Source organism: Streptomyces qinglanensis (genome assembly GCF_900111245.1).
GTDB classification, from domain to species: Bacteria; Actinomycetota; Actinomycetes; order Streptomycetales; family Streptomycetaceae; genus Streptomyces; species Streptomyces qinglanensis.
Window position 1 is genome coordinate 56,689 of sequence record NZ_FOGO01000005.1, and the last position, 112,109, is coordinate 168,797.

General features: G+C 72.6%; 100 protein-coding genes and 6 pseudogenes (2 of these 106 only partly in view). 36 read left to right on the forward strand and 70 right to left on the reverse strand.

What is annotated here, in order from left to right:
• Positions 1 to 558, reverse strand: partial view of a sigma-70 family RNA polymerase sigma factor gene (locus BMX65_RS12765; protein WP_075000368.1) — the 5' portion only. The gene continues 123 nt to the left of window position 1, outside the view; only the first 558 of its 681 coding nucleotides appear in the window; the start codon lies at positions 556 to 558; its stop codon lies off the left edge, out of view.
• A 138-nt stretch (positions 559 to 696) separates the two neighbouring features.
• Positions 697 to 1,869, reverse strand: a complete 1,173-nt coding sequence (locus BMX65_RS12770) for a glycerophosphodiester phosphodiesterase (protein ID WP_075000369.1) — start codon at positions 1,867 to 1,869, stop codon at positions 697 to 699.
• A 286-nt stretch (positions 1,870 to 2,155) separates the two neighbouring features.
• Here BMX65_RS12770 and BMX65_RS12775 point away from each other — a divergent pair, with 286 nt between their 5' ends.
• Positions 2,156 to 2,833, forward strand: a complete 678-nt coding sequence (locus BMX65_RS12775) for a lysophospholipid acyltransferase family protein (protein WP_075000629.1) — start codon at positions 2,156 to 2,158, stop codon at positions 2,831 to 2,833.
• Positions 2,834 to 2,933: 100 nt separating this feature from the next.
• Here BMX65_RS12775 and BMX65_RS12780 read toward each other — a convergent pair whose 3' ends face one another.
• The 7 genes from BMX65_RS12780 to BMX65_RS12810 all read right to left on the reverse strand — a co-directional run bounded on the left by BMX65_RS12780 (position 2,934) and on the right by BMX65_RS12810 (position 10,718).
• Positions 2,934 to 4,478, reverse strand: coding sequence for an MFS transporter (locus BMX65_RS12780; RefSeq protein ID WP_239501874.1), 1,545 nt, complete (start codon positions 4,476 to 4,478; stop codon positions 2,934 to 2,936).
• Positions 4,475 to 5,026 carry a TetR/AcrR family transcriptional regulator gene (locus BMX65_RS12785; protein ID WP_177214257.1) on the reverse strand — a complete coding sequence of 184 codons (552 nt, stop codon included), beginning with the start codon at positions 5,024 to 5,026 and terminating at the stop codon, positions 4,475 to 4,477. The genes BMX65_RS12780 and BMX65_RS12785 overlap by 4 nt, the downstream gene beginning before the upstream one ends.
• A 203-nt stretch (positions 5,027 to 5,229) precedes the next feature.
• Positions 5,230 to 6,315, reverse strand: a complete 1,086-nt coding sequence (locus BMX65_RS12790; protein ID WP_075000371.1) for an alpha/beta fold hydrolase — start codon at positions 6,313 to 6,315, stop codon at positions 5,230 to 5,232.
• Positions 6,316 to 6,427: 112 nt separating this feature from the next.
• On the reverse strand, positions 6,428 to 7,396 hold the full coding sequence (locus BMX65_RS12795) for an aldo/keto reductase (RefSeq protein ID WP_075000372.1): 969 nt from the start codon (positions 7,394 to 7,396) through the stop codon (positions 6,428 to 6,430).
• Positions 7,397 to 7,606: 210 nt separating this feature from the next.
• Positions 7,607 to 9,052, reverse strand: coding sequence for an argininosuccinate lyase (gene argH / locus BMX65_RS12800; protein ID WP_075000373.1), 1,446 nt, complete (start codon positions 9,050 to 9,052; stop codon positions 7,607 to 7,609).
• An 86-nt stretch (positions 9,053 to 9,138) separates the two neighbouring features.
• Positions 9,139 to 10,335 carry an argininosuccinate synthase gene (locus BMX65_RS12805; RefSeq protein WP_075000374.1) on the reverse strand — a complete coding sequence of 399 codons (1,197 nt, stop codon included), beginning with the start codon at positions 10,333 to 10,335 and terminating at the stop codon, positions 9,139 to 9,141.
• A 200-nt stretch (positions 10,336 to 10,535) separates the two neighbouring features.
• Entirely contained in the window at positions 10,536 to 10,718 is a 183-nt protein-coding gene (locus tag BMX65_RS12810) for a hypothetical protein (protein WP_143081843.1), read from the reverse strand.
• 621 nt (positions 10,719 to 11,339) lie between these two features.
• Between BMX65_RS12810 and BMX65_RS12815 the strand changes: the two genes are divergently transcribed.
• From BMX65_RS12815 to BMX65_RS12830, 3 genes and pseudogenes are all read left to right on the forward strand, one after another.
• Positions 11,340 to 11,594, forward strand: coding sequence for a DUF6332 family protein (locus BMX65_RS12815; RefSeq protein WP_177214258.1), 255 nt, complete (start codon positions 11,340 to 11,342; stop codon positions 11,592 to 11,594).
• A gap of 36 nt (positions 11,595 to 11,630) precedes the next feature.
• Positions 11,631 to 12,208: pseudogene (locus BMX65_RS32085) on the forward strand (IS5 family transposase); the annotation flags it as partial.
• A 153-nt stretch (positions 12,209 to 12,361) separates the two neighbouring features.
• Positions 12,362 to 12,922 carry a hypothetical protein gene (locus BMX65_RS12830; RefSeq protein WP_075000378.1) on the forward strand — a complete coding sequence of 187 codons (561 nt, stop codon included), beginning with the start codon at positions 12,362 to 12,364 and terminating at the stop codon, positions 12,920 to 12,922.
• Between the two features lie 212 nt (positions 12,923 to 13,134).
• Here BMX65_RS12830 and BMX65_RS33495 read toward each other — a convergent pair.
• The 4 genes and pseudogenes from BMX65_RS33495 to BMX65_RS12845 all read right to left on the reverse strand — a co-directional run.
• Positions 13,135 to 13,350 (reverse strand): annotated as a pseudogene (locus tag BMX65_RS33495) (pentapeptide repeat-containing protein); the annotation flags it as partial.
• 194 nt (positions 13,351 to 13,544) lie between these two features.
• Positions 13,545 to 13,757 (reverse strand): annotated as a pseudogene (locus tag BMX65_RS33500) (pentapeptide repeat-containing protein); the annotation flags it as partial.
• Between the two features lie 97 nt (positions 13,758 to 13,854).
• Positions 13,855 to 13,947: pseudogene (locus BMX65_RS33505) on the reverse strand (hydrolase); the annotation flags it as partial.
• A 155-nt stretch (positions 13,948 to 14,102) separates the two neighbouring features.
• The gene (locus tag BMX65_RS12845; RefSeq protein WP_075000630.1) at positions 14,103 to 14,483 is read right to left on the reverse strand and encodes a DUF488 domain-containing protein; all 381 of its coding nucleotides are present in this window, start codon (positions 14,481 to 14,483) and stop codon (positions 14,103 to 14,105) included.
• Positions 14,484 to 14,556: 73 nt separating this feature from the next.
• Here BMX65_RS12845 and BMX65_RS12850 point away from each other — a divergent pair, with 73 nt between their 5' ends.
• The gene (locus BMX65_RS12850; protein WP_075000380.1) at positions 14,557 to 15,441 is read left to right on the forward strand and encodes an SCO6745 family protein; all 885 of its coding nucleotides are present in this window, start codon (positions 14,557 to 14,559) and stop codon (positions 15,439 to 15,441) included.
• A gap of 141 nt (positions 15,442 to 15,582) precedes the next feature.
• Positions 15,583 to 16,563: pseudogene (locus BMX65_RS12855) on the forward strand (bile acid:sodium symporter family protein); the annotation flags it as partial.
• Positions 16,564 to 16,779: 216 nt separating this feature from the next.
• Here BMX65_RS12855 and BMX65_RS12860 read toward each other — a convergent pair.
• Genes BMX65_RS12860 through argC form a run of 5 tightly spaced genes read right to left on the reverse strand, consistent with a single transcriptional unit; the run spans position 16,780 to position 21,712 of the window.
• Positions 16,780 to 17,307, reverse strand: a complete 528-nt coding sequence (locus BMX65_RS12860; protein ID WP_075000382.1) for an arginine repressor — start codon at positions 17,305 to 17,307, stop codon at positions 16,780 to 16,782.
• Between the two features lie 34 nt (positions 17,308 to 17,341).
• On the reverse strand, positions 17,342 to 18,550 hold the full coding sequence (locus BMX65_RS12865) for an acetylornithine transaminase (protein ID WP_075000383.1): 1,209 nt from the start codon (positions 18,548 to 18,550) through the stop codon (positions 17,342 to 17,344).
• On the reverse strand, positions 18,547 to 19,518 hold the full coding sequence (gene argB, locus BMX65_RS12870) for an acetylglutamate kinase (RefSeq protein ID WP_075000384.1): 972 nt from the start codon (positions 19,516 to 19,518) through the stop codon (positions 18,547 to 18,549). Before argB ends, BMX65_RS12865 begins: the two co-directional genes overlap by 4 nt.
• A complete protein-coding gene (gene argJ / locus BMX65_RS12875; RefSeq protein WP_075000385.1) occupies positions 19,515 to 20,687 on the reverse strand; it encodes a bifunctional glutamate N-acetyltransferase/amino-acid acetyltransferase ArgJ in 1,173 nt (390 codons plus the stop codon). The genes argB and argJ overlap by 4 nt, the downstream gene beginning before the upstream one ends.
• A complete protein-coding gene (gene argC, locus BMX65_RS12880) occupies positions 20,684 to 21,712 on the reverse strand; it encodes an N-acetyl-gamma-glutamyl-phosphate reductase (RefSeq protein ID WP_075000386.1) in 1,029 nt (342 codons plus the stop codon). Before argC ends, argJ begins: the two co-directional genes overlap by 4 nt.
• A 188-nt stretch (positions 21,713 to 21,900) precedes the next feature.
• Between argC and BMX65_RS12885 the strand changes: the two genes are divergently transcribed.
• Together BMX65_RS12885 and BMX65_RS12890 are read left to right on the forward strand one after the other, a co-directional pair.
• On the forward strand, positions 21,901 to 22,431 hold the full coding sequence (locus BMX65_RS12885) for a MarR family winged helix-turn-helix transcriptional regulator (RefSeq protein ID WP_075000387.1): 531 nt from the start codon (positions 21,901 to 21,903) through the stop codon (positions 22,429 to 22,431).
• Entirely contained in the window at positions 22,428 to 22,871 is a 444-nt protein-coding gene (locus tag BMX65_RS12890) for a MarR family transcriptional regulator (RefSeq protein WP_075000388.1), read from the forward strand. The genes BMX65_RS12885 and BMX65_RS12890 overlap by 4 nt, the downstream gene beginning before the upstream one ends.
• 181 nt (positions 22,872 to 23,052) lie before the next feature.
• On the opposite strand, the gene BMX65_RS12895 is transcribed toward BMX65_RS12890, so the two are convergent.
• On the reverse strand, positions 23,053 to 23,793 hold the full coding sequence (locus tag BMX65_RS12895) for an alpha/beta hydrolase (protein WP_075000389.1): 741 nt from the start codon (positions 23,791 to 23,793) through the stop codon (positions 23,053 to 23,055).
• 181 nt (positions 23,794 to 23,974) lie between these two features.
• Positions 23,975 to 24,667: a TetR/AcrR family transcriptional regulator gene (locus BMX65_RS12900; RefSeq protein ID WP_075000390.1), complete on the reverse strand. Its 693-nt coding sequence runs from the start codon at positions 24,665 to 24,667 to the stop codon at positions 23,975 to 23,977.
• A gap of 53 nt (positions 24,668 to 24,720) precedes the next feature.
• Between BMX65_RS12900 and BMX65_RS12905 the strand changes: the two genes are divergently transcribed.
• The 3 genes from BMX65_RS12905 to BMX65_RS12915 all read left to right on the forward strand — a co-directional run bounded on the left by BMX65_RS12905 (position 24,721) and on the right by BMX65_RS12915 (position 27,799).
• A complete protein-coding gene (locus BMX65_RS12905) occupies positions 24,721 to 25,839 on the forward strand; it encodes an FAD-dependent oxidoreductase (protein WP_075000391.1) in 1,119 nt (372 codons plus the stop codon).
• A 119-nt stretch (positions 25,840 to 25,958) separates the two neighbouring features.
• Positions 25,959 to 26,666 (forward strand): class I SAM-dependent DNA methyltransferase, encoded by a 708-nt coding sequence (locus tag BMX65_RS12910; protein ID WP_075000631.1) that lies wholly within the window; start codon positions 25,959 to 25,961, stop codon positions 26,664 to 26,666.
• Positions 26,667 to 26,815: 149 nt separating this feature from the next.
• The gene (locus tag BMX65_RS12915) at positions 26,816 to 27,799 is read left to right on the forward strand and encodes an aldo/keto reductase (RefSeq protein ID WP_075000392.1); all 984 of its coding nucleotides are present in this window, start codon (positions 26,816 to 26,818) and stop codon (positions 27,797 to 27,799) included.
• A gap of 103 nt (positions 27,800 to 27,902) precedes the next feature.
• Here BMX65_RS12915 and BMX65_RS12920 read toward each other — a convergent pair whose 3' ends face one another.
• Together BMX65_RS12920 and BMX65_RS12925 are read right to left on the reverse strand one after the other, a co-directional pair.
• Positions 27,903 to 28,469 (reverse strand): histidine phosphatase family protein, encoded by a 567-nt coding sequence (locus BMX65_RS12920; protein WP_075000393.1) that lies wholly within the window; start codon positions 28,467 to 28,469, stop codon positions 27,903 to 27,905.
• Positions 28,470 to 28,636: 167 nt separating this feature from the next.
• Positions 28,637 to 30,097: an aminotransferase-like domain-containing protein gene (locus tag BMX65_RS12925; RefSeq protein WP_075000394.1), complete on the reverse strand. Its 1,461-nt coding sequence runs from the start codon at positions 30,095 to 30,097 to the stop codon at positions 28,637 to 28,639.
• Here BMX65_RS12925 and BMX65_RS12930 point away from each other — a divergent pair.
• From BMX65_RS12930 to BMX65_RS12940, 3 genes are all read left to right on the forward strand, one after another.
• The gene (locus BMX65_RS12930) at positions 30,096 to 31,106 is read left to right on the forward strand and encodes a DMT family transporter (protein WP_075000395.1); all 1,011 of its coding nucleotides are present in this window, start codon (positions 30,096 to 30,098) and stop codon (positions 31,104 to 31,106) included. The genes BMX65_RS12925 and BMX65_RS12930 overlap by 2 nt on opposite strands.
• 25 nt (positions 31,107 to 31,131) lie before the next feature.
• Positions 31,132 to 31,338, forward strand: a complete 207-nt coding sequence (locus tag BMX65_RS12935) for a DUF1918 domain-containing protein (RefSeq protein ID WP_075000396.1) — start codon at positions 31,132 to 31,134, stop codon at positions 31,336 to 31,338.
• 275 nt (positions 31,339 to 31,613) lie between these two features.
• On the forward strand, positions 31,614 to 32,486 hold the full coding sequence (locus BMX65_RS12940; RefSeq protein ID WP_177214260.1) for a 3-hydroxybutyryl-CoA dehydrogenase: 873 nt from the start codon (positions 31,614 to 31,616) through the stop codon (positions 32,484 to 32,486).
• Between the two features lie 180 nt (positions 32,487 to 32,666).
• Here BMX65_RS12940 and BMX65_RS32845 read toward each other — a convergent pair whose 3' ends face one another.
• The 4 genes from BMX65_RS32845 to BMX65_RS12955 form a co-directional block, all read right to left on the reverse strand.
• On the reverse strand, positions 32,667 to 32,837 hold the full coding sequence (locus tag BMX65_RS32845; RefSeq protein ID WP_177214261.1) for a hypothetical protein: 171 nt from the start codon (positions 32,835 to 32,837) through the stop codon (positions 32,667 to 32,669).
• 152 nt (positions 32,838 to 32,989) lie between these two features.
• Entirely contained in the window at positions 32,990 to 33,373 is a 384-nt protein-coding gene (locus BMX65_RS12945; RefSeq protein ID WP_075000398.1) for a VOC family protein, read from the reverse strand.
• Positions 33,360 to 33,734: an ArsR/SmtB family transcription factor gene (locus tag BMX65_RS12950; RefSeq protein ID WP_075000399.1), complete on the reverse strand. Its 375-nt coding sequence runs from the start codon at positions 33,732 to 33,734 to the stop codon at positions 33,360 to 33,362. The genes BMX65_RS12945 and BMX65_RS12950 overlap by 14 nt, the downstream gene beginning before the upstream one ends.
• Complete coding sequence (locus BMX65_RS12955; RefSeq protein ID WP_075000400.1) at positions 33,721 to 34,161, reverse strand: SRPBCC domain-containing protein; 441 nt, start codon at positions 34,159 to 34,161, stop codon at positions 33,721 to 33,723. The genes BMX65_RS12950 and BMX65_RS12955 overlap by 14 nt, the downstream gene beginning before the upstream one ends.
• 336 nt (positions 34,162 to 34,497) lie before the next feature.
• On the opposite strand from BMX65_RS12955, the gene BMX65_RS12960 reads away from it, so the two are divergent.
• From BMX65_RS12960 to BMX65_RS12970, 3 genes are all read left to right on the forward strand, one after another.
• A complete protein-coding gene (locus BMX65_RS12960) occupies positions 34,498 to 35,712 on the forward strand; it encodes a helix-turn-helix domain-containing protein (RefSeq protein ID WP_075000401.1) in 1,215 nt (404 codons plus the stop codon).
• Positions 35,713 to 35,812: 100 nt separating this feature from the next.
• Positions 35,813 to 36,109, forward strand: coding sequence for a hypothetical protein (locus BMX65_RS12965; protein WP_075000402.1), 297 nt, complete (start codon positions 35,813 to 35,815; stop codon positions 36,107 to 36,109).
• 341 nt (positions 36,110 to 36,450) lie between these two features.
• Entirely contained in the window at positions 36,451 to 37,020 is a 570-nt protein-coding gene (locus BMX65_RS12970) for a hypothetical protein (RefSeq protein ID WP_075000403.1), read from the forward strand.
• Between the two features lie 152 nt (positions 37,021 to 37,172).
• On the opposite strand, the gene BMX65_RS12975 is transcribed toward BMX65_RS12970, so the two are convergent.
• From BMX65_RS12975 to infC, 8 genes are all read right to left on the reverse strand, one after another.
• A complete protein-coding gene (locus BMX65_RS12975; RefSeq protein ID WP_075000404.1) occupies positions 37,173 to 38,849 on the reverse strand; it encodes an MFS transporter in 1,677 nt (558 codons plus the stop codon).
• Positions 38,850 to 39,044: 195 nt separating this feature from the next.
• On the reverse strand, positions 39,045 to 41,600 hold the full coding sequence (gene pheT / locus BMX65_RS12980; RefSeq protein WP_075000405.1) for a phenylalanine--tRNA ligase subunit beta: 2,556 nt from the start codon (positions 41,598 to 41,600) through the stop codon (positions 39,045 to 39,047).
• Positions 41,600 to 42,721, reverse strand: coding sequence for a phenylalanine--tRNA ligase subunit alpha (gene pheS / locus BMX65_RS12985; protein ID WP_075000406.1), 1,122 nt, complete (start codon positions 42,719 to 42,721; stop codon positions 41,600 to 41,602). Before pheS ends, pheT begins: the two co-directional genes overlap by 1 nt.
• A gap of 163 nt (positions 42,722 to 42,884) precedes the next feature.
• Positions 42,885 to 44,009 carry a sensor histidine kinase gene (locus tag BMX65_RS12990; RefSeq protein ID WP_075000407.1) on the reverse strand — a complete coding sequence of 375 codons (1,125 nt, stop codon included), beginning with the start codon at positions 44,007 to 44,009 and terminating at the stop codon, positions 42,885 to 42,887.
• Positions 44,010 to 44,112: 103 nt separating this feature from the next.
• The gene (locus tag BMX65_RS12995) at positions 44,113 to 44,916 is read right to left on the reverse strand and encodes a TrmH family RNA methyltransferase (protein WP_075000408.1); all 804 of its coding nucleotides are present in this window, start codon (positions 44,914 to 44,916) and stop codon (positions 44,113 to 44,115) included.
• A 139-nt stretch (positions 44,917 to 45,055) separates the two neighbouring features.
• Positions 45,056 to 45,439, reverse strand: coding sequence for a 50S ribosomal protein L20 (gene rplT / locus BMX65_RS13000; RefSeq protein ID WP_019360089.1), 384 nt, complete (start codon positions 45,437 to 45,439; stop codon positions 45,056 to 45,058).
• Between the two features lie 80 nt (positions 45,440 to 45,519).
• Positions 45,520 to 45,714, reverse strand: a complete 195-nt coding sequence (rpmI, locus tag BMX65_RS13005; RefSeq protein ID WP_019360090.1) for a 50S ribosomal protein L35 — start codon at positions 45,712 to 45,714, stop codon at positions 45,520 to 45,522.
• 101 nt (positions 45,715 to 45,815) lie between these two features.
• A complete protein-coding gene (gene infC, locus BMX65_RS13010; RefSeq protein WP_388547745.1) occupies positions 45,816 to 46,496 on the reverse strand; it encodes a translation initiation factor IF-3 in 681 nt (226 codons plus the stop codon).
• A gap of 388 nt (positions 46,497 to 46,884) precedes the next feature.
• On the opposite strand from infC, the gene BMX65_RS13015 reads away from it, so the two are divergent.
• Positions 46,885 to 47,259, forward strand: a complete 375-nt coding sequence (locus tag BMX65_RS13015) for a DUF1844 domain-containing protein (RefSeq protein WP_075000409.1) — start codon at positions 46,885 to 46,887, stop codon at positions 47,257 to 47,259.
• Between the two features lie 46 nt (positions 47,260 to 47,305).
• Here BMX65_RS13015 and BMX65_RS13020 read toward each other — a convergent pair whose 3' ends face one another.
• Together BMX65_RS13020 and BMX65_RS13025 are read right to left on the reverse strand one after the other, a co-directional pair.
• Positions 47,306 to 48,070 carry an MIP family channel protein gene (locus BMX65_RS13020; protein WP_075000410.1) on the reverse strand — a complete coding sequence of 255 codons (765 nt, stop codon included), beginning with the start codon at positions 48,068 to 48,070 and terminating at the stop codon, positions 47,306 to 47,308.
• Positions 48,071 to 48,210: 140 nt separating this feature from the next.
• Complete coding sequence (locus BMX65_RS13025; RefSeq protein ID WP_075000411.1) at positions 48,211 to 48,990, reverse strand: SseB family protein; 780 nt, start codon at positions 48,988 to 48,990, stop codon at positions 48,211 to 48,213.
• Between the two features lie 69 nt (positions 48,991 to 49,059).
• Between BMX65_RS13025 and BMX65_RS13030 the strand changes: the two genes are divergently transcribed.
• Positions 49,060 to 49,950, forward strand: a complete 891-nt coding sequence (locus BMX65_RS13030; RefSeq protein WP_239501872.1) for a serine hydrolase — start codon at positions 49,060 to 49,062, stop codon at positions 49,948 to 49,950.
• Here BMX65_RS13030 and mycP read toward each other — a convergent pair.
• Positions 49,874 to 51,100 (reverse strand): type VII secretion-associated serine protease mycosin, encoded by a 1,227-nt coding sequence (mycP, locus tag BMX65_RS13035; protein ID WP_075000412.1) that lies wholly within the window; start codon positions 51,098 to 51,100, stop codon positions 49,874 to 49,876. The genes BMX65_RS13030 and mycP overlap by 77 nt on opposite strands.
• Positions 51,097 to 52,359 (reverse strand): hypothetical protein, encoded by a 1,263-nt coding sequence (locus BMX65_RS33510; RefSeq protein ID WP_075000413.1) that lies wholly within the window; start codon positions 52,357 to 52,359, stop codon positions 51,097 to 51,099. Before BMX65_RS33510 ends, mycP begins: the two co-directional genes overlap by 4 nt.
• A 242-nt stretch (positions 52,360 to 52,601) precedes the next feature.
• Between BMX65_RS33510 and BMX65_RS13045 the strand changes: the two genes are divergently transcribed.
• Complete coding sequence (locus BMX65_RS13045; protein ID WP_075000414.1) at positions 52,602 to 53,816, forward strand: amino acid deaminase/aldolase; 1,215 nt, start codon at positions 52,602 to 52,604, stop codon at positions 53,814 to 53,816.
• Positions 53,817 to 53,868: 52 nt separating this feature from the next.
• Here the strand turns inward: BMX65_RS13045 and BMX65_RS13050 are convergent, their stop codons facing one another.
• The 5 genes from BMX65_RS13050 to BMX65_RS13070 form a co-directional block, all read right to left on the reverse strand.
• Positions 53,869 to 54,768 (reverse strand): DUF2510 domain-containing protein, encoded by a 900-nt coding sequence (locus BMX65_RS13050; RefSeq protein ID WP_079171862.1) that lies wholly within the window; start codon positions 54,766 to 54,768, stop codon positions 53,869 to 53,871.
• A gap of 88 nt (positions 54,769 to 54,856) precedes the next feature.
• A complete protein-coding gene (locus tag BMX65_RS13055; protein ID WP_075000416.1) occupies positions 54,857 to 56,146 on the reverse strand; it encodes an HAD family hydrolase in 1,290 nt (429 codons plus the stop codon).
• A 129-nt stretch (positions 56,147 to 56,275) separates the two neighbouring features.
• Entirely contained in the window at positions 56,276 to 57,070 is a 795-nt protein-coding gene (locus BMX65_RS13060; protein ID WP_075000417.1) for a 3-oxoacyl-ACP reductase, read from the reverse strand.
• Entirely contained in the window at positions 57,067 to 58,470 is a 1,404-nt protein-coding gene (locus tag BMX65_RS13065) for an aldehyde dehydrogenase family protein (protein WP_075000418.1), read from the reverse strand. The genes BMX65_RS13060 and BMX65_RS13065 overlap by 4 nt, the downstream gene beginning before the upstream one ends.
• A 12-nt stretch (positions 58,471 to 58,482) precedes the next feature.
• Positions 58,483 to 59,850 (reverse strand): glutamine synthetase family protein, encoded by a 1,368-nt coding sequence (locus tag BMX65_RS13070; RefSeq protein WP_075000419.1) that lies wholly within the window; start codon positions 59,848 to 59,850, stop codon positions 58,483 to 58,485.
• Positions 59,851 to 59,940: 90 nt separating this feature from the next.
• On the opposite strand from BMX65_RS13070, the gene BMX65_RS13075 reads away from it, so the two are divergent.
• The 3 genes from BMX65_RS13075 to BMX65_RS13085 all read left to right on the forward strand — a co-directional run bounded on the left by BMX65_RS13075 (position 59,941) and on the right by BMX65_RS13085 (position 63,194).
• Complete coding sequence (locus BMX65_RS13075; protein ID WP_075000420.1) at positions 59,941 to 60,669, forward strand: FadR/GntR family transcriptional regulator; 729 nt, start codon at positions 59,941 to 59,943, stop codon at positions 60,667 to 60,669.
• Between the two features lie 143 nt (positions 60,670 to 60,812).
• Positions 60,813 to 62,276, forward strand: coding sequence for an ethanolamine permease (gene eat, locus BMX65_RS13080; protein ID WP_075000421.1), 1,464 nt, complete (start codon positions 60,813 to 60,815; stop codon positions 62,274 to 62,276).
• A gap of 198 nt (positions 62,277 to 62,474) precedes the next feature.
• Positions 62,475 to 63,194 (forward strand): gamma-glutamyl-gamma-aminobutyrate hydrolase family protein, encoded by a 720-nt coding sequence (locus tag BMX65_RS13085; RefSeq protein ID WP_075000422.1) that lies wholly within the window; start codon positions 62,475 to 62,477, stop codon positions 63,192 to 63,194.
• On the opposite strand, the gene BMX65_RS13090 is transcribed toward BMX65_RS13085, so the two are convergent.
• On the reverse strand, positions 63,184 to 64,104 hold the full coding sequence (locus tag BMX65_RS13090; RefSeq protein ID WP_177214262.1) for a LysR family transcriptional regulator: 921 nt from the start codon (positions 64,102 to 64,104) through the stop codon (positions 63,184 to 63,186). The two genes, BMX65_RS13085 and BMX65_RS13090, sit on opposite strands and share 11 nt — an antisense overlap.
• 70 nt (positions 64,105 to 64,174) lie before the next feature.
• On the opposite strand from BMX65_RS13090, the gene BMX65_RS13095 reads away from it, so the two are divergent.
• On the forward strand, positions 64,175 to 65,320 hold the full coding sequence (locus tag BMX65_RS13095) for an SLAC1 family transporter (RefSeq protein WP_075000423.1): 1,146 nt from the start codon (positions 64,175 to 64,177) through the stop codon (positions 65,318 to 65,320).
• Here the strand turns inward: BMX65_RS13095 and BMX65_RS13100 are convergent.
• From BMX65_RS13100 to BMX65_RS13110, 3 genes are all read right to left on the reverse strand, one after another.
• The gene (locus BMX65_RS13100; RefSeq protein WP_075000635.1) at positions 65,247 to 65,975 is read right to left on the reverse strand and encodes a helical backbone metal receptor; all 729 of its coding nucleotides are present in this window, start codon (positions 65,973 to 65,975) and stop codon (positions 65,247 to 65,249) included. The two genes, BMX65_RS13095 and BMX65_RS13100, sit on opposite strands and share 74 nt — an antisense overlap.
• Positions 65,976 to 66,126: 151 nt before the next feature.
• A complete protein-coding gene (locus tag BMX65_RS13105; RefSeq protein WP_075000424.1) occupies positions 66,127 to 68,751 on the reverse strand; it encodes an ABC transporter permease/substrate binding protein in 2,625 nt (874 codons plus the stop codon).
• Positions 68,744 to 69,838 carry a quaternary amine ABC transporter ATP-binding protein gene (locus BMX65_RS13110; RefSeq protein WP_075000425.1) on the reverse strand — a complete coding sequence of 365 codons (1,095 nt, stop codon included), beginning with the start codon at positions 69,836 to 69,838 and terminating at the stop codon, positions 68,744 to 68,746. The genes BMX65_RS13105 and BMX65_RS13110 overlap by 8 nt, the downstream gene beginning before the upstream one ends.
• A 333-nt stretch (positions 69,839 to 70,171) precedes the next feature.
• On the opposite strand from BMX65_RS13110, the gene BMX65_RS13115 reads away from it, so the two are divergent.
• Both BMX65_RS13115 and BMX65_RS13120 read left to right on the forward strand, forming a co-directional pair.
• Positions 70,172 to 71,077, forward strand: coding sequence for a 5'-3' exonuclease (locus tag BMX65_RS13115; protein ID WP_075000636.1), 906 nt, complete (start codon positions 70,172 to 70,174; stop codon positions 71,075 to 71,077).
• A 65-nt stretch (positions 71,078 to 71,142) separates the two neighbouring features.
• Entirely contained in the window at positions 71,143 to 72,000 is an 858-nt protein-coding gene (locus tag BMX65_RS13120; RefSeq protein ID WP_075000426.1) for a siderophore-interacting protein, read from the forward strand.
• Between the two features lie 68 nt (positions 72,001 to 72,068).
• On the opposite strand, the gene BMX65_RS13125 is transcribed toward BMX65_RS13120, so the two are convergent.
• From BMX65_RS13125 to BMX65_RS13175, 11 genes are all read right to left on the reverse strand, one after another.
• A complete protein-coding gene (locus tag BMX65_RS13125) occupies positions 72,069 to 73,280 on the reverse strand; it encodes a phosphatidylinositol-specific phospholipase C1-like protein (RefSeq protein WP_239501871.1) in 1,212 nt (403 codons plus the stop codon).
• Positions 73,281 to 73,676: 396 nt separating this feature from the next.
• Positions 73,677 to 76,496 (reverse strand): DEAD/DEAH box helicase, encoded by a 2,820-nt coding sequence (locus tag BMX65_RS13130; RefSeq protein ID WP_075000428.1) that lies wholly within the window; start codon positions 76,494 to 76,496, stop codon positions 73,677 to 73,679.
• A 161-nt stretch (positions 76,497 to 76,657) separates the two neighbouring features.
• Complete coding sequence (gene tatC / locus BMX65_RS13135) at positions 76,658 to 77,620, reverse strand: twin-arginine translocase subunit TatC (RefSeq protein ID WP_075000429.1); 963 nt, start codon at positions 77,618 to 77,620, stop codon at positions 76,658 to 76,660.
• Between the two features lie 103 nt (positions 77,621 to 77,723).
• The gene (tatA, locus tag BMX65_RS13140; RefSeq protein WP_075000430.1) at positions 77,724 to 78,008 is read right to left on the reverse strand and encodes a Sec-independent protein translocase subunit TatA; all 285 of its coding nucleotides are present in this window, start codon (positions 78,006 to 78,008) and stop codon (positions 77,724 to 77,726) included.
• Between the two features lie 222 nt (positions 78,009 to 78,230).
• Positions 78,231 to 78,473 (reverse strand): hypothetical protein, encoded by a 243-nt coding sequence (locus tag BMX65_RS13145; protein ID WP_075000431.1) that lies wholly within the window; start codon positions 78,471 to 78,473, stop codon positions 78,231 to 78,233.
• Between the two features lie 71 nt (positions 78,474 to 78,544).
• Entirely contained in the window at positions 78,545 to 79,513 is a 969-nt protein-coding gene (locus tag BMX65_RS13150) for a helix-turn-helix transcriptional regulator (RefSeq protein WP_075000432.1), read from the reverse strand.
• Positions 79,514 to 79,527: 14 nt separating this feature from the next.
• Positions 79,528 to 80,538 (reverse strand): helix-turn-helix transcriptional regulator, encoded by a 1,011-nt coding sequence (locus tag BMX65_RS13155; RefSeq protein ID WP_075000433.1) that lies wholly within the window; start codon positions 80,536 to 80,538, stop codon positions 79,528 to 79,530.
• A 121-nt stretch (positions 80,539 to 80,659) separates the two neighbouring features.
• The gene (locus BMX65_RS13160; protein WP_075000434.1) at positions 80,660 to 81,034 is read right to left on the reverse strand and encodes an FKBP-type peptidyl-prolyl cis-trans isomerase; all 375 of its coding nucleotides are present in this window, start codon (positions 81,032 to 81,034) and stop codon (positions 80,660 to 80,662) included.
• A gap of 58 nt (positions 81,035 to 81,092) precedes the next feature.
• Positions 81,093 to 82,079 carry an FKBP-type peptidyl-prolyl cis-trans isomerase gene (locus BMX65_RS13165; protein WP_079171863.1) on the reverse strand — a complete coding sequence of 329 codons (987 nt, stop codon included), beginning with the start codon at positions 82,077 to 82,079 and terminating at the stop codon, positions 81,093 to 81,095.
• A 190-nt stretch (positions 82,080 to 82,269) separates the two neighbouring features.
• Complete coding sequence (gene pafA / locus BMX65_RS13170) at positions 82,270 to 83,631, reverse strand: Pup--protein ligase (RefSeq protein WP_019356392.1); 1,362 nt, start codon at positions 83,629 to 83,631, stop codon at positions 82,270 to 82,272.
• Between the two features lie 9 nt (positions 83,632 to 83,640).
• The gene (locus tag BMX65_RS13175; RefSeq protein ID WP_075000435.1) at positions 83,641 to 85,047 is read right to left on the reverse strand and encodes an MFS transporter; all 1,407 of its coding nucleotides are present in this window, start codon (positions 85,045 to 85,047) and stop codon (positions 83,641 to 83,643) included.
• Positions 85,048 to 85,131: 84 nt separating this feature from the next.
• Between BMX65_RS13175 and BMX65_RS13180 the strand changes: the two genes are divergently transcribed.
• A complete protein-coding gene (locus BMX65_RS13180; protein ID WP_075000436.1) occupies positions 85,132 to 86,391 on the forward strand; it encodes a LacI family DNA-binding transcriptional regulator in 1,260 nt (419 codons plus the stop codon).
• A 238-nt stretch (positions 86,392 to 86,629) separates the two neighbouring features.
• Here BMX65_RS13180 and prcA read toward each other — a convergent pair whose 3' ends face one another.
• From prcA to BMX65_RS13225, 9 genes and pseudogenes are all read right to left on the reverse strand, one after another.
• The gene (prcA, locus tag BMX65_RS13185; protein ID WP_075000437.1) at positions 86,630 to 87,388 is read right to left on the reverse strand and encodes a proteasome subunit alpha; all 759 of its coding nucleotides are present in this window, start codon (positions 87,386 to 87,388) and stop codon (positions 86,630 to 86,632) included.
• A gap of 34 nt (positions 87,389 to 87,422) precedes the next feature.
• Positions 87,423 to 88,268: a proteasome subunit beta gene (gene prcB / locus BMX65_RS13190; RefSeq protein WP_075000438.1), complete on the reverse strand. Its 846-nt coding sequence runs from the start codon at positions 88,266 to 88,268 to the stop codon at positions 87,423 to 87,425.
• Positions 88,220 to 88,650 (reverse strand): annotated as a pseudogene (locus BMX65_RS34145) (endonuclease VII domain-containing protein). Before BMX65_RS34145 ends, prcB begins: the two are co-directional and overlap by 49 nt.
• 193 nt (positions 88,651 to 88,843) lie before the next feature.
• Positions 88,844 to 89,062: a ubiquitin-like protein Pup gene (locus tag BMX65_RS13200; RefSeq protein WP_075000638.1), complete on the reverse strand. Its 219-nt coding sequence runs from the start codon at positions 89,060 to 89,062 to the stop codon at positions 88,844 to 88,846.
• Positions 89,063 to 89,207: 145 nt separating this feature from the next.
• A complete protein-coding gene (dop, locus tag BMX65_RS13205; RefSeq protein WP_075000439.1) occupies positions 89,208 to 90,719 on the reverse strand; it encodes a depupylase/deamidase Dop in 1,512 nt (503 codons plus the stop codon).
• Positions 90,720 to 90,949: 230 nt separating this feature from the next.
• On the reverse strand, positions 90,950 to 92,716 hold the full coding sequence (gene arc / locus BMX65_RS13210; RefSeq protein ID WP_075000440.1) for a proteasome ATPase: 1,767 nt from the start codon (positions 92,714 to 92,716) through the stop codon (positions 90,950 to 90,952).
• 273 nt (positions 92,717 to 92,989) lie between these two features.
• Positions 92,990 to 93,541, reverse strand: a complete 552-nt coding sequence (locus BMX65_RS13215; protein ID WP_075000441.1) for a hypothetical protein — start codon at positions 93,539 to 93,541, stop codon at positions 92,990 to 92,992.
• A gap of 234 nt (positions 93,542 to 93,775) precedes the next feature.
• Positions 93,776 to 94,681, reverse strand: coding sequence for a tRNA (adenine-N1)-methyltransferase (locus tag BMX65_RS13220; RefSeq protein ID WP_075000442.1), 906 nt, complete (start codon positions 94,679 to 94,681; stop codon positions 93,776 to 93,778).
• 60 nt (positions 94,682 to 94,741) lie between these two features.
• Positions 94,742 to 96,028, reverse strand: a complete 1,287-nt coding sequence (locus tag BMX65_RS13225; protein ID WP_075000443.1) for a site-2 protease family protein — start codon at positions 96,026 to 96,028, stop codon at positions 94,742 to 94,744.
• A gap of 138 nt (positions 96,029 to 96,166) precedes the next feature.
• On the opposite strand from BMX65_RS13225, the gene BMX65_RS13230 reads away from it, so the two are divergent.
• Together BMX65_RS13230 and BMX65_RS13235 are read left to right on the forward strand one after the other, a co-directional pair.
• Positions 96,167 to 97,117 (forward strand): RecB family exonuclease, encoded by a 951-nt coding sequence (locus tag BMX65_RS13230; protein WP_075000444.1) that lies wholly within the window; start codon positions 96,167 to 96,169, stop codon positions 97,115 to 97,117.
• Between the two features lie 42 nt (positions 97,118 to 97,159).
• Positions 97,160 to 97,831, forward strand: a complete 672-nt coding sequence (locus tag BMX65_RS13235) for a response regulator (RefSeq protein ID WP_019356404.1) — start codon at positions 97,160 to 97,162, stop codon at positions 97,829 to 97,831.
• A 153-nt stretch (positions 97,832 to 97,984) separates the two neighbouring features.
• On the opposite strand, the gene BMX65_RS13240 is transcribed toward BMX65_RS13235, so the two are convergent.
• The 3 genes from BMX65_RS13240 to metH form a co-directional block, all read right to left on the reverse strand.
• Positions 97,985 to 99,580 (reverse strand): ABC transporter substrate-binding protein, encoded by a 1,596-nt coding sequence (locus BMX65_RS13240; protein WP_075000445.1) that lies wholly within the window; start codon positions 99,578 to 99,580, stop codon positions 97,985 to 97,987.
• Between the two features lie 402 nt (positions 99,581 to 99,982).
• On the reverse strand, positions 99,983 to 100,684 hold the full coding sequence (locus tag BMX65_RS13245) for an HAD family hydrolase (protein WP_075000446.1): 702 nt from the start codon (positions 100,682 to 100,684) through the stop codon (positions 99,983 to 99,985).
• Positions 100,685 to 100,827: 143 nt separating this feature from the next.
• Positions 100,828 to 104,349 carry a methionine synthase gene (metH, locus tag BMX65_RS13250; protein ID WP_075000447.1) on the reverse strand — a complete coding sequence of 1,174 codons (3,522 nt, stop codon included), beginning with the start codon at positions 104,347 to 104,349 and terminating at the stop codon, positions 100,828 to 100,830.
• Positions 104,350 to 104,581: 232 nt separating this feature from the next.
• Between metH and BMX65_RS13255 the strand changes: the two genes are divergently transcribed.
• The 7 genes from BMX65_RS13255 to BMX65_RS13285 form a co-directional block, all read left to right on the forward strand.
• Positions 104,582 to 105,346, forward strand: a complete 765-nt coding sequence (locus BMX65_RS13255; RefSeq protein WP_075000448.1) for an IclR family transcriptional regulator — start codon at positions 104,582 to 104,584, stop codon at positions 105,344 to 105,346.
• Between the two features lie 395 nt (positions 105,347 to 105,741).
• Entirely contained in the window at positions 105,742 to 106,506 is a 765-nt protein-coding gene (locus tag BMX65_RS13260) for an MIP/aquaporin family protein (RefSeq protein WP_075000449.1), read from the forward strand.
• Positions 106,507 to 106,559: 53 nt separating this feature from the next.
• Positions 106,560 to 108,104 carry a glycerol kinase GlpK gene (gene glpK, locus BMX65_RS13265; RefSeq protein WP_075000450.1) on the forward strand — a complete coding sequence of 515 codons (1,545 nt, stop codon included), beginning with the start codon at positions 106,560 to 106,562 and terminating at the stop codon, positions 108,102 to 108,104.
• Between the two features lie 5 nt (positions 108,105 to 108,109).
• Positions 108,110 to 109,726: a glycerol-3-phosphate dehydrogenase/oxidase gene (locus BMX65_RS13270; RefSeq protein WP_075000451.1), complete on the forward strand. Its 1,617-nt coding sequence runs from the start codon at positions 108,110 to 108,112 to the stop codon at positions 109,724 to 109,726.
• A 198-nt stretch (positions 109,727 to 109,924) separates the two neighbouring features.
• Positions 109,925 to 111,076, forward strand: coding sequence for a glycoside hydrolase family 18 protein (locus tag BMX65_RS13275; RefSeq protein WP_075000452.1), 1,152 nt, complete (start codon positions 109,925 to 109,927; stop codon positions 111,074 to 111,076).
• Complete coding sequence (locus tag BMX65_RS13280) at positions 111,073 to 111,765, forward strand: FadR/GntR family transcriptional regulator (protein WP_075000453.1); 693 nt, start codon at positions 111,073 to 111,075, stop codon at positions 111,763 to 111,765. The genes BMX65_RS13275 and BMX65_RS13280 overlap by 4 nt, the downstream gene beginning before the upstream one ends.
• A gap of 215 nt (positions 111,766 to 111,980) precedes the next feature.
• Positions 111,981 to 112,109: the 5' portion of a PAC2 family protein gene (locus BMX65_RS13285; protein ID WP_075000454.1), read on the forward strand. Its footprint extends 858 nt past the window's final position; only the first 129 of its 987 coding nucleotides appear in the window; its start codon is at positions 111,981 to 111,983; its stop codon lies off the right edge, out of view.

Genomic DNA, 112,109 nt, shown 5'->3' on the forward strand with positions numbered 1-112,109 from the left:
AGGTGGTGGAACCTGTGCCGCGAGCATTCTGCGCAGGCATTCCAGGCAGCGGGAACGCAGCGGCCCCAGCGCACCCTGTGACATTCCCAACTCACGGGCGATTTGGGGGTATGTGGGGTCTTCCCCGGACAGCAGGGCACCCAGCACGGCGGGGCAGCGCCCCGGCAGCCGGGCGACGGCCGCGGTCAGCTCGCGGCGGCGCTCGGCGGCCAGCAGCGGCGCCTCGGTGTCGCTGGCCGGATCGGCGGTGCCGTCGGTCGCGGTGATCCGCTGCGGCCAGGCCGCGCGGGGCGGCGGTTCGGCGGCCCCCGGCAATGCGCGCGGTCCGCGGGAGCTCTCGTGGGCCTCGGCGCGCACCGCGGCGGCCAGCCAGGCGGCGGGGTCGGCGGGCGGGCCCGACGTGCGCAGCCGCTCCAGCCAGCGCAACCGGACGCCCTGCAGCAGGTCCTCGGCGTCGGTGCCGGGGAGCGCCGCGGCCTCGGTGGCGCACTCGGCCCGCAGCAGAGCCCGCAGGTCCGGCTCCCGGGGGGAGGGCCCCGGCTCGTGGGGTTGGCTCATACGCGGCTGCACGCGCGCCGCCCGTCCGCGGTTGCGGAACGGACGGCGCCTCACTCGTGCGGGTGAGATCGGACCGGTCGGCGGCCGGGGCCCGGAGGTGCGGACCGGCGGGCAGCGCGACGGGCGGCCCGGAGCGGGTCAGCGGCGGTCGCGGAAGTCCGCGGCGGCCAGCAGCGCGGTGTCGCAGTTGTCCGAGAAGATGCCGTCGATGCCCGTCTCGAACCAGCGCTTGAAGGCGCCGAACGCGTCGCCGTAGGCGTTCGGGTCGTCCCCCTTGCGGAAGTCGGCGGGCAGGAAGGTGTTCTCGTTGCGCATCGTGTACGGGTGCAGCACCAGCTTCCGGGCGTGCGCGTCGCGCACCAGGGTCGTCTCCTCGCCGAGCGAACCGTCCTCCTCGCGGGGGATGATCAGGTCGAGGGTGGGGCCGATGCCCTGCGCGAAGCCGGCGATCCACGCCAGCCCTTCGGGCTTCACCAGGTCGGCGACGGTGCGCGGGTCGCCCGACTCCACGAAGTCCCAGGGGCGCGAGGTGGGCCCGGAGAGCAGTACGACGCGGGGGCAGTCCACCAGCTTGTCCAGCCGCTGGATGCTGCTCGGCTCGAAGGACTGCAGGAAGTTGGGCGCGTGCGCCTTGTGCCGCCCGTACCGCCGCAGCAGGGTGACCAGCCGCTGCTCCAGGCCGAGGCCCAGCTTGCGGAAGTAGGTGGGGTGCTTGGTCTCGATGTGCAGCCACACCGGGCGCCCGCGCTGCCTGCCCTGCTTCTCGGCCCACTCCAGGACCTCGGCGAAGCTGGGCACCTCCCAGCGGCCGTCGTAGAGGGTGTTGCGCTGCCGCTGCTGCGGGATCCGCTCCTCGGCGCGCAGCGTCTTCAGCTCGCGGAGGGTGAAGTCCTCGGTGAACCAGCCGGTGAGCTGCTTCCCGTCGACCGTCTTGGTGGTCCGGCGGGAGGCGAACTCGGGGTGGTCGGAGACGTCGGTGGTGGCGGTGATGTCGTTCTCGTGCCGGCACACCAGGTGGCCGTCCTTGGTGGGGACGAGGTCCTGCTCGATGACGTCGGCGCCCATGTCGAGGGCGAGTTGGTAGGAGCCGAAGGTGTGCTCGGGGCGGTAGCCGCTGGTGCCCCGGTGCCCGATGACGGCCGGGGTCGGCAGCCGCCGGTGGCCGTGTCCGCGCCCGTCGGTGCGAGCCGCCGCGGCGTCCGCGGCCTGCGCGGTGCCACCGCCGAGCGCGACCGCGCCCGTGCCCGCCGCGCCCAGCACCGCCGCGGCGCCGAGCACTGTTCTGCGGCCCGGCTGCTGCTCCTGTCCCATGCGCTCTCCTCAGTCCCGGTGGCACCGATGTCCGGCCCTGCCACATGTCGGGCTGATCGTAGGACCGGCCGGGGGGCGGCGGGGAGACGTCCGTGCGAACACGGCTGAAACACCGGCCGGGCGGCGCACGAGCACCTGAGCAATACGGACGCAATCCACGTCAATTCCTCGTAACGGTGCAAGAAACCCGGTGTGCCGGGTACCCGGAGCGGCGAGTATCGTCCTCATCTGCGCTTCCGTGCGCATCGACCACGCGCACGGCCATACCGACTGGGCGGAGGGTCCGTTGTCCCGTTTCCGGCTGATCAAGGCAGTGCTCGGCCCGCTTCTGCGCGTGCTGTTCCGGCCGCGGGTCGAAGGGGCCGACCGCATCCCCGGCTCGGGTCCGGTGATCCTGGCCGGCAACCACCTCACGTTCATCGACTCGATGATCCTCCCCCTGGTGACCTCGCGGCAGGTCTTCTTCATCGGCAAGGACGACTACGTCACCGGCAGGAGCCTCAAGGGCCGGCTGATGGCGTGGTTCTTCACCGGCGTCGGCATGATCCCCGTCGACCGGGACGGTGGACGCGGCGGCGTGGCGGCGCTGATGACCGGCCGCCGGGTGCTGGAGGAGGGGAACGTCTTCGCCATCTACCCCGAGGGCACCCGCTCCCCCGACGGCCGGCTCTACCGCGGCCGTACGGGCATCGCCCGGCTGGCCCTGATGACCGGCGCGCCGGTGGTGCCGTTCGCGATGATCGGCACGGACGAGGTGCAGCCGGGCGGCAAGGGCCTCCCCCGGATCGGCGGCGGCCGGATCACCGTGCGGTTCGGCGAGCCGCTGGACTTCTCCCGGTACGAGGGCATGGACCGGGACCGCTATGTGCTCCGCGCGGTGACCGACGAGGTGATGAGCGACGTGATGGACCTGTCGGGCCAGGAGTACGTGGACGTCTACGCCACGAAGGCGAAGGCGGCCTGAGAAAGCGCCCGGGCCGCGGCGCGTCGTCCGCGGCCCGCGGGTCCGGCGGCCCCGCGGCTCCGGCGGCCGGACTCCGCGGCGGGCGTGCGACGGCCGCCGCTCAGCTCTCCTCCAGCCGCTGCCCGCGCAGCAGCCGCCAGGCCAGGAACGCGGCGGCGAGCAGGACGACGGCCCCGGCACCGGCTCCGTACCGGAGCCCTTCGGTGAAGCTGTCGCGGGCGGCGTCCAGCAGTCCGGTCCCCGCGGCGGCCGGCAGCGCGTCCGCGGTCCGCACCGCCTCTCCCAGTGACTGCCGGGCGTGCTCGGCCGCGTCCGGGGGAACGCCCTGCGGGGTGCCGAAGGAGCGGTAGACGCCGGTCACCACCGAACCCAGCAGCGCGATGCCGAGCGCGGCGCCCAACTCGTAGGCGGTCTCGGAGACGGCCGAGGCCGCACCCGCGTGCTCCCGGGGAACGGTCGAGAGGATGACGTCCGCGGTCACGGTGAACGCCAGACCCGCGCCCACGCCCACCACCAGCAGCACGCCGCCCAGCAGCAGATAGCTGGTCGTCGGCTGGAGCCACAGGCAGGCACCGAGGGCGGCTCCCACCGCGGCCAGCCCGCCGGACACGGCCCCCCGCACGGAGGTACGGCGGGCGACCCACCCGGCGCACAGACCCGCGACGACGGAACCGACGGCGGCGGGCAGTTCGGCCAGACCGGCCTGGAACGGGGAGCGGCCCTGCACCATCTGGAGGAACTGGGAGAGGAAGAAGACCAGTCCTGACAGTCCGAGGATGGTCAGCAGGTCGGCGAGGACGGCGCCGCTGAAGCCGCGGTGGGCGAACAGCCGCATGTCCAGCAGCGGCGCGGGCAGCCGCAACTGGCGCCGCACGAACGTGTACAGCGCGCCCGCGCCGACCGCCGCGGCGCCTGCGGCGTCCCAGCGGAAGCCGTAGGCGGCGGTCTCCTTGACGGCGTAGACGAGCGCGATGAGGCCCACCATCGACAGTCCGACGCTGGGCAGGTCCCAGGGGCCCGGGGCGGGGTTCCTGGACTCCGGCAGCAGCTTGGCGCCGACCAGGACCAGTACCGCCATCACCGGCAGGTTGATCAGGAAGACCGAGCCCCACCAGTAGTGCTCCAGCAGGAACCCGCCGACGACCGGGCCGACCGCGGTGCCCGCGGCCGTCATCGCGCCCCAGATGCCCACGGCCAGGCTGCGCTCCCGGGGGTCGGGGAAGATGTTGCGGATCAGCGCGAGGGTGGCGGGCATCAGGGTGGCGCCCGCCACGCCCATCAGCGCCCGCCAGAGGATCATCGCCTCGGGGCTGTGCGCGTAGGCGGTGAGCACGGACAGCGCACCGAACGCCACCGACCCGGTCAGCAGCAGCTTCTTGCGGCCGATCCGGTCGCCGAGGCTGCCCATGGAGACCAGCATTCCGGCGATGACGAAGGAGTAGACGTCGCCGATCCACAGCAGTTGGGTGCTGGAGGGCCGCAGGTCCTCGCTGAGGAAGGGCGCGGCCAGGCCGAGCACGGTGACGTCGATGCCGACCAGCAGCACGGCGAGGACCAGCACGGCCAGCGCCAGCCACCGCAGCCGGGAGGGGCCGGTGTCCGCCGGGGTGCCGCCGGGACCGGTGGCAGTGGTGTGGCCGCTCATTCCTCCACGCTCCGCCGTACGCCGCCGAGCAGCAGCTCCGCGGTCATCCGTACCGAGTCGCGGGCCGCGACCCTGCCGTCCTGGACCGCCCAGGCCGAGGCGGTGATCAGCGCGTAGAGCGCTTCGGTCAGCCAGGCCGGGGACAGGTCGATCCGGAAGGCCCCCTGGCGCTGTCCGCGCTGGAAGAGGGCGCTGATGCGCTCGTCGATCCTGGTCCAGCCCGCGTGCTGCTCGCCGGGTTCGAAGAGCTGGTTCTCGGTGACCAGGAACCCGAGGAAGCCGGCCAGCGGCTCGGTCTCGGCGATGACCCGCCGCACCGCGTCGGCGGCGTCCCCCTCGTCCGTCCGGGCGGCGTCCAGTGCCGCGTCGAGGCGGCGGAGGCCGAGTTGTTCGAGCGCACGGATGAGCGCTTCCCGCCCGGCGAAGTGGCGGTGCAGCGTCGCGCGGCTGATCCGGGCCGCCTTGGCGATGTCGTCCATGGAGGAGGTCGGCCGCCGGGTCAGGAGGTCGGCGGCGGTGCTCAGCAGCTCTTCCCGATCCACACTCATGAGACAACAGTACTCCATGTGAGACATGGGTGTCGCATATGAGGCATGAAAAGCGCCCCGCCGCGGGAGTGCGGCGGGGCGTGGGAACCGGGCCCGTGCGGTTCACGGGCTGCCCGCCGGGGACGGGCCACACCCGTCCCCGACTGCGGGCCGCCCCGCCGCACGGCGGGGCGCCGCCCGTGCGGGCCCGGGGCGGCCGGGGGTCAGCGCCAGGCGCAGCTCCCCGGCGTGGCGCCCTTCTTCAGGGCCCGCTCGGCGGCCTTCTCCGGCAGCACCCGGGTCTTGCCGCTGTTCCCCTTGCCGGTGCACACCGCAGTGCGGTCCGCGTGGCCGGCCACGTCCAGCAGGATCTGGTCCCAGTGGCGGTACTGCACGTCGTGGCCGCTGTCGTCGTAGCGGCGGGTGACCGGCTCGGCGGGCAGCGCGTCGGCCCAGCGGGCCTGCGTCGCGGGCGGGACGGTGGTGTCCTTGGCGCCCGTGTAGACGAAGGCCGGCGCCCGGAGTGCGGACAGGTCGGGGCCGGGGCGCTCGCAGTACAGCCGCTGCTCGTGGACCTGCGCCTCGGGGTCGCCCAGCTGGCCGCGCAGATAGTAGGAACGGGCGCCGTCCTCCTCGGCCCGGTCGGTGAACCCGGGGATCTTCCGCACCGGGCTGTCCTCGGGGAAGGCCCACCACGCGCGCGGATCGCGGATCTGCTCGCGGACGGCCGCCGCCAGCTCCGCGTCGCTCCTGCCGCAGTACCCGGGCTTCTCGCCGTAGGGCGGGAGTGCCGCCGCCAGGTGGAGCGAGGAGACGCGCCCGGGCGCGGCCGCGGCGAAGTGCGCCGCGTAGGGGCCGCCCCCGGAGATCGCGATCACGGGCGCCTTGCGGATGCCGAGCTTGTCCAGGACGGCGCGCACGTCGGAGGTGTAGTCCGCGAAGCCCAGCTTCGGGTCGAACTCCGTGTCGCCGAGGCCGTTCCGCTCCACGGAGATCATCCGCAGGCCCAGCTTCTGCCGGGTGGTGCGCAGGAACTCCGTCATGCCCGAGGCGCGGGCCGTGGTGCCGGTGCCGCCCATGAAGAGCACGGGGGTGCCGTCGCTCTCGCCGGTGTCCGCGTAGTGCACGGTGCGGCTCTCGTGGCGCAACTGGTGCATCGGCGGGCCGAGCGGGTCGAACCGGTCCTGGACCACCGGCTCGGGCTTCCTGGAGGCTTCGGCCTGCGAGGCTCCGGCGGTGAAGCCGATCCCGCCGGCCACCGCGGCCACGGAGAGGGTGAGCGCCAGCGCGGCTCTCGATGCCTTTTTCATTTCTCGGTCTCCCAGTGTCTCAATGTGCGGGAGACCACCTGCCCCGGAGTCGGTTTAACATGCAACGAAATCCGTGGCTCTGCCGCTCCGCCCCCCGGGGTGACCTGCGACGTCACTCCCAGGGCAGCTCGGCGCGGCGCCGCCAGTAGACCTCCGGCTCCTCCACCAGGTCACCCGGCAGCGCCAGTTGGGTCTCGTCCAGGTCGACCGCGGTGGCCAGCAGGTTGGAGTGCAGCGCGCCCACGGTGGCGGCACCGGAGAGCACGACCCCGGCCCACGGCTGCCGCAGGACGGCGGCCAGCGCGACGGCATCCGGAGTGGTGTCCACCGCCTCGGCCGCCAGGTGCAGGTCCCGGGGCTCCTGACCCCCTGCCAGCCGACCGTTGGCCAGGGCTTCCTTGACCAGTACCGTCAGACCCGCCTCGTGTGCCTCGGCCAGCGCGTCGGCGGCGGAGGTCTCCAGCAGGTTGTAGGTGCTCTGGACGGTGCGGAAGAGCGGCTCGCCGTCCACGGTGACCGCCAGTGCCGCGCGGATGGCGTCGCCCTGCGCCGGGCCGCTGGTGCTGAAACCGACCGTGACGCCCTCGGCCGCCAGTTCGGCCAGCCGCTGATGCAGCGCGGTGTCCGTCAGCGCGGGGCTGTCCGGGGTCACCGAGTGGATCTGGTAGAGGTCGAGCCGGTCCCCCAGCAGCTCCCTCGTCTCCGCGAGCTGCCGCTCGAACGCCGCCAGGGAGTGGTCCTTGACCTCGTGCACCTCGGCGTCCGTACGCCACTCGCCCACATAGGTGTAGCCCCACTTGCTGCCGACGACGACGTCGGCCTCCGGGTGCTCGCGCAGCCAGTCCGCCAGGAACTCCTCGGCACGCCCGTAGGAACGGGCCACGTCGAGGTAGCGCACGCCCTGCGCGTAGGCGGCGTCCAGGAGTTCGTACGTCCGGGCCCGCATCGCCTCGGGGGTGCGCTCCGCGGGCAGGTCCGCCTCCCGGCCGAGCGTGAGGTAGGCGGGACGGCCGACGGCGGCCAGCCCGAGGCCGAGGTGGGCCGTCGGTGTGGTGACAGAGGCGAGACGGGCGAAGGACATCGGCTGCTCCCGGCCGGGCGGTGTCGACGGTGGCGGCTCCGGTCGCTCCACCGTACCCGGCACACGCCTCCGGGCCCCGCACCCGGTGCGGGGCCCGGAAGTGTCGCCGAGCACGCTCCGGCACCCGGCCGGACCCGCTCACCCGCGCGCCGGCCGCGGACCGGGCCCGGAGGGGCGGCGAGCGGCGAGCGGCGGATGGCGGACGGCCGGTCAGCGTTTGGCGTCCGCCCAGGCGCGCTGCCCGTCCAGGTCGGCGCGGAAGTCGGCGAGCTGCGCGGCCACAGCGGAGGGCGCGGTGCCGCCCTTGCCGTCCCGTGCCGCCAGCGCGCCCGGCACGTTCAGCACCTCGCGCACCTGGGGGGTGAGGTGCGGCGAGAGCGCGGCGAACTGCGCGTCGGTCAGCTCGTCCAGCTCGATGCCCGTACGCTCGCACTCCTGCACGCAGGCGCCCGCCACCTCGTGCGCCACCCGGAACGGGACACCCCGCTTGACCAGCCACTCGGCGATGTCCGTGGCCAGCGAGAACCCGGCGGGGGCCAGCTCGGCCATCCGGTCGCCGTGCACCGTCAGGGTCCCCATCATGCCGGTGAACGCGGGCAGCAGCAGCTCCAGTTGGTCGATGGAGTCGAAGACCGGCTCCTTGTCCTCCTGCAGGTCCCGGTTGTAGGCCAGCGGCAGCGCCTTGAGCGTCGCCATCAGCCCGGTCAGATTGCCGATCAGCCGGCCGGACTTGCCGCGCGCCAGCTCGGCGATGTCCGGGTTCTTCTTCTGCGGCATGATCGAGGAGCCGGTCGAGAAGGCGTCGTGCAGGGTCACGAAGGAGAACTCCTTCGTGTTCCAGAGGATGACCTCCTCGGCGATCTTGGAGACGTCCACGCCGATCATCGCGGTGACGAACGCGAACTCCGCGACGAAGTCGCGGGAGGCCGTCCCGTCGATCGAGTTCGCCGCGCTGCCGCCCTCGAAGCCCAGATCCGCGGCGACGGCCTCCGGGTCGAGACCGAGCGACGACCCCGCCAGCGCGCCCGAGCCGTAGGGAGAGACCGCGGTGCGGGTGTCCCACTGCCGCAGCCGCTCCGCGTCCCGGGCGAGCGCCTGGGCGTGCGCCAGGACGTGGTGCGCGAAGAGGACGGGCTGGGCGTGCTGGAGGTGGGTGCGGCCCGGCATCGCCACCTCCGGGTGCGCCTCGGCGAGGCCGACGAGCGCACCCTGCAGATCGGCCAGCAGGCCGCCGAGGACCCGGGCGTGGTCCCGCAGGTACATCCGGAAGAGGGTGGCGACCTGGTCGTTGCGGGACCGGCCCGCGCGCAGCTTGCCGCCGAGGTCCTTGCCCAGCCGCTCCAGGAGCCCGCGCTCCAGGGCCGTGTGCACGTCCTCGTCGGCGATCGTGCCCTGGAAGTCGCCGGAGGCGACATCCCGTTCGAGCGCGTCCAGGCCGTCGAGCATCCGGCTCAGCTCGTCGCCGGTGAGCAGCCCGGCCGTGTGCAGGACGCGGGCGTGGGCGCGGGAGCCCGCGATGTCGTACGGCGCCAGGCGCCAGTCGAAATGGACCGATGCGGAGAGCTTTTCGAGGGCCTCCGCCGGACCGTCCGCGAAGCGCCCGCCCCAGAGGCGGACGTCCCCGTTGTCGGCGCTGTCGCTGTTCTCGCTGCTCACTGGTGGGTGCCTGTCCGTGTGGTGGTGGAGAGTGACCCTGCCCCGCCCTTCCCGACGAACGGAAGGGCGGGGCAGGGCCGAAGAGCTTACGCCTGCTGGTCGCGCTTGGCGGCCATCTTGCTGCTGAGGCCGAAGATCTCGATGAACCCCTTCGACATCGACTGGTCGAAGGTGTCCCCGGTGTCGTAGGTGGCCAGGTTGAAGTCGTACAGCGACTGGTCGGACCGGCGGCCGGTCACCACCGCACGCCCGCCGTGCAGCGTCATCCGGATGTCGCCCGAGACGTGCTGGTTGGCCTCGTCGATGAAGCCGTCCAGGGCCCGCTTGAGCGGGGAGAACCACATGCCGTCGTAGACCAGCTCGGTCCACCGCTGCTCGACCTGCCGCTTGTAGCGGGCCAGCTCGCGCTCGACGGTGACGTTCTCCAGCTCCTGGTGGGCGGTGATCAGCGCGATGCCGCCCGGGGACTCGTAGACCTCGCGGGACTTGATGCCCACCAGCCGGTCCTCGACCATGTCGATCCGGCCGATGCCCTGGGCCCCGGCCCGCTCGTTGAGCTGCTGGACGGCCTGCAGGACGGTGACGGGCTTGCCATCCAGGGCGACGGGCACGCCCTTCTCGAAGGTGATGACGACCTCGTCGGCCTCCCGCGGGGTGGCGGGGTTGGAGGTGTACTCGTACACGTCCTCGATCGGGGCGTTCCAGATGTCCTCGAGGAAGCCGGTCTCCACCGCGCGGCCGAAGACGTTCTGGTCGATGGAGTAGGGCGACTTCTTGGACGTCGCGATGGGCAGGCCCTTCTCCTCGCAGAAGGCGATGGCCTTGTCCCGGGTCATGGCGTAGTCGCGGACCGGCGCGATGCACTTCAGGTCGGGGGCGAGAGAGGAGATACCTGCCTCGAACCGCACCTGGTCGTTGCCTTTGCCGGTGCAGCCGTGCGCGACCGTGCCGGCGCCGTGCTTCCGGGCGGCGTTCACCAGGTGCTTGACGATGGTGGGCCGGGAGAGGGCGGAGACCAGCGGGTAGCGGTCCATGTAGAGCGCGTTGGCCTTGATCGCCGGAAGGCAGTAGTCCTCGGCGAACTCGTCCTTGGCGTCGGCGACCTCGGCCTCGACGGCCCCGCAGGCCAGCGCGCGCTTGCGGATGACATCCAGGTCCTCGCCGCCCTGGCCGACATCGACGGCGACGGCGACGACCTCGGCACCGGTCTCCTCGGCGATCCAGCCGATGCAGACTGAGGTGTCCAGGCCGCCTGAGTAGGCGAGTACGACGCGCTCGGTCACTGGCTTCTCCTTACGTGCATGCGCTGACTGGTATAAGTATGCACTCCGCCGTATGTTTCGTCAACGCGTGCCTGACCTGCGACGCAGCCGCTGCGGTACCGCCGGGCCGCCCTCTCTGCCGCCGGACGCGCGGAAGGGGACCCTGCCCCTGCCGCCGGCGGGTGAGGCATCGGCGACCGGGCCCGGCACGCACGGCTACCCTATGGAGCCGAGCGGCTACCCGACGGCGCGTACCGGGAGCGTCCGGCGCAGGCGGCGAGAAACGCCCCGGTCTGGTCGACGATCCGCTCCGCGAACGGGAGGTCGAACCCGGGGTGGTCCTCGACGATGCGTGTCACGAGGCGGTCGGCCATGTCCGCACCGAGGATCGCTCGGCCTGTCATGACCTCCGTGGCATATGCCATGGGCCATGGGACCCTCCCTTCTGGGGTGTCCGGCGTGCGGTCGCACGCCGGATGCGGTGGGCCCTGCCTCCGGCTGCCGGCGCGCGTTGGAGGGGAGCCCTGTGCGCGACGGGCCGCCCGGGGGCGGGGGTCAGGTGGTGCGCAGCAGTCGCGCTCCGGTGTGCTTCTGCCGCCGGTGGAGGTGCAGAACCTCGTGGAGCACGGCCTCCAGGGCGGGCTCGTCCTGGTGTTGGGCGCTGGTGATCTGGGCCCTGCACTGGTCGCAGTAGACGCACGGCAGGTGCTCGCGGTCGGCCGAGTCCGGGTCGACGCTTCCTCGGACGCCGCGAGCACTACCCGGCCACCCACCGGGCCATCGCCGGCCTCGTCTCCGACCGCGCCGCCCAACGTGCCACCCGCAGCAAGCCGAGCACCGAACTCGTGCCCGTCAGCTCGGTGGCCTGCTGAATCGCCCACCAGCCGAACCTCCGAGGCCAGCACGTCCCGAGCTCATTCGCTCACAACCTCGTACGAAGTCCTCTCGATTGGCGATCGAGCCGCTCGTGCACATCGGAGGCCAAGGCGGGCCCGGTGGCTTGACCGTGATGTGAGACTTGAAGCATGGACATGGGGCGTGAGTCGCGGTGGGAAAAGGACGCAATGACAGTGGAGATCGCTTTCGCCCTGGTGACGGCCGCCGTGCTGGCTGGAGTGATCTTTGCAGCCGCCTGGGCTCTCGCCTTGGTCCTTGGCCTCTCTGGATCGACAGGGAGAGGCATGTTGACAGGGGGTGCACTGCTCGGAGCGGTGGCCGGAGCATGGCGTCTGGTGCGGGTGCTGCTTCGGTTCGACGAGCAGCGCCGACTGGGCCACTGACTGTAACCCTTGCCTTGCGGTCGCTGGCCTCCCGGAGTGGGGATCGTTGAGCGGCTGGTGCCGGACGAGTTGTGGGAGCTGTTCCAGCGAGTGGTGCCAGAGGCGCCGTCGCGGCCGCAGGGCGGTGGGCGGCGTCGGCACAGCGACCGGGAAGTGCTGGCCGCGATCGTGTTCGTTGCCACGTCAGGCTGTACGTGGCAGCAGTTGCCTTCGTCGTCGTTCGGCCCGCCCGGAGCGACCACGCACCGGCGGTTTGCGGAGTGGTCGAAGGCCAGGGCGTGGGCCAAGCTCCACCGCCTGGTCCTCGACGAACTCGGTGCCCGCGGCGAGCTGGACTGGTCGCGGTGCGCGAGCGACTCGGTGAACATGCGGGCCTTGAAAGGGGGGACCTGACAGATCCGAATCCTGTCGACCGGGGCACGTACGGCTCGAAGATCGACCTGATGACGGAACGATCAGATCTGCCCATATCCGTCGGGATCCCGGCGGCGAACCTGCCCGACGGCCAGGCCCTGATCCCGCTCGTGAAGGGCATCCCGCCCATCCCCTCGCGCCGTGGACGACGGCGGCGGAAGCCCGGAAAGCTCCATGCCGACAGGGCTCACCGAATGAGATGAATCCCAGCACGTGTTCTTGCCCCGGGGCAGCGGTGGCACGACGCGTTCGGGTGAACGCGGGCAGAGCCGCCGGCCCTCTGGCGCGCGTCGTGCCCGGCGTGCAGCAGCACCCGTCGAGTGTGCGGGCGAGAGTGTTTGGACAATGGGGCGGTGAGCGTTCATGACGAGGACTCGGAGAAGGTCTTCCTCCGCAGCAAGTGGGGTACCGGCCGCTACGTCTACAACCCGTACAACCCAGTGGGCCGGATGCTCATCGTCCTGTCCCTGGTGATCGGAGGCGTGGTCCTGTACGGGTATTCACGCTCCGGGTTCCTTGGGCCGTCGGCGTCCTGGGAGGCGGAGGATCTGCGGCTGGCGGTCATCGACGCGAGTGAGGAGCTCTCCGGCGCCTCGCAGTTCGGGCCTGCCTCCGGTGGGGGCATGTACCCGGAGATCCTGCGGTCCCACATAGCCGAGAACGGCCCCGTCCCCGCGCAGGAGTCCCTCTACGAGGAAGCTCTGGTTGTGGAGCTGGCCTCCGACCCGCCGCGCGACGGCATGCTGAAGGGCGGTGCGGAGATCGCCGCCTACAACGTCACCGCGAGCGGAACGGACGCGGCCTTCTGCCTGAACGTGCACGCCGAGCGGCAGCGCCGGCACGTCCACTACGACACCGTGTCGATCGACATGGACGAGCACGCCTGCCCCGGCGCAGAAGCCCCCACCCCGTAGTGGCGGACCGGTGACAGCGCCCGGGAGTGGATCCCGGTCCAGCCCTCGCGCCGGCACACCTGCATCCCATCGGCCCTGGGCGGCGCACGGCCCTTGGGTGAGGCACCCGGTAGCAGCGTCACCCCCGCACCGAAGTCGGGCCCCGGTGCAGGGCCCCGGGCGCGTTCGGGCGAGCGCAGCCGGCCCCCGGCACGTCGTCCGCGGACGGCCCTTCAGCGCTTGACGCGCGCGCGGACAGCCAGGATCGCCAGGCCGAGGAGAACGGGCTCGGTGAAGCGGGAGGCCATCCCGGTGCAGGTGCCGGCGGTGGTCAGGTCATGGCCTGAGGAGCGGAAGACCACGGAGTTGAGCACCACCCGCAGCGCCTTCTCGAATCGCTCGGCCGACACCCGCTCGGGGTAGGCACTCGTGGGGTTGACCGGGTCCGGGCACCGGACAGATCCACCCACGCGTGGCGCACCCGCAGCGCCGCCGTGGAGACGAAGCGCGTGCGCCACAGCGACACTCGTGCGGCGGCCACCTCCAGCGTCCCCGGCGCCCCGACCACCGCAGAAGCCAGATCGACCCTCTCTGCACACACCAGTGGGCCGAAGACCGGCGTCGTCTCGAACCGCGCGTGGTCGAACCGGGCGTCGCCGGAGAACCGCGCCCCGGCGCACCAGGCGAGGCCGGAGAACACCGCCTGATCGAACCGGACGTCGCGTGAGAGCACCGCCAAGTCGAACAGGGCGTCGCCGAATCGGGGGGGTGCCGGTGGCAGGGTCGCGGAGGGCGTCGAGCAACCGATCCGGCAGTCCCTCGGTAAAGGGCGTGCCGCGGTGGTCGATGTCCGCACCGGGAGCAAGGCCGGCCAGGCAGGCGTCGCGGTCGGTGTCAGCCACGTGGGCAAGGCATGCGGAGCGGCAAGGCATGCGGAGTGGCCGGGGACGTGGATGCCGCGGGACGTCGAGCCAGTCGGCCCAGTGCCCCCAGTAGCGGTCGTCGCGGGTGAGGGTCTCGCCGACATCGAAGACGATGCTGGTCATCATCAGCGTCAGCCGACGGGTGCCCCGCATTGCGGTGGGGTGCACCCGGGACCGCGGGGACCGGGCGCTGCCGGCGCACGGCGGTGTCCCGCGGGCCCACCCTCGGTGTCGGGCTGATGCGCGATGACCGGTGCCGCTCGGACACCCCCCCTCGCTCAGCCTCGCTCGCCCAGCACTTCCTCCAGCACCCGGGTGTGGGCGAGCGAGAGGTCCTTGGATGCCGTCAGCAGGGTGAGCACCCGGGCACCGGAGGCCGCCCGGAGGAGTTCGTCGAGGCCCTCGGCGCCCGCGGGCGTGGCCAGCTCGGCGCGGTAGCGCTCGGCGAACCCCGCGAAGCGCTCCGGGGTGTGTCCGTACCACTTGCGCAGCTCGGCGCTGGGGGCGACCTGTTTGCACCAGGCGTCCAGTGCGGCCTCCTCCTTGCGCAGCCCGCGCGGCCAGAGGCGGTCGACGAGGACGCGGGCGCCGTCCGCGGCGGGCTCGGGCGCCTCGTAGACGCGGCGGACCCGGATCGTCGGCTTCTTCTGGGCAGCCATGGGGCCAGGGTGCGGCCGGTCGCCCGACTCCCGCATGTTGACGGTGTTCACATCGTTGTTCTAGATTCCCGCCATGACCGACTTCCCGGCCCTCGCCCGGCAGATGTGGCACCAGCTCGAACCCGTCCACGCCTGCGTCTACTTCTCCCCCGAGGTCGCCGCGCAGACCGGCGCCCTCGGCTACGACACCGCCGCGCGCTGGCCCTCCTATTTCGCCCTCCGCGCGGCCCCGCTCGGGGCCGCCACCGCCCCGCTGGTGACGGCGCTCTTCTACAGCTTCGACCCGCGCACGGTCGCCGAGCACGTTCCCGGCGTCTGGCGGACCGCCCCGCCCGCCGCCGTTCTGGAGGCGCGCACCCGGGGCGTGGACGCGACGCTGCGCACGATGCTGGGCGACGGCCTCACCGATGCGGGTCTCGCCGAGGCGGCCGAACTGGCCCGTACCGCCGCCGAGGCGGCCGACCTCGCGGGCCGCCCGCTGGCCGCCGCCAACGCCGCGCTGGAGTGGCCGGCCGAGCCGCATCTGGTGCTGTGGCAGGCCGCGAACATCCTGCGGGAGCACCGCGGCGACGGCCACCTGGCGGCGCTGCAGGCCGCCGGGCTGGACGGCTGCGAGGCGCTGGCGTCCTTCGCGTCGGTCGGCGCGGCACCGGTGGCGAACTTCGCCTCCCGCGGCTGGAGCGCGCAGGCGTGGGCGGCGGCCCGTGCCCGGCTCGCCGACCGGGGACTGCTCGACGCCGACGGCGCCGCCACCGAGCGGGGACGCGCGGTGCGGGACGAGGTGGAGCGGATGACCGACGAACTGGCCGCCGCGCCGTACCGGACGCTGGGCGAGGCCGGCTGCGCACGGCTGGCGGAGCTGAACCGGCCCGTCTTCTCGGCCGTGGTCGCCTCCGGACTGCTGCCCACGCAGTCCACCTTGGGCATCCTCACCGTCCGCGCGCCCGGGCCGCGGTGAACCGGAGCGGGTGAGCGTGCTCCGGGCGCCGCTCCCCCGGCCGCCTCCCCAACGGCGCCCGGAGCACGCGCGGATGCCCCACCGCTTCTGGATCACATCGCGAGACAGCCCTTGCCAACCGGCCCCACCAGGGCGTTCTCTCTGCGGGTGCGAACCGGACAGCAGAACACCCCGCCCCACTCCGACGACTCCCCCGACCCGGCCGCCGAGCAGCGCGGAGCGCGCCGCGCGGTGACGCTCTTCCCGCTCCTGGTCCTGCTCGCGGGCGCGCTCGGCCTGCTCAGTCCCGGCAGCTTCACAGGCGGCGCGGAAGCGGTGCCCTACCTGCTCGGGGTCGTGATGTTCTGCATGGGGCTCACGATGACCGTGCCGGACTTCCGGAGCGTCGTCCGCCGCCCCTGGGCGGTCGCGCTGGGGCTGGCGGCCCAGTACCTCGTGATGCCGGGGCTGGGCTGGCTGGTCGCGCAGGGCCTGGGCCTGTCCCCGCAGCTCGCCGCCGGGCTGATCCTGGTCGGCTGCTCACCGGGCGGGACGGCGTCGAACGTCGTGACCTATCTGGCGCGCGGCGACGTGGCGCTCTCGGTCTCGGTCACCTCGGTCTCCACGTTCGTCGCGCCGCTGCTGACTCCGCCGCTCACGCTGTTTCTCGCGGGCGAGTTCCTGCCCGTGGACACCGGCTCGATGGTCGGCGACATCGTCAAGACGGTGCTGCTGCCGGTCCTCGGCGGGCTGCTGGTCCGGCTGCTCGCCGGGCGCGCCGTCGAACGGGCGCTGCCCGCGCTGCCCTGGCTGTCCACGGCGACCATCGCGGTCATCGTCACCATCGTGGTGGCGGGCAGCGCGGGCACCATCAAGTCGGCGGCGGCGCTGGTGTTCCTGGCGGTGGTGCTGCACAACGGGCTGGGCCTGGCGCTCGGTTACACCGTGGGGCGGCTGTCCCGGCTCGGCGAACCGGCCGGGCGCGCGCTGGCCTTCGAGGTCGGCATGCAGAACTCGGGGCTGGCCGCCTCGCTGGCCGCGGCGCACTTCAGTCCGCTCGCGGCGCTGCCGGCCGCCGTCTTCTCCGTGTGGCACAACGTCTCGGGCGCGCTGGCCGCGGCCTGGTTCGTGCACCGCGACCGGAGCGCCGCGGCACGGGCGAGCACCGGCGCGGGCCGCCCGGCGGACTCCGGAGCGGCGGACCTGGGCGACCCGGCAGACGCCGTCCCCGCGGACTCCGGCGCGGCGGACTCCGGCCCGGCGTCGGCGGGCGGAGCCGACGGCGCGGAGCCGGCCGCCGGGCCGCGCGCCGCGGGCTGAGCGCGGCACCCCGGCACCGGCCCGCTCGGCGGTCGGCGCTCAGCGCTCCTTCTGCGCCAGCGCCAGCAGATGGTCGGCCAGCGCCTGGCCGCCGTCGGCGTCGCGGCTGATCAGCAGCAGGGTGTCGTCACCGGCGATGGTGCCGATGATCTCGTGCACCCCGGCCTGGTCGATGGCCGAGGCCAGGAACTGTGCGGCGCCGGGCGGGGTGCGCAGGACGACGAGGTTGGCGGACGCCTCGGCGGAGATGAGGAGTTCGCCGGCCAGCCGGGCCATCCGGGCCTCGGTGGCCGACTCGCCCAGCGGAGCCCGCGGGGTGGGGTCCCCGCCCTCGGCGGGGACCGCGTAGATGAGCTCGCCCCCGGTGTTGCGGATCTTGACGGCGCCCAGCTCGTCGAGGTCCCGGGAGAGGGTGGCCTGGGTGACCGTGAGCCCGTCGTCGGCCAGGAGCTTGGCGAGCTGGCTCTGCGAGCGGACCGGCTGCCTGCTGAGAATGTCGACGATGCGGCGGTGCCGGGCCGTCCGGGTCTGCGGGACGGCCTGTCCCCCGTGCTGCTCCTCGGTCATCGTGCGCGTACCCCTCTGATTCATCTGCTTCGGATCATCCTCTGCCGGCCGCGGCGCCGGACGCTGCCGCGTCGAGGACGGCGGGCAGCGCGCTGACGAGCGCGTCCACCTCCTCCTCGCCGACGATCAGCGGCGGAGCGAGCCGGAGGACGTCCGGAGCGACCGCGTTCACCAGGAAGCCCGCGTCCTGCGCCGCCTGCTGCGCGCGCGGCGCGACCGGCTCGGTGAGCACGATACCCAGCAGCAGCCCCGCACCGCGGACCTGCGCGACCATGGGATGGCCCAGCCCGGCGACGCCGTCGCGCAGCCGCGCGCCGACCCGCTTGACGTGGTCGAGCAGTCCCTCGGCGGCGATGGTCTCCAGTACCGCGAGCCCGGCGGCGCAGGCGATGGGGTTGCCGCCGAAGGTGGAGCCGTGCTGGCCGGGCTCCAGCAGCTCGGCCGCGGCCCCGAAGGCCAGCACGGCGCCGAGCGGCAGCCCGCCGCCCAGCCCCTTGGCGAGTGTGACCACGTCCGGCTCGACGCCCTCGGCCTGGCAGGCCAGCCAGTGCCCCGTCCGGCCGATGCCGGTCTGGATCTCGTCCAGCACCAGCAGCGTGCCGGTGGCGGCGGTGATCTCGCGGGCCGCGGTCAGATAGCCCTCGGGCGGGACGACGACGCCGTTCTCGCCCTGGACCGGCTCGACGATCACGAAGGCCGTGTCCTCGGTGACCGCCGCGCGCAGCGCCTCCGCGTCGCCGTAGGGCACGTGGGTGACCTCGCCGGGCAGCGGACGGAAGGGGTCCTGCTTGCCGGGCTGGCCGGTCAGCGCGAGGGCCCCCATGGTGCGGCCGTGGAAGCCGCCGTGGGTGGCGACCATGCCGGTGCGGCCGGTGCGCCGTCCGATCTTGAAGGCGGCTTCGACGGCCTCGGCCCCGGAGTTGGCGAAGTAGACCCGCCCCGGCCGGCCCGCGACCTCCAGCAGCTTCTCGGCGAGCAGCACCGGCGGCTCGGCGATGAAGAGGTTGGAGACGTGGCCGAGCGTGGCGACCTGGTCGGAGACGGCCCGCACGACCGCCGGGTGCGCGGTGCCGAGCGCGTTGACGGCGATGCCGCCGACGAAGTCGAGGTACTGCCTGCCCTCGGCGTCCCACAGCCTGCTGCCCTCGCCGTGGGTGAGGGGGATGCGCGGCGTGCCGTAGTTGTTCATCAGGGCGCCCTGCCACCGGCCGGTGAGGGCGGAGTTGTCGTGCGCGATGGTCATGCGGGGCCCTCCGCGTCGTCGTCCACGGTCAGCGGCGCGCCGGGCGGGGTGTGCCGCGGCGCGGGAACGGCGTCGGGCACGACCATCGTGCCGATGCCCTCGTCGGTGAAGATCTCCAGCAGGATGGAGTGCGGCACCCGGCCGTCCAGCACCCGGGCGGTGTGCACTCCGTTGCGTACGGCGTGCAGGCAGCCCTCCATCTTGGGCACCATCCCGCTCGCCAGGTCGGGCAGCAGCTTCTCCAGCTCCGCGGCGGTCAACTCGCTGATCACGTCGTCGCTGTTCGGCCAGTCCGCGTACAGGCCCTCCACGTCGGTGAGGACCATCAGCGTCTCGGCACCCAGCGCCGCGGCGAGCGCGGCGGCCGCGGTGTCGGCGTTGACGTTGTAGACATGGTCGTCGTCCGCGCTGCGGGCGATGGAGGAGATCACCGGGATCCGGCCGTCCGCCAGCAGCGCCTCGATCGCTCCCGTCTCCACGGAGCTGATGCGGCCCACCCGGCCGAGGTCGACGGGCTCGCCGTCGACCTCGGCCAGATGCTTGGTCGCCGCCATGATGCGGGCGTCCTCGCCGGTCATCCCGACGGCCAGCGGGCCGTGCTGGTTGAGCAGGTTGACCAGCTCGCGCTGGACCTGGCCCGCCAGCACCATCCGTACGACGTCCATGGTCTCGGGCGTGGTCACCCGCAGCCCGGCGCGGAACTCCGACTCCAGTCCGAGCCGGTCGAGCTGCCTGCTGATCTGCGGGCCCCCGCCGTGCACGACCACGGGGCGCAGCCCGGCGTGCCGCAGGAAGACGACGTCCTGGGCGAAGGCCGCCTTCAGCTCCTCGTCCACCATCGCGTTCCCGCCGAACTTGATGACGACGGTCTTTCCGTGGTGCCGGGTCAGCCAGGGCAGCGCCTCGACGAGGGTCTGCGCCTTGGGCAGCGCGGTGTGCTTGCGGGTGCTCGGCTTCCGGGTGCTCATGACGAGTACGCGCTGTTCTCGTGGACGTAGTCGGCCGTCAGGTCGTTGGTCCAGATGACGGCGGACGCGGCTCCGGCGTGCAGGTCGGCGGTGATGCGGACCTCGCGGAAGCGCATGTCGACCTTGTTCCGGTCCTCGCCGACCGAGCCGCCGCGGCAGACCTGCACCCCGTTGATGGACACGTCCAGCGCGTCGGGGTCGAAGGCCGCGTCGGTGGTGCCGATGGCGGCCAGCACCCGGCCCCAGTTGGGGTCCTCGCCGTGCACGGCGCACTTGAGGAGGTTGTTGCGCGCGATGGTGCGGCCCACCGTGACGGCCTCGTCCTCGTCGGCCGCGCCGACCACCTCGATCCGGATGTCCTTGGAGGCGCCCTCGGCATCCCGGACGAGCTGCTGCCCCAGGTCGGCGCAGACCGCGCGGACCGCCTCGGCGAACGCGGCCGCCTCCGGCCGCACGCCGCTCGCGCCGGAGGCGAGCAGCAGCACCGTGTCGTTGGTGGACATGGCGCCGTCGGAGTCGATCCGGTCGAAGGTGGTGCGGGTGGCGGCGCGCAGCGCCGCGTCCAGTTCCCCGGCCGACAGGTCGGCGTCGGTGGTCAGCACGACCAGCATGGTGGCCAGGCCCGGCGCGAGCATGCCCGCGCCCTTGGCCATCCCGCCCACCGTCCAGCCCGCGGGGTCGGAGACGACCGCGGTCTTGTGCACGGTGTCGGTCGTCTTGATGGCGAGGGCGGCCTTCTCGCCGCCGTGCGCGGAGAGCGCGGCGGTGGCGGCCTCGACTCCGGGCAGCAGCGCGTCCATCGGCAGCCGCTCCCCGATCAGTCCGGTGGAGGCGACGGCGATCTCGGCGGCGCTGTGTTCGGTGCCGGTGGCGGAGGTCAGCGCCGCGGCGGTCCGCTCCGCGGTGGCGTGGGTGTCCTGGAAGCCGGGTGCGCCCGTGCAGGCGTTGGCGCCGCCGGAGTTGAGGATGACGGCGGAGACCCGGCCGCCCTTGAGCACCTGCTCGGACCAGAGCACCGGCGCGGCCTTGACGCGGTTGGCGGTGAAGACTCCGGCCGCGGCCTGGCACGGGCCGGTGTTGACGACGAGCGCGAGGTCGGGGGCCCCGCTCTGCTTGATGCCCGCGGCGATGCCCGCAGCCGTGAATCCGCCGGCCGCTGTGACGCTCATGGTGCGACTCCGATCGTGGAAAGTCCCAGTCCCTCGTCCAGGCCGAGGGCGATGTTCATGCTCTGCACGGCACCGCCCGCGGTGCCCTTGGTGAGGTTGTCGACCGCGCTGACGACGACGATCCGGTCCGCCTCCGGGTCCCGGGTGACCTGGAGGTGCACCGCGTTGGAGCCCTGCACGGAGGCGGTGGCGGGCCACTGCCCCTCCGGGAGCAGGGTGACGAAGGGCTCGTCCTGGTACGCCTTCTCGTAGGCGGCCCGCACCTGCTCCGCGGTGGTGCCGGGGGCGGCCTTGGCGGAGCAGGTGGCGAGGATGCCGCGCGGCATCGGGGCGAGCGTCGGGGTGAAGGAGACGGTGACCCGGCGCCCGGCGGCCGCCGAGAGGTTCTGGACCATCTCGGGGGTGTGCCGGTGGGTGCCGCCGACTCCGTACGGGCTCATCGAGCCCATGACCTCGCTGCCGAGCAGGTGCGGCTTGAGGGCCTTGCCTGCGCCGGAGGTGCCGGTCGCCGCGACGACCACGGCCTCGGGTTCGGCGAGGCCGGCCGCGTAGGCGGGCGCGAGCGCGAGGGAGACGGCGGTGGGGTAGCAGCCGGGGACGGCGATCCGCCGGGTGCCGCGCAGCGCCGCACGGGCGCCGGGGAGCTCGGGGAGGCCGTAGGGCCAGGTACCGGCGTGCGGGGTGCCGTAGAAGCGCTCCCAGGCGGCGGCGTCGGCCAGCCGGAAGTCCGCGCCGCAGTCGACGACCAGCGTCTCGTCGCCGAGCTGCTCGGCGACGGTCGCCGACTGCCCGTGCGGGAGGGCGAGGAAGACCACGTCGTGGCCGCGGAGCAGCTCCGCGGTGGTCTCCTCCAGCACCCGGTCGGCATACGGGACCAAGTGCGGCTGGAGGGTGCCGAACCGCTGCCCGGCGTTGCTGTTCCCGGTCAGCGCCCCGACCTCGACCTGCGGATGCCCGGCGAGCAGGCGCAGCACCTCACCCCCCGCGTACCCGCTCGCTCCCGCCACTGCCGTGCGCACTGCCATGAGACCTCCTCCTCAGAGGCATGACTATACGCAGGGCGGCAGTTTTATGCAATGAATCGTGTGATCAATCGCCTGAGGCGGTGCGGGCGAGCCCAGCGGCTCACGGGGAGCCCCCTGCCTGCCCGCAGATTCCCGCGCAGGCCAGAAATCAGTAGCCATGGACATAATAGCCATGTACTTTATGAGTCATGAGCAACGGCGCACCGGGCCCCACGCCCGGATTCCTGGTATGGCGGCTCGCCAACAAGTGGCGGGTCGCAGTGGACCGCGCGGTGGCTCCGCTGGGCCTCACCCACGCGCAGTACTGCCTGGTCGCGTCGCTGCACGGGATGCAGCGCACCGGCGAGCGGCCGAGTCAGCGCCGGCTCGCCGACCACACCGGCCTGGAGGCCCTGTACGTCTCGAAGCTGGCGCGGGCCCTGGAATCGGCCGGGCTGATCGAGCGCACCCGCGACCCGCGCGACCCGCGCGCGGTACAGCTTTCCCTCACCGGGCAGGGCCAGGCCGTCACGCGGGAGGCCATCGCGGTGGTCCAGCAACTCCTGCAGCAGTTGCTGGAGCCTCTCGGCGGCCTCGACGGTCCGCGAACCGAAGCGTTCACCGACGAGCTGACGACCCTGCTCGACGTATCTCTCGCGCCATCCGCACCGCACGACGACAGCACTCAGAGCGACGACACCGCTCAGAGCGACGGAACCACTCGGAGGAGAGCACCATGACCACCACGGCACCCGTGGCCGACGCCCGCATGCTCGGCCTGGCCCACTATGCCGCCCGCGGCGTCCTGGAACATGTCCTGGCCCGGCACGGCCTCACCTTCGAGCAGCAGGTGGCCCTGCGCACCCTCGTCACCGCCGGGACTCCCCTGACGGCGGACGACGCCGTCGCCCGGGTCCGGGGCTCCCTCAAGGCCGCTCCGGTCGACATCCGCGCCACTCTCGACGAGCTGCTGGCCGAGCAGTTGATCCTCGCGGACGACGCGCTCCTTCGCCCCACCGACGCGGGGCGCGAACTGCTCGCCGCCGTCGGAGCGGAGACCGCACCCCTCTCCGCCCGCATCTGGGGCGGGATACCGGACGAGGACCTGGCGGCCGCCGGTCGCGTCCTCGCCCTGGTCACCGAGCGCGCCGATGCGCAACTCGCGGAGCTGACGGCCTGACCGCCCGAACGCCCGACCGCAGCGCTGCACGGTGGTCCGGAGTGCTTCAGCCGGCTCGCACACGCCTGCTGAAGCACTCCGTCACAGGCAGCGGCAGGCCCCGCCGGCCGCACCGGGAACGCGCCGGGACCGGCGCGGCGGCAGGCCCGCTACCGCTGCCGGGTGGCCTGCCGCCGCTCCCTCACTTCAGGTGGCGGGTGAAGAACCGGGCCGCGGCCTCCCCGGCGAACTGCGGGACGCCCGTGTGTCCGCCCATGTTGGCGTGCAGGGACTTCTCCTGGGAGCCGAAGGCGTCGAACAGGTCCAGGGCTGCCTGCCGGTCGTTGCCCTCGTCGTCCCACTGCAGCAGCACGTGCAGCGGAACGGTGACCCGCCGGGCCTCCTCGAACATGACGCGGGGCACGAGACTCCCGGCGAAGAGGCCGGCGGCCGCGATGCGCGGCTCGACGACCGCGAGGCGGACGCCGACGGAGATCACTCCCCCCGAGTACCCGACCGGGCCGCCGATCCCTGGCAGCGCCAGCAGGGCGTCCAGGGCCGCCTGCCATTCCGGGACGGCCTCCTCGACGAGCGGGAGGACGAGGGCGTCGATGATCTCCTCGTCGACCGGACGGCCGGTCTCCTTGGCCCGGCGCAGGTCGGCGCGGGCCTGTTCGAGGACGGGCAGGCGGGGCCGGTCGCCGCTGCCGGGGAGTTCGACGGTGGCGGTGGCGAATCCGTCCGCTGCGGCGTGCCGGGCCCGCGCCGCCAACCGCGGGTACATCCTGCGCAGTCCGAGCGTGGGGTGGCCCAGCAGGATCAGCGGGACCGGTGCGGAGGCGACGGCGGTGGCGGGTGTCCACAGGATGCCGGGGATCCCGTCGAGGGTGAATGCGCGTTCGAGGACGCCGTCACCGAGGGGCTGTTCGGAAGTGAAACGCATGGTCGTGCCTTTCGGGAGTGCGCGTGATCGGCGCTCCCGGACGACCTATCGCCCGACCGTGACCCCGGAGGGGAGCACCCATGTCGAAACGTTCACGGGTACCACCTCCTCACTCCTCGCACGGCCGCCGGCAACATAGCAGCGGCCGCGGCGGGGCTGCCAACGGTTTTCCGGGCCCGCGTCACGCCGGCGACTGCGGGAGCTTGGCGGCGACGGCGTCGAGGACCCAGTCCAGGCCGTTCGCGAAGGACGTCCCGGCGTCCACCTCCGTGCCGTCGTGTACGGCCTTGGCGAGTGCCGGGAAACGGCCGGTGGCCAGCATCTTCGTCACGTGCGACCCGTGGGCGCGCTGCCAGTCGCGGTCGGACAGGCCCGTGGCGCGCTCGGCCCGCAGGTTCGCGACCTCGCGCCTGATCGCGCCGGTGGTGTAGGCGCCGACGGTCTCCACGGCCCGCATGACGGTGTCGAGGCCGGCGAGGCCGTCGAGCGCCGACAGCCTGGCCTCGGTCACGGCGAGGCCGTTCGGCCCCAGGGTCGGGCGGCCGCCGAGCAGGTCGGCGAGCCATTCGTGGCGGAGCGCTGCCTGCCTGGTGCGGTGGGCGAGGACGCGCAGCGCCTCGCGCCAGTCGCCGGGCTGCTCGTCGGGGAGGATCTCGCCCTGCACCTCGTCCACCATGAGGTCGAACAGCTCCTCCTTGGTGGAGATGTAGCGGTACAGCCGCATCGGACCGGCGTCCAGCCGGGCGGCGACCTTGCGCAACGACACCGCTTCCAGCCCGCCCTCGTCGGCCAGCGCGACGGCGGCGGCGACGATCCGCTCGCGGTCGAGCGGCACGGGGCGAGTCGGCGGTTCCGGCCGGTCCCACACAGTCATGGGAACACCCTACTGTTGCGATACACCGTAGCGTCGCAATACAGTGTATCGGTATGAGACATCGCATCGCAGTGGTCGGAGGCGGCCCTGCCGGTCTGACCTTCGCCCGCGTCCTGCACCGCCACGGCCACCCCGTCGCCGTCCTCGAACGCGACCCCTCCCCCGACGCGCGCCCCCCGGGCGGCACCCTGGACCTGCACGAAGGGCTGGGTCAGCGCGCACTGGAGAAAGCCGGGCTGCTGGCCGAGTTCCGGAAGGTGTCCCGCCCCGAGGGGCAGGCCATGCGCATCCTGGACCCCGACGGGACCGTGCTGCGCGACTGGCAGCCCCGCCCGGACGAGCGGGCCAATCCCGAGATCGACCGCGGCCGGCTCCGCGACCTGCTGCTCGGTCCACTGGACGTCCGGTGGGGGCAGGACGTGACACAGGTGGTGCCGGGCATGCGGGACGGCGCACTGGTCCGCTTCGCGGACGGGCGGGAGGAGACGTTCGACCTCGTGATCGGGGCGGACGGCGCCTGGTCCCGGACCCGCGCGGCGGTCTCGCCGGTGACTCCGCACTACACCGGCGTCACCTTCGTCGAGACCTCCCTGGACGACATCGACACCCGCCACCCCGACCTCGCCCGGCTGGTCGGCGACGGCTCGATGGCCGTGTACGGCGCGAACCGGGCTCTGGTCGCGCAGCGCAACAGCGGCGGCCACGTCAAGGTGTACGCCCAGTTCCGCGCACCGCTGGACTGGCACACGGAACTGGACCTCGCCGACGGAGAGGCGGTACGCGCACATCTGCTGACGCTGTTCGACGGCTGGGCCGCTCCCGTCCTCGACTTCCTCCGCCGCGGCACCGCCTTCGTCCACCGCCCGCTGCACGTCCTGCCCGTGTCCCACACCTGGACGCACGTCCCCGGAGTGACGCTGCTGGGCGACGCCGCCCATCTGATGCCCCCGCTGGGGGCGGGCGCGAACCTCGCCATGCTGGAGGGCGCCGAACTCGCCGAGTCCCTCGCCGCCGGCTCCGGGGATCCGGACGAGGCCGTCCGCGCCCACGAGGAACGCATGTGGGACCGGGCCGGCAGATGGGCGGAGCTGACCGCGGCCGGTCTGGAACGCCTGGTGAACCCCGACCCCGCCCAGGCCGTCGCCCTCTTCGACGAAGTCCAGCCGTCCTGACCGGCGCGGGCGGTCCCACCGCCCGCGCCGACGGCCGGCCGGCCCCGCGCCCCGCGCCCCGGCCCCGGCCCCGGAAAATGTCTCGCACCGCGGGCCGCCCCGCCGTGATACTGCCCCGCATGCCTTCCTTCTCCGACTTCGACACCCGCGGCTACCGGACCGTGGATGTGGCCACCGGCTACGGCCGGTGGGTCAGCACGTACGAGGACACCGTCGAGGACGTGATGGACCTCGCGCTGCTGGCCGAACTGACGGTGCCCACCTGGAGCGGGGCGCGGCGGACGGCCGATCTGGGCTGCGGCACCGGGCGGACCGGCGCCTGGCTGCGGCAGCGGGGCGTCACCGGCACCCTCGACGGGGTCGACCTCACCCCGCAGATGCTGGAGCGGGCCCGTGCCAGGGGCGCACACGACCGGCTCCAGGAAGGCGATGTGCGCGCCACCGGGCTGGAGTCGGGCGCCTACGACCTGGTGATCTCCTCGCTCATCGACGAGCACCTGCCCGATCTGCGGCCGTACTACCGGGAGGCCCGGCGGCTGGCGGCCCCGGGCGCGCACTGCGTGGTCGTCGCCTTCCACCCGCACTTCATCATGGCCTCCGGCATGCCCACCCACTTCACCGACGCCTCCGGCGAGGACATCGCCATCGAGACCCACGTCCATCTGCTCAGCGACCACGTGGCGGCGGGACTGGGCGCCGGGTGGCGGCTCGTGGAGATGCGCGAGGGCATCGTCGACGAGCGGTGGCTGGCCCGCAAACCGAAGTGGGCGACGTTCCGCAACCACCCCGTCTCGGCCGCGCTGGTGTGGGCGCGGGAAGACGGCTGAGCACCACACGGACGGTAGGCCGGACGACGGGCGCGGCGGGGTTTGCCTTGGAGCACGCTCCAGCGCCTGGCGTCCCTGGCGGATCGCACGGAGCACCTGGCCCGGCATCCGTTCACCGCGTTTCTCTTTCCCCTTCAGGAGGTACCGACATGACCCTTCCCACCCGCCACCTCGGCGATCTGGCCGTCTCCGCGCAGGGCCTCGGCTGCATGGGGATGAGCGACGCCTACGGCAAGTCCGACGAGGCCACCTCCGTGGCCACCCTCCACCGGGCACTCGACCTGGGCGTCAACCTGCTGGACACCTCCGACTACTACGGTGAGGGCGCCAACGAGGAACTCGTCGGCCGCGCCGTCGCGGGCCGCCGCGACGAGGTGGTGCTGGCGACCAAGTTCGGCTTCGCCAACAAGCTGGACGACCCCATCCGCATCCGGGGCGACGCGGCCTATGTGCGCCAGGCGTGCGAGGCGTCGCTGCGGCGGCTGGGCACCGACCACATCGACCTGTACTACCAGCACCGCGTGGACCCCGAGGTGCCCATCGAGGAGACGGTCGGGGCGATGGCGGAGCTGGTCGCCGAGGGCAAGGTGCGCCACCTGGGGCTGTCCGAGGCGAGTGCGGAGACGGTCCGGCGCGCCCACGCGGTGCATCCGATCAGCGCCCTGCAGAGCGAATGGTCGCTGTGGACCCGCGACCTGGAGGACGGCACGGCCCAGGTCTGCCGCGAACTGGGCATCGGGGTGGTGCCCTTCTCGCCGCTCGGCCGCGGCTTCCTGACCGGCCGCTACACCTCGGTCGACACCATGGAGGAGTCGGACAGCAGGCGCGGCATGCCGCGTTTCACCGGGGAGAACTTCGACCGCAACCTGGCGATCGTCGAGCGGCTGGAGGAACTGGCCGAGCGGCGCGGCGTCACGGCGGGGCAGCTCGCCCTGGCGTGGGTGCAGCACCGGGGCGACACGGTGGTGCCGATTCCCGGCACCCGGCGGCAGAAGTATCTGGAGGAGAACGTGGCGGCGCTCTCGATCTCGCTGACCGCGCAGGAGTTGGCCGACATCGAGGCGGCGGCTCCGCGGGACCGGATCGCCGGTGCCCGCTACGACGACGGCAGCCTGGCCTTCGTCAACGGCTGAGCGGCAGCCGGCCGGTGGCCGCGCGGAGCACGGCGCGGACGGCGGCGGGCGCCGGGAGGGCCGCATGCGGATCGCGACTGCGGGCGGCCCGGGGCGCCGCGGATCACAGCAGGTCGAGGTGCCAGGCACCGGCGCCGCCCGCGAGGGCGAGGGTGGCGAGCGGGTGCGCCTCGACCTGCCAGTAGGCGTGCGGCGGGGCCTTGAGCACGTAGCAGAGCGCCGCGCGCAGGACGGACGGTTCGGTGACGGCCACCGCCTGGTCGCCGTCACCCACCGGACGGGTGTCGAGCCAGCCGCCGATCCGGCGGATGAAGGACAGCAGGGACTCCCCGCCGTGCGGCGCGGAGCACGGGTCGGCGTACCAGCGGTGCACGGCCTCCGGCTCGCGGGCCGCCACCTCGGCGAGGGTGGCGCCGCGCCAGCGGCCCATGTCGCATTCGAGCAGCGCCGGCTGGGCGAGCGGGGCGAGGCCGAGCACGGCGCCGGTCTCCCGGCAGCGCGCCGAGGGCGAGCAGTAGCGCAGTTCGGCGGCGGCGAGGTGGGAGAGCGCGGGGGCCCGGCGGACGACCTCCTCCCAGCCGGCGGCGTCCAGGGAACGCTCGTCGTCGAAGCGCACGTTCGCCACGGGAGAGCTGCGGCCCGCGGCGAGTAACGTCATTCGCACGTGCATGCGCCGAGAGTAGAGCCGGACGGCCCGGTGTTCGAGAGGCAGACGTCCGGCAGTTGTGTGCGCACTCCGCTTTCGGACGCGGCCACGCGGGCAGAGCACGCGAAGCGGGCGGCGCCGTGCAGGCCGGGCCCACACCCGCTGGGCCTCCGCCCACCGGGCGGCCTCGGTCAGCTCCGCGTGAGCACCTCGGCGCAGGCCGCACCCAGGCGGCGTACGCCCTCGACGATGTCGCCCTCGGCCGCCGCGGGGGCGAAGGTGAGCCGGATGTGCGGGGCCGGGGACTCGGCGGCGAAGTAGGGGCTGCCGGGCGCGACGGCGACACCGGCGCGGAGCGCGGCGGCGGTCAGCACACCCTCGTCGGTGCCGTCGGGCAGCCGCAGCCACAGGTGGTAGCCGCCGCGCGGGGCGTGCGCCAGGCCCAGCGCGGGCACCTGGTCGGCGAGCGCGGCGAGGGTCAGTTCGCGGCGGGTGCGCAACTCGGCGGCGACGGTCCGCAGATGACGGGGCCAGGCGGGGGCCCCGACGAGTTCGAGTGCGGCCTCCTGGAGCGGCCGCGGCACGAAGAAGGTGTCGACGATCTGAATGGCGCGCAGCCGCTCCAGCACCGGCCCGCGGGCGGCCAGCGCACCCACCCGCAGGCTCGGCGAGGTGGCCTTGGTCAGCGAGCAGATGTGCACGACGACACCGTCGGGGTCCTCGGCGCGCAGCGCGGGCGGCAGCGGCTCGGCGTCCTCGTGCGCGAGGTGCCGGGCGAAGTCGTCCTCGACGAGGAAGGCGCCCGCCTCGCGTACCGCGCGCAGCACCTCGCGGCGGCGGCCCGGCGCGAGGACGGCGCCGGTCGGGTTCTGGAACAGCGGCTGGCAGACGAACACCCGTGCGCCGCTGGCCCGGAACGCGTCCGCCAGCAGGTCGGGGCGTACCCCCTGGGAGTCCACCGGGACCGGCACGGGGCGCAGGCCCGAGGCGCGGGCCGCGGCGAGCATGCCCGGGTAGGTGGGGGATTCCACGAGCACGGCGGCACCAGGGGGCGCGAGGGCGCGCAGCGCGGTGGTGAGCGCGGACTGGCCACCCGCGGTGATCAGTACGTCAGCGGCCGCGACCGTGCCGCCGGGTCCCCCGATCTCCCGCGCGAACCAGCCGCGCAGCTCTTCGAGTCCTTCCAGGGACGGCCGCAGCCAGGCCCCCGGGCGGCGTCCGGCGCGGGCGAGCGCGGCGGCGAGCGCCTGCGTGGGCTGCAGGCCGGGCGGCAGATAGCCGCCGTTGAGTTCGAGCACTCCGGGCGGGGGCACGTCCAGCGTCGTGGTGACGCCGTTCGCGTCGACGCTGCGGGGCACCTGGTCACCGGAGGCTTCCGCGCTCAGGGCCACCTCCTGCCACGAGGTGTCGCCCCGCTGGAGCAGCGCACTGTCCGGGCGCCGGGCAGGGGCGCGGAAGGCGCCGACGCCGGGCCGGGTGACCACCAGTCCCTCGGCCACGAGCACCCCGAGTGCCCGCGAGACGGTGACCGGCCCGGCCCGGAACCGCTCGACCAGTGACCGGCTCGACGGGAGCTTTTCACCCGGGGAGTAGCGGTCCAGCTCTCCTCGAAGGGAAGCGGCCAGTTCAGCAACACTGCTACGCTCGACCATGAGAGACAACGATAGCGCTATCCGGCCCGCGCGGATAGCGGACCCGGCCCCGGACCTGACGGCGCCGACAGCGGCCCCGCACCCCGCCGCCGTGACCACTCCCGCGCCGAAGCACCCGGGCCCGGCCGCGGTTCCCGGGCCCGGCGCCCCGGCGACCAGCACCGGCGCGGTCTTCGCCGTGCTGGGAGTCGTCTTCTTCTCCCTCACCTTCCCCGCGACGAGCTGGGCGCTGGACGGGTTCGGCCCGTGGACGGCCGCCGCGCTGCGCGCCCTGATCGCGGGACTGGTCGCCGCGGGAGTGCTCGCGGCGCGGCGGGTACCGGTCCCGCACCGGCGGCACTGGGGCGGGCTCGCGATCGCCGCCTCCGGTGTCGTGATCGGTTTCCCGCTGCTGACCACACTCGCCCTGGAGACCTCGACCACCTCGCACGCCGCCGTGATCGTGGGCCTGCTGCCCCTCACGACCGCGCTGTACTCGACCGTACGGACCGGCTCACGTCCCGCTCCGCTGTTCTGGGTGGCCGCGCTGACCGGCGCCGCGGTGGTGGTGGCCTTCGCGGTGCAGCAGAGCGGCGGCGCCCTCGCCGTCGGCGACCTGTTCCTGTGCGGGGCGCTGCTGGTCTGCGCCGCGGGCTACGCCGAGGGCGGCAGGCTGGCCCGGGAGCTGCCCGCGCTGGAGGTGATCGGCTGGGCACTGGTGGCCTGCCTGCCGGTGGCCGCGGTCGGCTCCGCCCTCGCCCTGGCCCACGAGCCGGTGGCGCTGACCTCGCATTCCGTGCCGGGCCTGGTGTGGGGCGCGGTCGCCTCCCAGTTCGTCGGCATGCTCCTGTGGTACCGCGCGATGGGCCTCGCCGGGGTGGCCCGGACCAGCCAGGTGCAACTCGCCCAGCCGCTGCTTACGCTGGTATGGGCGGTGCTGCTACTCGGTGAGCGCCTGTCCCCCGCCGCACCCGCGGCGGCGCTCGCCGTGCTGGTGTGCATCGTGGTCGTACAGCGCAGCCGCGCCTGACCACCCGTAACAGGAGGGCAAGTCCATGCGAGCGAACACGGGCGACCAACTGCTGATGCACGGACGGACCGTGGGGCAGCACGACCGTACGGCGGAGATCCTGGAGGTCCTGGGCACCGAGGGTGAACCTCCGTACCGGGTGCGTTTCGACGACGGCCACGAAGCCGTGGTCTCCCCCGGCCCGGACTCGGTCGTGCAGGGCCACCGGGAACCGCACGGTCAGCAGCGCTGACCCCGGCGGACCGATCCCCCGCGGGAGGGCCACCGCTCCGGCCCCCCGGCCGGATGGGGCTGCCCGCGTCCGGCGGGCCGGGGCCCCGGCACCGGCACCGGCACCGGCCCGCGACAGGAGCACCCCACTCCGCACATTGGTGACCTTTCGCACCCGCCCCACTCCACCTGTGTCGGCACAGGTAACGTCGGGCGGCGGAGCAACGTGTCCCGGCGGCCCTCACAACACTCGGGACGGGTTCGCTGCGGACCGTGAAGTTCAGCGAAAGGCACGAGGTGACGGAGTCTGTAGCCGACGTAGCACGCGTCGGAGTGGTGGGCTGTGGGCAGATGGGTGCGGGTATCGCGGAGGTGTGTGCGCGGTCCGGCCTCGAGGTGATGGTCGCGGAGACCACCGGTGAGGCCCTGGAGCTCGGGCGCACCCGGCTGGTCAACTCGCTCGGCAAAGCCGCCGACCGCGGCAAGATCAGTCGGCAGGAGTGCGACGAGACGCTGGAGCGGCTCTCCTTCACCACCGACCTGGGCGACTTCGCCGACCGCGATCTGGTCATCGAGGCCGTGATCGAGAACGAGCAGGTCAAGACGGAGATCTTCCAGGTGCTGGACCAGGTGGTGACCCGCAGCGACGCCATCCTGGCCTCCAACACCTCCTCGATCCCGCTGGTGAAGCTCGCCGTGGCCACCTCGCGGCCCGACCAGGTCATCGGCATCCACTTCTTCAACCCGGCGCCGGTGCAGCAGCTCGTCGAGCTGATTCCCGCCCTGACCACCGGCGAAGAGACCGTCAAGCGGGCCGAGTCCGTGGTCGGCCAGGTACTGGGCAAGCACACCATCCGGGCACAGGATCGCTCCGGCTTCGTCGTCAACGCGCTCCTGATCCCCTACCTCCTCTCGGCCATCCGGATGTTCGAGTCGGGGATCGCCAGCCGCGAGGACATCGACAACGGCATGGAGATGGGCTGCGCCCACCCGATGGGCCCGCTCAAGCTCACCGACCTGATCGGCCTCGACACCGTCGCCTCGGTCGCCGACTCGATGTACGCCGAGTTCAAGGAGCCGCTCTACGCCGCTCCCCCGCTCCTCCAGCGCATGGTCGACGCGGGCCGCCTGGGCCGGAAGGCCGGCGCGGGCTTCTACGCCTACTCCTGAGCTGCGGAGACATGCTGTCCGGCCGTCGACCACCAGTCGCGGTCCTGGAACAGTGAAGGCCGCTGCCGGACGTACCGGTAGCGGCCTTCGAAGGTCGTTCAGTAGTGCGGCAGTTCGTGGACTCCTGGAACGCCGTGCTGAAGTCGCGTCGCCCCACCGGCAAGGCGATCTCCTGATCGGCTACCTGGTGGCGCCCCTGCGGGCGCGTCGCCACCCCTGGACGCCGCGTGCCGCTGCGCGCGTCTCGCTGCTGCGCTGTGCAGCTCGCCAGGCGGCCCAGAGCCGGTTCTCCCGGTTGCGGACCACGCGCACGACATCGTCACGGAACTCCTGGAGGCAGGGAACCGGCACGGCCACATCCTTCCAGGCTGCCCCGACGGCAAGCCGGAACAGATGTCACCAGACCATGCAGCAGCCCCAAGCGCTGGTGGTCGGTCGTGAAAGTGCTGGTTGGCGGACAGCGAAGGTGCCGATCCGGAAGGACACGCAAAGGGCTGGGCAGCTCAGCCGGATTCTGCGAGCAGGTGAACGACGCCGGCCGGGTTCTTGATCCAGTGGGTTCTGGATTCGAGGTTGTGCAGGGGTTCGACCTCGTCGCACGGGCGGATGCCGGTGCCGGCCAGTGTGGCGGTCGCCGCGTCCAGGTCATCGGTGTGGAGCTGCAACCACAGGTCGGGCTGGCTGTAGTTGTCGACGCAGTCCAGCCACAGCGTGTTGGGGCCGAACCGCACCGAATGAGTTGTTGAGACGGTCGGGGCGTAGGAAACGTCCTCTTCTTTGACGTCGAATCCCAGGGTGTCGCGGTAGAAGACCACGGTGGCCTCGTACTGCGCCTTGGGGATCTTCATGGCGATGTTCAGACCGGCGGTGAACTCAGGCTGGTTCATTGTCAGGTGGCTCCTTGGTCGGGGTGGCGGTGGCGCCCAGTGCGCGTTCCAGCGCGGTCAGCCGGTCATCCCATCTGTTGGCGAGCGTGGCCAGCCATATCTGGGCCGCGCGGATGGGCGCTGGTTCCAACCGGTAGGGGTGGCGCCGGCCGGCCGGTTCAGCGGAGCTGATCAGGCCCGCTTCGGCGAGCTGGTCGAGGTGCTTGGCCACTGCCTGTCGGCTGATCGGCAGCCGCCGGGCCAGATCGGTGACGGTCGCGGGTCCGGCGTGGGCGAGTTCGTCCAGCAGCGCCCGCCGGGTCGGATCGGTGAGCGCCGCGAACACCGCGACGGCCTGTTCCTGTGCATCAGGCCGCCGCATCGAGGTAGGTCTCCAGATCGCCCAGTTCTGCGGTCCATCCCTGGCTGTTGGCCTGGTGGGCGGACCGGGCAACGTGGTCGGCGGCCTGGGCGAACCCGCTCTCCACCAGACGCAGCCGGGTCCCGTCCGCTACGGGCTCCAGGGTGAAGGTCACCAGCGTCAGGGGCGCGTCGTCCCCCGGCCAGCCCTCGATTGGCCACCTGAACGCCAAACGGTGTGGTGGATCGACGATCGTGATCGTGGCGACGGATTCTTGGTCGAGGCCATCCCAGCGGAAATACGCTCGACCGCCGGGCCGTAGATCGATCTCAGCTACCGAGCCGAACCATTGCGACAGCCCTTCGGCGGTGGTCAGCGCGGCCCACACCCGCTCGGCGGGATGCCGCAGCACCGTCTCGCGTTCGATCCTGTCCGGAACCACACCCATACTCCTTCGCAACCTTTGAGTTGCCATAATGATGGCAACCTAATGGTTGCGATGAACGTTCCACAAGCCCGGCCCGGAACGCGCGAGCGTCGCACGACCTGCCAACCGTCCGCCGTGACTCATCCACCCCAGCTCGAGCCACGACCGGCGCTTCCCCTGCCCGCGTGTCGGCACCCGCTGTCCGCGGACTTCTTCTCCCCTCAAAAGGGCCGGGCCCGAGGCGCACCCCGACCCCAACAGCCCCTGCGCACACGGGAGACGGCGGCCGGAGGATCGCCACCCGGGCCCCGATCGGCGTACCGTTCTGAGTGTCCAGGTCAGAACGAGGAGTCCCGTATGCCCGAGCAGACTGACAGCAGCGAGACGTTCGGCCAGAGGGTCCGCCGAGCGCGCATCCGCAACGGACAGACCAGAGCAGTCGTCGGCGGACTCGTCGGCCGCAGCACCGAATGGGTCAAGGCCATCGAGACCGGCCGCCTCAAATGCCCCCGGCTTCCCCTGCTCCTGCACTTGGCAGACGTACTCGGCGTCACCGATCTCGCCGAACTGACCGGCGACGACCGCGTGACAGCCGCAGCCCATGCGAAGACGGCACACGAAGCTCTTCCGGGCGTCCGCGCGGCCCTCACCTCCTATCGTCTCTCCGGCCATGACGAGGAACCCGAGAGCGCCGACGAGCTGGCGCGCAGGGTCTCTCACGCCTGGCACCTGTGGCACGCACCTGGCGAACACCGCACGCGCATCGCCGCGGTCCTGCCCGACCTGCTCGCCGACGCCCAGCACTCCGCACGAGCTCTCGACGGAGTCGACCGGCGCCGTGCCCTGGTCGCACTCGCGGAGACGTACCACCTCGCCCAGCTCTTCCTCTCGTTCCAGCCCGCGCCCGAGCTGGTGATGCTCACCGGAGACAGGTCGATGGCGGCTGCCCAGGACGCGGACAGCCCCAGGGCGATGGCTGCCGCTGCCTGGTACATGAACCACGTCTTCCGGGACGCGGGCGAGCGGCACGAAGCCCGCGTCGACCTCGCGATGAAGGCCGCCGACCTCCTGCGCCCGGAGGCGTCACGGGACGAGTTGGCCCGCTGGGGACTCCTGCACCTGGCTGCGGCCCTGTCGTATGCGAAGGTCGGCCGCCGCGGTGATGCCGACCGGTTCTGGGACCGTGCCGACGAGGCGGCCCGGCGGCTGGGGCCTGACTACTCGCACCCGTACCTCATCTTCGGCCGGGGCATGGTGGACGCCTACGCGATCACCATGCAGAACGACTTGGTCCGGCCCGGCGCCGCGGTGGAGGCGGCTCACGCCGTGGAGATCGAAGGGACGCCGTCGGCTACACGACGCGCATTCCATCAGATCGAGTCGGCTCGGGCCTACGCTCTGCAGGGCGAGACCGTGGCGGTGGTGCACCTGCTGAAGCGCGCGTTCGAGACCTCACCGGAAACCGTGCGGTACAACCTGTTCGCTCACTCGACCCTGCGGGAGACGCCCGATCGCGGACTGGTGCGGGACGAAGTGAGGTATCTCCGCGCCAAACTGAGGGTGTCCGCGTAGGTACACTCCGTACCTGTCGGGAGGGGGGTACAGACCCTACCTGTAGCCCCCCGCACGGCTTCTTACCGTCTGTGCATTGCCCACTACAGAGGACACGGCGATGACACAGACGACGGAGCGCGCACCCTTCAAGCGCGGTGACTACCTGGTGGACGAGGCCACGCGGCAGCTCGTGCCGCCCGAGCCCGGTTGGGTGGGCCGCGTACAGCAGGTCCTCGGCGGGCCGCCGCCGCTGTACGTCCTGGTGACCCCGACCGGCTACGAGTGGCGGGCCCGTCCGGAGCACGTACGTGCCGCCACCGCAGCGGAACGCGCGGACTACGACGCCGCATTGGAACGCAGGCGCCGCGGGCTGCGCGAGCTCGGCCGTCGGCTCGCCGGGAGCCGCCGCGCATGAGCACCCTGAGGATCCGCGTCTCCCGTGACGGCGGCCGGACCTGGAGCCGGTGGCGCACGCTGCGCGGCGGCAAGCACTGTGCCATGCGTGCCGACTGGGGGCCCTGCCGGTGCCCGCGCTGCCGGGAGGGACGTGACCGGGATGCCGCCTGAACCCGCGACGACCACGCCCCGGGGCGGCACCTGGTACGGCGCCTGCCCCCGCTGCAAGCAGCCCTTGGAGCTGACCAGCGGACGCGACGGCACGGGCCGGGTCGTCAGCGCCCGCTGCCGCCACTGCCCGCCCGCTCACCCGCCAGGAGGACCGCTGATGCCCGGGACCGCCGGACAGGACGGCACACCATGACCGGCCGGGACGCGCCGAGCGGCCTGCTGGAGGTCGTGTCCGGCGGACTCGGGCGGTACTGGGACGGCACCGCCGTGACCGCGCCCGCCGCATGGACGGAGGCACCGCTCGCCGACCGGACCGCGGCCCTCACCGAGCTGGCCTGGCAGGCGCGCGGTGCGGAGAGCGCCCACCCGGCCACCCACGCCGCCAGCCGGCTGGCTCTCGCCGCCGCGCAGGAGGCGTGGGCCTGGGGGGTGGCTCTCGCCGCGGGCGCGGACATCCCGCCGTTCCGGCTGCTCCCCCGCTGGCTGGCGCACGATCCGCCGGATGTGCAACTGGAGGCGTGCGTCCGGCTCCTGGCGGCCGCCCGCACCGGCGTACTGCCCGCGGCCCCCTACCGCTGCGCGGTCTGCCCCGCGGACCAGAACCTCCACCTGGTCGTCCACGTCCGCTGCACCGGGCCCGGCCTCCAGGAGTGGCGCTGCGGACTGTGCGCCGGACTGCCCCTCGACCCGGACACCGTCCCCGAGCCCCTCGACGTCCTGTACCGGCGTCAGCCGGGCCGGGACGACGACCGGCCGTGACCCGTCGCCGTAGGCCCCGTCGTCGTGTGCCGGCGCGCCGGAGCGGCTTCCGCCGGACGAGCCGGCGCCGCGCTCCCGGGCCTGCCCCGGCGGGTGTGCGCGGCCCCGCGGCGGTACCGGCCGGGCCCGGAAGCGGGCCCGGCGGCCCGGCGTCACACGGCGGGGGTGTCGGCGTGCGGCTCACCGCCGGGCTGGTCCGGGTCGTCGTCGGAGGAGCCGCCCGACGTGTTGGACGTGCCGGAGGAACCGCTCGATGTTCCGAGCGGCTTGTCGGGCTTGCCGTCGAAGGGGGCGGCCGCGGTCCGGTCCGGCACCTCCGGCGCCGGGCCCGGCGCGCCATCCGGCGCCTCCGGCGCACCGTCCTGCGCGGCTACCGGCTGGTCGCTGGGCTTCCTGAGCTTCTCGACCGTCCGGCGGCGGGCCGCGTCGACCGAGGTCCGCACCACCGAGAGCGGCATGGCGACCGCCTCCAGGGGTTTGCGTTCGGCGTCCACGCCGAGGAACGTCTCGGCCAGTCCTCCGATGACCATGATGACCGCGCCGACCAGGAAGCCGATGTAGAGCCTGCCGCGTTCGGTGCCGTCGCCGATGAGCCAGCCGTAGAAGTAGGGGCCGGTGGCTCCGGCGGCCTGGCCGATGGCGAAGAAGAGCGCGATGGCCTTGCCGCGGACCTCCAGCGGGAAGATCTCGCCCGCCGTCAGGTAGCCGGAGGAGGCGCCCGCGGAGGCGAAGAAGAAGATGATGCACCAGGCGGCGGTCTGGGTGGTCGCGGTCAGCGCGTCGGCGACGAACAGCGTCGCGGTGACGCCCAGTGCGCACCCGGAGAAGAGGTAGGTGCCGGCGATCATCCAGCGCCGTCCCACGATGTCGAAGAACGGCCCCAGGACGATCGGACCCAGCAGGTTCCCCGCGGCGAACGCGAGCAGGTACATCGGGGCGTCCTCGTCGGAGACGCCGTAGAACTTCGTCAGTACCAGGGTGTACGTGAAGAAGATCGCGTTGTAGAGGAACGACTGCGTGATCATCAGCGTGGAGGCGAGCACGGCCCGCTTGGGGTACCTCCGGAAGAGCACCCGCAGCAGCGTGACGTAGGTGCTGTGCGCCGACTCGCTGATCTCGATGGCGTCCTTGTCCTCGACCGGCGGCAGCTTCTTGCCGTGGGCGCGCACGGCGGACTCGATCCGGGCGATGGCGGCCTCGGCCTCGGCCTCCCGCCCGTTCATGATCAGCCAGCGGGGGCTCTCGGGCAGATGGCGCCGGACGAACAGCACGGAGAAGCCCAGGACCGGGCCGAGCAGGAACCCGATCCGCCAGGCGACCGCGTCGTCGAAGGAGCTGAGGATCACCAGTTCGGCGACGGTGCCGACCATGGCGCCGGCCCAGTAGGTGCCGTTGACCAGCAGATCGACCCGGCCCCGGAAGCGGGCGGGCATCATCTCCTGGATCGCCGAGTTGATGGCCGCGTACTCGCCGCCGATACCGGTTCCGGCGATGAAGCGGGTCATGTACAGGAAGGCGTCCCAGCCGGGCCCCTGCCCGTAGGTGAGCGCGGTCAGCCCGCTGCCGAACAGATAGACGCCGAACGTCAGCAGGAAGAGCTTCCGCCGCCCGAAGCGGTCGGCCATCCGGCCGAAGAAGAGCGCACCGGTGACCTGGCCGACCAGGTAGACGGTCGCGATCAGGCCCGCTTCGCTGGAGGAGAGCCCCAGGGTGTCCGAGCGGGTGAGGACCGGGGTGATCGAGCTGGCGACCGTGATCTCCAGGCCGTCCAGGATCCACGCACAGCCCAGCGCCGCGATCATCTTCGTGTGGAAACCGGACCAGGGCATCCGGTCGATACGAGCAGGGATCAGGCTGCGGAGCGGTGAGTCCGCCGGACGGGATGATGAGTTCGCTGCTGCCACGACGTCACCCGTAACCGCCGCCGACCGTCCATCAGAAGATCGTCCGGGCTTCTCACCCGAAAAGATGAGGGGACATCCGCCGGTGACGGATGTCCCCTCGAACGCCGGGACGAGAATCGGTCAGGCGCCCCGCAGCACCGCGCCCGTCCGCTCGACCGCCTCGGCGACCGCCGCGTCCCGCGCGGCGGACGCCTCCTCGGCCTTGAGCGTGCGGTCCGGAGCCCGGAAGCGCAGCGCGTAGGCCAGCGACTTGCGGCCCGCGCCCAACTGCTCGCCGGTGAAGACGTCGAACAGCCGCAGCGACTCCAGCAGCTCGCCGGCACCGGCCCGCAGCGCGCTCTCCACCGCGGCGGCCGGGACGGCCGCATCCACGACCAGGGCCACGTCCTGCGTGGCCACCGGGAACGTGGACACGTGCGGAGCCCGCACCGGCTCGCCTCCGGCCCGCTCGACCAGGTCGAGGTCCAGCTCCATGGCGCAGGTGCGCTCCGGCAGACCCAGCGCCTTCAGCACCCGCGGATGCAGCTCCCCGGCGTGCCCGGCCGGCACCGGCGCGCCGTCCAGCAGCACGTGCAGCGCGGCGCAGCGCCCCGGGTGCCAGGGCGCGTGAGCGGCGCTCTCCACGGTGAGCCGCACGCCCGCCTCGGCGGCCACGGTACGCGCCGCCTCGACGGCGTCGGCCCAGGTGGCGGGACGGCCCGCGCCCCACCATCCGGCGCGCTCCCGGGAACCGGCCAGGACGACGGCCACGTGCCGGGGCTGCTCGGGCAGCGCGGCGTCCAGCGCGTCCAGCTCCTCCCGGGTGGGCCGCCGGGTGACCGGGGGCCGCCCGGCGGCGTCGCCGGTGCCGGTGGGCAGGAAGACCAGACCCGTCTCGAACAGCGCCAGGTCGTGGCTGCCGCGCCCGTCGTTGCGGCGCAGCGAGGCCAGCAGGCCGGGCAGCAGCGTGGTGCGCAGCCCGGGCTCCTCGTCGGAGAGCGGATTGACGAGCTGCACGGTGCGCCGCCGCGGGTCGCCTGCCTCCAGGCCCAGCGCGTCGAAGGCCGCGGCCCCGACGAACGGGTACGACGGCGCCTCCACATAGCCCGCGCCCGCCAGCGCCCGGCCGACCCGGCGGTGCAGCCGCTGGCGCTCGGTCAGCCCGCGGCCCGGCAGCGGCCTGGGCAGCGTGGCGGGCAGGTTCTCGTAGCCCTCCAGCCGGGCGACCTCTTCGGCCAGGTCGTTCGGGTCCGTCAGGTCCGGCCGCCAGGACGGCACGGTGACCGTCAGCTCGTCCGGCGCGCCCGGGGTGCCGGACGGCGCGGTGTTCCCGTAGACGTCGCAGCCGACCTGCTGGAGGCGGCGCACGACCGTCTCACGGCCGTAGGCGACGCCCGCGACGCGGTCGGGGTGGTCGGCGGTCATCCGGACCGTACGCGGCCCCGAGGGAGTGGTGATCTCGGTGACGCCCGGGTCGGCCGTGCCGCCCGCGAGGAGCTTGAGCAGGTCGACCGTGCGCTGCGCCGCCGCTGCCGCCGCCTGCGGGTCGACGCCGCGCTCGAAGCGGCGCGACGCCTCCGAGGAGAGCTTGTGGCGGCGTGCGCTGCGGGCGACGGAGACCGGGTCGAAGTGCGCGGCCTCGATCACCACGTCCGTCGTACCGGCGGCGGTGGCACCGTCCGGACCGGCGGCCGCATCGGCGATCTCGGTGTCGGCGCCGCCCATCACGCCCGCCAGGCCGATGGGCCCGCGGTCGTCGGTGATGACCAGGTCACCGGCGTCGAGCGTGCGCTTGACCCCGTCGAGGGTGATCAGCTTCTCGCCGCTCTCGGCGCGGCGCACCCCGATGGTGCCCTGGACCCGGGAGCGGTCGTAGGCGTGCAGCGGCTGGCCCAGTTCCAGCATCACGTAGTTGGTGATGTCGACGGGCAGCGAGACCGGGCGCATCCCGGCCTTCTGCAGCCTGCGCTGCAGCCAGATCGGGGACCGGGCCCCGGGGCGCAGCCCGGAGACGGTGCGCGCGGTGAACCGGTCGCAGCCCAGCGGGTCGGCGACCCGCACCGGGTAGCCGTCCGCGGTCGGCGGGGGCACGTCCAGCAGCGCCGGGTCGCGCAGCGGCAGCCCGTAGGCGGTCGCCGTCTCCCGGGCCAGGCCGCGCAGCGAGAGGCAGTAGCCGCGGTCGGGCGTCACCGCGATGTCGAGTACCTCGTCCACGAGTTCGAGCAGCTCGATCGCGTCGGTGCCGGCCTCGTGCTCGGGCGGCAGCACCAGGATCCCGCCGTGGTCCTCGCCCAGACCCAGCTCCCGCTCGGAGCAGATCATGCCCTCCGAGACGTGCCCGTAGGTCTTCCGGGCGCTGATCTCGAACCCGCCGGGCAGCACGGCGCCCGGCAGCACGACGACGACCTTGTCGCCGACGGCGAAGTTGGTGGCCCCGCAGATGAGGTTCTGCGGCTCCCCGGTGCCGTTCGCCCCGCCCACGTCCACCTGGCAGTAGCGGATGGGCTTCTTGAACCCGGACAGCTCCTCGACGGCCAGCACCCTGCCCACCACCAGCGGGCCCTTGAGCCCGGCACCGGTCCGCTCCACCGTCTCGACCTCGAGCCCGGCCGCGATCAGCCTGGCCGCGACGTCCCGGCCGGTCTCGGAAGCCGGCAGGTCGACGTACTCCCGGAGCCACGAAAGCGGCGCCCGCATCAGATCTCCATCCCGAACGGCAGGGTGAAGCGCACGTCACCCTCGACCATGTCTCGCATGTCCTCGACGTTGTGGCGGAACATCAGCATCCGCTCGATGCCGAACCCGAAGGCGAACCCGCTGTAGCGCTCGGGGTCGACACCGCAGGCCGTCAGCACCCGCGGGTTGACCATGCCGCAGCCGCCCAGCTCGATCCAGCCCTCGCTGCTGCAGGTACGGCAGGGGTGCTCCGGGTCGCCCACGGAGGTGCCCCGGCACACGAAGCACACCATGTCCATCTCGGCGGAGGGCTCGGTGAAGGGGAAGTAGGACGGCCGCAGCCGGGTGCCCAGCCCCTCCCCGAACAGCGCCGAGACCATGTGGTCGAGGGTGCCCTTGAGGTCGGCCATGGTCAGCCCCTCGTCGACGGCCAGCAGCTCGACCTGGCCGAAGACGGGGGTGTGCGTGGCGTCCAGCTCGTCGGTGCGGTAGACCCGGCCGGGGCAGATGACGTAGACGGGCAGTTCGCGCTCCAGCAGCGAGCGGATCTGCACCGGTGAGGTGTGGGTGCGCAGCACCACGCCGGAGTCCTCGGCGCCGCCCGGACCCTGCACGAAGAAGGTGTCCTGCATGGTGCGGGCCGGGTGGTCGGGGTCCAGGTTGAGCGCGTCGAAGTTGAACCACTCGGCCTCGACCTCGGGCCCCTCGGCGACCTCGTAGCCCATCGCCACGAAGACGTCCTCGATCCGCTCGGACAGCGTGGTCAGCGGGTGCCGGGCGCCGGCCGGACGGCGGTCGTGGGGCAGCGTGACATCCACGGCCTCCTCGACCAGCACGCGCTCGTCGCGCTCGCGCTCCAGCTCCTCCTGCCGGGCCTTGAGGGCCTTGTTGACGGCCCCGCGGGCCTGTCCGACCCGCTTGCCCGCCTCCGCCTTGGCCTGCGGCGGCAGCGCGCCGATCTCGCGGTTGGCCAGCGCCAGCGGGGAGCGGTCCCCCGCGTGCGCCGCCTTGACCTCGCGCAGCGCCTCCAGATCCCCGGCGGCGGCGACGGCGTCGAGCGCCTCGTCCCTGGCCCGGTCGATCGCTTCCGGTTTCAGTGCCTCGACCTCGACTGGGTCGTACGACTTGTTGGGTGCCGACATCTCTTCCCGTGTTTCCGATTGGTGGCTGCGCCCCGCCCGTGCCCGGTGACTGCGTGCCGGGGCCCGAGTCTAAGGGGGGCCGCCCGGTGGCGGACACGCGGAGGCCGCCGGGCCTCCGGTGCTGGTTGCGGAGTCGGCCCGTGCGCGCCGGTGAAGTCCGGTGTCAGGCCAGGAAGGCCGGGGCGCCCACGGGCAGGATAAATCGGAACCGGGCCCCGCTCGCGCCCGCGTCCTCGGCTCTGGCTCCCGCACCGGCCTGCGGCCGCGGGGCGGCCTCGGCGCGGTCGGCGCCCTGCGCCCGTTCGACGGTGATCACGCCGCCGTGCGCCTCCACGATGCCCTTGACGATGTAGAGGCCCAGGCCCGTGCCCCCGCGCCTGCTGCCGCGCCAGAAGCGGGTGAACACGCGGCTCATGGACTCCTCCGGGATACCTGGCCCCTCGTCGCTGACCGTGACGGCCGTCCCGGCGGCACCGGGCTCCCGCGGGGACGACGCGGGGCGGACCTCGATGGTGACAGTTCCCTCGCCGTGCCGCACCGCGTTTTCCAGCAGGTTGGCGAGCACCTGCTCGATCTTGTCGGGGTCGGCCCACAGGTCGGGGAGCGAGTCGGCGATCTCCGTGCGGAAGCGGGAGGCGGGCTCACCCGCGGCGATGTGGGCCTCCACGTGCCGCCGCACCACAGTCGGCAGGTCGAGCCGCTGGCGGCGCACCTCCAGCCGCCCGGAGTCGATGCGGGAGATGTCCAGCAACTCGGCGATGAGCCGTGTGACGCGGTTGGCGTCCGCGTTGACGGTCTCCAGCATCAGCCGCTTCTGGTCGTCGGTGAAGCGCTCCCACTTGGCCAGCAGCGTGGCGGTGAACCCCTTGACGGAGGTGAGCGGCGAGCGCAGCTCGTGCGCGACGGTGGCGATCAGCTCCGCGTGGCTGCGCTCGGTGCGCCGCCTGGCCTCGGTGCCGCGCAGCGTGACGACGACCCGCTCGACGGGCCCGCACGGGCGGTTCCTTACGTAGCGCGCCGCGACCAGCACCTCGTGGCCGCCGGGCAGCAGCAGGTTCCGCTCGGGCTGCGCGGTGCGGATCGCGGGCCCGCGGTACGGGTCGGTCAGCTGCCACCAGCGGCGCCCGTCCAGGTCCTCCAGCGGGAGCGCGGTGTGCAGCGGACTGCCCAGCGCCTCCTCCCGGGACCGCCCGGTGATGCGGGCCGCCGCGGCGTTGAAGCAGACGACGCGCCCGGCGCCGTCGGCGACCACGAGTCCGTCAGGCAGGTCGTCGGGCTGCACGTCCATGCCGTTCCGCCCCTCCTCCGGCGCCCTCGGTACCCGGCGCCCGGGAGCGACACCCTACTAGCTCTGGGTGACCGCGTGGCACCTGAGCGGGCACAGGGGCACTTCAGCGGGCACGCTGGGCCCGCGCCGAGGCGTAGAGGCAGACGGCGGCGGCCGTCGCGAGGTTGAGGCTCTCGGCGCGGCCGTGCAGCGGCACCCGCACCACGGCGTCCGCCAGCGCCCGTGTCGCCTCCGGCAGCCCCCACGCCTCGTTGCCGAACACCCAGGCGGTGGGCCCGGCCATCGCCCCGGCGTCCAGTTCCTCGTCCAGGTCCCGCTCCCCGGTGCCGTCGGCGGCCACCACCCGCACCCCGGCCCCGGACAGCGCCCGGGCCGCCTCCTCGACGGGGACACCGACGGCGACGGGCAGATGGAAGAGCGATCCGGCCGAGGAGCGCACCGCCTTGGGGTTGTACAGGTCCACCGAGGCGTCGGTCAGCACCACCGCGTCGGCTCCGGCGGCGTCGGCGCAGCGCAGCACGGTGCCCGCGTTCCCGGGGTCGCGCACATGCGCGAGGACGGCGACCAGCCGGGGGCGGGCCGCCACGATCTCGGCGAAGGGCCGGTCGACGAAGCGGCAGAGCCCCACGACGCCCTGCGGGGTGACGGTGTCGGACATCTCCGCGACCACCTCGTCCGAGGCGGTGAGCACCGGGACACGGGCCGCTCGGGCCGCGTCCAGCAGATCCGCGTGCCGGTCGGCGGCCTCCGGCGTCGCGTAGACCTCGACCAGGTGCTCCAGCGCCTCCCGCACCGCCTGCGGCCCCTCGGCCAGGAACCGCCGCTCCTTGCCGCGGAAGCTCCGCTTGCCGAGCTTGCGGGCCGTGACGACGCGGGGCGACCGCAGCGAGGTCAACTCGGGAGGCATGGAGGGTGCTCGCTCACTTTCGGGGAGGGGCGGGGAGCATCCGCCGCCGCACACAGCTCTCGCCGCCGCGGCGGAGCCACGGCGGCGAGGGTACGGCGACAGGGCCGAAGGTGTCGGGTCGACGGCGTCAGCCGGAGGTTCAGGCGGCCTTCGGCGCGTTGACGTCGCTCGGCAGCGCCTTCTGCGCGACCTCGACCAGCGCGGTGAAGGCCGCGGCGTCGTTGACCGCGAGGTCGGCCAGCATCTTGCGGTCGACCTCGACGGAGGCGGCCTTCAGACCCTGGATGAAGCGGTTGTAGGTGATGCCGTTGGCGCGGGCAGCGGCGTTGATCCGCTGGATCCACAGCTGACGGAAGTCGCCCTTGCGCTTCTTGCGGTCGTTGTAGTTGTAGACGTAGGAGTGGGTGACCTGCTCCTTCGCCTTGCGGTACAGGCGCGACCGCTGGCCGCGGTAGCCGCTGGCCTGGTCCAGGATCGCCCGGCGCTTCTTCTGAGCGTTGACCGCCCGCTTGACGCGTGCCACGTGATTACTCCTTGTTGGCGGGTCCGGGAAGGGGCTTCACTGCCCGGCCCGAGTCGATGGGGTCCCGGTCGTGCGGGGACTTACTTGCCGAGAAGCTTCTTGATCTTCTTGGCGTCGGCCGGGGCCGCTTCGGTCTTGCCGGCAAGGCGGCGCGTCAGCGTGGACGGCTTGTGCTCGAGAAGGTGGCGGCGGCCGGCGCGCTGGCGCATCACCTTGCCGGAGCCGGTGACCTTGAAGCGCTTGCGGGCACCACTGTGCGTCTTGTTCTTCGGCATGTCGCCGTCTCACTCCTCGTCGGGACGCTCCCGGTGCCCGGCGGGCAGGCGGAAGCGCGGTTCGTTCGTTTCGGGTTCCAGGGCGGGTGCCCCGGGAGTGCTCACGCCTCGGCAGGCTCCTCGGCGGACTCCTCAGCGGGTGCGGCCCCCTGCTGACGCTCCGCCTTGCGGGCGGCCTGCGCCTCGCGGGCCTCGGCCATCGCCTCGGTCTTCTTCTTGTGCGGACCGAGAACCATGATCATGTTGCGGCCGTCCTGCTTCGGGTTGGACTCCACGAAGCCCAGGTCCGCCACGTCGTCCGCGAGCCGCTGCAGCAGTCGGAAGCCCAGCTCGGGGCGGGACTGCTCACGACCGCGGAACATGATCGTGATCTTGACCTTGTCACCCTGCTTGAGGAACCGGACGACGTGACCCTTTTTGGTGTCGTAGTCGTGCGGATCGATCTTCGGCCGGAGCTTCATCTCCTTGATGACCGTGTGCGCCTGGTTCTTGCGCGCTTCACGGGCCTTCATGGCCGACTCGTACTTGAACTTGCCGTAGTCCATGAGCTTGCACACCGGCGGACGGGCGTTCGCCGCGACCTCGACCAGGTCGAGGTCGTACTCCTGGGCGAGCTCCAGGGCCTTGGCAAGCGGCACGATGCCGACCTGCTCGCCGCTGGGACCGACGAGTCGCACCTCGGGGACGCGAATGCGGTCGTTGATGCGGGGCTCGGCGCTGATGGGGCCTCCTCGGGTACACCGCGCGAGCGTCTGGCGGACGGCCGCGCATGAGTCTGTAATCAGTTGGTGACCACCGCACGCGGACGCGAAAAACGCCCCGGACGGGTCACAGGCGGGGCTCCTCATGGACCGGGAGCACCGCCGCGGAATCCGCGGGGCGCAGCCTGACCTTTGACCCGCGGCCCGAAGGGCCACCAGGTGGGAGAACGGAGCCTCCACTTGCGGGCTGGAGGCGGTCCCTGTCGCTGGCGGCGGGGACGGACTTCAGCCGGTCGATGTCCCAGCATAGCAGCCGGGTGCCGGGAACGCCGCCCGGCCCCCGCCGCGGCGCGGACGGACCCGCCGGCCCCGGCTGTCGCACCGGCGCCGGGGCCCTGCCGCCGGTGCGGCGGCGGGCCGCGCGGACCGTACGACAATACGGGAGCGGCGGGGGCTTAGGGTGATCCGCATGAGTGACGCCGCAGCCGCCGGGGAGCCCTCCGGTCAGACCCCCGACTTCGACAACCTGACCCGCGACATCGCGGACGTGCCGGCCGTCGAGGTGATCACCACCGTGGCGGTGCATCTGATGAGCTCCGCCGCCGTCAACCTCGGCCTGGCCGAGGAGGGCGCGCAGCACAAGGACCTGGACGAGGCGCGCAAGCTGATCCAGGCGCTGGCCGGGCTCGTCACCGCGAGCGCCACCGAGATCGGCTCCTACCACGCCGCACCGCTGCGCGACGGCCTCAAGTCGCTCCAGCTCGCCTTCCGCGAGGCGTCCACCGTCCCGGACGAGCCGGGGCAGGGGCCCGGCGAGAAGTACACCGGACCCGTGCACGGCTGAGCAGCGGGACCGCTGCCGCGCGGGGCCGCGCGGGGCCGCGCGCATGTCAGTCGACCCTCGCCTCGCGGCGCGCCCGGCGGTTGGGCTGCGGGTGCGTGACCACGTGCACATAGGCCGCCACGGCCCCGCCCACCAGCGGGGCGACGATGAACATCCACAGCTGGGTGAGGGCGGCGCCGCCCGCGAAGAGGGCGGGCCCCAGGCTCCGGGCCGGGTTCACCGACGTGCCGGTCAGCGGGATGCCGACCAGGTGGACGACGGCCAGCGCGATACCGATGGGCAGCCCGTCGAAGCCGACCACCGCCACCTTGTGCGTGACGGCGAGCACGGTGTAGACGAACAGGAACGTCAGCACCACCTCGGCGACGAAGGCGCCGCCGGTGTTGATGTGCACCGCCGAGCGGTCGCCGAAGCCGTTGCTGCCGAAGCTTCCGCTCGTCTCCAGGCCCGGCACCTGCTTGGCGACCAGGAACAGCAGCGCGGCGCCCGCGATCCCGCCGACGAGCTGCGAGACCCAGTACTTGACCGCCAGTTCCAGATCCAGCCGCCCGGCCAGGAACATCCCCAGCGTCACCGCGGGGTTGAGGTGGGAGCCGGAGATCGGGCCGACGGCGTACGCCATGGCCAGCATCACGAAGCCGAACGTGAGCGCGATACCCAGCGAGCCGACGTACTCGGCCGCCAGCACGGCGGCACCGACGCCGAAGAACACCAGCAGCAGTGTGCCCAGGAACTCCGCGGCGATCGGCTGTGGCTTGTCTTCCAGGTCTCTGAGCTGTTCCGGACTGGCCTGGAGCGACTTGACCTGCATGTCGACCTCCCGTGGGGGTCGTCGGAGACGGCCGGGGGTCGGACATTCCCGGCATTCCTCCTGAGTGTCCGATGCGGCCGCCCGGCTCGCACGTCGGGGCGGCCCGGCCGGCCCCGCCCCGACGGCACCGGACGCGCCCGTCAGGCCGGGTCGGCGGGCCCGGTCCCCTCGGCTCGGTAGAAGGCCGCCTCGGGCAGCGGACTGCCCGGGGGCAGGAGCGCCAGGTCGAGACCCCGGGTCAGCCGGGCGCGCAGCGTCTCGTCGGCCGCCAGCGCACCGGCCACCCGCTGGGCGAGGGCCTGGACCTCTGCTCCCGGAGCCGGTGCGAGGGCGAGAACGCCGTCCCCGGAGCCGTCGGCACCCCCCGGTGCCAGATGGGCGCCGAGCACCGCGGGCTCGGCCGCCAGCACCGCACGCAGCGCCCCGATGACGGCGGGGTCGGCCGAGACCGACGTGTGGACCCGCCCCTCGGCCAGCGCCTGCAGCGCCGCCCCGGTCAGCTCGTAGGGCACCGGACCGGCCAGGTCGAGGAGCAGCGTGTCCGCCTGCTCGTGGGCGACCGCCTGAAGTGCCTGCCCCAGCGGAACGGCCACCGGACGCGCGTCCGGCCGCCAGCGGGACAGCGCCTCGGTGGAGGTGAAGGCGGGCAGCGCCCGCCGCCCGCCGGGCGCGTTCAGCGTGGGGACGGCCATCTCGCTGGTCTTGTCGCGACGCAGCCCGTCCTCGCCGGTCTCGGCCTCGGTGAGGACGGCGACGACGGGGACCAGGAGCCGCGCCTCGCGCAGCGCTTCGAGGATCCGGGGCTCGGCCCCCGGTGCCCGGCCCCCGGCCTGCCAGGCGGCGAGCGCCTCGGCGAGCGCCGCATCGGCGGTGCCGTCGTCACGGGAGAAGGCCGATGCCGGAATGTTCTTGAGCGCCACGCACCGAGCGTATCGGGTGCCGGGAAGGCCGGGCTGCGGGAGGGGGCAGGCACCGGTAGCGTCGGCGGGATGAACGCGCGAGGAGGGACGGCGGGCGGCGCGCCGGAGGGGGGCCGCCCGCAGCCGGACCGCGCGCGGGCGGCGGGGCAGCGGGATGCGGTGCGGCTTCCCGAGCCGGCTCCCCCGGCGCGGCTGTCCGTGGCCGCGCAGCCGCTGGAGGGCGCACCGGGGGCGGTGGCCAGGGGCGCGGACGAGGTGTTCGTCGCGGCGAGCGTGATGAAGGTGCACATCCTCGCGGCGCTGGCGCTGCGGGCGCAGGGCGCGCTCGGACACCCGGCGCGGGAGGTGACGGCTCAGGAACGGGCGTGGGCCGCCGCGATGATCGAGCGCAGCGACAACACCGCGGCGAACGCGCTGTGGCAGGCCGCCGGAGGCGCCGCGGGCGTCACCGCGGCCGGACGGCTGCTGGGGACGGCCCGCACCCGCGCGGCCCCGGACGGGCGCTGGGGGCTGAGCACGACCACGGCCGCGGACCAGCTCGCGCTGCTGCGTGCCGTGCACGGCCGCGGGCCGCGGCGGGAGGTGCTCGCGCCGTGGGCGCGGCAGTGGGTGCGACATCTGATGGGCCGCGTCGTCCCCGCACAGCGCTGGGGTGTCACCGCGGCCGCCGACCCGGGTGACGACGTGCCCGGGGTGCCGCAGGGCGAGGTGAAGAACGGCTGGCTGCCGCGCACGGCGACCGGGCTGTGGGTGATCAGCAGCGTGGGGCGGGTGACCGCGGCGGGCCGCCCCTGGCTGCTGGCGGTGCTCTCGGACGGGCACACCACCCGGCAGGAGGGCGTCGCCGCGGTGGAGCGCGCCGCCCGCGCCGCGGTGCGGGGGCTCACGGACCGGGCGGACCGGGACCGGGAACCGGCCGCGCGGAGCGGCGGAGCAGCCGGGCCGGAATCCGGGGAGTGAACCCGCGGTGCACGGCGAGGGCCGTCCCGATCAGCACGGCCCCCGCCGCGCCCGCCAGGATCGCGAACCAGCCGGGTCCCCCCTCGTCCCCGGGCCGCGCGGAGCCGAAGTACTCCTTGCGGTACGAACCCACGGACGGCCGCTGGGCGCGCGGCTCGATGTGGGAGCCCACCTCGATGGCCGCCGCCGGGTCCACCACGCCGGTGCCCACCGCGTCACTGCGCCCGCCCTCCGGGGTGTGCCCGGCCGTGTCCGAGATCAGCTCCTTGATCTGCGCCGGGCTCAGCTCGGGGTGGGCGGCCCGCACCAGCGCGACGGCGCCGGAGGTGAAGGCCGCGGCGGCGCTGGTCCCCCAGCCCTGGTAGTAGCTGCGGTCGGGGTCGGCGATGAGGATGTCCTGGCCCGGCGCGGCCACGGTGGCGTACCAGCGGCGGGTGGAGAAGGAGGCCCGCGCGCCGTTGCGGTCGACCGCGGCCACGGCGATCACCCCGGGGTAGGCGGCGGGGTAGGAGATGTGGTCGCCGTCCTCCCCTCCGTTGCCGGCCGAGGCGACGACCACGGCGCCCTTGCGCAGCGCGTAGCGGACGGCGGCGTCCTCGCCGGCGTCGGGGTGCGCGGAGTCGCTGTCGTCCCCGAGCGAGAGGTTGATGACGTCGGCGCCGTGGTCGGCGGCCCAGCGGATGCCGTCGGCCAGCGCGGTCTTGCGCCGGTCGCGGGCCTCGGCACGCTGCGGGTCCTTCTCCTCCAGCAGCACCCGGACCGGCAGGATGCGGGCCTCGGGCGCGATGCCGAGCACCCCGTCCTTGCCGTCCTTGCCGTGGCCGTGCCCGGCGATGATCCCGGCCATGGCGGTACCGTGCCGGGCCCAGGCGCGGTCGCCCTTCCCGGCGCCCATGCCGACCATGTCCGTGCCGGAGCGGACGTTGCGGTGCAGGTCGGGGTGGTCGGCGTCGACGCCGGTGTCCAGGACGGCGACGGTGACGCCGCGGCCCTTGGTGGTCTTCCACGCCTCCCGGGCATGCAGCGCGTCCAGCGCCCACTCCTTCTCCTGGAGGCCGGCACCCCGCGCGTGGGCCGTTCCCGCGGTGAGCGGACCGAGCGCCAGCACGGTGCACAGCAGGGGCAGCAGCGTGCGCAGAAGAGGCTTCATCGGCTCCCGCCCTCGCCGTCACCGTCGTCCCTGCCGCCGGCGTGGCCGCCGGCGTGGCCGCCGGCGGCATCCTGACCGGCCCGGTCCCGGTCCTCGGTGCCCCGGCCGCCCTTCGCCTCCGTGTCGGCGTCGCCGGACTCCCGCCGGACCGTGGCCTCGCGCAGCCGCCGCTCGATCCGGTCGGCGATGCCCTGGGCCTCGTGGCCGAGCCCGGCCTGGGCCGCGGCCGAGGTCTCCGCCTTGCGGGTGGCGTCGTTCGCCGACTGCGGGTCGGTGACGACGCGGCCGTCGGCGAAGCCGGAGACGGAGTAGACCACGACTGGCGCGTCGCGGAGCACGTGCACCGTCCAACTGGCGCGCTGCGCGTCGCCGAAGTCGGCGGCGACCGTGCCGCGGGCGGCGTACGGACGGGGCATCAGATCGGTGCGCTGGCCGAGGTTCTGGGCGGCGAACCGCTGCCGCAGGTCCCGCATGGCGGCCGGGTCGGCCTCGGTGAACATCAGCCCGACCGTGGTGACGCTGCTGGAGGTCTCGTCGGCGTAGGTGGCCCGCACCAGCCGGGCACAGCCGACCGGGGTGAGCGCCTTGGCCAGCAGCGGGTCGAAGGCGTGCGCGCAGCCGCTGTCGGGGGCCACCGCGACACGGGTCCAGCGCCGGTCGGCGCCGCCGGGTCCGGCGCCCTTCCCGTCCAGGGTGCGCGGGAACAGGTCGTCCACCGGGATCTCGTGCCAGGCGGCGCGGGCCCCGTCGAACCCGGCGGCCACCGTGTGCCGTGCCGCCTCGTCCCCGGACAGCAGCGTCCCGGCGGCCGCGCCGCCCAGCAGCCCGACGCCGAGCACGAGGCAGACGGCGACGGCGAGCGAACGCACCGTCAGCGGAGAGTGCCCGAAGCGCACGGCGGGCAGCGTCGGGCGCGGCCTGGCGGGACCCCTCGGCGCGGGCGGCAGGCCGGTGGGCGAGGTGGCCGGTGCGGCGGGCCGCTGGACCGGTACGAAGGTGGCGGTGCGCTGCGTCCCGGAACCGGGCTCCCGGCCGGTCCCGGAACCCGGCTCGCGGCCCGGACCGGAACCCGGCTCGGCAGGAGCGCTCTCCGGCCCCGCGGCGGCACCGGCCGCGGCGGCGGCAGCAGCAGTCGGCGCGGCGGCGGGAGGCGGCGGGGCGGCCGGGAGCGGCGGGGCGCTCGGATGCGGCGGAGCCGCGGGCCGGGGCGGGGCGGCGGGGGGCTCGGGGACGGCAGCGCGGTCGGCGTCGGTGCTCATGTGCGCCCCCTCCGTGCGATACCGCCCCGCACGAACGCCGGTTCGAGCGGACGTGTTCGTCGTGGCCGCGGTGACCTGTTCGCCGCGTGCGTGCTGCGGCGTGCGGCGTCACTCTACGGTGCGCACCGGGAGGGACGGCAACCCGGCCGAGCTGTGCTGACGCCCTCGACGGGGCGGGGCGGCGGGGGTGTTGCGGCACTCCGGGGCTGTGCGGGCGCGTGCGCCTCTGGCAAGCTGCGAGAGTGTTCGATACGACTGCCGCTCCCGCCACCGACCGCGCCCGGTACGACCGTGCGACCGCCCGTCTCGACGCGCCCCTCGCGCTCGTCGACCTGGCGGCGTTCGACGCCAACGCGGACGATCTCGTACGGCGGGCCGGCGGCAAACCGCTGCGGGTGGCCAGCAAGTCGGTCCGCTGCCGCGCCCTGTTGGAACGGGTGCTGGCCAAGGACGGGTTCCGCGGAGTGATGGGCTACACCCTCGCCGAGTCGCTGTGGCTGGCCAGGTCGGGCGTCGAGGACGTGCTGCTGGCCTACCCGTCGGCCGACCGCGCCGGTTACGCGGAGCTGGCCTCGGACCCGAAGCTGGCCGCCGCGGTGACCGTGATGGTGGACGACCCCGCGCAGCTCGCCCTGATCGACGCGGCGCGGGACGGCGGCACCGAGCCGATCCGGGTCTGCCTCGAACTGGACACCTCGCTGCGGCTGCTGGGCGGCCGGATCCGGGTCGGTGCCCGCCGCTCCCCGCTGCACTCCCCCGCCGAGCTCGCCGAACTCGCGCGCACCGTGCAGCGGCGCCCCGGCTTCCGGCTGGTCGGCCTGATGGCCTACGAGGGGCATGTGGCGGGCGTGGGCGACGCGGTGCCCGGCGCCGCGTTGCGCTCGCGCGCGGTGCGGCTGATGCAGCGGACGGCCCGCCGCGAGCTTGCGGCACGCCGCTCGGCGGCCGTGCGGGCGGTCCGCGCGGTGGCGCCGGACCTGGAGTTCGTCAACGGCGGCGGTACGGGCAGCGTGCAGCACACGGCGGCCGAGGAGGCGGTGACGGAGGTCGCGGCCGGCTCGGGGCTCTACGTGCCGCGGCTGTTCGACAACTTCACCTCCTTCACCGGCCGCCCCGCCGCGCTGTTCGCCCTGCCGGTGGTGCGCAGGCCGGGGGTGGGCGTGGTCACCGTGCTCGGTGGCGGCTATCCGGCCTCCGGTGTCGCGGGGCGCGACCGGCTGCCCGAGGTGTATCTGCCCGCGGGGCTGCGCTACGACCCGCAGGAGGGGCCCGGCGAGGTGCAGACCCCGCTGCTGGGTCCGCCCGCCGACGACCTGCTGATCGGGGACAAGGTGTGGTTCCGGCACGCCAAGGCCGGTGAGCTGTGCGAGCGGTTCGCGACGCTGCACCTGGTGGAGGGCGACCGGGTGACGGACACGGTGCCCACCTACCGGGGTGAGGGCCTGACGTTCCTGTGAGGGAGGGGCGGCGGCGGGGGACTCGGCACCGGAGGGTCGCCCGGGTCCGCCGTCAGACGGCCTCGCGGTTGCCGTCGTCGGCGCCCTCGCCCAGCCCGGTGCGGACCACGCCCTTGCGCAACTCGTCCAGATCGGAGGCGGGAGGCGCCCCGGGCGCGATGTCGACGCTGCTCCACAGCGCGAGGATCTCGTTCTTGAGGTGCGGTGAGCGGAAGACCACGGCCTCGACGTAGGCGTCCGGCTCCAGCTTGTTCTCCACCCGCCAGCGGACGCGGTATCCCGGCCGGCCGGCGACCGTGACCGCGCCGGACTCCACGACCTTGTGCTCGGTGATGCCGCCGTACGCCTTCTTGGAGTACGACTGCTTCGCGTTCTTGGCCACCTGGAGCTCTGCGGCCTCCTTGAGCGCCTTCTCGCCCTCCCAGCCGCTGGAGACGGGCAGCAGCTTCGCGCCGCCGCGTACACAGTTCGTCTCCTGCCCGGGGCAGCGGTACGCGGTCCGGTGCGCGACGAAGCCGGAATCGGGGTCGGGCCGCTCCCACCCCTCGGGGACGGTCAGCCCGACGCCGAGCCCGGGTTCGGGGACGACGTCACCGGGTGAGCTCTCCGGCGCCGGGGAGTCCTGACCGCCGTGGTCGCCGTGCGGGTCGTCCTTGCCGTCGGGTCCGGTGGCCTCCGGCGACGGGGAGGAACTGGAGGCGGCCTTGGGCTCCTCGTCGTCCGAACCGCCCGCCAGCAGCACCCCGCCCACGGCGAGGGCGGCGACCAGCACGACCGCTCCGGCGATGCCCGCGACGAGCGGACCGCGCCCGGCCTTCCTGACTCCCGGCCCGGCGGCGCCCGCGGCGGGCCGGGTGTGCTGGGTCCAGGCGCTGCCGTCCCACCAGCGCTGCTGGGGCGGAAGCGGGGGCGTCTGTCCGGGATCGGGATACCAGCCGGGAGGGGTCGTCATGCTCACGCCCGCACCCTAGGGCACAGACGTACGAGGCCGCCGGGCGCCCCCGGAGGTGCGGGTCCGCGGACCCGCACCCCCGGTACGCCTACGCCGCGCCGTGGGCGGTGTCGAACTGGTCCGGGACGATCGAACCGTCGTTCCTGCGCACCGGACCGAGCGAGCCGTCGGGACGGGTGAAGCCCTCGGTGGAGCACGGGTAGGGCTCCCGCTTGCGGGGCAGCGGTTCGATGAACATCGGGTTCACCGCCCAGCGTCCGTCGGCGTCGTCGTAGCCGCGGCACATGATCTCCGGCTTGTTGCGGTTGAGCACCAGATGGGTGCCCGTCGCGTCGCCGACGAAGGTGACGTCGGTGTCCGCGTCACCGCCGCCGATCGCGATCCGGTGCCGCCGGTCCTGCTTCTGCCACGCCCGGGGCCCGTCGATGCCGAAGATCTCCTGGTTGATCACGCAGCGCTTGCCCTCGATGTAGGGGATCATCTCCCCCTTGCTGCGGGGCATCCCGCCGCAGCCCTCGGTCCAGGTGGTGATCCGGCCGTGCTCGACCACACTGCGGATGGCGAAGGTGTGCCGGCGGTCGATGCCGACACCGCGCGCCCACTCCTCGGCCACCGGTTCGGAGCCCGCCGAGACGACGTAGACCTCGAAACCGGCCTTCTTCAGCGTGCGGATCAGGTCCTGCTGCTGCTCGTAGTAGCGGCTGTAGGCGGGCACAGTGTGGGTGCCCACCCGCTGCGTGCTGCCGACGGGGGCCGCCAGGGCCTCGTCGCGCGCCGCCCTGGCGTAGGAGCGCAGTTCCGGCACGGTGTGGCCCGCGAAGAGCTGCGGGACCCAGGCGTACTGGGGAACCGTGCGCCGGTGGTTCCACTTCCCGGCGAACGCCTCCTCGCCGGCCATCGTCTCGGCCTCGCCGCGTACCTGCAGGATCTCGTCGGCGCACGCGTCGTCGGTCGAGGTGGGCAGCGGGTGCCCCACCGGCACGTCGGTGCCGCACGCCTCGGTGAGCGCCCGGTCGGCGGCGGGGGTCAGCCACTTGCTGGTGTCGGACCAGCGCTCGGGGCGCAGGATCTTGTCGTGCCGCAGGGCCCAGGCGATGGTGGCGTCCGTCGAGTCGTTCTTGACGAGGGTGTTGTCCCAGTCGAACGCGGCGACCGGACGGCGGGTGCCGCCGCGCAGGTGTCCCGAGCAGGTACCGCGTTCGTCGATGGTGCGCTGCAGCTTGGCCCGGTTGGCGCCGTGCCAGGGGAGTTCGGTGGAGAGCTGGGGGCAGTGGCGGCCGCCGCCGTGTCCGGCTGCCGCTTGCGCCGGGACGGGCGAGAGGGTCGCGGCGAGGGCCGCAGCCGTGGTGAGGCCGGTCAGGACGGATCTGCTGCGCATAGGGCGCCCCTCCTGGGCTGTCGACAGTGACTCTGTGCACGCTACATCGATAGCGGGTGCGTGCCGCTCCGGCCCGCCCGCCGCGCCGCGTCTCCCGTGCGGGAGCGGCGGGCGGGCCGGAGCAGGCCGCTACTGCGGGGTGACGTAGGCGCCCGCGATGCCGCCGTCGACCAGGAACTCCGCCGCGTTCACGAACGAGGAGTCGTCGCTGGCCAGGAAGGCGACCGCCGAGGCGATCTCCTCCGCCTCGGCGAACCGGCCCGCCGGCACGTGCACCAGCCGCCGCTGCGCCCGCTCCGGGTCCTTGGCGAACAGCTCCTTGAGGAGCGGGGTGTTCACCGGGCCGGGGCACAGCGCGTTCACCCGGATGCCCTCGCGGGCGAACTGGACGCCCAGCTCACGGGACATCGCCAGCACCCCGCCCTTGGAGGCGGTGTAGCTGATCTGCGAGGTGGCGGCACCCATCACCGCGACGAAGGAGGCGGTGTTGATGATGGAGCCCCGCCCCTGGGCACGCATGTACGGCAGCACTGCCTTGCAGCACAGGTACACCGAGGTGAGGTTGACGTGCTGGACGCGCTGCCACGCCTCCAGGCCGGTCTCCAGGATCGAGTCGTCGTCGGGCGGGGAGATGCCCGCGTTGTTGAAGGCGATGTCGACCGAGCCGTAGGTCTCGTGCGCGGTCCGGAACAGCGCCTCGACCTGGTCGGGGTCGGTGACGTCCGCGGCGACGTACCGGCCGCCGACCTCCTGGGCCGCGGCCTCGCCGCGCTCGGCGTCCACGTCGGCGCAGACGACGTTCGCTCCCTCGGAGGCGAGGCGGCGGGCGGTGGCGAGGCCGATGCCGCTGCCCGCGCCGGTGACCACGGCGGTACGCCCGACCAGGCGGCGGCACACGGCGGTCTCGTTCTCGGTGGCGCTCACTGGCTCTCCTCGGTGCTGATGAAGACGTTCTTGGTCTCGGTGAAGGCGGCGAGCGCGTCGGGGCCGAGTTCCCGGCCGAGTCCGGACTGCTTGTAGCCGCCGAAGGGGGTGGAGTAGCGCACGCTGCTGTGCGAGTTGACGGACAGATTGCCGGCCGCGACCCCGCGCGAGACGCGCAGCGCGCGGCCGCTGTCCCGGGTCCAGACCGAGCCGGAGAGCCCGTAGTCGGTGTCGTTGGCCAGCCGCACCGCCTCGTCCTCGTCCTCGAAGGGGACGAGGACGGCGACGGGTCCGAAGACCTCCTCCACCGCGGCGCGCTGCCCCTCGGCGTGCGCCAGCACCGTGGCCGGGTACCAGTAGCCGGGGCCTTCGGGGACGCTGCCGCGGATGAGCGCGGGCGTCTCCTCGGGGACGTATCCGCGCACGCGCTCCCGCTGGCGGGCCGAGATGAGCGGGCCCATGGCCGTGGCCCGGTCGGCGGGATCGCCGGCCCGGAAGGCGTGCACCGCGGGCTCCAGGAGCTCCAGGAACCGGTCGTGCACGCTGCGCTGGACCAGGATGCGGCTGCGCGCGCAGCAGTCCTGGCCGGTGTTGTCGAGGAAGGAGCCGGGCGCGGCGGCCGCGGCGCGCTCCAGGTCGGCGTCGGCGAAGACGATGTTGGGGCTCTTGCCGCCGAGTTCGAGGGTGACGCGCTTCACGGACTGCGCGCAGCGGGCCATGACGCTCTTGCCGACGGCGGTGGAGCCGGTGAAGACGACCTTGGCCACCCGCGGATGGTCGACCAGCGCCGTGCCGGTGACGGCCCCCTCCCCCGGCAGCACCTGGAAGAGCCCTTCGGGCAGTCCGGCCTCCAGTGCCAGTTCGGCCAGCCGCAGCGCGGTCAGCGGGGTGTCCTCGGCGGGTTTGAGGAGCACCGCGTTCCCCGCGGCCAGCGCGGGCGCGCTGCCCCAGGCGGCGATCGGCATGGGGAAGTTCCACGGGGCGATCACGGCGACCACGCCCAGCGGTTCCGCGAAGGTGAGGTTCACGCCGCCCGCGACCGGGATCTGCTGCCCCGTCAGGCGCTCGACCCCGCCTGCGGCGTAGTCGAGCAGGTCGCGCACGTTGGCCGCCTCGCCGCAGGCATTGCCCAGCGGGTGTCCGGCCTCGCGCATCTCCAGGACGCCGAGTTCCTCGATGCACCCGTCGACGGCGGACGCGAACCGGCGCAGCAGCCGGGCCCGGTCGGCGGGCGCGAGTGCGGCCCAGGCGGCCTGCGCGGCACACGCGCGTTCGACCGCGCGGTCGACCTGCTCGGGGGTGGTGACGGGGACGGTGGTGAGCACCTCCTCCGTCGCCGGGTTGACGATGTCGAGCTGCTCGGCTCGGGGCGGGGTGGGTTCTTGCTGCTCGTGCTGCACTCGGTCGGTTCCTTACATGCGCTCGAAGGAGCGGTAGCGCTCCCAGTCCGTCACGGCGGTCTCGAAGGCCCGCTGTTCCACCCGGGCCATGTTGAGGTAGTGGTCGACCACTTCGCTGCCGAACGCCTCCCGCGCCGGTGCGCTCCCCTCCCACAGCTCGGCGGCCTCGCGCAGGGTGGTGGGGACGTGCGCGGCGTCACCGGTGTAGGCGTTGCCGGTGCAGGCGGCCGGGAGCTCCAGTGCGTTGTCGATGCCGTGCAGTCCCGCCGCGATCATTCCGGCGACGGCCAGGTAGGGGTTGACGTCGCCGCCCGGCACCCGGTTCTCCAGCCGGTGCCCCGCGCCGTGGCCGATGACGCGCAGCGCGCAGGTCCGGTTGTCGGGGCCCCAGGCGACGGCGGTGGGCGCGAAGGAGCCGGGCTGGAACCGCTTGTAGGAGTTGATGTTCGGCGCGTACAGCAGCGTGAAGTCCCGCAGGGCCGCGAGCTGTCCGGCCAGGAAGTGCCGCATCAGGGGCGACATGCCGTGCTCGCCCTGCTCGTCGGCGAGGACGGGCCGCCCGTCCGCGTCGCGCAGCGAGAGGTGGATGTGGCAGGAGTTGCCCTCGCGCTCGTCGTACTTGGCCATGAAGGTGAGCGCGTGGCCCTGCTGGGCGGCGATCTCCTTGGCGCCCGTCTTGTAGATGACGTGCTGGTCGCAGGTGGTGAGCGCGTCCGCGTAGCGGAAGGCGATCTCGTGCTGGCCCAGATTGCACTCGCCCTTGGCCGACTCGACGACCATGCCCGCGGTCGCCATCTCGTTGCGGATGCGGCGCAGCAGCGGCTCGACGCGTCCGGTGCCGAGGATGGAATAGTCGACGTTGTACTGGTTGACCGGGGTCAGGCCCCGGTAGGCACTGTCCCACGCCTGCTCGTAGGTGTCCTGGAAGACCATGAACTCCAGTTCGGTGCCCACGTACGCCTGCCAGCCGCGCTCGGCGAGCCGGTCGAGCTGCCGCTGCAGGATCTGCCGGGGCGAGGCGACGACGGGGCTGCCGTCGTGCCACGCGAGGTCGGCGGTGAGCAGCGCGGTGCCGGGGTTCCAGGGGACGCGGCGCAGCGTGCCGGTGTCGCCGTGCATGGCGAAGTCCCCGTAGCCGTGCTCCCAGGAGGACATCTCGTAGCCGTCCACGGTGTTCAGCTCGACGTCGACGGCGAGCAGGTAGTTGCAGCCCTCGCTGCCGCCGTCGAGCACGTGCTCCAGGAAGTAGGGGGCGGCGAACCGCTTTCCCTGGAGGCGGCCTTGCATGTCGGTGAAGGCCAGGACGACGGTGTCGATCTCGCCCGCCTCGACGAGTCTCCTCAGCTCGGAGACGGCGAGCGGTGGTGTGCGGTCTGCCACGGGTGGGCCTCCTGTCGGTCCGCGGAAGCCATAAGGTAGCCGTGCATACCTTTGAAACGGAAGAGGGTCACCGGAAAGGAAGAGGGTGCGATGCCGGAGGACGACAGACTCGCCACGGTGCTGCGTACCGTACACGCGGGCAACGGGTTCGAAGAGGCGCTGGAGCAGATCCTGCAGATCGTCCGCCTGGGCCTGGTCGCCGAGGGCGAGCGGCTGCCCGCCGAACGCGAACTGGCCGAGCGGCTCGGGATCAGCCGCGTCACCCTGCGCGAGGTGCTGAAGGTGCTCGCGGAGCAGGGCGTGGTGGCCAGCCGGCGCGGCCGGTACGGCGGCACCTTCGTCCTCCCGCAGCCGGCCGCCGAGGGGAACGGCGCCGGGCCGGACGAGGTGCGGCTGCCCGCCGGGGCGCCGGAGCTGGCGGACACCCTCGTCTTCCGGGAAGTGCTGGAGGCGGGCGCCGCGGAGGTGTGCGCCACCCGCGGCCTGTCCGCGGCGGAGGCGGCCCGGCTCCGGGAGGCGCTGGACGCCACCCGCGAGGCGGCGCTCCAGGACTACCGGCGGCAGGACACGCTGCTGCACCTCACCCTGGTCGAGCTGGCCGGCTCCCCGTCGTTGACCGCCCGGTACGCCGCCGTACGGGCCAAGCTGAACGAGCTGCTCAACCACATCCCGCTGCTGGTCCGGAACCTGGAGCACGCCCAGCAGCAGCACGCGGCACTGGTCGCCGCCGTCCTGGAGGGGGACAGCGAGGGGGCCCGCGCCATCGCCCGCGAGCACTGCGCGGGGACGGCCTCGCTGCTGCGGGGCTTCCTGACCTGAGGCGCCCCCGGTGGCGGAATGCCCGGTGTGCCCCGCGATGCCGCCGGCGGTTACCGCAGCTTCACGCAGGGGGGTTGCGCACGGCCGCCTCCGGCCACAAAGGTATGCCAGCACACCAATGGCTCACCGCAGGAGTGTGGCACATGACCCAACAGTCCGAGTCCCCCGACCGGGACCGCGCCCCGGCGGCGCGGCCCGACCCGGACGCGGCGTATCTGGAACGCCGTACGCTGCGGCGCGGCAGCGCCGGCCCGCTGCTGCTGACCGGCCTCGGTGTCGCCTACGTCGTCTCCGGTGACTACTCCGGCTGGAACGCCGGCCTGGCCGAGGGCGGCTTCGGCGGCCTGGCCGTCGCCGCGGTCCTGATGGGGCTGATGTACACCTGCATGGTCTTCGCCCTGGCCGAACTGTCCGCCATCCTGCCCACGGCGGGCGGCGGATACGGCTTCGCACGGCGCGCCCTGGGCCCCTGGGGCGGCTTCCTGACCGGCACGGCCATCCTGATCGAGTACGTCCTCGCACCGGCCGCCATCGTCTGCTTCATCGGCGACTACATCGAATCCCTCGGCCTGTTCGGACTGGAGTCCGGCTGGCCCGTCTACCTCGCCTGCTTCGCCCTGTTCATCGGCGTCCACCTGTGGGGCGTCGGCGAGGCGCTGCGCTTCTCGCTCGTCGTGACCGCCGTCGCGGTCGCCGCGCTGCTGGTGTTCGTCCTCGGCGCCCTCACCGACTTCCACACCAGCGCGCTCGACGACATCCCGGTGGACCACGGCGCCTTCGGCTCCGGCTCCTGGCTGCCGTTCGGCGTGCTGGGCATCTGGGCGGCCTTCCCCTTCGGCATGTGGTTCTTCCTCGGCGTGGAGGGCGTGCCGCTGGCCGCCGAGGAGACCAAGGACCCGGCCCGCACCCTGCCCAAGGCCATGGCCTGGTCGATGGGCATCCTGCTGGTGCTCGCGCTGCTGACCTTCGTGACCGCGACCGGGGCCCGCGGCTCGGCGGCCATCCAGGACGTCGGCAACCCGCTGGTGGAGGCCCTGCAACCGGACGGCGAGGCCACAGCACTGTCCCGCGTCGTGAACTACGCGGGCCTGGCAGGGCTGGTGGCCTCCTTCTTCTCCCTCATCTTCGCGGGCTCCCGCCAGCTCTTCGCCCTCTCCCGGGCCGGCTACCTGCCCCGCTTCCTCTCCCTCACCAGCCGCCGCAAGGCCCCCTACCTCGGCCTGCTGCTGCCGGGGGCGCTGGGCTTCGGGCTGGCGGCGAGCAGCGGCGACGGCGCCACGATGCTCAACATCGCCGTCTTCGGTGCCACCATCTCCTACGCGCTGATGTCGCTCTCGCACATCGTGCTGCGCAAGCGCGAGCCCCATCTGGAGCGCCCCTACCGCACCCCCGGAGGCGTGCTGACCTCCTCCGTCGCCCTGGTCCTGGCCCTCGCGGCCCTGGTGGCCACCTTCCTGGTCGACAAGCAGGCAGCATTGATCGCGCTGGCCGTCTACGCGGTGGCGGTCGGCTACTTCGCCTGCTACTCCCGGCACCGTCTGGTGGCGGCGGCACCCGAGGAGGAGTTCGCGGCCCTGGCCGAGGCGGAGGAGGAACTCCGCGACTGACCAGTCCCGCGTCGCGCCCGTCCGGTGCGCTCCGGTCCACGGCCGGACCGCACCGGGCGGGCGCGGCCCCGTCCGCACCGCCCTCGTACGGGCGTCCGGTGTCCGTCCCCCGGAACCCGGCCGAGAACCCCGGCCGGAACCCGGCCGAGGAACCCGGCCGAAGAACACAGCGAAGAACACAGCCCTCAGGAGAGACCCGTGGCACCACCCCTCATCGGCATCACGACCTATCTGGAATCGTCGGCACGCTGGGGCGACTGGCACCTGCCCGCCGCACTGCTGCCCGCCTCCTACCACCGGATGGCGCAGCGCGCGGGAGCCCGCGCCGTACTGCTCCCGCCCGACGAGGACCCGGACGCGGCGGCCGACACGCTCTCCCGGCTGGACGGCCTGGTCACCGCGGGCGGTCCGGACGTCGACCCGGCCCGCTACGGCGCCGGACGCGAGCCGCACACCGGCCCCGGGTATCCCGGGCGTGACGCCTGGGAACTGGCCCTCACCCGGGAGGCACTGGCCCGGCGCGTGCCACTCCTGGCGATCTGCCGGGGCATGCAGATCCTCAACGTGGCCCGGGGCGGCACCCTCGTCCAGCACCTGCCCACCACGGCGGCCCACCGCGGCGCCCCCGGCGTCTTCACCCCCCACGAGGTCGCACCGGTCCCGGGCACGCTGCTCGCCAAGGTGCTGGAGGAGGAACCGGCCGTGGCCGTGCCGACCTACCACCACCAGGCGGTGGACACGCTCGGCGAGGGCCTGGCCGGCACCGCGCACGCCCTGCACGACGGGACCGTGGAGGCCCTCGAACTCCCGGACGCCGACCACTTCGTACTCGGCGTCCAGTGGCACCCGGAGGCGGGTGACGATCTCAGGCTGATGTCGGCGCTCACCGCGGCGGCCGCGGGCGGCCTCAACCGGTGAGGGCCAGCAGTTGACGGGCGGGCCCCGCCGGCCGGGCGCCGCGTGGCCAGACCGCCCGCAGCTCCCGGCTCAGCCCGGGGCCCTCCACCGCGACCTCGATCAGCCGCCGCGCGGCCAGCTCCTCCCCCACCGCCAGCTCGCTGAGCACGGCCGGGCCCGCGCCGCTGACGGCGGCGGCCTTGACGGCCGTGGTGGAGGCCAGCTCCAGCAGCGGCGGGCCGAGCCCGCCGTGTGCTTCGAGCGCGGCGTCCAGGACCTGCCGGGTACCGGAGCCGGGCTCGCGCAGCACCAGCCCGGTGGCGGCCAGTTCGCGCAGCGGGACCGGTCTGCGGCGCCGGGTCCACGGATGCCCGGGAGCCGCGACGACGAGCAGCCGGTCGTGCCCGATGACGGTGCCGTCCAGGCCCGGCGGCACCCCCAGCCCCTCCACGAAGCCCAGGTCCGCCTCCGCGTCCAGAACCGTGCGGGCCACGGCCGCACTGTTGCCGGCGCGCAACCGCACCGCGGTGTCCGGCCGCTGGGCACGCAGCGCGATCAGCCATCCGGGCAGCAGATACTCGGCGATCGTCATGGAAGCGGCGACGGTGAGCCGGGAGTCGCGCCGGTCGCGCAGCGCACCGACGCCCGCGTCGAAGGACTCGGCGGACTCCACGATGCGCCGGGCCCAGTCGGTGACCAGCACACCGGCCGCGGTCAGCCGCGAGCCCCTGGGCGAGCGCTCCAGCAGGGTGACGCCGAGCATCCGCTCCATGGAGCGCAGCCGGCCGCTGGCGGCGGGCTGGCTGATCCCCGTCTCGCGCGCCGCGCGGCCCAGGCTTCCCAGCCGGGCGACGGCCAGCAGCAGCTCCAGCGCTCCCAGATCCGGGACCCGGTGGGCCAGACCGCCGGACACACCCTCCCTTTCGCTCATAGGGTCAGCTTATGTGCCCATAGGTGCACGGCCCCTTCTGCCCGGCCCCGCACCGGAGGAGCGTGGCCGCATGACCGCATCCGCGCACGCCACCGCCGGGACCGACGCCCCCGGCCCGGCCCCCGCAGCACCGGCCGCAGCCGAACCCGCACCCGGTCCGCGGCTGCGGGCCCTGGGCCCGAACTGGTACGCGGCGGTGATGGGGACCGCCATCGTGGCCACCGCCGGAACGGTGCTGCCCCTGCACCCGCCGCGCCCCCTGCTGGACGGCGTCTGGGCGCTGGCCGCGGCGGCGCTGGCGGCACTGCTGGTGGCCCGCGGAGCACACTGGCTGCGCCACCGCGACTGCGCCCGCGCCCACCTGCTCGACCCCGCCGTCGCCCCGTTCTACGGCTGCCTGGCGATGGCGCTGCTGGCGGTCGGGGGCGGCGCGCTGGCGCTGGACGTCCCCGGGGCCGCGGGGCTCGACGCGGCGCTGTGGACGTCCGGGACGGCGGTCGGGCTGGTCACCGCAGTGGCCGTGCCGTATCTGATGATCACCCGGCACCGGGTGGAGCAGGGCAGCGCCGCCCCGGCCTGGCTGCTGCCGGTGGTGGCCCCGATGGTCTCCGCCGCGCTCGGCCCGCCGCTGGCCGCACACCTGCCCGCCGGCCCGGCGCGGCAGACCCTGCTGCTGGGCTCCTTCGCGCTCTTCGGGGCGAGCCTGCTGGCGACGCTGCTGCTCCTGCCGCTGATCCTCTCCCGGCTGCTGCACCACGGCCCGCTCCCGGCGGCGCTGACGCCCTCGCTCTTCCTGGTGCTCGGGCCGCTGGGGCAGTCCACGACCGCGCTCGGCAACCTCGCGGACGCACAGCCGGGCACGTTCGGGGCGCTGTCGGTGCTCTACGGCGTACCGGTGCTCGGCTTCGCCCTGCTGTGGCTCGCGCTGTCGTCGGCGCTGGTGGTGCGCGCCGCACGCCGGGGCATGCCGTTCACGCTGACCTGGTGGGCGTTCACCTTCCCGGTCGGCACCTGTGTCACGGGAGCCGCTGCGGTGTGGCGGCACACCGCAGCGGCCGCGTTCGGCTGGCTGGCGGTGGGCCTCTACGCGCTGCTGGTGGCCGCCTGGGCGGCCGCGGCCGTCCGCACGGTACGCGGACTCCTCAGCGGAGCGCTGCTCGCAGCGCCGCACCGAGCACCTGCGGCGCCCGCACCAGCGACGGCCCGTACCAGGTGAGGTGGCGGCCGCTGCACAGCGCGGCCGGTGTCCCCGGGAACGCCTCGGGCCCGTCCTCGGCGGTGAACCGGTAGGGCTCGTCCGGCAGGACGACCACCTCGGCACGCCCCGGCGCGGACAGCTCCGCGAGCGGCACCCGCGGATAGCGCTCCTCGTGCCCGGCGTAGCGATTGCGCACCCCGAGGTGGGCCAGCAGATCACCGGCGAAGGTGTCGCGGCCCAGCACCATCCACGGCTTGCGCCACACCGGTACGACGGCGCGGACGTCGAATTCGGCCCGCGCCCGGGCCCAGGCTTCCTCGGCCTCGTCGAGCCAGGTCGGGCGGGAGAGCCCGCAGCCCTGGGTGAGTACCCGGTGCAGTTCCGCGAAGCCCTGCTCCAGCGTCCGCACCTCGGTCACCAGGACCCGCAGCCCGGCCTCCCGCAGGGCCCGCAGGTCCGCGGGGCGGTTCTCCTCCTCGTTGGCGAGCACCAGGTCCGGAGCCAGCCCCGCGATGGCCGGGACGTCCGGGTTCTTGGTGCCGCGCACCCGGGTGACCGCCAGGTCCCCGGGGTGCGAGCACCAGTCGGTGGCCCCGACCAGGAGTCCGGGAGCGGTGGCCGCCACCGCCTCGGTGAGGGACGGCACGAGCGAGACAACGGACCTGCACGGCATGTGCAGCACCCTATGCCGCCGCTCCGGCCGGCCCCCACCCCCGCGGCCCGGCCCGCTTCCCCGGCGGGCCGCCGGCCTCCCGCACCCGGCGCACCGCGGCCGGACGCCGGGCGGCCGGCACCCGGCGGCACTCCTTCCGGCGAGCGGCCGCTCACTCGACGGGCGCCAGTTCGTCCTCCAGACCCGGGTGGGCGTCCAGCCACTTGCGGGCGGACTTCTTCTCCTTGCCCTTGCCCTTGCCGCCCTTCTGGACGGCCGCCTCCAGAGAGCCGAGGTCCTGCTCGGACATGGTGAAATCCTTCAGCCAGCCGTACAGCTCGGGGAAGTCCTCCTTGAACCCCTTCCGCGCGGTGACGTGGATGTGGTCGCCCTTGCCCCAGGCGCCCTTGGGGTCCTTGAGCTTCTTCATCGGGTACGTGCTGTAGACCCAGTGCGGCGTCCAGGTGGTGGCCAGCACCGGCTTCTTCCGCGCCACGGCGCGGTCCACGGCCGAGAGCATGGAGGAGGTGCTGGAGGAGACCACCTGGTACTCGCCCTCCAGGCCGTACGCCTTGAGGACCTTGTCCTTGAGGATCTTCATCTCGCCCGCGCTGGACTCGATCCCGATGATCTTCCCGTCGAACTCCTTGCCACGCCCCTTGAGATCCGCCAGCGAGTCGACGCCCTTGACGTAGGAGGGCACGGACAGCTCCAGCGAGGTGGGACCGTACCAGGAACCGACGTCGGTGAGGCGGTCCCGGTACTTGCGCCAGTACTGCTCGTGGGTCGTGGGCAGCCAGGCGTCCGTCTGGAAGTCGATCCGGCCCTGGGCCATGGCGGTGAACAGCGGACCGGGGTCGAGCTGCTCGACCTTCGGCTTGTAGCCGCGGTCCTCCAGGATGTTCTCCCACAGGTAGGTGGTCGCGACCGCCTCGTCCCAGGGGAAGTAGGCCATGCTGACCGACTTCCCCGCGTCCTTGCCCCGCTTCTTCTCACCGCCGGGCACCGGCACCATCTTGTCCAGGAACCCGGGGCGGGCGTTCAGCCACTTGGCGGCGGCCTGCTGCTCCCGGCCCTTGGAGGCGTCCTGGATGGCGGTCTCCAGCGAGGTGAGCTGCTGCTCCGTCAGATGGAAGTTCTTCAGCCAGCGGGCCACGACCGGGTCGTCCTGGGCGAAGCCCTTGCGGGCGACGTTGTAGAGCTTCTCCCCCTTGCCGAAGGCGCCCTTGGGGTCCTTGAGCTTGGTCAGCTCGTATTTGTCGTACGCCCAGTGCGGGGACCAGAGTGTGACGACGACCGGCTGCTTCTGCTGGATGGAGCGCTTCAGTTCGGCCAGCATCGAGGAGGTGCCGGAGGAGACCACCTTGTACTCGCCCTCCAGGCCGTACGCCTTGAGGACCTTGTCCTTGAGGATCTTCATCTCGCCCGCGCTGGACTCGATCCCGATGATCTTCCCGTCGAACTCCTTGCCGCGCCCCTTGAGGTCCGCCAGGGACCGCACGCCCTTGACGTAGGAGGGCACGGTCAGCTCCAGCGAGGTGGGGCCGTACCAGGAGCCCAGCTTCTCCAGCTCGGAGCCGTACTTGTCCCAGTACTGCTGGTGCGTGGTGGGCAGCCAGGCGTCCGTCTGGAAGTCGGTCTCTCCCTGCGCGAGGGAGGTGTAGAGCGGGCCCGGGTCGAGCTGCTTGAGCTGGGGACGGTAGCCGCGCTGCTCCAGCGCCTCCTTCCACAGATAGGAGGTGGCGATGGCCTCGTCCCACGGGATGTACCCCATCTTCAGCTGCTTGCCCTTGCCCACGTCGGTGCCACCGGCGGACGGCGCGGAGGAGCCGGACTCGGCCAGGCTCAGCCCGCCCGCCGCCAGCGCCAGTGCCAGGACGCCCGCGAGCGCGGCGACCGTGCTCGGCCGGTAGCGGACGAACCGCATCCGGCCCATCATGGCGGCGGTCCGGGCCGCTGCGCGGCGGCCGAGCGGGGAGACGCGCATGCTGAGGGCGCCGGTCATCCGGTCCAGGTAGATGGCGAGGATGACGACGGCGATGCCGGCCTCGACGCCGAGGCCGATCTGGACCTGGGTGACGGCGGCGTAGATGCGCTCCCCGAGCCCCGGTGCTCCGGCCAGACCGGCGATGACGACCATCGACAGGGCCAGCATGATGACCTGGTTGATCCCGGCCATGACGGTCGGCAGCGCGAGCGGGAACTGCACCCGGGTGAGGGTCTGCCGCGGACCGGTGCCGAACGCGTCGGCGGCCTCCACCAGCTCGCTGTCGACCTGCCGGATGCCCAGCTCGGTCATCCGGACACCCGGCGGCATCGCGAAGATGATCGTCGCCAGCAGGCCGGGAGTGGTGCCGACGGAGAAGAAGATCACGCCGGGGATGAGGTAGACGAAGGCGGGCATCGTCTGCATCACGTCGAGTACCGGGCGCACGGCGGCGCTGACCGCCTTCTTGCGCGCTGCCAGGATGCCGATCGGTACCGCGAAGAAGATGGTGATGACCGCGGCGGCCAGGACGAGCGACAGCGTGGACATCGCGTCGTCCCACAGCCCGAAGGAGTCGATCAGCACGAAGCCGCCGAAGGCGACGACGCCCGCGAGGAGTCCGCGCAGCCAGAAAGCGATGACGGCGAAGATCCCGGCCAGCAGCAGCGGCTCGACGCTGCTGAGGATCATGTTGATGCCGTCGTAGAGGCCGGTCAGCACCGTGTTGATGGCATCGAACAGCCAGCTCAGATGGGTCTGCAGCCAGTCGACGGCGCTCTCGGCCCAGTTGCCCGGATGGAATTCAGGCATCCGCGCTCACCCCGTTCCCGTCCTCCTCGGCGGGGGGCGGCTCCACCCGCGGCTCCTCGGCCAGTGCGGCGAGCAGCCGCTCGCGGTCGACGACACCCACGGGGGTGCCGGACCCGTCCGTGACGGTCAGCGGGTGCTCGCTGGTGGAGAACGGGGTGAACAGTTGGGCCAGCGGCGTCTCGACCGTGACGGCCGGGACGACCGCGCTCGGCGGACTGCCGTCGGGCGGAGCCGCGCCGCCGTCGGCCTCCCGCATGATCGCGCCCGCGGTCAGCACCCGGGAGCGGTCCACGTCCTGGGTGAAGGAGGCGACGTACTCGGTGGCGGGCCGCAGCAGGATGTCCTCCGCGGTGCCGATCTGCACGATCCGGCCGTCGCGCATCATGGCGATGCGGTCGCCGACGCGCATGGCCTCGTTCAGGTCGTGGGTGATGAAGACGATGGTCTTGTGCAGCGACTGCTGCAGTTGCAGCAACTGGTCCTGCATGTCGCGGCGGATCAGCGGGTCCAGCGCGCTGAAGGACTCGTCCATGAGCAGCAGGTCGGCGTCGGTGGCCAGTGCGCGGGCGAGCCCGACGCGCTGCTGCATGCCGCCGGACAGCTCGTCGGGCCAGGCGTGCTCCCAGCCCTGGAGCCCGGCCAGCCGCAGGGCCTCGGTCGCGCGCTGTTCCAGTTCCTCGCCGGGGACGCCCTGCACCCGCAGGCCGTAGGCGGCGTTCTCCAGCACGCTGCGGTGCGGGAAGAGCGCGAAGTGCTGGAAGACCATGCTGATCCGGTGGGAGCGCAGCCCGCGCAGTTCGCGCGGACCGAGCGCCGTCAGGTCCTCGCTGTCGAACAGGACCCGCCCCGAGGTGGGCACCAGCAGGCCGTTGAGCATCCGCAGCAGCGTCGACTTGCCCGAGCCGGAGAGGCCCATGACGACGAATACCTGCCCTTCCGCCACCTCGAAGGAGGCGTCGATCACCGCGGCGACCGTGCCTTCGCCCCGCAGCTCCTCGCGGTCCGCGCCGGCGCGCAGCCGGGCCACGGCCTCATCCGCCCGTCTCCCGAACACCTTGTACAGGTGTTCGGCTCTCAGCCTGGACACATTCACCCTCTTGACTGCGACAACAGTTACCCCGGCCTTCCATCCGTCTCGCCATGGAGCGCTGTAGATCGCTGCAACCGACGCACACCAGAAAGATGAATCACGCATGAAACTTTTGTCGGACTTGTCCTGCTCCATGAGCGTGACCCCGAATCGGGCCTCCCGCTCCCCGCGGCGTCCAAAGGGGTGGAAAAGCGACCCGAGTGACACTCGGGAGCAGGGCGCGACCACCCGGCGTCACCTGTCGGTCCGGTACGGCATCATCGGCTCGTGACCACCACAGCGAACGCAGCACACACCGGGACAGGGCACCCCGCCGACGACCGCCGGCTGATGCTCCTGGACACCGCCTCGCTCTACTTCCGCGCCTACTTCGGCGTCCCGGACACCGTCCGCGCGCCGGACGGAACCCCCGTCAACGCGGTGCGCGGCCTGCTCGACTTCATCGCCAGACTCGTCCAGGACCACCGCCCCGCCGCGCTGGCCGCCTGCATGGACGCCGACTGGCGTCCCGCATGGCGGGTGGAGCTGATCCCCTCCTACAAGGCGCACCGCGTCGCCGAGGAGGTCCCGGGCGGCCCGGACCAGGAGGAGACCCCCGACACCCTGGGTCCGCAGGTGCCGGTGATCGAGCAGGTGCTGGACGCGATCGGAGTGGCCCGGCTCGGCGCCGCGGACTACGAGGCGGACGACGTGATCGGCACCCTCGCCACCCGCGCGACCGGCCCCGTCGACGTCGTCACCGGCGACCGCGACCTGTTCCAGCTCGTCGACGACGAGCGCGCCGTGCGGGTGCTCTACCCCGTCAAGGGCGTCGGCAGCCTGGACGCCTACGACGACGCGGCCCTGCGCGCCAAGTACGGGGTCGACGGAAGGGGGTACGCCGACCTGGCGGTGCTGCGCGGCGACCCCAGCGACGGACTGCCCGGAGTCCGCGGGGTCGGCGAGAAGACGGCCGCCAAACTACTGGCCGAGTACGGCGACCTGGCGGGCATCCGCGCCGCGGCGGCCGACCCGGTCTCCCGGCTCACCCCCGCCCAGCGCACCAAGTTCCGGGAGGCCGCCGACTATCTGGACGTCGCGCCCACCGTGGTGCGGGTGGCGCGGGACGTCGCCCTCCCGGACGCCGACCTCGCCCTGCCGCGCAGCCCGCACGACCCGGAGCTGCTGGAGCAACTGGCCGAACGCTGGGGGCTGGGCGGCTCGCTGCGGCGGCTGCTGGAGGTCCTGGCGGACTGATCCACCCCGAAGGCCGATCTGCTAGCTTAGGTATACCTAAGTTGCTCTGTGTCCAGGGAGGCCCCGTGCCCGACAACCCGGCCCGTCCAGCCCGCCAGAAGCCGCAGCTCCACCACGCGCGCGTGGTCCGCACCGAGCGGCTGACGCCGCACATGGTGCGCGTCGTACTCGGCGGCGACTCCCTTGCGGGTTTCCCGGCCGGTGAGTACACCGACCACTACATCAAACTGCTGTTCCCGGTCCCCGGCGTGCACTACCCGGAGCCCTTCGACATCGCGCAGATCCGCGCCGAACTGCCGCGCTCCCAGTGGCCCGCGACGCGCACCTACACCGTGCGCGCCTGGGACCCGGCCGCGCGGGAGCTGACCGTCGACTTCGTCGTGCACGGCGACGAGGGGCTGGCCGGCCCCTGGGCCGCCTCCGCCGCCGTCGGCGACGAGATCCGTTTCCTGGGGCCCGGCGGCGCCTACGCGCCCGCGCCGGAGGCCGACTGGCACCTGCTGGCCGGCGACGAGAGCGCACTGCCCGCCATCGCGGCCTCCCTCGCCCGAGTGCCCTCCGCCGTCCCGGTCAGAGCGTTCATCGAGGTCGCCGGAGCCCAGGAGGAGCAGCCGCTGGAGGCACCACCCGGCGCCGAGGTGCACTGGCTGCACCGGGGTTCGGCTCCGGTGGGCGAACAACTCGTCGCAGCCGTCCGCGCCCTGGAGTTCCCACCCGGCCAGGTACAGGCGTTCGTCCACGGGGAGGCCGGGTTCGTCAAGGAACTCCGCGGCCATCTGCGGCTGGAGCGGGGCGTCGCGCGCGAACAGCTCTCCATCTCCGGCTACTGGCGGCTGGGCGCCGACGAGGACAACTGGCAGGCGTCGAAGAAGGAGTGGAACGCCCGCGTCGAGGCCGAGCAGGAGCAGCGCCCCGCCGCCTGAGGACCCCCGCCCGCGCGCTGCCCCCGCCGGCCTGCCGCACAGCGGAGCCGTCCGCGGGCGGGGGGCGTTCAGCGCGGCTCCAGCGGCCCCCGCGGGCAGTGCCGCGTCCCCGTCACGGGATTGCACCGCACAGCGCGGTCCCGCGGTCCCGGCAACTCGGCCACGTAGTCGGACCCGTACCGGGCGGCCAGGCCGGGCACCGGGAAGTCGGTGCTCACCATCTGCGCGCCCGACGAGAGCGCGTCGCGCAGCATCCCGGTGCTGCCGCTGCTCGCCTGCTCCAGCGGCACGTCCGAGCGGGTCCGGACGTAGAACCCGCGCCGCACCAGATCGCGGATGACGGCCTTGCCCTCGCCGGTGGGATCGTTCACCTTCATGAAGGCGGCGTCGGGCCGGCCCGGCTCGGAGTCGGTGAACAGCACCCGCCCCTGCAGGCTCTCGCGGCCCCCGGCCCGGTAGGCGTCCTGGATCTCCCGGCCGTCGTTGTCCATGAAGAACATGACCTGCCCCCGGGTGTCGCGCACCTTGGGCCACCCGTGCCGGAGCACCGACTCCTCCAGCGTGCGCCCGGGGCGCCGGATGTCGTCCGGGGTCAGCGTCGCCTCGTCGGGGAAGACGGACCGGATCTCCTCGTCCAGTGCGTCGAGCATCGCCGTGTCCCAGGGCGGGCTCTCGGCACCGCCCTGCTCCTCCAGCCGCGGGTCGGTCTGCTTGAGTTCCAGCAGGATCGGCACCGCGACATGACCGGGGCGGCTGTCGGACCACTGCTTGACCTGGCGCAGACAGCGGCGCAGCGTGGCGCAGGTCGAGCGGTAGTCGAAGTCCGCCCAGTGCAGCACCTTGAAACCGGGCTTCCGCAGCTCCGGGTCGTCCAGCGGCGGCAGCCCGGCCCGCTTGCGCAGCAGCGGATCGGCGTAGAGGCCGCCCTCGGGGTCGGGGAAGACGTCGAGTTCGATGCCGCGCGCCCGCTGCCGGGCGAACTGCTCGGGCAGCGAGGAGTGGCTGTAGAGCAGGTTCTGCCAGTTGGGGTCGTAGCGGGACATCAGGTTCTGCTCGTCGAGCGAGGTCGTCTCGCGGTGATAGCTGTTGTGCGTGGCCATGGCCTGGAGCTGGGTCAGCCGCAGGTTCCCGGCCGGATCGCGGTGACCGCCTCGTCCGGCGGCACTGTCCGGCTGGGCCGCGGCGGAGGTGGACGTGAACGCCGCGACGGCGGCGACGGCGGTCATGGCGCAGATCCAGCGGCGGATCGCGGATCCGGCTCGGGATCGGGTGCTGCTCATACGCACTGGGCCCCCTGTCGGGTACGGGAAGCGCGCGGGACACGCGCGCCGGACGGAGCCTGCCGGGCCCGTGCGGCCGCCCGGTGCCCGCCGGTTGACGCACGCTTGAACATCCCGCCCCCGGGCCCGACCGTCAACACCCCCTCGCCGGGGCGCGGTTCGGCGGAGCGGGCGGACCGGGGCGGCGCTCCGCCGAGGCACGGCCTTCTCCGGGGTACCCCGCGAAAGGCGTGGCCCCTGGGAAGGGACCTCCCGTGTGTCCGCGGGCAGCGCAGACAGCCGGTCCCGGGGCCCCAGGCCCCGGGCTCGCGGCGAACGGCCACGGGCCACCGGCCAGCCGTCAGCCGTCAGCCGTCAGCCGTCAGCCGTCAGCCGTCAGCCGTCAGCCGTCAGCCGTCAGCGCACGCTGGTGTACGCCACCACGCCGCGCAGCATGCCCTCGATCGCCCTGCGCGCGTTCCGGGGCACCGTGCCGCCGTCCGGAGCCGCGGCGGCCAACTGGCCCAGGACGTCGATGACCTGCTTGCACCAGCGCACGAAGTCACCGGCGGGCATGTCGGCCTCGCGCAGCACATCGTCGAGGCCGTAGCCGTCCGCCCAGCGGAAGGCGGCCCAGGCGAAGCCCAGGTCGGGCTCGCGCTGACCGACACCCTCGGTGGCGGTGATCCGGTGCTCCTCCTCGAGCGCGTCCAGCCGCCCCCAGATCCGCACCATCTCCCCCAGCGCGGCACGGGCCCGGCCGCCGGGCAGCTTGGGAGGCAGCGCGTCGTCGTTGTTGCGGGCCTCGAACACCAGCGCGGAGACGCAGGCGGCCAGCTCGGCAGGGGGCAGCCCCTCCCAGACGCCCTCGCGCAGGCACTCCGACGCGAGCAGGTCGAGTTCGCCGTAGAGCCGGGCCAGCACCCGGCCGTCCTCGGTGACCTGGTCGCCGGAGAGGTAGCCGAGCTCGGACAGCAGTGCGTACACCCGGTCGAAGGTGCGGGCGATGGTGTTCGTACGACCCTCGATCCGGCGCTCCAACTGGCGGGTGTCGCGGCGCAGCCGGGTGTAGCGCTCGGCCCACCGGGCGTGGTCCTCCCGCTCGTCGCAGCCGTGGCAGGGGTGCTGGCGGATCGCCGTGCGCAACCGCTCGATCTCCGGGTCGTCGGCGGCGGCGGAGCGCTGCTTGCGGTGCCGCTCGGGGACGTAGTGGCCCGCCTTGCTGCGCAGCGCCGAGGCCAGGTCCCGGCGGGACTGCGGGCTGCGCGCGTTGAAGGACTTGGGTACACGCATCCGCTCCAGCGGCTCGACCGGCACCGGGAAGTCGATCGGACCGAGCCGCTTGACCTGCCGCTGCGCCGTCAGGACGAGCGGACGCGGCCCCTCCTGACCAGTGCTCCCGTCGTACCCCCTGCGCGCTCCCGACCCGCGTCCGCCGCTCACCCCGGCGTCCAGCACCAGCGCCAGACCCGCGTACTTCCCGGTGGGCACATGGATCACGTCGCCCGGCCTGAGCTTCTCCAGGGCCGCGGCGGCCTGCGCCCGGCGCTGGTTGGCGCCCTGCTTGGCCAGCTCCGTCTCACGGTCCTTCAGATCCCGGCGCAGCCGCGCGTACTCCTCGAAGTCCCCCAGGTGGCAGGTCATGGAGGCGCGGTAGCCCGCCATGCCCTCCTCGTTCTTCTGCACCTGCCGGGAGATGCCGACCACCGAGCGGTCGGCCTGGAACTGCGCGAAGGACGTCTCCAGCAGCTCGCGCGAACGGTGCCGGCCGAACTGCGCGACGAGGTTGACGGCCATGTTGTACGACGGCTTGAACGACGAGCGCAGCGGGTAGGTGCGCGCGCCAGCCAGCCCCGCGAGCGCGGCGGGGTCCATGCCGCGCTGCCACAGCACGACGGCGTGCCCCTCGATGTCGATGCCGCGCCGCCCGGCCCGCCCGGTGAGCTGGGTGAACTCACCGGGAGTGATGTCGGCGTGCTGCTCGCCGTTCCACTTGACCAGCTTCTCCAGCACCACCGAGCGGGCCGGCATGTTGATGCCGAGGGCCAGTGTCTCGGTGGCGAAGACGGCCTTGACCAGGCCGCGCACGAACAGCTCCTCGACCACCTCCTTGAAGGTGGGCAGCATGCCCGCGTGGTGGGCGGCGATGCCCCGCTCCAAGCCCTCCAGCCACTCGAAGTAGCCCAGGACGTGCAGATCCTTGTCCGGGATGTCGGCGGTGCGCTCCTCGACGATCTCCCGGACCCGGCCGCGCGCCGCGTTGTCGTTCAGCCGCAGGCCCGAGTAGAGGCACTGCTGGACGGCGGCCTCGCATCCCGCCCGGCTGAAGATGAAGGTGATGGCCGGGAGCAGCCCCTCCGAGTCCAGCCGGTCGATCACCTCGGGCCGGCCCGGCGTCCAGATCCGGGCCCGCTGCCGGCGCTCCCGCTCGCGGTCGGCCTCCCGCTGGGGGCGGCCGCCCCGGCGCCGGTCGCGGCCGCCACCGACCCGGCTGTTCTCCATCCGGGCCATCCGCACCAGGTCGGGGTTGACCTCGCGCTTGTCGCCGGACTCCTCGAACAGGTCGTACATCCGGCGCCCGGCCAGCACGTGCTGCCACAGCGGCACGGGGCGCTCCTCGGAGACGATCACCTGAGTGTCACCGCGGACGGTGTCCAGCCAGTCACCGAACTCCTCCGCGTTGGAGACGGTGGCCGAGAGCGAGACCAGGGTGACCGACTCGGGGAGGTGGATGATCACCTCTTCCCAGACGGCGCCCCGGAAGCGGTCCGAGAGGTAGTGCACCTCGTCCATGACCACGTAGCCCAGGCCGAGCAGGGACTTCGAGCCCGCGTAGAGCATGTTCCGCAGCACCTCGGTCGTCATCACGACGATCGGCGCCTCGGAGTTGACGCTGTTGTCACCGGTCAGCAGTCCGACCTTGGCGGCTCCGTACCGCTTGACCAGGTCGTTGAACTTCTGGTTAGACAGCGCCTTGATGGGGGTCGTGTAGAAGCACTTGCGGCCCTGGGTGAGGGCCAGGTGGACGGCGAACTCGCCCACGATGGTCTTGCCGGAGCCGGTCGGCGCTGCGACCAGCACACCCTTTCCCGCTTCGAGGGCTTGGCACGCCTCGATCTGGAAGGGGTCCAGAGCGAAGTCGTACAGGTCACGGAAGGGCGCGAGAGCGGTGGCCTGCTCGGCGGCACGCTTGCGCGCCGCCGCGTACCGCTCCGCGGGGGACAGATCCTCGGTCATCGTGTCTACGAGCCTACCGGCCGACTCCGACAGACTCACGATCTTTACCGGCCCCCGCAGCGAATCCCGTGGTCAGCGAGGTGCGGGCAACTCCGCGGAGCGCGGACGGCCCGTGCGGGCGGGGCGCGGAAGGAGGGGCCGGGGCCCGGGGTCCGGCTCCCTCAGGTGGCGTCGTCGAAGCCGCCGGGCGCGCGCCCGCCGCCGTCCCGGCGGTCCTCGCCGTCGTGGCGCGGTGCGGGCAGCCCCTCGGCGGTGCCGATGGCCTCCGGTGTCAGGTCCAGCGGGGCCGCCTCCTCGTCGTCGAGCCCGGCGTCGGGGTTGCGGCGGACGCGGCGGCGGTCGTTGAAGAGGCAGATGCCCACGGCGGTGAAGTACAGCAGCACGATGGGGGCCGCCAGCGCACACATCGTCAGCGGGTCGCCGGTCGGGGTGGCGACCGCCGCGAAGACGGTGATGCCCACGACCATCCCCCGCCACCAGCCCAGCAGCCGCTTGCCGGTCAGCACCCCGCCGAAGTTGAGCAGGACGAGCAGCAGTGGCAGCTCGAAGGCGAGGCCGAAGACGATGACCAGCCGGGTGACGATGTCGAGGAAGTCGTCCAGCGGGATGAGGTTTCCCGTGTTCTCCGGGGAGAAGTCCAGCAGTGCCTTGGCGGCCTTGGGCAGCAGCACGTAGGCCAGGTAGGCACCCGCGAGGAAGAGCGGCACACCGGCGGCCACGAAGGAGCGCGCGTAGCGCTTCTCGTGGCGGTGCAGTCCGGGCGCGAGGAAGCCCCACAGTTGGTAGAGCCAGACCGGGGAGGCGACGACGACGCCCGCGGTCAGCGCCACCTTCAGCATGATCGTGAAGGGTGCGATCAGCCCGTTGATGGTGATCTCGGCGCAGGTCTCGCCTTCCTCGGCGGCCTCGCCGAAGCCCTTGGTGCAGTGGACGGACTCCCGCACCGGGCCCATGAGGAAATCGGCGATCTGCTTGTAGTACACCATCGCCACGATGGTGACGACGAGGATCGCCAGCACCGACTTCATCAGGCGGTTGCGCAGCTCCCGCAGGTGGTCCGCGAGAGGCATCCGCCCCTCGGGGTCCTTCTCCTGTTTACCCTGCTTGCGGGCGGACTTGAGCAACCCTCGTCCTCAGTCTCGAAGTCGGATACGACTGGCTCCGCCACTCCGCGGTCCCTGCCCCGGAGTGGGCGGCGGATACGGCCGGCGCGGGGCCGGTCCCGGTTCAGCTCTGCTTGGGCTGATCCGCCGGCTCGGTGACCGGACGCGACGTCGAGACATCGCCGGGGGCGGCCTGGATCGTCCGCGGGGCCGACTGCTGCGCCTCGCCGGACTTGTCCGCCTCGGCGTCGGAGCCGCCTTCCTTCTTCATCTGCTTGGCTTCGCTCTTGAGGATCCGGGCCGACTTGCCGAGCGAACGGGCCATGTCCGGGAGCTTCTTGGCGCCGAACAGCAGCAGGATGACAAGGAGGATCAGAACGATCTCCATGGGCCTCAAACCTGCGATCATGTGCCACTACCTTCTCGCCGGGGCGGCGTGTTCCGTGCCTGCCGGATGAATCGGACTGGCTGCATCGTGCGGACGTACGTGCCGACATCGATCGTAACCCTGCGGAGTGAACGCCAGGCAATCCCCGTGCATCCGCCCGCTTGCGTACTGAGGCGCTCGTCGACGCGGCATCTGGCAGCCTACCGCTCCCGGATCCGAAGCCGGAGACCGGCCGTACGTCGGCTATGTCTCGTTCTGCCCTGGTGTACGGCCGGGGGCGCGACCGGCCCCCGGCTCCCGGCCGGTGCGCGCGGCCAGCGGCACCGCCGCCCGCTCCAGGCTCTCCGCGGCCTGCGTGATCCGTTCGGAGCTGTCGCCGACAGCCCGGGAGAAGCGCCGCACCTCCAGCCCCACCCGTACGGCGAGCACCCCGAGCACGGCGATCCCGCAGAAGGCGAGCGCCAGGAAGAACATCGGCCAGAGCATGCGGCCAGCCTAGTGCCCCGGTGCCGCCCCGCTCAGCCCGGCACTCCCGGCTCCGGGGGCGCCGGAGCGGCCTACGCGTCGGCCCCGTAGGCGGCCAGCGCCTCCCGCGCCGCCTCCCGCGCGCTCCGGGCGAGCTCCTCCGGGGCCGTGATGCGGCCGTCCGCACCCAGGCGCAGCGCCAGCCGCCGCAGCGAAGCGGGGTCGGGGGTACGCAGCGTGATGCGCAGGCCACCGTCGGCCAGCTCCTCGGCGCTGTCGTGCGGGTAGTACTCCGCCACCCAGCGGCCACCGGGGCCGACCTCCACGACGACCTCCGGATCCGTGGCCGCGGGCTGCACCAGGCCGGCGCTCAGGTCCCGCGGCTCTATCGGCGGCGGGTCGGAGCGCTCGTCCAGCAGCTTGATCTCGGCGACCCGGTCCAGCCGGAAGGTGCGCCGCGCCTCGGAGAGCCGGCACCACGCCTCGACATAGGTGTGTCCGACGGCGAACAGCCGGATCGGGTCCACCTCGCGCTCGGTCAGCTCGTCCCGGGCGGGCGAGTAGTACCGGATCCACAGCCGGCGGCGCTCGGCGATGGCCCGGTCCACATCGGCGAAGACGCCGCCCTCGGACTCGAAGGTGACCGAGAGCCGCGAGCTGGCGCCCGCGCTCTCCCCCGCCGCCGTCTCCAGCTTGGCGGTGGCCCGCTGCAGCGCCTCCCGGTCGCTCTCCCGCAGCCCCGGCAGCGTGGCCACGGCACGGGCCGCCACCAGCAGCGCCGTCGCCTCGTCGGCGGCGAGCCGGAGGGGCTGCGCCGTGTCGCTGCCCAGCGCCTCGGAGTTGCGCCACCAGATGCGCTCCCCGTCGGTGTCGATCTCCAGCAGATCCCCGCCGCGGAAGCTGGTGCCGCACATGGGCAGCACGTTCAGGTCGGAGATCAGCTCGTCGTCGGAGATCCCGAAGGCGCGGGCCACCTCCTCGACCCGGGCGCCCGGCCGGTCCCTGAGGTAGGTGACCAGCGAGAGCATCCTGCGGGTCTGATCGATGGCGTTGACCGCCATGTTCCGCTCCTCCCTCAGCCCTGCGCCACGGCGCGCAGCCGGTCGATCACGTCCGCGCGCAGCTCGGCGGGCTCCAGCACGACCACGTCCGGTCCGAACTCCACCAGCCAGGCGTCCAGCCCGTGCCCGTACGGGATCTCCACTTCGTCCCAGCCGTCGCCGAGTTCCCGGGTGTGCAGCGCGCGGGAGCGCAGCGGATAGCCCGCGCCGGTGCGCAGCCTGACCCGGGCCGTGCTGGTGGCGCCCTCGCCCGCCCAGCGCTCGACGGTCTCGCGCACCGTCACCTGATCGGGTACCGGCGCGGTGAAGGCCCCGGTCCGGGAGCGGACCGGGCCGGTGATCCGCGAGAGCCGGAAGACCCGCTCGGCCTGCCGCCCCCGGTCCCAGCCGGCCAGATACCAGTGCCCGCGCCAGCACTCCAGGGTCCAGGGCTCGACCTGGCGCTTCTCGGACCGGGCCGCGTTGGACTTGCGGTAGTCGAAGGCGACGGGACGGCGGTCGCGGCAGGCCAGCATCAGCGGCTCGAACGCGGCCTCCCGTGCGGGAATGTGCGGCTCCAGAGTGCTGAGCTGGCGCTCTCCGCCCTGCTCGGGCAGCGCGCCGGGCGGCATGCCGCCGGCGGCGTGCAGCTTCTGCAGGGCCCCGCTGGCCGCGGCGGCGAGCCGGGCCTGCTGCCAGACCCGGGCCGCGAGTCCGAGCGCGGTGGCCTCGGCGGCGTCCAGGATGATGGGCGGCAGCCGGTTGCTGTCCCGGCGGGCGACATAGCCGGTCTCCCCGTCGAGATTGTCGACGGTGTCGATGACCAGGCCCAGCTCACGCAGATCGTCCTTGTCGCGCTCGAACATCCGGCTGAAGGACTCCTCGCTCCCGGTGGACCCGTCGCCGGGGCCGGAAGCCGAGCCCGAGCCGAATGCCTCGACATAAGCCTCGATCGACGCACGCAGCTCGCGCTTGGTGAGCGGGCGGCGGGCCCCCAGCAGGCACAGCGCCAGATTCATCAGCCGCTCGGCCTTGGCAATCGCCATGGGTTCCCTCGTGCCCTCTCTGATGCTGTTCTGGACCCTCGACCGTACCGTCGGCGCGGCGCGGGACAAAAGCCGGGAGCCCCGCGGTCGGCGGGGCTCCCGTCGGATGTGCCGGGCGTCGTCAGACCGACACGAGGTCGCAGACGAAGATCAGCGTCTCGCCCGGCTTGATCCGTCCGCCGCCCGCGCCGCGCTCGCCGTAGGCGAGGTGCGCGGGAATGGTCAGCCGGCGGCGGCCGCCGACCTTCATGCCCTGGACGCCCTTGTCCCAGCCGTCGATGACCTGGCCGGCACCGAGCTGGAACTGGAGCGGCTTGCCCCGGTTCCAGCTCGCGTCGAACTCCTCACCGGTGGAGAAGGAGACGCCCACGTAGTGCACGGAGACGTTGTCCCCGGCCTTGGCCTCGGGACCGTCGCCCTCCCACAGGTCCTGGATCTCCAGGTCGGACGGCGGCTCGCCCTCGGGGAAGTCGACCTCGGGCTTGTCGATGCTCACGAAATTGCTCCTACGAACGTATCTGCGGGACAACCGCGCCAGTCTGCCACGGACGTGGTCACTTCACGTCGAGCACGTCCACCGAGAAGACGACTCCGTCCTTGAACTGCTTGCGCTGCTCCTTGGGGAACTCGTCCTGCGGCACCGAGATCACCACACGGCTGCCCGCCTTGACGCCCTTGAGCCCTTCCTTCCACCCCGGGATCTGGGCGACGGGGATCTCCTGCGGCGCACCGTTCTGCGCCCAGGTGTCGTCCAGCTGCTTGCCGCCCTTCCACGCCTTGGCCGTGAAGTGGGTCAGGATCGTGCTGTCCGCGCCGACCTCCTTGCCGTCGCCCTGCACGATGGTCTCGCTGACCAGCTTGTCCGGCGCCGAGTCCTGGCCCTCCGGCATCTTGATCGAGGGGGCCTTGTTCTTCTCGACCTTGGTGCTCACCTCGGGAAGCTGCGGGTTCTGCGGCTTGTCCACCGGCTTGCCGTCGATCTCGCTGGGGGCGATCTTCTCCAGGTCGACGACGAAGACCAGCGTGGAGTCGCCGGGGATCGTCGGCGGCTGCCCCTTCTTGCCGTACGCCTTGTCCGGCGGGGCGACGATCTCGACACGGCTGCCGGTCTTCCTGCCGACCAGCGCCTCGTCCCAGCCCTTGATGACCTTGCCGGTGCCGATCTGGAAGGTGGCGGGCATCTTCCGCTTCCAACTGCTGTCGAACTCGTCGCCGTTCCACAGCTGGCCCACGTAGTGCGCACTGACGGCGTCGCCCTTGCGCACCTTCGGCCCGTCGCCGCTCTTGAGCACCTTCGTCTTCAGCTCGGAGGGCGGGTCGCCCTCCCCCTTGTCGATCTTGGGCTTCTTGCCCCAGGATCCGCTCACCGCCGGGGGGCTGCCCTTGGAGTCCGAGGAGCTGTCGTCACTCCCGCAGGCCGCCGCCGAGACGGCCAGCAGCGGGACGACCAGGAGAGCGGCGGCACGGCGCGCGGCACGCCCGCGCGGGGTCCGGAAGGCTCGGGGGGTACGGGGGGTCGAGCCCCCGGAGAAATACAACATGAGTCCCACTCACGGGTATAGGGATGGTCCTGCGGAGATGACAGCCTACGACCCAGCAACGAGGGTGCCACCGCCCACGACACGGCACCGCACGCCGGTGGTCAACTCACGCTGACACGCACGCCGAGGGCGGTCCCGCCGCACGGGACCGCCCTCGGCGACACTTCCGGCCGCCGCACCGGGGCAACCGTCACATGCCCGCGATCAGCTTCTCCACCCTCTCGTCCACCGACCGGAACGGATCCTTGCACAGCACCGTGCGCTGCGCCTGGTCGTTCAGCTTCAGGTGCACCCAGTCGACGGTGAAGTCCCGGCGCTGCTCCTGGGCCCTGCGGATGAAGTCGCCGCGCAGCCGGGCACGGGTGGTCTGCGGCGGCACCGACTTGCCCTCGAAGATCTTGACGTCGTCACAGATCCGGGCAGCCCTGCCGCTGCGCTCCAGCAGGTAGTAGAGACCGCGGCGACGGTGGATGTCGTGGTACGCGAGATCTATCTGCGCGATCCGCGGGTGCGACATGGTGATGTTGTTCTTGTTCCGGTACCGCTCGATGAGCTGGTACTTCATCACCCAGTCGATCTCAGTGTTGATCTTGTCCAGCTCCTGGGTGCGCACCGCCTCCAGGGCCCGCCCCCACAGCTCCAGCACCTGCTCGACCCGGCCGGTGCGGATACCGCGCCGGTCGCAGAAGTCCAGCGCCTTGTCGAAGTACTCCTGCTGGACCTCCAGCGCGGACGCCTCCCGGCCGCTGGCCAGCCGCACCTTGCGCTGGCCCGTGATGTCGTGGCTGACCTCGCGGATCGCCCGGATCGGGTTCTCCAGCGTCAGGTCCCGCATCACCGTGCCCGCTTCGATCATGCGCAGCACCAGATCGGTGGCGCCGACCTTGAGCAGCATCGTCGTCTCCGACATGTTGGAGTCGCCGACGATCACATGCAGCCTGCGGTACCGCTCTGCGTCCGCGTGCGGCTCGTCCCGGGTGTTGATGATCGGCCGCGAGCGAGTGGTCGCCGAGCTGACGCCCTCCCAGATGTGCTCCGCGCGCTGGCTGACGCAGTAGACCGCACCGCGCGGGGTCTGCAGCACCTTGCCCGCGCCGCACACCAGCTGACGCGTCACCAGGAACGGGATGAGCACGTCGGCGAGCCGGGAGAACTCCCCGTGCCGGGCCACCAGATAGTTCTCGTGGCATCCGTAGGAGTTGCCGGCCGAGTCGGTGTTGTTCTTGAAGAGATAGACGTCGCCCGCGATCCCCTCCTCGTGCAGGCGGCGCTCGGCATCGACGAGGAGGCCCTCGAGAATGCGCTCACCCGACTTGTCGTGCGTGACCAGCTCGGTCACGTTGTCGCACTCCGGAGTGGCGTACTCCGGGTGCGACCCCACGTCCAGATAGAGGCGCGCGCCGTTCCGCAGAAACACATTGCTGCTGCGGCCCCATGACACCACACGGCGGAAGAGGTACCGCGCCACCTCGTCGGGGGACAGCCGGCGCTGGCCCCGGAACGTACATGTGACGCCGTACTCGTTCTCCAGCCCGAAGATTCGGCGGTCCATGCCTGAACATTACGCCTGCGGGAAGGATCTGAAACCGGGTTCGCCGCAGCCGTTCCGATCAGTTTCCGCACCTGGCAGGCGCTCCGGAGGCAGGCCCGCGGTACGCGGCTCCCCCGTCCGGGCCCCGCTGTGGGTGTCCGCGCCCAGCGGCGCCGGTGCGGCCGGGGCGCCGGCCGGCTGCGCCGCCGCGGAAGCGGCCGGCGCCCCGCCGGACGCCACCGCACCGGCGGACGACGCCCCGTCCGGGGGTGCCAGGAACCGGCGCGCCGCCACGACGACGGCCACCGCCGCCACCCCGCCGGCCCCGGCCAGCGCGAAGCCCGTCCCCGTGCCACCGCGCTCGATGAGCGGGCCGACCGCGGCCGTGCCCGCCGCTGCGCCCACCCCGAACGTCGTCACCAGCCAGGAGAACGCCTCGGTCACCGTCCCCGCAGGGGCGTGCCGGTCCACCACCACGAAGGCGCACGCCAGGGACGGGGCCAGGAAGAGCCCGGAGAGTGCGCCCAGCACCACCATCACCGGAACCCCCGGTACCAGCGCCAGCGGCAGATTGCCCAGCGCGAAGAGGCCCACCAGCACCCGCAGCCGCCCCTCGTGGCTGCCCGGCCAGGCGCGCGCGCCGTAGCTGATCCCGCCCACCAGCGCTCCCGTGCCCTGGGCCGCCAGCAGACAGGTGGAGAGCAGCTTGTCGGAGTGGTCGTCGGCGTAGGAGACCGCGGCGAGCGCGAAGGTCCCCAGCGCCAGCCCCACGAAGAAGAACGAGGCCAGCAGTACCTTCAGCCCCGGCGAGCGCAGCGCCCCCAGCCAGTGCGGCTTGCGCGGTGCGGAGCGCCAGCGGCGGGACGGCGGTGAGACGACCACCGAGACGGCGCCCAGCAGCCCCAGACCGTTGACCACCAGCAGCGCCGCCGCCTCACTCCACCCGGCGACCAGCAGCGTCACCAGCAGCGGGCCCACCGCGAACATCACCTCCTGGGCGACCGCGTCCAGCGCGTAGGCGGTGTGCACCTGCTCCTCGCGCCGCAGCACGCTGGGCCACAGCGCCCGCAGCCCGCCCTCCAGGGGCGGGGTGAACAGGCCGAAGGCCAGCACGCACACGAGGGCGAGCGGCAGCGAGCCGATCCCCGCCAGCGCCAGCGTGCCGGCGCCCGCCGCGGACGCCGCCGCGGCGGGCAGCATCACCCGCGGCTGTCCGAACAGGTCCACCAGCCGCCCGAGCATCGGCTGCCCGAACGCGGTGGCGAGGCCGTAGCCCGCCGACAGCGCCCCGGCGAGGGCCATGCTGCCGCCCTCGGCGCGGACGAACAGTGCGAGGGCGATCGGCCCCGTGGCGTTCGGCAGTCTGCCCACCAGCGTCCCCGTCAGCAGCCGCATCGCGTGTCTGGCCCGCAGCAACTCGGCGTAGCCCGCCGCCATCCGCCCCACCCCTCGCTCAAGTTTTACGTATAACGAATGCGCTATACGTACCATGCCCAGGCAGCAGCGGTGAAGGAGTTTTCCGTGCCAGGACAGCAGTCAGCCGCCGGCGAGCGCGGCGCCGGGGGGCGCGGCGCCCGGGGTCGCGGCCCCTCCCGCGGCGGCGCACCCGACCGGGACGCCGCCGGGCGGACCGGCGCAGACCGGGGCCCTGGCCGGAACCGGCCCACCGGACACGACGTCGCCGGTGCGGCAGGCGTCTCGCAGGCCACGGTCTCGCTGGTGCTCGGCGGCAAATGGGAGGGCAGGGTGTCCGCCCGGACCGCCGAAGCCGTCCGGGCCGCGGCCCGCGAACTCGGCTACCGCCCCAACCTGGCAGCCCGCACCCTGCGCCTCGGCCGCACCCGCACCGCGCTCCTGGTGGTACCGGCGCTGACCAACGAGTTCTTCGCCACCGTGCACCGCGGAGCGGCCGACGTCGCCGGAGCGCACGACTTCGGCATCGTCCTCTACCCCTCCCCCGAGGGGGTCGACGCGGCTCCCGACCCCTTCGCCTCGGCCCGCACCGCGCTCGACGGCGTCATCGCCTCCTCCATGGCCCCCGAGGCCCTCGCGGCGCTGCGCGGCGAAGGACTGCCCGTGGTGATGCTGGACAGCGACGAGCGGACCTGCGACGCCACCGTCAACGTCGACCTCGCCGACGGCATGCGGCAGGTGGTGACCCATCTTCTCGGACTCGGCCACCGCAGGATCGCCCACATCTCCGCCGATGTGGACTCCTGGACCTTCGCGGAACGCGCGCGGGCGCTGCACGAGGAGCTGACCGCGGGCGGCGCCGCCCTGGTGCGCACGGAGCGCGGGGCACTCGGCGTGCCGGGCGGACTGGAAGCGGCGACCCGGGCGCTCACGGCGCACCGGGACGGCGCGGACCGGGACGGCGCGGCGGTCGGGAGCGGAGCCCGTCGGAACGCTGCGGCGGACCGGAGCAGCCCGGCCGGCGGAGGCGACGGCGACGGACCGCCGACGGCACTGGTGTGCGACGACGACCTGCTCGCCGCCGGGGCGCTGAAGGCCGCGCGGCGGCTCGGACTGCGGGTGCCGGACGACGTCTCGGTGACCGGGTTCGACGACCTGGCCCTGGCGACCGCCGTGGAGCCGGAACTGACGACTGTCCGGCTGCCCGCCGAACGGGTGGGAGCCGCGGGCATGCGGACCCTGCTGGACATCCTGGAAGGGCGGGACCCGGAAGCCGTGCGGCTGCCGGTGCGGCTGGTGGAACGCGGATCCACCGGTCCCGCCCCCTCCCCGGACCCCCGGAGCCCTTCCCGGACCGGGCAGCGCTGAACCGCCCGGTACCGGCGCCCCGGCACCGGCGCCCAGGACGCGCCACAGCGCCGTCCGCCGGCTGGAGGACGGCGCTCGGGACCCCTGGTCCCCGGACCGGGCCGGGACCGCCCCGCGGCTGCCCCGGCCGGCGCGGAAAGACTCGAACGCCCCGACCCGACCGGGGCAGACCCGCACAGCCCTGTACCGCCCCGCGGTCACCCTTCCGGACGGCCGCGGGGCGGAACAGGGCCGGGGACTACTCCTCCTCGCCGCCCTCGGCTTCGCCCTCCGCCTTGCCGGTGGCCTCCGGGGCAGGGGTCTCCTCCAGGAGACGGGCCACCTGCCCGGCCGGGACGCGCTTGAACTTGCGCCGCTGGGAGCGCTCGCGGTCCAGGACGGCGACCTCCAACTGCTCGGCGGTCAGCGTCCGCTCGCTGCCGTTGCTGTCCCGCTTGAGCGCCTCGACAGCGAGCTTGAGGGCCTCGCCCAGCGACATTCCCTCCCGGTGCCGCTGGTCCATGTAGCTGCCGATCTGGTCCGAGTTGCCGCCGACCGCCACCGAACCGTGCTCGTCGACGATCGACCCGTCGTGCGGCAGGCGGTAGATCTGGTCGTCCTCGGGAGCCGCGCCCACCTCGGCGACGATCAGCTCGACCTCGTAGGGCTTCTCCGCGTTCGCCGAGAAGATCGTGCCCAGGGTCTGGGCGTACACATTGGCCAGCCCGCGCGCGGTGACGTCCTGGCGGTCGTAGGTGTAGCCGCGCAGATCGGCGTAGCGGACACCGCCGATCCGCAGGTTCTCGAACTCGTTGTACTTGCCGACCGCGGCGAACGCGATCCGGTCATAGATCTCGCTGACCTTGTGCAGCGCGCGGGAGGGGTTCTCGGCGACGAAGACGATGCCGTCCGCGTACTGCAAAACGACCACGCTGCGTCCGCGCGCGATGCCTTTGCGGGCGTACTCGGCGCGGTCCGCCATCGCCTGCTGGGGTGACACATAGAACGGCGTCGACACCGGCTATCCGTCCCTTCCTGTCCGAATGAGTGCTCTAGGAGACGGGGGCCTGCGGCCCGTTGGGCAACCGGAGGCGGCCGTCGTGCACCGTCTGCGCCAGCCCGGAGACCTCCTCCTCACCCAGCCTGCGGTATCCGTCCTCCGTGATCGTCACGACCACCGGGTAGATGCGGCGCGTCATGTCCGGACCACCGGTGGCCGAGTCGTCGTCGGCGGCGTCGTAGAGCGCCTGGAGGACCACGGTCGCGGCCTGCTCCTGGGTCATCTCGTCCCGGTAGAGCTTCTTGAGCGAGCCGCGGGCGAAGACCGAGCCGGAGCCGACACCGGCGAAGCCCAGCTCCTCGGAGCGGCCGCCCGTCACGTCGTAGGAGAAGATCCGGCCCGCACCGCGGTCCAGATCGAAGCCGGCGAACAGCGGCACGACGGCCAGCCCCTGCATCGCCATACCCAGATTGCCGCGGATCATCGTGGAGAGCCGGTTGGCCTTGCCCTCCAGCGAAAGGGTGGAGCCCTCCACCTTCTCGAAGTGCTCCAGTTCGAGCTGGAACAGCTTCACCATCTCCACCGCCAGCCCCGCGGTGCCCGCAATGCCCACGGCGGAGTGCTCGTCGGCGGGAAAGACCTTCTCGATGTCCCGCTGCGCGATGACATTGCCCATCGTCGCCCGCCGGTCCCCGGCCAGCACCACACCGCCGGCGAACGTCGCGGCCACGATCGTGGTGCCGTGCGGGGCCTGCACGGCACCCTCCACGGGGGGCAGCGGCCGGCTTCCCGGTAGCTGCTCCGGCGCGTGGTCGGACAGGAAATCCATGAACGACGACGACCCTGGTGTCAGGAAGGCAGCAGGTAGACGCCCGGTGCTACGAATTTCGGCTTCCACACGTTTCCTTCCACGTAGGCGGCCGCACGCCGCATGACGTCCGGCCGATCCCTGAACTGCCCCAGTGCGGCATTGCAGCTGAAGCACAGTACGCCCGGACCCTACCCGTCTCATGATCGTGGTCCACATGCTCAGGAGCGGGCCCGAGACAGATCGGGCAGATGCCGAACCGGCCGTCCAGCAGACTCTGGCGCTGCTCGACGGTCATACCGTAGGTGCGTTTGAGATGTCCGGCCCGTTCGTCAACGGCTCGGCACTTCCTGCACCGAGTGGAGAGGCCAGCCGAAGCAGTCGCATTGCGATGCCATGCGCTGAACGACGTCACCTCCCCACATGAACGGCACAGTCTGGAACCAGTCGGCAACGGGAGGTACTTCAGCATGCGCCGCTCGCGCCGCTTCCGCTGGTCCCACTGCTGTGCGTGCGCACGAGCGCACGGTCGGCAGCAGTCCCGCAACCCGTCGGCCCGCCCCGGTGACGCCCGAACGCCGCCGGGGACAGGCAACGCTCACAACGCGGACAATGCTTGGTTTCCTCATCTTTCACGAGGATCACCCTTCACTTTGAAGGGTATTTCATTGTCCACCCTTTTGGACAAAGGAACGCACAAAGTCCTCTGCGTTCTCCTCGAGCACGTCGTCGATTTCGTCCAGTACGGAGTCCACGTCGTCGGAGAGTGCCTCCTGGCGCTCCTTGAGGTCCTCGGAGACCTGTGCGTCCTGGGTCTCCTCCTCGGCCTCCTCGGTGTGACGCGTGGACTTCTGCTGTCCGCCGCCGCTGTCCTTGGTCGCCATATCCCTCACCCCGCTCGGTTCGGTGGTGTACGCGGAACGTACAAGATCAGACCCTACAAGCCGGGACCGGCTTCGGCTCCTTCGTTGTGACAACGTCCGGCAACCACCTCGATGATTCCCGGACCGGGCACCGAATAGCCGCGATTCAGCCGCCCGAAAGCACCTTCACCAGCTCTTCCGCGGTGCGGCAGCGGTCCAGCAGCTCCTTGACGTGGTTACGGGTACCCCGCAGCGGCTCCAGGGTGGGAACCCGCTGCAGAGAGTCACGGCCGGGGAGGTCGAAGATGACCGAGTCCCAGGAAGCGGCGGCCACGTCGTCGGCGTACTGCTCCAGGCAGCGGCCCCGGAAGTAGGCCCGGGTGTCCTCCGGGGGCTTGAAGGCGGCCTCCTTGACCTCTTCCTCGGACAGCAGCCGCTGCATGCTCCCGCGGGAGACCAGGCGGTTGTAGAGGCCCTTGTCGGGGCGCACGTCCGCGTACTGGAGATCCACGAGATGCAGCCGGGGCGCGTCCCAGTCGAGGCCGTCGCGCCGCCGGTAGCCCTCCATCAGCTCCCGCTTGGCGACCCAGTCCAGCTCGCCGGCCAGGCTCATCGGGTCCCGCTCGAGCCGCCCGAGCACGTCCTCCCAGCGGGTCAGCACGTCGCGGGTCTGCTCGTCCGCGTCGGTGCCCCAGCGCTCCTCGACGTACTTGCGGGCCAGCTCGTAGTACTCCATCTGGAGCTGCACCGCGGTCAGTGTCCGGCCGTTGCGCAGCGTGATCAGCCGTTCGAGTGTCGGATCGTGCGACACCTGGTGCAGGGTCCGGACCGGCTGGTCGACAGCGAGGTCCACGGCGATGAACCCGTCCTCGATCATGGACAGCACCAGGGAGGTCGTGCCCAGCTTGAGGTAGGTGGAGATCTCCGAGAGGTTGGCGTCCCCGATGATCACGTGCAGCCGCCGGTACTTCTCGGCATCGGCGTGCGGCTCGTCCCGGGTGTTGATGATCGGCCGCTTGAGTGTCGTCTCCAGCCCGACCTCGACCTCGAAGTAGTCGGCGCGCTGGCTGAGCTGGAAGCCGTGCTCGCTGCCGTCCTGGCCCAGCCCCACCCGTCCCGCACCGCACACGACCTGCCGGGACACGAAGAAGGGCGTCAGATGGCGGACGATCTCCGAGAAGGGGGTCTCCCGCTTCATCAGGTAGTTCTCGTGCGTGCCGTAGGAGGCGCCCTTGTTGTCGGTGTTGTTCTTGTAGAGGTGGATCGGGTTGGTCCCGGGGACCTCGGCCGCCCGTTCGGCGGCCTCCGCCATGACCCGCTCGCCCGCCTTGTCCCACAGCACCGCGTCCCGCGGGTTGGTGACCTCGGGCGCGCTGTACTCCGGATGGGCGTGGTCGACGTAGAGCCGGGCGCCGTTGGTGAGGATCACATTGGCCAGCCCGATGTCCTCGTCCGTGAGCTGGCTGGCGTCGGCCGACTCGCGGGCCAGGTCGAAGCCGCGGGCGTCCCGCAGCGGGTTCTCCTCCTCGAAGTCCCAGCGGGCGCGCCGCGCCCGGTGCATCGCCGCCGCGTAGGCGTTGACGACCTGGGACGAGGTGAGCATGGCATTGGCGTTGGGGTGGCCCGGCACGGAAATGCCGTACTCGGTCTCGATGCCCATTACGCGCCGTACGGTCATGCTTCCCTCCTTGCCTGACGGCCGCCCGCCGGTGGACAGCCGTTCAAGTCCCGCTGCGCATCCGTCCCGTGTGCGGCCCCCTCCTGCGCACTGCGCGTCGCGGCGGTGGGGAAAGCCTATGACGCACGGAGAGGAGTGGGGAGATCACTCTGCGGACTTCCTCATCGCTCCGGGAAACAATCCGGCTGCGGGTACCCCGGGCGGGGACCCGCAGCCGGAACCGGAGCTCGCTACAGGTACTGACCGGTGTTGGCGACGGTGTCGATGGACCGACCGGTGTCCGCGCCCTGCTTGCCGGTGACGAGGGTGCGGATGTAGACGATCCGCTCCCCCTTCTTGCCGGAGATGCGGGCCCAGTCGTCCGGGTTGGTGGTGTTGGGCAGGTCCTCGTTCTCCTTGAACTCGTCCACACAGGCCGACAGGAGATGGGCGACGCGCAGACCCTTCTGGTTGTGGTCCAGGTACGCCTTGATGGCCATCTTCTTGGCCCGGCCGACGATGTTCTCGATCATCGCGCCGGAGTTGAAGTCCTTGAAGTACAGGACCTCCTTGTCACCGTTGGCGTAGGTGACCTCCAGGAAGCGGTTCTCCTCCGACTCCGCGTACATCTGCTCCACGACCGACTGGATCATCGCTGCGCAGGCGGCCTCCACATTGCCGCCGTGCTCCGCGACGTCGTCCGCGTGGAGCGGCAGGTTCGAGGTGAGGTACTTGGAGAAGATGTCCTTGGCCGCCTCGGCGTCCGGACGCTCGATCTTGATCTTCACGTCCAGCCGGCCGGGGCGCAGGATCGCCGGGTCGATCATGTCCTCGCGGTTCGAGGCACCGATGACGATGACGTTCTCCAGCCCCTCCACGCCGTCGATCTCGGAGAGGAGCTGCGGGACGATGGTGTTCTCCACGTCCGAGCTGACCCCCGAGCCGCGGGTGCGGAAGAGGGAGTCCATCTCGTCGAAGAAGACGATGACGGGTGTGCCCTCGCTGGCCTTCTCGCGGGCCCGCTGGAAGACCAGGCGGATGTGCCGCTCCGTCTCGCCCACGTACTTGTTGAGCAGCTCGGGGCCCTTGATGTTGAGGAAGTAGCTCTTGCCCTGGGGCTTGCCCGTCACCTCGGCGACCTTCTTGGCCAGGGAATTGGCCACCGCCTTGGCGATGAGCGTCTTGCCGCAGCCGGGCGGGCCGTAGAGCAGGACGCCCTTGGGGGGACGCAGTTCGTGCTCGCGGAAGAGGTCCGGATACAGGTAGGGGAGCTCGACCGCGTCCCTGATCTGCTCGATCTGGCCGCCGAGGCCACCGATCTTGGTGTAGTCGATGTCCGGGACCTCTTCGAGGACCAGCTCCTCGACCTCGCTCTTGGGCACGACCTCGAAGACGTAGCCGGAGCGGCTCTCCAGCAGCAGGGCGTCGCCGGCCCGCAGCGTGGCGTTCAGCAGCGGCTCGGCGAGGCGCACCACGCGCTCCTCGTCCGTGTGGCCGACGACCAGGGCGCGCTCTCCGTCCTCCAGGACTTCCTTGAGGGTGACGATGTCACCCGCGCGCTCGAACTCCATGGCCTCGACCACGTTGAGCGCCTCGTTGAGCATGAGCTCCTGGCCGCGCCGGAGCGACGGGAGGTCGACGCTCGGGCTGACGTTCACCCGCAGCTTGCGGCCGCCGGTGAAGATGTCGGCCGTGTCGTCCTCGTTGGCCTGCAGGAAGACGCCGAAGCCCGCCGGTGGCTGAGCGAGTCTGTCGACCTCTTCCTTGAGGGCCACGATCTGGTCACGCGCCTCGCGGAGCGTGGTGGAGAGCCGCTCGTTCTGGGCGGACACACCGGCCAGGTTGGTCTGCAGCTCGACGATCCGCTCCTCGAGAATACGAGTGTGCCGCGGAGAGTCGGCGAGCTTGCGGCGCAGGACGGCGATCTCCTGCTCAAGGTAGGCGACCTGGCCGGACGGGTCTTCGGAACCCCGACCGGGCCGGGCGCCGCGGTTGGTGTCGTCGTCGTGGGCTGCCACGGTCCTCACCTCCTCCAGGGGGAGCTGGACGCTTCGACCCTACCTGGGCCGGTGCGGGTTGAAACCCCTAGATCACAAAGACGGTCGGGGTGTGTCCGATCTTCACCCTTGCGCACTCCCTCAGGACTGGGAATACCCACCCACAACCATCTGAAAGCGACCGGTTGCGGTGTCGAGACGTTCAACACCCGTCCAGTGCGGCGCTGTTTCGGCCCGAGCGGGACCCGAGCGGGACGCGAGGCAGCGGGCCCGGCCGGCGGCGCGCAGGGCCGCTCAGACGCGCAGGCCGCCGCCCGCCACAGGACCGGGACGGAGGGCGAACTTCCCCTCGCGCCATTCCCACTTGACCTTGCGGCGCCGGTCGGGGCAGCAGCGCGGCACGTCGGCGGAGGAGTAGCCGAGGAGGGTGGCGGAGACGGTGGTGCCGCGCACTCCCAGGTCCTGGACCGACATGCCCTCCCGCTGCTCGACGAGGGTGGCGGCGAGGCGCGGGGACCGGCCGGCGGTGGAGCCGGCGAGCACGTAGACGGCGCTGGGCGGGGTGCCTCCGTGGGCGCGGCAGCGGACCACGGCGACGGTCTCGGTGGCGCCGTCGCCGTCGAAGTCGGCGGACGCCGTGTCCAGCACCTCCGGCTTCGCCGCACCCCGGCCGCAGTCCAGCGGGTAGTGGGCACGGGCCGGGTCGGGGGCCGGGTCGGTGCCGGTGGGGGCGGGGCTGGCGGTGGCCGGTCGCAGGAGCGCCGTGCCGCCGAGGACGGCGGCGAGCGCTGCGGCGGTGGCGAGCCAGTGGGCCGTGCGGGTACGGGTGTGCGGCAGTTCCGTCACTCGGGGTGACTCCTGGGGCGGTGCGAGGCGGACGCGGGGAGAACGCGGAGAGGACGCGGAGAGGAGGTGCCTCGCATGGTGCCACAGGTCACACTGTCGCGGAACGGCTGGGTCCCGTTCATCCTGCCGCGCCGCTCAACGCGGCTGCCCCGCGCCCGGGTTCGGTCCGGGTGCGGGGCAGCGGGCGTGTCGCACGGGGCCGCCGGAGGGGCGGCGAGGGGGGCGGCGGGAGGGCTAGGAGGCGCGGCCGCCGGACTGGCTGCCGGGGCCGGTGTAGTCCTCGCCGTAGGCGCCCTTGGCGGGGCGGCGGCGGCGCAGCGGCGGCTCGACCCCGTCGGCCAGTCGGCGGGCGGTGAGCAGGAACCCGGTGTGGCCGATCATGCGGTGGTCGGGGCGGACGGCGAGGCCCTCGATGTGCCAGTTGCGCACCATCGTCTCCCACGCCTGGGGTTCGTTGAAGGTACCGAATTCGCGGATGGACTCGACCATGCGCGCCATCTGCGTGGTGGTGGCGACGTAGGCGCACAGGATGCCGCCGGGCACCAGGGCCTTGGAGACCGCCTCGAGGCATTCCCAGGGGGCGAGCATGTCGAGGATGACCCGGTCGACGTCGGCGTCGGCGAGGTTGTCCTGGAGGTCGCCGACAGTGAGCGTCCAGGCGGGGTGGGGGCTGCCGAAGTAGCGCTCGACGTTCTGCCGGGCGATCTCGGCGAAGTCGGCTCGGCGCTCGTAGGAGTGGAGCATGCCCTGGTCGCCGATGGCGCGGAGCAGGAAGGTGCTCAGCGAGCCGGAGCCGACTCCCGCCTCGACGACGCGGGCGCCGGGGAAGATGTCGGCCATGGCGAGCACCTGGCCGGCGTCCTTGGGGTAGACGACGGCGGCTCCCCGGGGCATGGACAGGACGTAGTCGGGGAGCAGGGGGCGCAGCGCGAGGTAGGCGACGTTTCCGGTGGTACGGACGACACTCCCCTCGGGCGCACCGATCAGCTCGTCGTGGGGAAAGGCTCCCTTGTGGGTGTGGAAGCTCTTCCCCTCTTCGAGGGTGATCGTGTAGTGGCGTCCCTTGGGGTCGGTGAGCTGGACCTGGTCCCCGACCTTGAAGGGCCCGCGACGGCGGGCGGCACCGGTCGGTTCGGACATGTGCACAGCCTATCCGGTCCGCGGAGTGCGGCCGGGGGCAGGGCTCGGGGGCGGACGGGGTCAGCCGGGCGGTCCGGCCGAGGTCTGGTCCGGACGCTTGGACATGGCCTCCACGAAGGCGCGCTCGACGTCGGCGGTGGAGAGCACTCCGTAGATCTCGCCGGTCTCCTCCACGACCAGGTACTCGGTGGCCGGGGTGGCGCGCAGCCATTCCAGCAGGTCTTCGCCGGCGAGCTCGGCGGGGACCCGCATGCCGTCCCTGAGGTCCTGCGCGAGGGTGCTGACGGCGACCCAGGGGCGGCGGTGCTCGGGGACGGAGCCGATGGCGGCCTCCCGGACCAGTGCGAGCGGGTCGCCCCGCCCGTCGACGACGACCAGGGCGCGGGCCCCGGCGGCGTTGGCGCGGCGGAGGGCTTCGGAGAGCGGGGTGTCGGTCTCGACGGGGACGGCGCGCCGGGTGAGGGTGCGGGCGCGGAGCCGGGGGAGGCGTTCGCGCAGCCGGGCCATCCGCAGGCTGTTGCCGGCTCCGGTCCAGATGATGGCGGCGAGGATGGCGGCCAGCAGTGCGTCGGTGAGGGAGTCGACGCCGCTGACGCTGCCCCGTGACAGGCCGCCCGCGTGGGTGGCCAGCGGCAGGCCGATCAGGACGGTGACGGCGAGCGCGCGGCCGACCCATGCGGCGGCGACGGTACCGGTCATCGGCTTGCCGCTGATCTTCCAGACGACGGCGCGCAGCATCCGGCCGCCGTCCAGGGGGAGGCCGGGCAGCAGGTTGAAGACGGCGACGAGGAGGTTGGAGATCATCAAGCCGGCCAGCAGCACGCCGGGCACGGTGCGGGGCTCCACCGCGCGCATCGCGGCGTAGAAGACGCCGGCCAGGACGAGGGAGAGCAGGGGCCCCACGAAGGCGAGGACGAATTCCCGGCCGGGGGTCTCGGACTCCTTCTCGATCTCGGAGACGCCGCCGAAGAACTGGAGCTGGATGCGGCGGACGGGGAGTTTGAAGCGGAGTGCGGCGACGGTGTGGGCGAGCTCGTGGACCAGGACGGACGCGTAGAAGGCGACGGCGAAGAAGAGCGCGATCAGGTAGCGCACGGCGCCGAGCTCGGGCAGCACCCGGTCGAGCTGGCCGCCGAAGACCCAGGTGATCAGGATGGCGACGAGGAACCAGGAGGGGGCGACGTAGACGGGGACGCCGAAGGGGCGGCCCATCAGGATGCCGCCGCCCGGTGCATCGGGGCGTACAGGTGTGCGAGGCAGCACCCGGCGGGGCTCCGGCCCCTCGGGACCGCTCCCCTCGCCGGAGCCGCCGTACCGCGGCTTCCCGTCGTTGTCCTCGTCCGCCACGGGTTCCCCTCTGCTGCTTCCCTCGCCCCGCGCCGTGCGGCTGCCGCAGCGTTCTCCGTGCGGCGTTCATCCGGCGCGAGGGGTCTGCCGTCGATGGTAAGTGTCCGGTGTCGGTGGTGGGCCGTAGGGTCGTACCCCATGAGAACCAGCGCGGCCACACCGCCGACCTCGCTGTCGCCCTCCCGGGCGGGGGACTTCATGCAGTGCCCGCTGCTCTACCGCTTCCGGGTGATCGACAAACTGCCGGAGAAGCCCTCTGCCGCCGCCACCCGGGGGACCGTGGTGCACGCGGTGCTGGAGCGGCTCTTCGACGCCCCGGCGCCGGAGCGCAGCGCACGGCGGGCCCGCTCGCTGGTGCCCGGGGAGTGGGAGCGGCTGCTGGCCAGGCGGCCCGAGCTGGCCGAGCTGTTCGCGGAGGACACCTCCGACGGTGCCCGGTTGGCGGAGTGGCTGGCCGAGGTCGAGTCGCTGGTGGAGCGCTGGTTCACGCTGGAGGACCCCACCCGGTTGGAGCCCGCCGAGCGGGAGCTGTTCGTGGAGGCCCGGCTGGATTCGGGACTGCGGCTGCGCGGGATCATCGACCGGGTGGACGTGGCACCCACCGGTGAGGTGCGGATCGTCGACTACAAGACGGGCAAGGCGCCGCGCCCGGAGTACGCCGAGGGCCCGCTGTTCCAGATGAAGTTCTACGCCCTGGTGCTGTGGCGGCTGCGCGGCGTGGTGCCGCGGCGGCTGCAGCTCGTCTTCCTGGGCAGCGGCGACGTCCTGACCTACGACCCGGACGAGGGCGATCTGCAGGCCACCGAGCGCAAGCTGCTGGCGCTGTGGGACGCGATCGGGCGGGCGACGGAGACGGGCGACTGGCGGCCGCGGCCGAGCAAGCTGTGCGGCTGGTGCGACCACCAGGCGCACTGCCCGGAGTTCGGGGGCACTCCCCCGCCCTATCCGCTGACGATCCAGCCGCGGCTGCCCGAGCCCCGCCCGGCCGCCGAGGAGGGCGGCGGCGGGCCGGCGGCGGACAGCGGTGCGGTGTCCGGCGCCGGCGGGGCGCGAGCCGCGGGGCCAGCGGACGGACCGCAGGGCGGCTGAGTGAGAATGGGGCGACCGCTGCCGTCCCGTTGAGGAGTTCCTGTGGCAATCCGCGTACTGCTGGTCGACGACCAGCCGCTGCTGCGCACCGGCTTCCGGATGATTCTGGAGGCCGAGCAGGACATAGCGGTGGTCGGTGAGGCGGGGGACGGCCTGCAGGCGCTGGACCAGGTGCGGGCCCTGCAGCCGGATGTGGTCCTGATGGACATCCGGATGCCCCGGATGGACGGCGTGGAGGCCACTCGCAGGATCACCGGTCCGGCCAAGGACGGCCCGGCCAAGGTTCTGGTGCTCACCACCTTCGATCTGGACGAGTACGTGGTGGAGGCGCTGCGGGCCGGTGCCAGCGGATTCCTCCTGAAGGACGCACCCGCCGGTGAGCTGGTGCAGGCCATCCGGGTGGTGGCGGCGGGCGAGGCGATGCTGGCGCCGAGCATCACCCGCCGGCTGCTGGACAAGTACGCGGGGAAGCTGCCCTCGGGCGAGGAGCCGGTGCCGGACACCCTGCACCAGTTGACCGAGCGCGAGGTGGAGGTGCTGAAGCTGGTGGCGCGCGGGCTGTCGAACGCGGAGATCGCGGCGGATCTGTTCGTCAGCGAGACGACGGTCAAGACGCATGTCGGCCACGTGCTCACCAAGCTGGGGCTGCGGGACCGGGTGCAGGCCGCGGTGTACGCCTACGAGAGCGGACTGGTCCGGCCCGGGTCGGCCTGAGGACCGGGCCGCGGATCCGCCGCCCCGCCGGGCGGCAGGGCCCGGGCGGCAGGGCCCGGGCGGCAGGGCCCGGGCGGCAGGCGCCACCGGCGGGGCCCCGCGGCCCGCGCCGGTGGCGCCGTGCTCTGCGACCGCCGCGGCGGGCGGGGAGGGTCAGGAGTCGCGGCCGCGGCCCAGCTCCCACAGTTGGAGCACGGACGAGGAGTTGAGGGCCCATTCGACTCCGGTGATGTCGTCGCGGGCCGCGAGGTACTGCTTGCCCTGCCAGAGCGGGAGCAGCGGAACGTCCTTGGCGACGATGTCCTGCACGCGGCCGAAGGTGCCGGAGGTGGCGGAACGTTCGGTCTGGCGGCGGCTCCGGGGCACGAGCTCGTCACGGATCTCGTGGTTGGTGTAGGGCGAGCCGAGGAAGTTGTCCTTCTCGAAGAAGGGGGCGACGAAATTGTCGGCGTCCGGGAAGTCGGGATACCAGCCGTAGCCCCACACCTGGTACTTGCCGTTCGTCGCCGCCGGGCGGAAGGTGTCCCACTTGACGCCCTTGGTCCGCACGTCGAACAGTCCGCTGCCGTTGAGCTGCTTCTCGAGGACGGCGAACTCCTGGGCGGTGGCACCCCCGTAGTGGTCGGTGGTGTAGGTGAGGGTGAGTTTGACGGGCTTGTCGATGCCCGCGTCGCGCAGGGTCCGTTCGGCGGCGGCCTTGCTGGGTTCGCCGTAGGTGTTGAAGAACGAGTTCCGGTGCGCCGGGAGTCCGGCGGGCACGATGCTGTAGAGCGGCTCGGTGCTGCGGTCGTAGGCGTCCCGCACGATCTTCTTGCGGTCGACGAGCTGGGCCATGGCCTTGCGGACGGCCTTCTTGCCCGCGGTCGGGTCGTCGGTGTCGAAGGCGAGGTAGCGGATCTCCTGGCCGGGCTGTTCGACGAGCTCGACGCCCTGCTCCTGGGCCCCGTCGAGCCGGCTGACCTGGTCGGGGGAGATGGTCCGGCCCATGACATCGATGTCGCCGGCCTTGAGCGCCTTCTCCATGCCCTCTGCGGCGTCGAAGAAGCGCATCTCGACCCTGCTGTTCCGCAGCTCCAGTTCCCCGCTGTAGTGCGGGTTCTTCGCCAGCACGGCCGACTCGGCGTCGATGTGCTCGAGCGCGTAGGGACCCGAGCCGACCAGTGCGTCGCCCTTGGTGAGGGCGTCGGCCGGGTAGGTCTGGCTGTCCACGACGGCGGCGGCCGGGGTGGTCAGCTTGTACGGGAAAGTCGCGTCGGGCCGCTTGAGGTGGAAGACGACGTGGCTCTTGTCGTCGGCCTCGACACGGTCGAGGTTGCTGAAGAGGACCGCGGGGCCGCCCTTGTGGTTGATGCGTTTGACCCGCCGCAGCGAGAACTCGACGTCCTCGGCGTCCAGCGTGTGCCCGTTGGAGAACGTCTGACCCTTGCGCATCGTGCAGCGGTAGACCTTGTTCGCCGCGTCGGTGAAGCCGCACTTGGCGGCGGCGTCCATCTCCGGCGAGGTGCCGGTGCGCGGGAAGCGCAGCAGCGTCTGGAAGGTGTTGCGCATGACGCCCCAGGCCGCGACGTCGTAGGCCGCCGCGGGATCGAACGGGGCCGGCGCGCCCTTGCCGACCGCGAAGTGGTCCGTCGTGCCGACGACGATCGCGTCGCCGCCTGCGCTCCCGCCCTTCTCGGACCCGCACCCGGCGAGCAGCGGCGTGAGCATCCCCGCGGCAAGCACGGGCAGCACCACAGTTTTACGGTTCATGGTCGACGATCTCCTCGGCCGGCCAGGGTTTGCTGCAGGGGAGGAATGGCCGGTACACCGACATTAATCGTCCGCTCCGGCAACTTTCGAAGCGCAGGTCGCGGAACCGGTTTCACGCACCGGAACCAGCACCTTCCTGTCCGCTATCCGAACGCCGGAACGTTTTCCGCGTCACTCCATCAATACGGACACAAGGGAAGGACATTTTTCCCTCCAGTCCCAGGGGCACCACAGTCCGGGTGGCTGGTCGAGGGGTTCGCGCGTGATGAACGTCACTGGACCAATCTGCGCACCGGACACCGGAGTTCGGCATTCTGCGGAGCCCGGGGCAAGGGATTCCGGGGCCCCGCAGATGCGCATTCTCCGCCTCGTACGGAATGGCACCGCCGCGGAATGATCGACTCAGCGCGCGACCATGATCCGCGACCGGAGGAATTCGAGATCGACTTCTTCGAGTGAACTCACAATGCTGCGACCGGACTTGGGCTCGATCGGCGCGATGGACGGCACGGCCACCACGTGGCAGCCGGCGGCCTCCGCTGCGGCGACCCCGGTGGCGGTGTCCTCCAGCACCGCGCAGCGCACCGGATCGGCTCCCAGGCGGCGCGCGGCGGTCAGATACGGGTCCGGGTGCGGCTTGGTCCGGGCCAGCTCGTCCCCGGCGACCGTGAAGGCGAAGTGCTCGTGCCCGATCCAGGTGAGCATGCGGTCCACGACCGTGCGGTGCGAGGCGGAGACCAGCGCCGCGGGGATCCGGTGCGCGGACAGCTCAGCGAGCAGCCTGCGGGCACCGGGCATCAGCGGGACGCCGCGCTCCAGCCGCTCGGTGAACCTGGCGTTCAGCAGCACGCTGAGCTCCTCCAGGCCGATGTCGGCGGCGGTCGCCTCGATCAGGAAGCCGGCGCTGCGCGACATGGGACCGCCGACGACGACGCTGCGCCACTCGTCGCGCAGCTCGTGCCCCAGCTCGGCGAAGACCGCGACCTCCGCGTCCCACCAGAAGTCCTCGGTGTCGACCAGGGTGCCGTCCATGTCCAGCAGCACGGCCTGCAGCTCGGGCTCCTCACCCGTGAGCGTGGTGACGGCGGGGGATGGACCGGCCATCCGCGAACACCTCCCGAAAGCGACGACTCCACAAGGGACGACAAGGCCGGTCGCCCCTTCCGCCGGAACCCCGGAGGGTTCCGGTTCCCGGCGGAAGCGGACGACCGGCCTGTACCGGACCGATCAGTATATGACCTGTGCCCTCATCGGGCGTTGAAATACTTCGCCTCGGGGTGGTGCAGCACGATGGCGTCGGTCGACTGCTCGGGGTGGAGCTGGAACTCCTCGGAGAGCTCGACGCCGATCCGCTCCGGCCGCAGCAGCTCGGCGATCTTCGCGCGGTCCTCCAGGTTCGGGCAGGCACCGTAGCCCAGCGAGAACCGGGCTCCCCGGTACTTCAGATCGAACATGCCCTGCATCTGGTCGGGGTCCTCGCCCGAGAAGCCCAGCTCGCTGCGGACCCGGGCGTGCCAGTACTCGGCGAGCGCCTCGGCGAGCTGCACGGAGAGGCCGTGCAGCTCCAGGTAGTCGCGGTAGGCGTCGCCCGCGAACAGCTCGGCGGTCTTCTCGCCGATCCTGGACCCGACGGTGACCACCTGCAGCCCGACGACGTCGGTCTCGCCGGAGTCCTCCGGGCGGAAGAAGTCCGCCAGGCAGAGCCGGCGGCCGCGCCGCTGCCGGGGGAAGGTGAAGCGGGTGCGCTCGTTGCCCTGCTCGTCCAGCAGGATCAGGTCGTCGCCCTTGGAGTAGCAGGGGAAGTAGCCGTAGACGGCGGACGCCTCCAGCAGGTTCTCCGTCTGCAGCCGCTCCAGCCAGCCCCGCAGCCGGGGGCGGCCCTCGGTCTCCACCAGCTCCTCGTAGGACGGCCCGTCGCCCTTGCGGGACTCCTTGAGCCCCCACTGGCCCTTGAAGAGGGCACCCTCGTCCAGCCAGGACGCGTAGTCCTGCTGCCGCAGGCCCTTGATCACCCGGGTGCCCCAGAAGGGCGGCTCGGGGACGGGATTGTCGACGGCCACGTCCGAGCGGACGGAGCCGTCGTTCTCCTCCGGCTCGGGGATGTCGAGGTCCCGCTTGGGCACCCGGCGCTGCTTGAGCGCGGGCAGCTCGGCACCGGGAACGCCGCGCTTGACGTCCATCAGGGCGTCCATGAGGCTCAGCCCCTCGAAGGCGTCCTTGGCGTAGCGGACCTCGCCCTCGTAGATCTCGTGCAGGTCCTGCTCGACGTAGGCCCGGGTGAGCGCGGCCCCGCCGAGGATGACGGGGAAGTCGGAGGACATCTTGCGCTGGTTGAGCTCCTCCAGGTTCTCCTTCATGATCACCGTGGACTTCACCAGCAGCCCGGACATGCCGATCACGTCGGCCCGGTGCTCGGCCGCGGCGTCCAGGATGGCGCTCACCGGCTGCTTGATGCCGAGGTTGACCACCTGGTAGCCGTTGTTGGACAGGATGATGTCGACGAGGTTCTTGCCGATGTCGTGGACGTCGCCGCGGACCGTGGCCAGCACGATCGTGCCCTTGCCCGCCTCGTCCTCGGACTTCTCCATGTGCGGTTCGAGGTGGGCGACGGCGGCCTTCATCACCTCGGCCGACTGGAGCACGAACGGCAGCTGCATCTGTCCGGAGCCGAACAGCTCACCGACGACCTTCATGCCCGCCAGCAGCGTGTCGTTGACGATGGCGAGCGCCGGGCGCTCCTCCAGGGCGGCGTCCAGGTCGGCCTCCAGCCCGTTGCGCTCGCCGTCGATGATGCGTCGCTGGAGGCGCTCCTCCAACGGGAGGGCGGCCAGTTCCTCGGCCTTCCCGGCCTTCATCGACTTGGCCGTGGCGCCCTCGAACAGCTCCATCAGCTTCTGCAGCGGGTCGTAGCCCTCGCTGCGCCGGTCGTAGACCAGGTCGCGGGCAACGGTGACCTGCTCGTCGTCGAACCGGGCGATCGGCAGGATCTTGCTGGCGTGCACGATCGCGGAGTCCAGCCCGGCCTTGACGCACTCGTCGAGGAAGACGGAGTTGAGCACGATCCGGGCGGCCGGGTTCAGGCCGAAGGAGATGTTCGACAGGCCCAGCACGGTCTGCACGTCGGGGTGCTTCTGCTTGAGCAGCCGGATGGCCTCGATGGTGTTGATGCCGTCCTTGCGGGACTCCTCCTGGCCGGTGCAGATGGTGAAGGTGAGGACGTCGATCAGGATGTCCGACTCGTGGATGCCGTAGTTGCCGGTCAGGTCCGCGATGAGACGTTCGGCGATGGCGACCTTGTGCTCGGCGGTGCGGGCCTGGCCCTCCTCGTCGATGGTCAGCGCGATCAGCGCCGCCCCGTGCTCGGCGGCCAGCTTGGTGACCTTCGCGAAGCGGGACTCGGGTCCGTCGCCGTCCTCGTAGTTGACGGAGTTGATGACGGCGCGGCCGCCCAGCTTCTCCAGACCGGCCTGGATGACGTCGATCTCCGTCGAGTCCAGCACGATCGGCAGCGTGGAGGCGGTGGCCAGCCGGCCCGCCAGCTCGGTCATGTCCGCGACGCCGTCCCGGCCGACGTAGTCGACGCACAGGTCGAGCATGTGGGCGCCCTCGCGGATCTGCTCCCGGGCCAGCTCGACGCAGTCGTCCCAGCGCGCCTCCAGCATCGCCTCGCGGAACTTCTTCGACCCGTTGGCGTTGGTCCGCTCCCCGATGGCCATGTACGAGGTGTCCTGGCGGAAGGGCACCGCCTGGTAGAGCGAGGCCGCGGCCGGTTCCGGCTGCGGGGTGCGTGCGGCGGGCTCGCGGCCGCGCACCCGCTCCACGAGCTGGCGCAGGTGCTCGGGTGTGGTGCCGCAGCAGCCGCCCACCAGGGACAGGCCGTAGTCGCCCACGAAGGTGTCGTGCGCGTCCGCCAGCTCCTCGGGGGTGAGCGGATAGCTGGCGCCGTCCTTGCCCAGCACCGGCAGGCCGGCGTTCGGCATGCAGGAGAGCGGGACGCGGGAGTGCTGGGCCAGATAGCGCAGATGCTCGCTCATCTCGGCGGGGCCGGTGGCGCAGTTCAGCCCGATCATGTCGATGCCCAGCGGCTCCAGGGCCGCGAGGGCCGCGGCGATCTCGGAGCCGAGCAGCATCGTGCCGGTCGTCTCCACCGTGACCGAGCACAGCAGCGGCAGGTCGGCGCCGACCGCCGCCATGCCGCGGCGGGCGCCGATGACGGCCGCCTTGGTCTGCAGCAGGTCCTGGGTCGTCTCCACCAGCAGCGCGTCGGCGCCACCGGCGATCATGCCCTCCGCGTTCTGCTGGTAGGCGTCGCGGAGGGTGGTGTAGGGGGCGTGGCCTAGGGTCGGCAGTTTGGTGCCCGGGCCCATGGAGCCCAGGACCCAGCGCATCCGTCCGTCGTCGGACTCGAACTCCTCGGCGACGTCGCGGGCGATGCGCACGCCGGTCTCGGACAGTTCGAAGATGCGCTCGGTGATGTCGTACTCCCCCAGCGCCGCGTGGTTGGCGCCGAAGGTGTTGGTCTCCACGCAGTCCACGCCTGCGGCGAAGTACTCCTGGTGGACCGCGCGGATGATGTCGGGGCGGGTCACGTTCAAGATCTCGTTGCAGCCTTCGAGCTGTTCGAAATCCTCCAGCGTCGGATCCTGCGCCTGGATCATCGTCCCCATCGCTCCGTCGGCGACGACCACGCGCGAGGCCAGTGCGCTGCGGAGCGCCTCGGCCCGGGTGGGGGACGGAGTTGCGGACGTGCTGCTCGGCGACGAGGCCATGGAAGAGGCTCCCTGGGTTGCGACGGCTGTCGGCTTTGCGCGCCGGTGAGGCAGCGCACCCGGTCAGCGTAGCGGGCGGACGCAAGAGCGCAGGTCGACATTCCGACCATCGGACACTCCGGCGCTCGATCCGGGCTCGATCCCGACTACCGTCGCGTCGACATCAAGCGATACCGTTCGACATTGTCGAATCGGCATGGTGAAACTCAAGGCAGCAGGTCAGGGAGGACCGATGGCCCGGACCATCCAGTCGCTGGAACGAGCGGCGGCCGTACTGCGGTTGCTGGCGGGCGGCGAGCGGCGGCTCGGACTCTCCGAGATCGCCTCGGCGCTCGACCTGGCCAAGGGTACGGCGCACGGGCTGCTGCGCACCCTCCAGCAGGAGGGCTTCGTGGAGCAGGAAGCGGTCACGGGCCGCTACCAGCTCGGGGCCGAGCTGCTGCGCCTGGGCAACAGCTATCTGGACGTGCACGAGCTGCGGGCCCGCGCCCTGGTGTGGACGGACGACCTGGCCCGCTCCAGCGGGGAGAGCGTCTACCTGGGCGTGCTCCACCAGCAGGGCGTGCTCATCGTGCACCACGTCTTCCGCCCGGACGACAGCCGCCAGGTGCTGGAGGTCGGCGCCATGCAGCCGCTGCACAGCACCGCCCTGGGCAAGGTGCTGTGCGCGTTCGACCCGGTGGCGCACAGCGAGGCGCTGGACGGGCGGCGGACGGACTTCACCGAGCGCACGGTCACCGGCGAGGACCGGTTCGAGACGCTGCTGGAGACCGTCCGGGCGCGCGGCTGGGCGGCGGACGTGGAGGAGACCTGGGACGGCCTCGCCTCGGTGGCCGCGCCGATCCACGACCGGCGCCGGATGCCGGTGGGTGCGGTGGGCATCACCGGGGCCGTGGAGCGGGTGTGCGAGGGCGAGGAGCTGCTTCCGCGGCTGGTTGCGGCGGTGCGGGACACGGCGCGGGCGGTCTCCCGGGATCTGGGGGCGCTGCGGTTCTGAGCCCCGGCGGGGCCCCGGAAGGACTCCGGCAGGTCCCGGAAGGACTCCGGCAGGAGAGCCCCGGAAAGGCGCCCGAAGGACCCCGGAAAGGCCCCGGAAAGGACTCGGAAGAGCCTCGGAACGGTCTCGGAAGGTCCTCGCCGGCGGCCGCCCGGAGCCGCCCGGAGGCCCCCGCGCACCGTCTGGCCCTCCTGACGTGCCGAGACCCCTGCGTGGCCGCAGGATGACAGCCAGGAGTCATCGGTCACAGCCCCTTGACGGGACTCTTACGAAGGAGAAAAGTTGCCGTTCGGCGGTCGACATTGTCGAACACCGGACGATCATCAACCGGTCCGCCCATCCCCTCGGCCTCCGGCCGGGAGGTGCCCCCATGGACAAGGACAAAGGAGTCGCGGGTGTCCAGCCTCGACATCTTCACGAGTGAGGTCACCGGCACGATGGTGCTGATCCTCCTCGGTGGCGGCGTGGTCGCCGCAGTCAATCTCAAGCGCTCGAAGGCGTTCGCGGCCGGCTGGGTCGCCATCGCCTTCGGCTGGGGCTTCGGGGTGCTCACCGGTGCCTACATCGCCCAGCCTTCCGGCGCCCACCTCAACCCGGCGGTCACCCTGGCGCTCGCCATCAAGGGCGACACCCCCTGGGGCGACGTCCCGCTCTACATGGGCAGCGAACTGCTGGGCGCCATCCTGGGCGCCGTGCTGGTGTGGGTCGCCTACTACAGCCAGTTCCAGGCCACGCTCCGCGAGCCGGACATGGTCGAGATGAAGCACGCGAACCCCGGCCCCGTGCACGGCGTCTTCTTCACCTCCCCCGAGGTGCGCAACGGCCTGCTGAACTTCCTCACCGAGGTCATCGCCACCTTCGTGCTGATCTTCGCGATCCTCACCCAGGGCCTGGTCAAGGACGCCGACGGCACCATCGGCCTCGGCCGGATGGGCGCCTTGATCACCGCGCTGGTCGTCGTCGGTATCGGTCTCTCGCTCGGCGGACCCACGGGCTACGCCATCAACCCGGCCCGCGACCTCGGCCCCCGCCTGGCCCACGCGGTGCTGCCGCTGCCGAACAAGGGCGGCAGCGACTGGAGCTACGCCTGGGTGCCCGTGGTGGGCCCGCTGGTCGGCGCCGCCATCGCCGCGGGGCTCTACAACCTCGCATGGGCCTAGCGCGCCCGGCCGACCGCTGAGACGACCCGATGACGCAAGGGAGCACACACACCATGAGCGAGACCCACAGCACCCACGCCTCCGCACACGGCGGCGGGCCCTTCATAGCCGCGATCGACCAGGGCACCACCTCCAGCCGCTGCATCGTCTTCGACAAGGACGGCCGGATCGTCGCGGTCGACCAGAAGGAGCACGAGCAGATCCTGCCGAAGCCGGGCTGGGTCGAGCACGACGCGTCCGAGATCTGGACCAACGTCCAGCAGGTGGTCGCGGGCGCGCTGGAGAAGGCCGGGATCACCCGGGAGGACGTGCTGGCCCTGGGCATCACCAACCAGCGCGAGACGACCGTCCTGTGGGAGAAGGCGACCGGCCGCCCGGTGCACAACGCCATCGTCTGGCAGGACACCCGCACCGACGCGCTCTGCAAGGAACTGGGCCGCAACGTCGGCCAGGACCGCTTCCGCCGCGAGACCGGCCTGCCGCTGGCGTCCTACTTCGCCGGGCCGAAGATCCGCTGGCTGCTCGACAACGTCGACGGGCTGCGCGAGCGCGCCGAGAACGGCGAGATCCTCTTCGGCACCATGGACTCCTGGGTCATCTGGAACCTCACCGGCGGCCCGGACGGCGGCAAGCACGTCACCGACGTCACCAACGCCTCCCGCACCATGCTGATGAACCTGCACACCATGGCCTGGGACGAGAAGATCTGCGCGTCCATCGGCATCCCGATGGCGCTGCTGCCCGAGATCCGCTCGTCCTCCGAGGTGTACGGCGAGGCCACCGGCGAGCTGGCGGGGCTGCCCGTCGCCTCCGCGCTGGGCGACCAGCAGGCGGCGCTGTTCGGCCAGACCTGCTTCGAGCAGGGCGAGGCCAAGTCGACCTACGGCACCGGCACCTTCCTGCTGATGAACACCGGGCACGAGCCGGTCAACTCCTACAACGGCCTGCTCACCACGGTCGGCTACCGCATCGGTGACCAGCAGCCGGTCTTCGCGCTGGAGGGCTCCATCGCGGTCACCGGTTCGCTGGTGCAGTGGATGCGCGACCAGATGGGGCTGATCAACAGCGCGGCGGAGATCGAGACCCTGGCCAGCTCCGTCGAGGACAACGGCGGCGCCTACTTCGTCCCGGCGTTCTCCGGCCTGTTCGCCCCGTACTGGCGCTCGGACGCGCGCGGTGTCATCGCGGGCCTGACCCGCTACGTCACCAAGGCGCACCTGGCCCGCGCGGTGCTGGAGGCGACGGCCTGGCAGACCCGGGAGATCGTCGACGCGATGCAGAAGGACTCGGACGTCGAGCTGGCCGCGCTGAAGGTGGACGGCGGCATGACCGCCAACAACCTGCTGATGCAGACCATCTCGGACGTCCTGGACGCGCCCGTCGTGCGCCCGATGGTCGCCGAGACCACCTGCCTCGGCGCGGCGTACGCGGCCGGTCTGGCCGTCGGCTTCTGGTCGGACACCGACGAGCTGCGGGCCAACTGGAAGCGCGCCGCGGAATGGACCCCCCGCATGGACGCAGAGACGCGTGAGCGGGAATACCGGAACTGGCTCAAGGCCGTGGAGCGGACCATGGGCTGGATCGAAGAGGAGAACTGAGAGCGATGAACACCTCGCAGAGCGTCCCCACCCTCGGGACGCACCCGACTGCCGGCAGCAACCCTGGCCGCGCAGAGACCAGAGGGCTGCTCGCGAACGCGACGTACGACCTCCTGGTCATCGGCGGCGGCATCCTGGGCACCTCGGTCGCCTGGCATGCGGCGCAGTCGGGACTGCGGGTGGCCATGGTGGACGCCGGCGACTTCGCCGGCGCCACCTCCTCCGCGTCCTCGAAGCTGGTGCACGGCGGTCTGCGCTACCTGCAGACCGGCGCGGTCAAGCTCGTCGCGGAGAACCACCACGAGCGCCGGGTGCTGGCCAAGGACGTGGCCCCGCACCTGGTCAACCCGCTCACCTTCTACCTGCCCGTCTACAAGGGCGGCCCGCACGGCGCCACCAAGCTCGGCGCGGGCGTCTTCGCCTACTCGGCGCTGTCCGCCTTCGGCGACGGCGTCGGCCGGGTGATCTCCCCGGCGAAGGCCGCCGCCGACAACCCGGCGCTGCGCACCGACAACCTCAAGGCGGTCGCGGTCTACGGCGACCACCAGATGAACGACTCGCGGATGGCCGTGATGACCGTCCGCGCGGCCGTGGAGTCGGGCGCCGTGGTCCTCAACCACGCGGAGGTCACCGGGCTGCGCTTCACCCGGGGCCGGGTCACCGGCGCCGAGCTGCGGGACCGCACCGACGGTGCCGAGTTCGGCGTGGACGCGCGGCTGGTGCTGAACGCGACCGGCCCGTGGGTGGACCACCTCAGGACGATGGAGGACAGCGGCGCGGCGCCCTCGATCAGGCTGTCCAAGGGCGCGCATCTGGTCCTCAAGCAGAAGTCGCCGTGGGGCGCGGCGATGGCCACGCCCATCGACAAGTACCGCATCACCTTCGCGCTGCCGTGGGAGGACCAGCTGCTGCTGGGCACCACGGACGAGGAGTACACCGGAGACCCGGCCGACGTGCGGGCGACCGAGGCCGACATCCAGCAGATCCTGGACGAGGCCGCCTTCTCGGTGCGGGACGCCGACCTGGACCGCGATCTGATGACCTACGCCTTCGCCGGGCTGCGGGTGCTGCCCGGCGGCCCCGGCGGCGTGGAGTCGGCCAAGCGGGAGACTGTCGTCACCGAGGGCCGGGGCGGGATGCTGTCGGTCGCCGGTGGCAAGTGGACCACCTACCGGCACATCGGCCGCACGGTGATGGACAAGCTGGAGAAGCTGCCCGGCGGGGCGCTCGCGGCGTCCATGGAGAGCGCGGTGCCGGTCAAGGACCTGGTGCGGCGGACGCCGCTGCCGGGGATCGCCAACCCGAACGCGGTCGCGCACCGGCTGCTGGCGGACCGGGAGCCGGGCGTGCGGATGGACCCGCTGACCGCCCGTCAGCTGGCCACGCACTACGGTTCGCTCTCCTTCGACATCGCCCGGCTGGTCAACGAGGACCCGTCGCTGGGCGAGCGCATCCACCCCGACGGGCCGGAGATCTGGGCCCAGGTCGTCTACGCACGCGACCACGAGTGGGCCGAGACGGTGGACGACGTGGCGCGCCGCCGCACCACCCTGACGATCCGCGGCCTGGACGACGAGAAGGTCCGCGGCCGGATCGAGGAGCTGCTCGCGCAGCGCGGCTGACGCCGCACTCCAGCGCACTCCAGCGCGCAGCAGGGGGGCGTACGCCGTTCGACGGCGTACGCCCCCCTTGCTGCTGTCCGGGCGCGATCCGCCCCGCGCGCCGTGACGTTGTGCACATGGGATCACCAGTTCGGCAAGTTCGTAACGAGCGGGTTCCCACCGCCCGGTCGCGCGGCGCGGCGTGGCACTGTCCTCCGCATGGAAGGCGAGACGAACGCGGGCAGCGCGACGCCCGCGGCACGACCCGTGCGCCGCCGCCTGCGGATGCCGGGGCGCACCCGGGCGCGGCGGGCCGCGGGGTGGACAGCACTGGCGCTCGTGGTCCTCCTCGTCCTGCCGACCGCCGGCGCTGCGGCGGCGCTCCGCGCCTGCTACGCGGGGGAGGTGTCCGCCGAGGCGCGCTCCCGGGGCCGGGACGCACTGTGGCTGGGCCACGCCTGGGTGGACGGGCGCCGGGACGAGAAGGACCTCGCGGCACTCAAGCGGCGGACGGCGGGCACCGGCATCCGCGACCTGTACGTCCACACCGGGCCGCTGGCGCACGACGGCTCGCTGCCGAAGAAGCGGTACCCGCGTACGGAGTGGCTGCTGAAGGCCGTCGAGCGGGAACTGCCCGGAGTGCGGGTCCAGGCATGGCTCGGGGACCGGCTCGCCTACGGCCCGGACGCGGAGGGCGGCCTGCGCACGGCCGACCCGGAGACCCGGAGCGCGGTGGTGGCGAGCGCCCGGCAGATGCTGGCGGCGGGCTTCGACGGGGTGCACTTCGACCTGGAGCCGCTGCGCTCGGAGGACACCGGCTATCTGCGGCTGCTGGAGCGGCTGCGCCCGGTGGTCCGGGCGCACGACGGGGTGCTGTCGGTCGCCGCGCACCAGATCGACCCGCTGCCGGGGCTGCACCACGTCTCGGGCAGCGTCTTCGGACACGGCAAGTGGTGGTCGCAGGAGTACTTCGGCCAGGTCGCGCGGCGGGTGGACCAGATCGCGGTGATGTCCTACGACACGGCGCTGCCCGCGGAGAGCCTGTACGGCGGCTATGTGGCGCAGCAGACGGCCCTCGCGCTGGAGGCGGCGCCCGCCCGGGTGGACGTGCTGATGGGGCTGCCCTTCTACCACACGGACGGCATGGGCCATCACGCCGCGGCCGAGACCGCGGCCGCCGCGGTGCGCGGGGTACGGCTCGGGCTCGGCCGCGAGGACCGCGACCGTGCGCGGTTCGGCGTCGCGCTCTACGTCGACTTCGCGGCGACGGAGCAGGACTGGCGCGCCTACCGGCGCGGCTGGGGCGCGCCGGCCGCACCCGCGGGAGCACGGCACACACAGACTTCGGATGCCCAGGGGAGGCAGCGTTGACCGTCACGGACGAGGCGATCGAGAAGATCAAGGGGATGATCGTCTCAGGGGCGCTGGGCCCCGGCGACCGGCTGCCCAGGGAGAGCGAACTGGCCACCGAGCTGGGCCTGTCGCGCAACTCGCTGCGGGAGGCGGTCCGCGCACTGGCGCTGATCCGGGTGCTCGACGTACGCCAGGGCGACGGCACCTATGTGACCAGCCTGGATCCGCAGGTGCTGCTGGCGGCGATGAGCTTCGTGGTGGATTTCCACCGCGACGACACCGTCCTGGAACTCCTGGCCGTACGCCGCATCCTGGAGCCCGCGGCCACCGCGCTGGCGGGCACCCGGATCGCGGTGGCCGAGCTGGACGCGCTGGAGTCCGAGCTGGACACGCTGGAGTCCGAGCTGGCCGCACCCGCCCCGGAGCCGTCCGTGGGACAACTGGTCGCCGCGGACCTGGAGTTCCACCGGCGCATCGCGGCCGCCTCCGGCAACTCCGTACTGGGCTCGCTGCTGGACGGCCTGTCCGGCCCGCACACCCGGGCCCGGGTCTGGCAGGGGCTGACCCGGCAGGACGCGGTCAGCCGCACCTTGCACGAACACCGGCAGATCCTGGCGGCCCTGCGTACCGGCGACGCGGAGGCGGCACGCTCCTGGTCGACCGTGCACATCGCGGGCGTGGAGCAGTGGCTTCGCTCGGCGCTGTGACACCGGACACCGCCGCCTCCCCGGGACCGGTGCGGCCCCGGGACCTGCCGGGTCCGGCGGGCTGCGGGTCCGGATCGGGGGCGTGCGGGGGCTGCGGGACGCGTGCTCGCACGCCGTAGGCTGGGCCTCGCACGAAACGGCCGGCGGCGGTCCGGGAAACGGAGTCCGCAGCGGTATCGCCGGCCGCAGGCGACAGCGAGCTGAGGAGGCACTGGGTGATCGAGCTGGAGGGGGTTCCCGAGCTGGTCGACCCAGTCATGGTGGCCGCGTTCGAGGGGTGGAACGACGCGGGCGACGCCGCGTCCGGCGCGGTCGCGCACCTGGAACGGGAGTGGAAGGGCGAG

Excerpts from the sequence above, each read along its gene's own strand:
- BMX65_RS13200 (WP_075000638.1), bottom strand. The coding sequence starts at position 89,062 with ATGGCGACCAAGGACAGCGGCGGCGGACAGCAGAAGTCCACGCGTCAC.
- metH (WP_075000447.1), bottom strand. The coding sequence starts at position 104,349 with ATGGCCTCGTCGCCGAGCAGCACGTCCGCAACTCCGTCCCCCACCCGG.
- BMX65_RS13050 (WP_079171862.1), bottom strand. The coding sequence starts at position 54,768 with ATGACGACCCCTCCCGGCTGGTATCCCGATCCCGGACAGACGCCCCCG.
- BMX65_RS13100 (WP_075000635.1), bottom strand. The coding sequence starts at position 65,975 with ATGCCGTGCAGGTCCGTTGTCTCGCTCGTGCCGTCCCTCACCGAGGCG.
- mycP (WP_075000412.1), bottom strand. The coding sequence starts at position 51,100 with ATGAAGCCTCTTCTGCGCACGCTGCTGCCCCTGCTGTGCACCGTGCTG.
- BMX65_RS12770 (WP_075000369.1), bottom strand. The coding sequence starts at position 1,869 with ATGGGACAGGAGCAGCAGCCGGGCCGCAGAACAGTGCTCGGCGCCGCG.
- BMX65_RS12860 (WP_075000382.1), bottom strand. The coding sequence starts at position 17,307 with ATGACCGAGGAGCAGCACGGGGGACAGGCCGTCCCGCAGACCCGGACG.
- argJ (WP_075000385.1), bottom strand. The coding sequence starts at position 20,687 with ATGAGCGTCACAGCGGCCGGCGGATTCACGGCTGCGGGCATCGCCGCG.
- pafA (WP_019356392.1), bottom strand. The coding sequence starts at position 83,631 with ATGGACCGCCGAATCTTCGGGCTGGAGAACGAGTACGGCGTCACATGT.
- BMX65_RS13275 (WP_075000452.1), top strand. The coding sequence starts at position 109,925 with ATGGAAGGCGAGACGAACGCGGGCAGCGCGACGCCCGCGGCACGACCC.
- BMX65_RS12850 (WP_075000380.1), top strand. The coding sequence starts at position 14,557 with ATGACCGACTTCCCGGCCCTCGCCCGGCAGATGTGGCACCAGCTCGAA.
- BMX65_RS12810 (WP_143081843.1), bottom strand. The coding sequence starts at position 10,718 with ATGACAGGCCGAGCGATCCTCGGTGCGGACATGGCCGACCGCCTCGTG.
- BMX65_RS13130 (WP_075000428.1), bottom strand. The coding sequence starts at position 76,496 with ATGACCGAGGATCTGTCCCCCGCGGAGCGGTACGCGGCGGCGCGCAAG.
- BMX65_RS33510 (WP_075000413.1), bottom strand. The coding sequence starts at position 52,359 with ATGAGCACCGACGCCGACCGCGCTGCCGTCCCCGAGCCCCCCGCCGCC.
- BMX65_RS12895 (WP_075000389.1), bottom strand. The coding sequence starts at position 23,793 with ATGCGTTTCACTTCCGAACAGCCCCTCGGTGACGGCGTCCTCGAACGC.
- BMX65_RS12945 (WP_075000398.1), bottom strand. The coding sequence starts at position 33,373 with ATGAACCAGCCTGAGTTCACCGCCGGTCTGAACATCGCCATGAAGATC.
- BMX65_RS12930 (WP_075000395.1), top strand. The coding sequence starts at position 30,096 with ATGAGAGACAACGATAGCGCTATCCGGCCCGCGCGGATAGCGGACCCG.
- BMX65_RS13270 (WP_075000451.1), top strand. The coding sequence starts at position 108,110 with ATGAACACCTCGCAGAGCGTCCCCACCCTCGGGACGCACCCGACTGCC.
- pheS (WP_075000406.1), bottom strand. The coding sequence starts at position 42,721 with ATGTCGGCACCCAACAAGTCGTACGACCCAGTCGAGGTCGAGGCACTG.
- BMX65_RS13030 (WP_239501872.1), top strand. The coding sequence starts at position 49,060 with ATGAACGCGCGAGGAGGGACGGCGGGCGGCGCGCCGGAGGGGGGCCGC.
- argB (WP_075000384.1), bottom strand. The coding sequence starts at position 19,518 with ATGAGCACCCGGAAGCCGAGCACCCGCAAGCACACCGCGCTGCCCAAG.
- dop (WP_075000439.1), bottom strand. The coding sequence starts at position 90,719 with ATGACCGTACGGCGCGTAATGGGCATCGAGACCGAGTACGGCATTTCC.
- BMX65_RS12970 (WP_075000403.1), top strand. The coding sequence starts at position 36,451 with ATGACCGGCCGGGACGCGCCGAGCGGCCTGCTGGAGGTCGTGTCCGGC.
- BMX65_RS13020 (WP_075000410.1), bottom strand. The coding sequence starts at position 48,070 with ATGCAGGTCAAGTCGCTCCAGGCCAGTCCGGAACAGCTCAGAGACCTG.
- BMX65_RS13175 (WP_075000435.1), bottom strand. The coding sequence starts at position 85,047 with ATGGCGGCGGGCTACGCCGAGTTGCTGCGGGCCAGACACGCGATGCGG.
- BMX65_RS12865 (WP_075000383.1), bottom strand. The coding sequence starts at position 18,550 with ATGACCATCGCGCACGACAACTCCGCCCTCACCGGCCGGTGGCAGGGC.
- BMX65_RS12815 (WP_177214258.1), top strand. The coding sequence starts at position 11,340 with ATGGACATGGGGCGTGAGTCGCGGTGGGAAAAGGACGCAATGACAGTG.
- BMX65_RS12890 (WP_075000388.1), top strand. The coding sequence starts at position 22,428 with ATGACCACCACGGCACCCGTGGCCGACGCCCGCATGCTCGGCCTGGCC.
- BMX65_RS13155 (WP_075000433.1), bottom strand. The coding sequence starts at position 80,538 with ATGGCGATTGCCAAGGCCGAGCGGCTGATGAATCTGGCGCTGTGCCTG.
- BMX65_RS12960 (WP_075000401.1), top strand. The coding sequence starts at position 34,498 with ATGCCCGAGCAGACTGACAGCAGCGAGACGTTCGGCCAGAGGGTCCGC.
- BMX65_RS13055 (WP_075000416.1), bottom strand. The coding sequence starts at position 56,146 with ATGCGCAGCAGATCCGTCCTGACCGGCCTCACCACGGCTGCGGCCCTC.
- BMX65_RS12780 (WP_239501874.1), bottom strand. The coding sequence starts at position 4,478 with ATGAGCGGCCACACCACTGCCACCGGTCCCGGCGGCACCCCGGCGGAC.
- glpK (WP_075000450.1), top strand. The coding sequence starts at position 106,560 with ATGAGCGAGACCCACAGCACCCACGCCTCCGCACACGGCGGCGGGCCC.
- BMX65_RS13015 (WP_075000409.1), top strand. The coding sequence starts at position 46,885 with ATGAGTGACGCCGCAGCCGCCGGGGAGCCCTCCGGTCAGACCCCCGAC.
- BMX65_RS13150 (WP_075000432.1), bottom strand. The coding sequence starts at position 79,513 with ATGGCGGTCAACGCCATCGATCAGACCCGCAGGATGCTCTCGCTGGTC.
- BMX65_RS12785 (WP_177214257.1), bottom strand. The coding sequence starts at position 5,026 with ATGAGTGTGGATCGGGAAGAGCTGCTGAGCACCGCCGCCGACCTCCTG.
- BMX65_RS12910 (WP_075000631.1), top strand. The coding sequence starts at position 25,959 with ATGCCTTCCTTCTCCGACTTCGACACCCGCGGCTACCGGACCGTGGAT.
- BMX65_RS13125 (WP_239501871.1), bottom strand. The coding sequence starts at position 73,280 with ATGAGCAGCACCCGATCCCGAGCCGGATCCGCGATCCGCCGCTGGATC.
- BMX65_RS13090 (WP_177214262.1), bottom strand. The coding sequence starts at position 64,104 with ATGAGCGAAAGGGAGGGTGTGTCCGGCGGTCTGGCCCACCGGGTCCCG.
- BMX65_RS12935 (WP_075000396.1), top strand. The coding sequence starts at position 31,132 with ATGCGAGCGAACACGGGCGACCAACTGCTGATGCACGGACGGACCGTG.
- BMX65_RS13095 (WP_075000423.1), top strand. The coding sequence starts at position 64,175 with ATGACCGCATCCGCGCACGCCACCGCCGGGACCGACGCCCCCGGCCCG.
- rpmI (WP_019360090.1), bottom strand. The coding sequence starts at position 45,714 with ATGCCGAAGAACAAGACGCACAGTGGTGCCCGCAAGCGCTTCAAGGTC.
- BMX65_RS12795 (WP_075000372.1), bottom strand. The coding sequence starts at position 7,396 with ATGTCCTTCGCCCGTCTCGCCTCTGTCACCACACCGACGGCCCACCTC.
- BMX65_RS12965 (WP_075000402.1), top strand. The coding sequence starts at position 35,813 with ATGACACAGACGACGGAGCGCGCACCCTTCAAGCGCGGTGACTACCTG.
- BMX65_RS13240 (WP_075000445.1), bottom strand. The coding sequence starts at position 99,580 with ATGAACCGTAAAACTGTGGTGCTGCCCGTGCTTGCCGCGGGGATGCTC.
- BMX65_RS12900 (WP_075000390.1), bottom strand. The coding sequence starts at position 24,667 with ATGACTGTGTGGGACCGGCCGGAACCGCCGACTCGCCCCGTGCCGCTC.
- BMX65_RS12790 (WP_075000371.1), bottom strand. The coding sequence starts at position 6,315 with ATGAAAAAGGCATCGAGAGCCGCGCTGGCGCTCACCCTCTCCGTGGCC.
- BMX65_RS12975 (WP_075000404.1), bottom strand. The coding sequence starts at position 38,849 with ATGCCCTGGTCCGGTTTCCACACGAAGATGATCGCGGCGCTGGGCTGT.
- BMX65_RS13230 (WP_075000444.1), top strand. The coding sequence starts at position 96,167 with ATGAGAACCAGCGCGGCCACACCGCCGACCTCGCTGTCGCCCTCCCGG.
- BMX65_RS12920 (WP_075000393.1), bottom strand. The coding sequence starts at position 28,469 with ATGCACGTGCGAATGACGTTACTCGCCGCGGGCCGCAGCTCTCCCGTG.
- BMX65_RS13075 (WP_075000420.1), top strand. The coding sequence starts at position 59,941 with ATGCCGGAGGACGACAGACTCGCCACGGTGCTGCGTACCGTACACGCG.
- pheT (WP_075000405.1), bottom strand. The coding sequence starts at position 41,600 with ATGCGGGCGCCGCTTTCGTGGCTCCGGGAGTACGTCGACCTGCCGGCT.
- tatA (WP_075000430.1), bottom strand. The coding sequence starts at position 78,008 with ATGATCGCAGGTTTGAGGCCCATGGAGATCGTTCTGATCCTCCTTGTC.
- BMX65_RS12915 (WP_075000392.1), top strand. The coding sequence starts at position 26,816 with ATGACCCTTCCCACCCGCCACCTCGGCGATCTGGCCGTCTCCGCGCAG.
- BMX65_RS13115 (WP_075000636.1), top strand. The coding sequence starts at position 70,172 with ATGCTCCTGGACACCGCCTCGCTCTACTTCCGCGCCTACTTCGGCGTC.
- BMX65_RS12905 (WP_075000391.1), top strand. The coding sequence starts at position 24,721 with ATGAGACATCGCATCGCAGTGGTCGGAGGCGGCCCTGCCGGTCTGACC.
- BMX65_RS13105 (WP_075000424.1), bottom strand. The coding sequence starts at position 68,751 with ATGCCTGAATTCCATCCGGGCAACTGGGCCGAGAGCGCCGTCGACTGG.
- BMX65_RS12925 (WP_075000394.1), bottom strand. The coding sequence starts at position 30,097 with ATGGTCGAGCGTAGCAGTGTTGCTGAACTGGCCGCTTCCCTTCGAGGA.
- BMX65_RS13220 (WP_075000442.1), bottom strand. The coding sequence starts at position 94,681 with ATGTCCGAACCGACCGGTGCCGCCCGCCGTCGCGGGCCCTTCAAGGTC.
- BMX65_RS13245 (WP_075000446.1), bottom strand. The coding sequence starts at position 100,684 with ATGGCCGGTCCATCCCCCGCCGTCACCACGCTCACGGGTGAGGAGCCC.
- BMX65_RS12950 (WP_075000399.1), bottom strand. The coding sequence starts at position 33,734 with ATGCGGCGGCCTGATGCACAGGAACAGGCCGTCGCGGTGTTCGCGGCG.
- BMX65_RS13255 (WP_075000448.1), top strand. The coding sequence starts at position 104,582 with ATGGCCCGGACCATCCAGTCGCTGGAACGAGCGGCGGCCGTACTGCGG.
- BMX65_RS12995 (WP_075000408.1), bottom strand. The coding sequence starts at position 44,916 with ATGCCTCCCGAGTTGACCTCGCTGCGGTCGCCCCGCGTCGTCACGGCC.
- BMX65_RS12845 (WP_075000630.1), bottom strand. The coding sequence starts at position 14,483 with ATGGCTGCCCAGAAGAAGCCGACGATCCGGGTCCGCCGCGTCTACGAG.
- BMX65_RS12955 (WP_075000400.1), bottom strand. The coding sequence starts at position 34,161 with ATGGGTGTGGTTCCGGACAGGATCGAACGCGAGACGGTGCTGCGGCAT.
- BMX65_RS12885 (WP_075000387.1), top strand. The coding sequence starts at position 21,901 with ATGAGCAACGGCGCACCGGGCCCCACGCCCGGATTCCTGGTATGGCGG.
- eat (WP_075000421.1), top strand. The coding sequence starts at position 60,813 with ATGACCCAACAGTCCGAGTCCCCCGACCGGGACCGCGCCCCGGCGGCG.
- BMX65_RS13165 (WP_079171863.1), bottom strand. The coding sequence starts at position 82,079 with ATGTTGTATTTCTCCGGGGGCTCGACCCCCCGTACCCCCCGAGCCTTC.
- BMX65_RS12990 (WP_075000407.1), bottom strand. The coding sequence starts at position 44,009 with ATGGACGTGCAGCCCGACGACCTGCCTGACGGACTCGTGGTCGCCGAC.
- BMX65_RS13145 (WP_075000431.1), bottom strand. The coding sequence starts at position 78,473 with ATGCTCTGGCCGATGTTCTTCCTGGCGCTCGCCTTCTGCGGGATCGCC.
- argC (WP_075000386.1), bottom strand. The coding sequence starts at position 21,712 with ATGGCAGTGCGCACGGCAGTGGCGGGAGCGAGCGGGTACGCGGGGGGT.